Source organism: Solirubrum puertoriconensis, assembly GCF_001483135.1.
Classification (GTDB): Bacteria; Bacteroidota; Bacteroidia; order Cytophagales; family Hymenobacteraceae; genus Solirubrum; species Solirubrum puertoriconensis.
The window spans coordinates 972,986-1,088,328 of record NZ_LNAL01000008.1; the positions used below are offsets into that span (position 1 = coordinate 972,986).

Annotated in this window: 96 protein-coding genes and 1 tRNA gene (2 of these 97 running past the window's edge); 46 read left to right on the top strand and 51 right to left on the bottom strand. The window is 58.9% G+C overall.

The window, feature by feature from the left end:
- Both ASU33_RS18460 and queG read left to right on the top strand, forming a co-directional pair.
- On the top strand, positions 1-101 hold the 3' portion of the coding sequence (locus ASU33_RS18460) for a helix-turn-helix domain-containing protein (RefSeq protein ID WP_059072283.1). 100 nt of this gene lie to the left of the window's left edge; 101 of the gene's 201 nt are visible here — the last part of the coding sequence; its start codon lies off the left edge, out of view; the stop codon is at positions 99-101.
- A gap of 96 nt (positions 102-197) precedes the next feature.
- Entirely contained in the window at positions 198-1,181 is a 984-nt protein-coding gene (queG, locus tag ASU33_RS18465; protein WP_059072284.1) for a tRNA epoxyqueuosine(34) reductase QueG, read from the top strand.
- Here the strand turns inward: queG and ASU33_RS18470 are convergent.
- The 7 genes from ASU33_RS18470 to ASU33_RS18500 form a co-directional block, all read right to left on the bottom strand.
- A complete protein-coding gene (locus ASU33_RS18470; protein WP_059072285.1) occupies positions 1,173-1,367 on the bottom strand; it encodes a hypothetical protein in 195 nt (64 codons plus the stop codon). The two genes, queG and ASU33_RS18470, sit on opposite strands and share 9 nt — an antisense overlap.
- A 232-nt stretch (positions 1,368-1,599) precedes the next feature.
- Positions 1,600-2,463: a ferritin-like domain-containing protein gene (locus ASU33_RS18475; RefSeq protein ID WP_059072286.1), complete on the bottom strand. Its 864-nt coding sequence runs from the start codon at positions 2,461-2,463 to the stop codon at positions 1,600-1,602.
- 15 nt (positions 2,464-2,478) lie between these two features.
- Positions 2,479-3,207 (bottom strand): ferritin-like domain-containing protein, encoded by a 729-nt coding sequence (locus ASU33_RS18480; protein WP_059072287.1) that lies wholly within the window; start codon positions 3,205-3,207, stop codon positions 2,479-2,481.
- 212 nt (positions 3,208-3,419) lie between these two features.
- On the bottom strand, positions 3,420-4,358 hold the full coding sequence (locus tag ASU33_RS18485) for a ferritin-like domain-containing protein (RefSeq protein WP_059072288.1): 939 nt from the start codon (positions 4,356-4,358) through the stop codon (positions 3,420-3,422).
- 42 nt (positions 4,359-4,400) lie between these two features.
- A complete protein-coding gene (locus ASU33_RS18490) occupies positions 4,401-5,162 on the bottom strand; it encodes a ferritin-like domain-containing protein (RefSeq protein ID WP_059072289.1) in 762 nt (253 codons plus the stop codon).
- A gap of 311 nt (positions 5,163-5,473) precedes the next feature.
- The gene (locus ASU33_RS18495; RefSeq protein WP_059072290.1) at positions 5,474-6,307 is read right to left on the bottom strand and encodes a ferritin-like domain-containing protein; all 834 of its coding nucleotides are present in this window, start codon (positions 6,305-6,307) and stop codon (positions 5,474-5,476) included.
- Between the two features lie 32 nt (positions 6,308-6,339).
- Positions 6,340-7,047, bottom strand: a complete 708-nt coding sequence (locus ASU33_RS18500) for a ferritin-like domain-containing protein (protein WP_059072291.1) — start codon at positions 7,045-7,047, stop codon at positions 6,340-6,342.
- Between the two features lie 312 nt (positions 7,048-7,359).
- Between ASU33_RS18500 and ASU33_RS18505 the strand changes: the two genes are divergently transcribed.
- A complete protein-coding gene (locus ASU33_RS18505; RefSeq protein WP_059072292.1) occupies positions 7,360-8,907 on the top strand; it encodes a BatD family protein in 1,548 nt (515 codons plus the stop codon).
- A 78-nt stretch (positions 8,908-8,985) separates the two neighbouring features.
- Here ASU33_RS18505 and ASU33_RS18510 read toward each other — a convergent pair whose 3' ends face one another.
- From ASU33_RS18510 to ASU33_RS18520, 3 genes are all read right to left on the bottom strand, one after another.
- Positions 8,986-9,618, bottom strand: coding sequence for a uridine kinase family protein (locus ASU33_RS18510; protein WP_059072293.1), 633 nt, complete (start codon positions 9,616-9,618; stop codon positions 8,986-8,988).
- Between the two features lie 111 nt (positions 9,619-9,729).
- Positions 9,730-10,320 carry a non-canonical purine NTP diphosphatase gene (locus ASU33_RS18515; RefSeq protein ID WP_059072294.1) on the bottom strand — a complete coding sequence of 197 codons (591 nt, stop codon included), beginning with the start codon at positions 10,318-10,320 and terminating at the stop codon, positions 9,730-9,732.
- A gap of 134 nt (positions 10,321-10,454) precedes the next feature.
- Positions 10,455-10,772 carry a hypothetical protein gene (locus ASU33_RS18520; RefSeq protein WP_059072295.1) on the bottom strand — a complete coding sequence of 106 codons (318 nt, stop codon included), beginning with the start codon at positions 10,770-10,772 and terminating at the stop codon, positions 10,455-10,457.
- A 205-nt stretch (positions 10,773-10,977) separates the two neighbouring features.
- Here ASU33_RS18520 and ASU33_RS18525 point away from each other — a divergent pair, with 205 nt between their 5' ends.
- From ASU33_RS18525 to ASU33_RS18565, 9 genes are all read left to right on the top strand, one after another.
- Positions 10,978-11,223: a type B 50S ribosomal protein L31 gene (locus ASU33_RS18525; RefSeq protein WP_059072296.1), complete on the top strand. Its 246-nt coding sequence runs from the start codon at positions 10,978-10,980 to the stop codon at positions 11,221-11,223.
- 155 nt (positions 11,224-11,378) lie between these two features.
- A complete protein-coding gene (locus ASU33_RS18530; RefSeq protein ID WP_059072795.1) occupies positions 11,379-12,626 on the top strand; it encodes a GlmU family protein in 1,248 nt (415 codons plus the stop codon).
- Positions 12,627-12,655: 29 nt separating this feature from the next.
- Complete coding sequence (locus tag ASU33_RS18535) at positions 12,656-12,946, top strand: hypothetical protein (RefSeq protein WP_059072297.1); 291 nt, start codon at positions 12,656-12,658, stop codon at positions 12,944-12,946.
- A gap of 8 nt (positions 12,947-12,954) precedes the next feature.
- Entirely contained in the window at positions 12,955-14,097 is a 1,143-nt protein-coding gene (locus ASU33_RS18540; RefSeq protein WP_059072298.1) for a DNA polymerase III subunit, read from the top strand.
- A gap of 65 nt (positions 14,098-14,162) precedes the next feature.
- Positions 14,163-15,119 carry a hydroxymethylbilane synthase gene (hemC, locus tag ASU33_RS18545; RefSeq protein ID WP_059072299.1) on the top strand — a complete coding sequence of 319 codons (957 nt, stop codon included), beginning with the start codon at positions 14,163-14,165 and terminating at the stop codon, positions 15,117-15,119.
- Positions 15,120-15,249: 130 nt separating this feature from the next.
- Positions 15,250-15,867, top strand: a complete 618-nt coding sequence (locus tag ASU33_RS18550; protein ID WP_059072300.1) for a GNAT family N-acetyltransferase — start codon at positions 15,250-15,252, stop codon at positions 15,865-15,867.
- A 36-nt stretch (positions 15,868-15,903) separates the two neighbouring features.
- On the top strand, positions 15,904-16,581 hold the full coding sequence (locus ASU33_RS18555; RefSeq protein ID WP_059072796.1) for a peptidylprolyl isomerase: 678 nt from the start codon (positions 15,904-15,906) through the stop codon (positions 16,579-16,581).
- A gap of 16 nt (positions 16,582-16,597) precedes the next feature.
- The gene (locus ASU33_RS18560) at positions 16,598-17,497 is read left to right on the top strand and encodes an SDR family oxidoreductase (RefSeq protein WP_059072301.1); all 900 of its coding nucleotides are present in this window, start codon (positions 16,598-16,600) and stop codon (positions 17,495-17,497) included.
- A gap of 635 nt (positions 17,498-18,132) precedes the next feature.
- Positions 18,133-20,730, top strand: a complete 2,598-nt coding sequence (locus ASU33_RS18565; protein WP_160328239.1) for a S8 family peptidase — start codon at positions 18,133-18,135, stop codon at positions 20,728-20,730.
- A gap of 77 nt (positions 20,731-20,807) precedes the next feature.
- Here ASU33_RS18565 and ASU33_RS18570 read toward each other — a convergent pair whose 3' ends face one another.
- The 3 genes from ASU33_RS18570 to ASU33_RS18580 all read right to left on the bottom strand — a co-directional run bounded on the left by ASU33_RS18570 (position 20,808) and on the right by ASU33_RS18580 (position 23,659).
- Positions 20,808-21,605, bottom strand: coding sequence for a M57 family metalloprotease (locus ASU33_RS18570; protein WP_059072303.1), 798 nt, complete (start codon positions 21,603-21,605; stop codon positions 20,808-20,810).
- A 206-nt stretch (positions 21,606-21,811) separates the two neighbouring features.
- The gene (locus ASU33_RS18575) at positions 21,812-22,603 is read right to left on the bottom strand and encodes a M57 family metalloprotease (protein WP_059072304.1); all 792 of its coding nucleotides are present in this window, start codon (positions 22,601-22,603) and stop codon (positions 21,812-21,814) included.
- A 249-nt stretch (positions 22,604-22,852) separates the two neighbouring features.
- Complete coding sequence (locus tag ASU33_RS18580) at positions 22,853-23,659, bottom strand: M57 family metalloprotease (RefSeq protein ID WP_059072305.1); 807 nt, start codon at positions 23,657-23,659, stop codon at positions 22,853-22,855.
- A gap of 581 nt (positions 23,660-24,240) precedes the next feature.
- Between ASU33_RS18580 and ASU33_RS18585 the strand changes: the two genes are divergently transcribed.
- The 3 genes from ASU33_RS18585 (at position 24,241) to ASU33_RS18600 (ending at position 28,171) form a co-directional block, all read left to right on the top strand.
- Positions 24,241-25,698 (top strand): PSP1 domain-containing protein, encoded by a 1,458-nt coding sequence (locus tag ASU33_RS18585; RefSeq protein WP_149867299.1) that lies wholly within the window; start codon positions 24,241-24,243, stop codon positions 25,696-25,698.
- 1 nt (position 25,699) lies between these two features.
- Positions 25,700-26,206, top strand: coding sequence for a gliding motility lipoprotein GldH (locus tag ASU33_RS18590; RefSeq protein WP_059072306.1), 507 nt, complete (start codon positions 25,700-25,702; stop codon positions 26,204-26,206).
- 201 nt (positions 26,207-26,407) lie between these two features.
- Entirely contained in the window at positions 26,408-28,171 is a 1,764-nt protein-coding gene (locus ASU33_RS18600; RefSeq protein WP_149867300.1) for a hypothetical protein, read from the top strand.
- A gap of 99 nt (positions 28,172-28,270) precedes the next feature.
- Here ASU33_RS18600 and ASU33_RS18605 read toward each other — a convergent pair whose 3' ends face one another.
- The 6 genes from ASU33_RS18605 to ASU33_RS18630 form a co-directional block, all read right to left on the bottom strand.
- The gene (locus tag ASU33_RS18605; RefSeq protein WP_059072309.1) at positions 28,271-29,149 is read right to left on the bottom strand and encodes an SDR family oxidoreductase; all 879 of its coding nucleotides are present in this window, start codon (positions 29,147-29,149) and stop codon (positions 28,271-28,273) included.
- 83 nt (positions 29,150-29,232) lie between these two features.
- Positions 29,233-30,117: a hypothetical protein gene (locus ASU33_RS18610; RefSeq protein ID WP_059072310.1), complete on the bottom strand. Its 885-nt coding sequence runs from the start codon at positions 30,115-30,117 to the stop codon at positions 29,233-29,235.
- A 112-nt stretch (positions 30,118-30,229) separates the two neighbouring features.
- The gene (locus tag ASU33_RS18615) at positions 30,230-31,198 is read right to left on the bottom strand and encodes a ComEA family DNA-binding protein (RefSeq protein WP_160328240.1); all 969 of its coding nucleotides are present in this window, start codon (positions 31,196-31,198) and stop codon (positions 30,230-30,232) included.
- A gap of 102 nt (positions 31,199-31,300) precedes the next feature.
- Complete coding sequence (locus ASU33_RS18620) at positions 31,301-32,227, bottom strand: hypothetical protein (RefSeq protein WP_059072312.1); 927 nt, start codon at positions 32,225-32,227, stop codon at positions 31,301-31,303.
- The gene (locus tag ASU33_RS18625; RefSeq protein WP_059072313.1) at positions 32,190-32,975 is read right to left on the bottom strand and encodes a UDP-2,3-diacylglucosamine diphosphatase; all 786 of its coding nucleotides are present in this window, start codon (positions 32,973-32,975) and stop codon (positions 32,190-32,192) included. The genes ASU33_RS18620 and ASU33_RS18625 overlap by 38 nt, the downstream gene beginning before the upstream one ends.
- A complete protein-coding gene (locus tag ASU33_RS18630; protein ID WP_059072314.1) occupies positions 32,956-33,609 on the bottom strand; it encodes a LutC/YkgG family protein in 654 nt (217 codons plus the stop codon). Before ASU33_RS18630 ends, ASU33_RS18625 begins: the two co-directional genes overlap by 20 nt.
- A 270-nt stretch (positions 33,610-33,879) precedes the next feature.
- Here ASU33_RS18630 and ASU33_RS18635 point away from each other — a divergent pair, with 270 nt between their 5' ends.
- Complete coding sequence (locus ASU33_RS18635; protein ID WP_078063244.1) at positions 33,880-36,354, top strand: T9SS type A sorting domain-containing protein; 2,475 nt, start codon at positions 33,880-33,882, stop codon at positions 36,352-36,354.
- A gap of 74 nt (positions 36,355-36,428) precedes the next feature.
- Here ASU33_RS18635 and ASU33_RS18640 read toward each other — a convergent pair whose 3' ends face one another.
- From ASU33_RS18640 to ASU33_RS18650, 3 genes are all read right to left on the bottom strand, one after another.
- Positions 36,429-38,492, bottom strand: a complete 2,064-nt coding sequence (locus tag ASU33_RS18640) for an OmpA family protein (protein WP_059072316.1) — start codon at positions 38,490-38,492, stop codon at positions 36,429-36,431.
- Positions 38,493-38,516: 24 nt separating this feature from the next.
- Positions 38,517-39,572 (bottom strand): tetratricopeptide repeat protein, encoded by a 1,056-nt coding sequence (locus tag ASU33_RS18645; RefSeq protein ID WP_059072317.1) that lies wholly within the window; start codon positions 39,570-39,572, stop codon positions 38,517-38,519.
- 74 nt (positions 39,573-39,646) lie between these two features.
- The gene (locus tag ASU33_RS18650; RefSeq protein WP_059072318.1) at positions 39,647-39,949 is read right to left on the bottom strand and encodes a hypothetical protein; all 303 of its coding nucleotides are present in this window, start codon (positions 39,947-39,949) and stop codon (positions 39,647-39,649) included.
- A gap of 159 nt (positions 39,950-40,108) precedes the next feature.
- Between ASU33_RS18650 and ASU33_RS18655 the strand changes: the two genes are divergently transcribed.
- Positions 40,109-40,525 carry a BrxA/BrxB family bacilliredoxin gene (locus tag ASU33_RS18655; protein ID WP_059072319.1) on the top strand — a complete coding sequence of 139 codons (417 nt, stop codon included), beginning with the start codon at positions 40,109-40,111 and terminating at the stop codon, positions 40,523-40,525.
- A gap of 58 nt (positions 40,526-40,583) precedes the next feature.
- On the opposite strand, the gene ASU33_RS18660 is transcribed toward ASU33_RS18655, so the two are convergent.
- Positions 40,584-41,120 carry a dihydrofolate reductase family protein gene (locus tag ASU33_RS18660; RefSeq protein WP_059072320.1) on the bottom strand — a complete coding sequence of 179 codons (537 nt, stop codon included), beginning with the start codon at positions 41,118-41,120 and terminating at the stop codon, positions 40,584-40,586.
- Positions 41,121-41,228: 108 nt separating this feature from the next.
- The gene (gene recQ, locus ASU33_RS18665) at positions 41,229-43,460 is read right to left on the bottom strand and encodes a DNA helicase RecQ (protein ID WP_078063245.1); all 2,232 of its coding nucleotides are present in this window, start codon (positions 43,458-43,460) and stop codon (positions 41,229-41,231) included.
- An 80-nt stretch (positions 43,461-43,540) separates the two neighbouring features.
- Here recQ and ASU33_RS18670 point away from each other — a divergent pair, with 80 nt between their 5' ends.
- Together ASU33_RS18670 and ASU33_RS18675 are read left to right on the top strand one after the other, a co-directional pair.
- Positions 43,541-44,521 carry a KpsF/GutQ family sugar-phosphate isomerase gene (locus tag ASU33_RS18670; protein ID WP_059072321.1) on the top strand — a complete coding sequence of 327 codons (981 nt, stop codon included), beginning with the start codon at positions 43,541-43,543 and terminating at the stop codon, positions 44,519-44,521.
- A gap of 89 nt (positions 44,522-44,610) precedes the next feature.
- A complete protein-coding gene (locus tag ASU33_RS18675; protein WP_059072322.1) occupies positions 44,611-45,702 on the top strand; it encodes a mannose-1-phosphate guanylyltransferase in 1,092 nt (363 codons plus the stop codon).
- Positions 45,703-45,776: 74 nt separating this feature from the next.
- Here ASU33_RS18675 and rlmB read toward each other — a convergent pair whose 3' ends face one another.
- From rlmB to ASU33_RS18700, 5 genes are all read right to left on the bottom strand, one after another.
- Positions 45,777-46,586: a 23S rRNA (guanosine(2251)-2'-O)-methyltransferase RlmB gene (gene rlmB / locus ASU33_RS18680; protein WP_059072323.1), complete on the bottom strand. Its 810-nt coding sequence runs from the start codon at positions 46,584-46,586 to the stop codon at positions 45,777-45,779.
- On the bottom strand, positions 46,583-47,806 hold the full coding sequence (locus tag ASU33_RS18685; RefSeq protein WP_059072324.1) for a GWxTD domain-containing protein: 1,224 nt from the start codon (positions 47,804-47,806) through the stop codon (positions 46,583-46,585). The genes rlmB and ASU33_RS18685 overlap by 4 nt, the downstream gene beginning before the upstream one ends.
- A 118-nt stretch (positions 47,807-47,924) precedes the next feature.
- Positions 47,925-50,951 carry a glycosyltransferase family 117 protein gene (locus ASU33_RS18690; RefSeq protein WP_286130659.1) on the bottom strand — a complete coding sequence of 1,009 codons (3,027 nt, stop codon included), beginning with the start codon at positions 50,949-50,951 and terminating at the stop codon, positions 47,925-47,927.
- A 114-nt stretch (positions 50,952-51,065) separates the two neighbouring features.
- Positions 51,066-51,455 carry a T9SS type A sorting domain-containing protein gene (locus ASU33_RS18695; protein WP_059072326.1) on the bottom strand — a complete coding sequence of 130 codons (390 nt, stop codon included), beginning with the start codon at positions 51,453-51,455 and terminating at the stop codon, positions 51,066-51,068.
- A gap of 169 nt (positions 51,456-51,624) precedes the next feature.
- On the bottom strand, positions 51,625-52,410 hold the full coding sequence (locus ASU33_RS18700; protein ID WP_059072327.1) for a biotin--[acetyl-CoA-carboxylase] ligase: 786 nt from the start codon (positions 52,408-52,410) through the stop codon (positions 51,625-51,627).
- Between the two features lie 42 nt (positions 52,411-52,452).
- Here ASU33_RS18700 and rsfS point away from each other — a divergent pair, with 42 nt between their 5' ends.
- Positions 52,453-52,839 (top strand): ribosome silencing factor, encoded by a 387-nt coding sequence (gene rsfS / locus ASU33_RS18705; protein WP_059072328.1) that lies wholly within the window; start codon positions 52,453-52,455, stop codon positions 52,837-52,839.
- Between the two features lie 172 nt (positions 52,840-53,011).
- Complete coding sequence (gene ftsH, locus ASU33_RS18710) at positions 53,012-55,135, top strand: ATP-dependent zinc metalloprotease FtsH (protein WP_059072329.1); 2,124 nt, start codon at positions 53,012-53,014, stop codon at positions 55,133-55,135.
- Positions 55,136-55,755: 620 nt separating this feature from the next.
- Here ftsH and ASU33_RS18715 read toward each other — a convergent pair.
- The 3 genes from ASU33_RS18715 to ASU33_RS18725 form a co-directional block, all read right to left on the bottom strand.
- On the bottom strand, positions 55,756-56,607 hold the full coding sequence (locus tag ASU33_RS18715; protein ID WP_059072330.1) for an ABC transporter permease: 852 nt from the start codon (positions 56,605-56,607) through the stop codon (positions 55,756-55,758).
- 107 nt (positions 56,608-56,714) lie between these two features.
- The gene (locus tag ASU33_RS18720) at positions 56,715-57,737 is read right to left on the bottom strand and encodes an ABC transporter permease (protein WP_059072331.1); all 1,023 of its coding nucleotides are present in this window, start codon (positions 57,735-57,737) and stop codon (positions 56,715-56,717) included.
- Between the two features lie 6 nt (positions 57,738-57,743).
- Positions 57,744-59,378: an ABC transporter substrate-binding protein gene (locus ASU33_RS18725; protein ID WP_059072332.1), complete on the bottom strand. Its 1,635-nt coding sequence runs from the start codon at positions 59,376-59,378 to the stop codon at positions 57,744-57,746.
- Between the two features lie 729 nt (positions 59,379-60,107).
- Here ASU33_RS18725 and ASU33_RS18730 point away from each other — a divergent pair.
- Positions 60,108-61,622: a hypothetical protein gene (locus tag ASU33_RS18730; RefSeq protein ID WP_059072333.1), complete on the top strand. Its 1,515-nt coding sequence runs from the start codon at positions 60,108-60,110 to the stop codon at positions 61,620-61,622.
- Between the two features lie 4 nt (positions 61,623-61,626).
- On the opposite strand, the gene ASU33_RS18735 is transcribed toward ASU33_RS18730, so the two are convergent.
- Positions 61,627-62,001, bottom strand: a complete 375-nt coding sequence (locus ASU33_RS18735; protein WP_059072334.1) for a hypothetical protein — start codon at positions 61,999-62,001, stop codon at positions 61,627-61,629.
- Positions 62,002-62,329: 328 nt separating this feature from the next.
- Between ASU33_RS18735 and ASU33_RS18740 the strand changes: the two genes are divergently transcribed.
- Positions 62,330-62,908 carry a DinB family protein gene (locus ASU33_RS18740; protein ID WP_059072335.1) on the top strand — a complete coding sequence of 193 codons (579 nt, stop codon included), beginning with the start codon at positions 62,330-62,332 and terminating at the stop codon, positions 62,906-62,908.
- On the opposite strand, the gene ASU33_RS18745 is transcribed toward ASU33_RS18740, so the two are convergent.
- A complete protein-coding gene (locus ASU33_RS18745) occupies positions 62,905-63,606 on the bottom strand; it encodes an outer membrane beta-barrel protein (protein ID WP_078063249.1) in 702 nt (233 codons plus the stop codon). The two genes, ASU33_RS18740 and ASU33_RS18745, sit on opposite strands and share 4 nt — an antisense overlap.
- A 212-nt stretch (positions 63,607-63,818) precedes the next feature.
- On the opposite strand from ASU33_RS18745, the gene ASU33_RS18750 reads away from it, so the two are divergent.
- Both ASU33_RS18750 and ASU33_RS18755 read left to right on the top strand, forming a co-directional pair.
- Positions 63,819-70,097, top strand: coding sequence for an alpha-2-macroglobulin family protein (locus tag ASU33_RS18750; RefSeq protein ID WP_059072337.1), 6,279 nt, complete (start codon positions 63,819-63,821; stop codon positions 70,095-70,097).
- A gap of 381 nt (positions 70,098-70,478) precedes the next feature.
- On the top strand, positions 70,479-71,027 hold the full coding sequence (locus tag ASU33_RS18755; protein ID WP_149867301.1) for a hypothetical protein: 549 nt from the start codon (positions 70,479-70,481) through the stop codon (positions 71,025-71,027).
- 81 nt (positions 71,028-71,108) lie between these two features.
- On the opposite strand, the gene ASU33_RS18760 is transcribed toward ASU33_RS18755, so the two are convergent.
- From ASU33_RS18760 to ASU33_RS18770, 3 genes are all read right to left on the bottom strand, one after another.
- Positions 71,109-71,447, bottom strand: coding sequence for a 2Fe-2S iron-sulfur cluster-binding protein (locus ASU33_RS18760; RefSeq protein ID WP_059072339.1), 339 nt, complete (start codon positions 71,445-71,447; stop codon positions 71,109-71,111).
- A gap of 162 nt (positions 71,448-71,609) precedes the next feature.
- Complete coding sequence (locus ASU33_RS18765; RefSeq protein WP_059072340.1) at positions 71,610-72,626, bottom strand: NAD(P)/FAD-dependent oxidoreductase; 1,017 nt, start codon at positions 72,624-72,626, stop codon at positions 71,610-71,612.
- A 309-nt stretch (positions 72,627-72,935) separates the two neighbouring features.
- Entirely contained in the window at positions 72,936-73,814 is an 879-nt protein-coding gene (locus ASU33_RS18770) for a hypothetical protein (protein ID WP_059072341.1), read from the bottom strand.
- Between the two features lie 339 nt (positions 73,815-74,153).
- Here ASU33_RS18770 and ASU33_RS18775 point away from each other — a divergent pair, with 339 nt between their 5' ends.
- Complete coding sequence (locus ASU33_RS18775; RefSeq protein ID WP_059072342.1) at positions 74,154-74,351, top strand: hypothetical protein; 198 nt, start codon at positions 74,154-74,156, stop codon at positions 74,349-74,351.
- A gap of 259 nt (positions 74,352-74,610) precedes the next feature.
- The gene (locus ASU33_RS18780) at positions 74,611-76,614 is read left to right on the top strand and encodes an ATP-binding protein (protein WP_059072343.1); all 2,004 of its coding nucleotides are present in this window, start codon (positions 74,611-74,613) and stop codon (positions 76,612-76,614) included.
- 145 nt (positions 76,615-76,759) lie between these two features.
- Here ASU33_RS18780 and ASU33_RS18785 read toward each other — a convergent pair.
- Both ASU33_RS18785 and ASU33_RS18790 read right to left on the bottom strand, forming a co-directional pair.
- Positions 76,760-76,833, bottom strand: a tRNA-Arg gene (locus ASU33_RS18785).
- Positions 76,834-76,941: 108 nt separating this feature from the next.
- A complete protein-coding gene (locus ASU33_RS18790) occupies positions 76,942-77,655 on the bottom strand; it encodes a TVP38/TMEM64 family protein (RefSeq protein ID WP_059072344.1) in 714 nt (237 codons plus the stop codon).
- Positions 77,656-77,746: 91 nt separating this feature from the next.
- On the opposite strand from ASU33_RS18790, the gene ASU33_RS21340 reads away from it, so the two are divergent.
- The 4 genes from ASU33_RS21340 (at position 77,747) to ASU33_RS18805 (ending at position 81,291) form a co-directional block, all read left to right on the top strand.
- Entirely contained in the window at positions 77,747-78,004 is a 258-nt protein-coding gene (locus ASU33_RS21340; protein ID WP_149867302.1) for a hypothetical protein, read from the top strand.
- 170 nt (positions 78,005-78,174) lie between these two features.
- Positions 78,175-79,479: a hypothetical protein gene (locus ASU33_RS18795; RefSeq protein WP_149867303.1), complete on the top strand. Its 1,305-nt coding sequence runs from the start codon at positions 78,175-78,177 to the stop codon at positions 79,477-79,479.
- 211 nt (positions 79,480-79,690) lie between these two features.
- Positions 79,691-80,830: a cystathionine gamma-synthase gene (locus ASU33_RS18800; protein WP_059072346.1), complete on the top strand. Its 1,140-nt coding sequence runs from the start codon at positions 79,691-79,693 to the stop codon at positions 80,828-80,830.
- 47 nt (positions 80,831-80,877) lie between these two features.
- Positions 80,878-81,291: a hypothetical protein gene (locus tag ASU33_RS18805; protein WP_059072347.1), complete on the top strand. Its 414-nt coding sequence runs from the start codon at positions 80,878-80,880 to the stop codon at positions 81,289-81,291.
- A 77-nt stretch (positions 81,292-81,368) separates the two neighbouring features.
- On the opposite strand, the gene ASU33_RS18810 is transcribed toward ASU33_RS18805, so the two are convergent.
- Positions 81,369-82,379: an OmpA family protein gene (locus ASU33_RS18810; RefSeq protein ID WP_059072798.1), complete on the bottom strand. Its 1,011-nt coding sequence runs from the start codon at positions 82,377-82,379 to the stop codon at positions 81,369-81,371.
- A gap of 282 nt (positions 82,380-82,661) precedes the next feature.
- Here ASU33_RS18810 and ASU33_RS18815 point away from each other — a divergent pair, with 282 nt between their 5' ends.
- The 9 genes from ASU33_RS18815 (at position 82,662) to ASU33_RS18855 (ending at position 91,458) form a co-directional block, all read left to right on the top strand.
- Complete coding sequence (locus ASU33_RS18815) at positions 82,662-83,714, top strand: class I fructose-bisphosphate aldolase (RefSeq protein ID WP_059072348.1); 1,053 nt, start codon at positions 82,662-82,664, stop codon at positions 83,712-83,714.
- 195 nt (positions 83,715-83,909) lie between these two features.
- A complete protein-coding gene (accD, locus tag ASU33_RS18820; RefSeq protein ID WP_059072349.1) occupies positions 83,910-84,785 on the top strand; it encodes an acetyl-CoA carboxylase, carboxyltransferase subunit beta in 876 nt (291 codons plus the stop codon).
- Positions 84,786-85,008: 223 nt separating this feature from the next.
- The gene (locus ASU33_RS18825; RefSeq protein ID WP_286130662.1) at positions 85,009-85,776 is read left to right on the top strand and encodes a YiaD family glycine zipper/OmpA-like lipoprotein; all 768 of its coding nucleotides are present in this window, start codon (positions 85,009-85,011) and stop codon (positions 85,774-85,776) included.
- Between the two features lie 201 nt (positions 85,777-85,977).
- Positions 85,978-86,280: a YMGG-like glycine zipper-containing protein gene (locus ASU33_RS18830; RefSeq protein ID WP_059072350.1), complete on the top strand. Its 303-nt coding sequence runs from the start codon at positions 85,978-85,980 to the stop codon at positions 86,278-86,280.
- Positions 86,281-86,687: 407 nt separating this feature from the next.
- On the top strand, positions 86,688-87,395 hold the full coding sequence (locus tag ASU33_RS18835; protein WP_078063251.1) for a YiaD family glycine zipper/OmpA-like lipoprotein: 708 nt from the start codon (positions 86,688-86,690) through the stop codon (positions 87,393-87,395).
- Between the two features lie 156 nt (positions 87,396-87,551).
- Positions 87,552-88,973 (top strand): alkaline phosphatase D family protein, encoded by a 1,422-nt coding sequence (locus ASU33_RS18840; RefSeq protein WP_078063252.1) that lies wholly within the window; start codon positions 87,552-87,554, stop codon positions 88,971-88,973.
- A 77-nt stretch (positions 88,974-89,050) separates the two neighbouring features.
- Positions 89,051-89,590 carry a histidine phosphatase family protein gene (locus ASU33_RS18845; RefSeq protein WP_059072351.1) on the top strand — a complete coding sequence of 180 codons (540 nt, stop codon included), beginning with the start codon at positions 89,051-89,053 and terminating at the stop codon, positions 89,588-89,590.
- Between the two features lie 66 nt (positions 89,591-89,656).
- A complete protein-coding gene (locus ASU33_RS18850; protein WP_059072352.1) occupies positions 89,657-90,421 on the top strand; it encodes an endonuclease III domain-containing protein in 765 nt (254 codons plus the stop codon).
- 53 nt (positions 90,422-90,474) lie between these two features.
- Positions 90,475-91,458: a radical SAM protein gene (locus ASU33_RS18855; RefSeq protein WP_059072353.1), complete on the top strand. Its 984-nt coding sequence runs from the start codon at positions 90,475-90,477 to the stop codon at positions 91,456-91,458.
- Here the strand turns inward: ASU33_RS18855 and ASU33_RS18860 are convergent.
- Entirely contained in the window at positions 91,455-91,973 is a 519-nt protein-coding gene (locus tag ASU33_RS18860; protein ID WP_149867304.1) for a hypothetical protein, read from the bottom strand. The two genes, ASU33_RS18855 and ASU33_RS18860, sit on opposite strands and share 4 nt — an antisense overlap.
- A 78-nt stretch (positions 91,974-92,051) precedes the next feature.
- On the opposite strand from ASU33_RS18860, the gene ASU33_RS18865 reads away from it, so the two are divergent.
- Positions 92,052-92,594: a gamma carbonic anhydrase family protein gene (locus ASU33_RS18865; protein ID WP_059072355.1), complete on the top strand. Its 543-nt coding sequence runs from the start codon at positions 92,052-92,054 to the stop codon at positions 92,592-92,594.
- 69 nt (positions 92,595-92,663) lie between these two features.
- Here the strand turns inward: ASU33_RS18865 and ASU33_RS18870 are convergent, their stop codons facing one another.
- Positions 92,664-93,968: a hemolysin family protein gene (locus ASU33_RS18870; protein ID WP_286130665.1), complete on the bottom strand. Its 1,305-nt coding sequence runs from the start codon at positions 93,966-93,968 to the stop codon at positions 92,664-92,666.
- A 209-nt stretch (positions 93,969-94,177) separates the two neighbouring features.
- On the opposite strand from ASU33_RS18870, the gene ASU33_RS18875 reads away from it, so the two are divergent.
- From ASU33_RS18875 to ASU33_RS18890, 5 genes are all read left to right on the top strand, one after another.
- On the top strand, positions 94,178-96,367 hold the full coding sequence (locus tag ASU33_RS18875) for a protein-disulfide reductase DsbD family protein (RefSeq protein WP_350308184.1): 2,190 nt from the start codon (positions 94,178-94,180) through the stop codon (positions 96,365-96,367).
- A gap of 33 nt (positions 96,368-96,400) precedes the next feature.
- Complete coding sequence (locus ASU33_RS18880) at positions 96,401-97,543, top strand: isoaspartyl peptidase/L-asparaginase family protein (protein ID WP_059072358.1); 1,143 nt, start codon at positions 96,401-96,403, stop codon at positions 97,541-97,543.
- A gap of 12 nt (positions 97,544-97,555) precedes the next feature.
- Positions 97,556-98,074: a hypothetical protein gene (locus ASU33_RS21345; protein WP_149867305.1), complete on the top strand. Its 519-nt coding sequence runs from the start codon at positions 97,556-97,558 to the stop codon at positions 98,072-98,074.
- 95 nt (positions 98,075-98,169) lie between these two features.
- Positions 98,170-98,634: an Lrp/AsnC ligand binding domain-containing protein gene (locus tag ASU33_RS18885; RefSeq protein ID WP_059072802.1), complete on the top strand. Its 465-nt coding sequence runs from the start codon at positions 98,170-98,172 to the stop codon at positions 98,632-98,634.
- An 895-nt stretch (positions 98,635-99,529) separates the two neighbouring features.
- Positions 99,530-100,468, top strand: a complete 939-nt coding sequence (locus ASU33_RS18890; RefSeq protein ID WP_059072359.1) for an energy transducer TonB — start codon at positions 99,530-99,532, stop codon at positions 100,466-100,468.
- A 58-nt stretch (positions 100,469-100,526) separates the two neighbouring features.
- Here the strand turns inward: ASU33_RS18890 and trxA are convergent, their stop codons facing one another.
- The 9 genes from trxA to ASU33_RS18930 form a co-directional block, all read right to left on the bottom strand.
- Positions 100,527-100,856: a thioredoxin gene (gene trxA, locus ASU33_RS18895; RefSeq protein WP_059072360.1), complete on the bottom strand. Its 330-nt coding sequence runs from the start codon at positions 100,854-100,856 to the stop codon at positions 100,527-100,529.
- Positions 100,857-100,987: 131 nt separating this feature from the next.
- Positions 100,988-104,704: a DNA polymerase III subunit alpha gene (gene dnaE, locus ASU33_RS18900; protein ID WP_059072361.1), complete on the bottom strand. Its 3,717-nt coding sequence runs from the start codon at positions 104,702-104,704 to the stop codon at positions 100,988-100,990.
- A 176-nt stretch (positions 104,705-104,880) separates the two neighbouring features.
- The gene (locus tag ASU33_RS18905) at positions 104,881-105,375 is read right to left on the bottom strand and encodes a hypothetical protein (protein ID WP_149867306.1); all 495 of its coding nucleotides are present in this window, start codon (positions 105,373-105,375) and stop codon (positions 104,881-104,883) included.
- A gap of 363 nt (positions 105,376-105,738) precedes the next feature.
- On the bottom strand, positions 105,739-108,051 hold the full coding sequence (locus ASU33_RS18910) for a lytic transglycosylase domain-containing protein (RefSeq protein WP_059072363.1): 2,313 nt from the start codon (positions 108,049-108,051) through the stop codon (positions 105,739-105,741).
- Between the two features lie 229 nt (positions 108,052-108,280).
- Positions 108,281-111,259 (bottom strand): TonB-dependent receptor, encoded by a 2,979-nt coding sequence (locus tag ASU33_RS18915; RefSeq protein WP_059072364.1) that lies wholly within the window; start codon positions 111,257-111,259, stop codon positions 108,281-108,283.
- A gap of 117 nt (positions 111,260-111,376) precedes the next feature.
- On the bottom strand, positions 111,377-112,021 hold the full coding sequence (locus ASU33_RS18920; RefSeq protein ID WP_059072365.1) for an O-methyltransferase: 645 nt from the start codon (positions 112,019-112,021) through the stop codon (positions 111,377-111,379).
- A 10-nt stretch (positions 112,022-112,031) separates the two neighbouring features.
- Entirely contained in the window at positions 112,032-112,919 is an 888-nt protein-coding gene (locus ASU33_RS21075; protein WP_078063253.1) for a YDG/SRA domain-containing protein, read from the bottom strand.
- Positions 112,920-112,922: 3 nt separating this feature from the next.
- Positions 112,923-114,161, bottom strand: coding sequence for a M16 family metallopeptidase (locus tag ASU33_RS18925; RefSeq protein ID WP_059072366.1), 1,239 nt, complete (start codon positions 114,159-114,161; stop codon positions 112,923-112,925).
- A 163-nt stretch (positions 114,162-114,324) separates the two neighbouring features.
- Positions 114,325-115,343 carry the 3' portion of a glycosyltransferase family 9 protein gene (locus ASU33_RS18930; RefSeq protein WP_059072367.1) on the bottom strand. 28 nt of this gene lie beyond the right edge of the window, so only the last 1,019 of its 1,047 coding nucleotides appear in the window; its start codon lies off the right edge, out of view — the gene reads right to left on this strand; the stop codon is at positions 114,325-114,327.

Genomic DNA, 115,343 nt, shown 5'->3' on the forward strand with positions numbered 1-115,343 from the left:
TTCTGAAAACGGGCAAAGCCAAAGCCGTACGCTTCAGTACGCTCGAAGCGCTGTGTAAAGCGCTAGACTGCCAACCCGGCGATTTATTGGAATGTCGCTGAACCAAGCAGCAGGAACGCCGGGCCCGTGTTGAGTGTTGAAAGCAACGCTTAAGCCAGTAGCACCTTGGTAGCGGCTTAACCCCGACCTTTGCCCGCATGCTTGCCTCCGACATTACCCGCGCCGAACACACCGCCTTTATTAAGCGCCGGGCGGCGGAGCTGGGCTTTATGGCCTGCGGCATCTCACGGGCTGAGTTCCTGGAAGAAGAAGCCCCGCGCTTGGAACAGTGGCTCGCCAAAGGCATGCAGGGCCAGATGCGCTGGATGGAAAACCACTTCGACAAGCGCCTCGACCCGCGCCTGCTCGTGGACGGTGCCAAGTCGGTGATTTCGCTGCTGCTGAACTACTACCCGGCCGCCGAAGACCAGCAGCCCGACGATACGCTGAAGGTAAGTAAGTACGCCTACGGCCGCGACTACCACCACGTCATCAAAGACAAGCTGAAAACCCTGCTGCAGGACATACAGGCGCATATCGGCGAGGTGGGCGGCCGCGCGTTCGTCGATTCGGCGCCGGTGCTCGATAAGGCCTGGGCCAAGAAGAGCGGCCTGGGCTGGGTCGGCAAGAATTCGAACCTGATTACGCCTGGCGCGGGCTCGTTCTATTTCATTGCCGAGCTGATTGTGGATGTGGAGCTCAGCTACGATGGCCCCATCCGCGACTACTGCGGCTCCTGCACGCGCTGCCTCGATGCGTGCCCCACGCAGGCTATTACCGAGCCCTACGTGGTGGATGGCAGCAAGTGCATCAGCTACTTTACCATCGAGCTAAAAGAACAATTGCCCGCCGACGTACAGGGTCAGCTGGGCAATTGGATATTCGGGTGTGATATCTGCCAGGATGTGTGCCCCTGGAACCGCTTTTCGCGGGCTACGCAGGAGGAGCAGTTTAAGCCGCACCCGCACCTGAAGGAGATGCGCGAGAGCGACTGGCAGGAAATCACGCAGGAAGTATTTCAGACGTTGTTTCGGCACTCGGCCGTGAAGCGCACCGGCTACCAAGGCCTCACGCGTAACATCCGGTTTGTTGCGGGCAAGCCTTCGCTCGGCACGCCCGCAACCGAACCTGAATTAAGCTAACCGCACCTGCCGGAAGACCCGGTTGAGCACGCGGCGGTAAAGTTTAGAGAACTGCTGGTAACACCACGCCTTCAACTCACTTACCTCGTCGGGCACAAGCGCACGCAGGGCCTTTCGAAGTTCCTTCTCGAACAGCATTCGGTCGAAGCTGACTTTAAGCAGGATGGTTTTTACATATTCCAGCATTGTAGTAGGTGATAGTGTTTTGGGTAGGGTAAAAACGCCATCTGGGTAGCGGCGGCTCTCTATACGTGTACCAACGAAAAAAGCTGAAGCAACATTATAGATGCCATTTTGCTACGGAGAAAGGTACAATAATTAAAATTCAAAATGCAAGATGATTGTTCAGCTATTCGGAAAAAATAATCCCCCGTTAAGTTGAGCTTAACGGGGGATTAATGTTCGGGCTTGCAGCAGCTTACGCCGTGAACAGCGCCACTACGGCTTGCACGGCTGTTGCCGTAAGCGGCTCGTCGATAGCCTCCGTTACGGCGGCTCGTCTCTCGGCCTCGGTAATGGCCGGCGAGAAGGGCAATAGGGGAGTAATTGTACTAAGGTCAACTTCGCGGGTGGCGGTTACCAATTGGCGTACGCGGTCTTCGCCGGCGTACACCGGAGCCGTAGCCGAGGGCACGGGGCCGCCGTTGTCGGTGGCGCTAACCCAGGGCTTCACGTCGGTGCCGCGCTGGCGGCGCAGCAGGCGCAGGTGCGCGCTGTGGCGGCCTTCAACCGTTACGCCACGCGTGGCCAAGGTCAGCAGATCGTCGTTGCTGGTGAGCAGCGACACTTGCCCTAGGTAAGCCCGCACGCTCAGGTCTTCGAGAACCTGCGCCACGGCCAGCATGGTGTCGGTGTTCGAAAACACATCGGCAAAGGCGGCAGCTTGCGTGCCGCCGCGAGTGCCCGTGAAGTCGTAGCGGGGGCGGGCTGGTACTGCACCACCCGATGCCGCAACTATGGCCTCGAGCCGGGCAATGTGCTGGCGCTGCTGCTCCCGGATGAGGGTAAGATCGGGCTGAATAGCGGCCGGCACGAGCGTGGGGGTGCCCAGCGCACGGCCGTAAAATTCATCTTGCAGCCACTCAACCTGCAGCAACAGCAGCAAAGCATCGAGCTGGGTGCCGGCACGTTGTGCCACGGCGGGTTGCGCCACGGCACCTAGGGCCAGCGGCAGGGTAGCGGCAGCCGTGCGAGCCAGTTGCGACAGGGCGCTGCGGCGGGCCGTGGGCTGCTCCGATGCAGCGGCGCCGGCCAGTTGATCAATAAGCGAAAGCAAATTCATGGGGGAAAGCCGGCCTTAGGTGGTGGGTAAACCGTTGCCGGTAATAGGCAAGGTGGTGTACTTGCTAAGCTCAGTGAGCACCGCCGCGGGCGCCAGAGCCTGGTTGAAGCCCGCATCGACGCCGGTGTTGGCTACCGCTTCGGCTGCCGCAAAGGAGCCGGGCTGCAGCAAATCGCGCACGGTGGCCGAGTGGCGACCCTCTACGGCGGCCAAGCGCACCGCAAGCTGCATGTACACCGTGCTCGTGAACAGGCGAATAACCCCGCCCAACGCGGCCGTGCCTAGGTCCTCAATGGTGCGGGCAGCTGTGAGCACGCCTTGGCGGTTGGTAAGCGTAAGGCTGGCGTAGTTGAACTCGACGCCCACCAGGTTGCTAATGCCGATGTCGTTTACCAACGAGTTTTCCTTGAGCACGCTGCCCAGCAGCTCGCGGTGCATCAGCTCGTGGCGGTGGATGTCGCGCAGCAAGGCGAGGTCGGCAGAGGTAAGGTCGGAGGGCGGCGTGGTGATTACGCGCTGGTAGAAATCGGCCGAAAAGCGCTCCAGCAAAAACAAGTACGCTACCAAGCCAGCGTCGCCGGTGGGCAACTCAAAGGTGGTAGCAACGGGTTCGGGTTCGGGGTCATCGTCGCCGCAGGCCGCCAGCAGCAGCGAAGCGGCGGTAAGGGCACCGGCCTGGCGCAAAAACGTGCGGCGGGGCGGTACTTCCGGTTGCGGACGGAAGGCAGACTGTGCGTCGGACATGCGTAGAGAAAATACGTAGCGGCCAGCAAAGGCCTGAACGGCAAAGGTAGTCCGTTCGGGCTGAAATGAAGCAGGCTTTTCGGTAGCGAGTCGCCCCGCGCTCAAAGCGTTGCACGGCACCTAGGGCAGGCATAAAAAAAGACGACCCCTGTTGCCAGGGGTCGTCGCAGTGGGTTTTTCAGCAACGGCAACCTAGGGCTGCCGTGCTTGGCTTAGGCAAACAGCACGGTGTTGCCCGGCGCCCGGAACAAGCGGGCAATGCTCTTCACGGTGTTGGCGTCCAGCGGTTCGTCGAACGACTCCGAGGCGCCTGCTGCCGTGATGGTAACGCCGGTGGTGTTCGTCTGGATGTTCACGCCGGCTTGGGTAATGTTGCTTTCAGCCGGGAAGAAAATATCCGTAGCACCGCCGGTAGCCGGGGTGCCCGGGCCGTAGATGGGAGTGGTAGTGGGCGGAGCCGAGCCGCCGTTGTCGGTACCCGAAATCCAGCTCTTCGGCTTCTGGTTGAGGTTGTTCATATCGGCCGCAGCGCCGGGGCCACCACGACGAATGGAACGGATGTGCGACGAGTGACGAGCCTCAACCGAGTGAATGTTCAGGGCGGCTTCGAGCAGGTCTTTGTTCGGCATCAGAATGGGAGCACCGCCTTTGTAGGCGCGCACGCCGGTGTCAACAAAGCCTTGGGCTACCCCGAAGTACGTGGCTTGGTTGGTAAACACATCGGGGAAACGGCCGCCGCCAGTGTAATCGAAAGCGGTAACGGGCGGGTCGGTTTGGCTGAAGGCCTGCGAACCTAGGGCGCCGCGCAGTACTTTGATGTGGCCCGACTCGTCGTTGCGAATTTTCTCAATACCGGGGCGCTCGGCGGCCGGAATAAGGTTGGCTGACTTCAGGCCCGTGTCATAGAAGTAAAACTCCAGGTACTCAAGCTGCAAGGCCAGGTTCAGCACGGCTGCGATTTCGGCAGGCAGCGAACCGGTTTGGCCGTAAGCGCGCGTAAACAGGCCGCTGACCACGGCCGGCAGGGTAGCGGCCGTTACGGCTTTGCCCATATTGCCGAAGTGCTTGAATACGCGCCGGCGCGAATCGAACCGGTCGTACACTTCGGGGTCTACTTTTTCGATGTCGGAAATAAGCTTGAACAGATCCATGATCGGAAGAGGCTGATGTTGATGTGGGGATGTAGCTGGCGATTAGCGCAAGTTGTTGGCGCTTACTTTCGAGCCCGATTTCAGGAACTGGTTGGCCGTGGTTAGTACCTCGGCTGGGCGCTTGGAGCGCTCGAGGCCGGTGCCGTTGCCAACGCCCGGGCCCGAGGTGCCCGAAGTAGGCGTGAACAGATCCACCACATCGTTGTCGACGAAGGAATTGTAAGCCAGCAGGTCGCGAATCAGGCCTGCGTGGCGTGCCTCTACCGATACAATTTTACCGGCAATTACCAGGTAAGCCGGCGTTTGAATAAAGCGGCCAGCGCCGTTGTACGCCGCTACGCCTAGGTCTTCAAAAGCCTTGGCGGCGTTGAGCACGCTGCTGCGGTCGTTGAAGTTGATTGAGGAGAAGTCGGGCTCAAGCTGCTTAATGGCAGCGGTGCCCAGGGCTGTCTTGAAGAAGTCGGCGTGGGCCTTCTCATGGATAGCCAAGTCATCGAGGATCATGCGCTCGGCACTGCTGGCGTTGAGGCCGGTGTAGTATGTGCCGGTTTTTACCTGGGCATAAAACGCAGCCTCCAATTGCTCCAGTGCATATGCATAGTTCAGCACTCCGGTATCGCCCGAGCCTACATCAATGCCATTTTCAACGTCGTCGTCATCGTCGTCGCAGCCGGCCAGCAGCAAGCCAGTAGCACAAGCCGTGAAGCCAGCGTAGCGCAAAAATGCACGTCGTTGGATGGGTTGCAAGAGCGCTCCGCCCTGCGTTGCCTCCTCCTGCTCAGGAGAGTGTTTGGTCGTGGCCATATAAACTTTTAGGGTTGGTTGGTGAATGGCAAAAGGCAATAGGCATCTGTCCGGAGCCGGGCACGGCTCGGTAGGAAAGAAACACCGGAATGGATTGGGGGAGGAACTGCAACCCTTTACGCGACCCTAACCACGCAAGGTTGTACTTGAGCTTGCTTTTTTATTATATAATATTGGTTTAATATATTTATAGCCGTGCTTAGGAACCCTTCTACAGGTATTGCCAGGGCCGAAACAGGCGGCTATAAATGCACAAAGCCGACCTCCCGAAGGAGGCCGGCTTGGCAACAAAAAAATTGACTATTAATGCGCTAAGCGCGCACGTAGGGCGTAGCCAGCGTAGTAACGGTGCCGCGGTCGAGCGGCTCGTCGAAGGCTTCGCTTACCTCGGCAGCAGTGTAGCCCAAGGTAGTCAGGTTTACACCGGCTTGCGACACGTTGTCCTCGGCGGGGTGGTCGGCCACGGGGTTGCCGCCGCCATAAATGGCATCGGGCGCGCCGTTAGCTTCCTTGTTTGTAATCCAGCCAAACTGCTGGGCTCCGCCACCGGCCGCGGCGCGGCGCATCATGCGGATGTGCGCCGCGTGGCGAGCTTCAACCGAGTGAATTTGCAGCGCTGTTTGCAGCACGTTGTTCGGAGCACCCTTCAGAGCACCGGCCTGGCCTTTGTAAGCACGTACGCCTAGGTCCTCGAAAGCCTGCGCAAACGTGAGGAACGAGTTGTAGGTGGCAAAGGCGTTGCCGAAATCGAAGCTGCGCGGAGCCGGAGCCGCTGCGCTACCTAGGGCCGAAGCCAGCAGCTGTACGTGCGCCGTTTCGTTGTCTTTGATTTTCTGAATGGCGTTGCGCGCGGCGCTGCCCGACGAAAGGTTAACCGCCAAGGTAGGGGCGGCCAGCGCCTGAACGTAGAACGCCTCCTCGAGGCGCTCGAGCAACAGGGCGTAGTTCAGCACATCGGTTACGCTGCTGCCCGACTGGGCCAGCGCTTTGTTGAATACCGAGCCAATGGCGATAGGCGCCGAAGCCAACGCAAACTTTTTGGCCATGTTGCCCAGCGACGCAAACGCATCGCGACGGGAGTTTAGTCGGCCCATTACCTCCGGGTCAACTTGTTCCAGGTCGGAAAGAATCTTGAACAGGTTCATTGCAGGAAAAACTAGCAGGGTTGAGGAATGGACTAGCGGCCGACCTGGCTACCGTCGATTTTGTCTTTGATGAAGGGCTGCGCAGCCGTGAGCACGTCGCTTACCGACAGGGCTTGATCGAGGCCCTGAGCATTCACCACATCGTTAGCGAAGGTACCGTTGCTGATCAGGTCGCGAATCACGGCCGCGTGGCGCGCCTCAACCGACACGATTTTGCCGGCCAGCGTCAGGAAAGCCGTGCTTTGAAGCAGGGGGCCGGCGCCGTTGTAGGCCGCTACACCTAGGTCCTCAAACGTACGGGCGGTGGTCAGCACGCTGGTGCGGTCGTTGAAGTTTACCTTCGAGAAATCGGGCGTGAGGCCCTTGATGGCATTGTTGGCCAGCGCGGCTTTGAAGAAGTCGCGGTGCACGGCCTCGTGCTTGGCAATGGCCTGCATAATGGCGCGCTCATCGGCCGTGATGCCGCTGTAGGGCGTAGCCACTACTTGAGCGTAGAAGGCCGCTTCGAGTTGCTCCAGGGCGTAAGCATAGTTCAGCACCCCGATGTCGCCCGAGCCGAGCTTCACGGCGTCGGAGTTCGGCATATCATCGTCGTCATCGTCGCAGCCGGCGAGCAGCAGGCCGGTGGCGCAGGCCGTAAGGCCGGTGTAGCGCATAAACAAGCGCCGGTCGATGGGCTGAACCAGCCGATTGCCCAGGCCTGTTTCCTCGGGGCCGGTGTGGTGTTGTTGGGTGGCCATGTGAAAGTGAAATGGTTGGTGAACGATTAAGTAAGCCGCACTCCTGGCACTGCCTAGCCCGCCGAGGGCCTAGGTGGCTGCGCCTGCCCTGAAGCGGGTGGAGTTGCCGGGACCTACGCCACCACTAGCCCAACTGGATTTCACCAGCCTATTATTTTTCTGCAGCTTGGCCTGGGTATCATTACATCTGGGGTAAATAGCAGGCAAGTCAAAAGCCGTTCTGCCGCCTGTCCACCACGTTTTTTGCGTAGTTTTGACTACATGCCTTGGCGACTAATTTTTTCTTTCTGGGGGTGGCTTTGGCTGATTTATGTGGCTACGCCCACAGCCGCGGCACAAGCGCCGGCACAGCCCACGCCGCCACCGGCCGCGGCCAGCGCACCGCCGGCTGGCCAGCAAGCAGCCTTAGAGCTAGGGCGTACCACCTTTCCCATCAACGAGTACTTTACCATTGCCATTCGGCTCAGCGGCGCACCGCTGGAGAAGTACTCGGCCTTTCCGGATATCGAAGGGTTTAAGAAGAGCGGCAAAACCTCTACTACTACCACGCGCACCAGCCAGGGGCGCAGCGCCGTAGAGTTAGTACTTACGCAGCGCTACGCCGCGTTTGCCGAGGGTGACTTTACGCTGAAACCCTTCAGCATTACCGTAAACGGGCAAGTGTTACGCTCGGCTGGAGCTGCCTTGCACGTGGTGCCGCAGCCCACCGCCCCAGCCACTACGCCGCCCACCGCCGCAACGCCCAATGCGCAAGCCCCGCCGGCAACGGCACCATCTAGCAAGCAGCCGTTGCAGGGCATCGGGCTGCTCGATCAGCTCCTAGGTAAGCCCAAGCCGCAGGAGCTAATCGAGCAGCCCGACCAGGCATTTCTATCCGTCGAGCCCAACAAAACCACCGCTTGGGTAGGCGAGCCGGTGCACGTGGGCATGTACCTGTACCTAGCACCTACCGACCAAGGCCTGCTCGATTTCCACCGCTTTGCCGAGCAGCTGCCCACCTTGCTGCGCCAATTGCGCCAACCCGGCGCCTGGGAAGAAACCTTTGACGAAACCAATATTAGGCCCGATTCGGTGCGGGTGGGTGGCAAGCCGTTTTTGCGCTATCAACTGCACGAGGCGGTGTACTATCCGCTTAGCACCAAGCCGCTCAGCTTTCCGGTAATTGGGTTGCAGATGATTAAATACCGGCTGGCCAAGCGCCCATTGCCCGGCACCGATAGCCGCGTGGTGGGCTACAAAACATATTTCTCGCGGCCACGCACCGTGCAGGTAAAAGCCCTGCCTGCGCCACCAGCTGGTATTGCCGCGGCTCCGGTAGCCGTGGGCCGCTACAGCTTGCGCGAAGGCCTCGACCGCACCAAGTTCCAGACGGGCCAAACCGTGAGCTACACGCTGGTAGTCGAAGGCGAAGGTAACCTTACGGCCCTCACGCCACCTGCCGTTCAGGCTCTTGCTGGCCTGGAGGTGTACGGCCCCGAAATCAGGCAAGAAGTTACCCGCGCCAACGGCCGCGTTACGGGGCGCAAAATCCTCCGCTACCGCTTGGTGCCCAGCCAGCCCGGCCAGCTGAACCTAGGCGATATTCTGGCCGTGCCCACCTTCGATTATGCCAAGGGCAAATACAATACCCTGCGCTCCGACCTCACGCTGCAGGTAAGCGGCCCGGCTGTATCGCCTCCGCAAGAGGTAACCGCCTTCGTACGTACCGATCCTTTTTATCAGCAGCAGCTCGCCAAAGCCAGCAGCACTTTGCAAGCCCTCGATACGCCCAAGCAGGTGCGTCGCTACGCCAACTTTGTGCTGGCCGTGCTGCTGGTAGTAGCCGTGTTTGGCTGGTGGACAGCCCGCGACCGGCCCTAGGTAGTAGTTGGGCCACATAACAACAAGGGCCGCCCGGGAGTGTACCGGGCGGCCCTTGTTGTTTATCAGAATAGCTGCCTACGATATCTGCGAGGCATTCACCTTGGAGCGCAAGTAGGCTACCAGCACCTCCAAGCCGCGGTCGAAATGGCGGTTGTTGGGGATGATGATGTCGGCATCGTGCTTGAAGGGCTTGATGTACTTCTCGTAGGTAGGCGCCACGTGGTGGGTGTAGCGGTACAGCACGTCCTCTAGGTCGTAGCCGCGCTCGTCACGGTCGCGCACAATGCGGCGCAGCACTTTCACGTGCTCCCGCGCATCGATGTACACCTTCAGATCGAGCAGTTTGGCCACTTCCTCGAAGTAGAACACAAAGATGCCCTCCACCACCACAATAGGAGCAGGCTTAAACACCAGCTCCTTTGCCGGAGCATTGGGGTTGTTAAAGGTGTACTCCTTGCGGCGCACCTCCAGGCCTTGGCTGATGCGCAGCACGTCGGCCGCGTAAGCCGCCGAATCGATGGAGGAGGGGAGGTCGAAATTGGTAACACCCTGCGGGTCGACTTGCTGTACCTCGCGGGGGTGATAGTAGTTATCTTGCGAAATCAGGCAGATTTCGTCATCAGAAAACGAAGCGAGCAGGCGGCGCAGAAAGGTGGTTTTGCCGGAAGCGCTGCCGCCGGTGATACCAACGATGAAAGGGTGTTGCATGGGGTACTTACTGCGGCCCGACCAGCAGGGCCAACCTTGCAAAAATAGCGAGTTGCCGCCGTACGCCGAGCCAAAATGTTGGAGTAGCGCGGTAAACGCCCTGCTACGTGCCTAAACCGAATGCGCCTGCTGATGCAAAAAGTCCACTAGTTTGGTAACCGCACGGGCCCGGTGGCTTAGTTTATTTTTTTCGCTGAGGGGCATTTCGGCGAACGTATAGGCGTAATCGGCGGGCTCGAACACGGGGTCGTACCCGAAGCCACCGGCGCCGCGCGGCACGGCCACAATGCGCCCTTCCACGGCGCCCTCGAAGCTGTGCTGCTCGGCATCCGACAACACCAGGGCCACTACCGTACGGAAGCGGGCCGAGCGGTTGGGCTTGCCCTCGAGTTCGTGCAGCAGCTTGCGCACGTTATCGGCGGCCGAGCGTTGCGGCCCCGCGTACCGGGCCGAGTACACGCCAGGCTCGCCACCTAGGGCTGCTACCTCAAGGCCGGTATCGTCGGCAAAGCAGGGCACGCCGTAGTGCTCCCACACGTACTGGGCTTTTTGCAGGGCGTTGCCTTCGAGCGTGTCCTGGGTTTCGGGCAGCTCCTCTTGGCAGCCAATGTCGGCAAGGCTGAGCAGCTCGATGTGAGCCGGCAGCAACGGCCGGATTTCGTCGAGCTTATGGGCATTGTTGGAGGCGAAGCAGAGGCGCATGGGCAAGTAGCGGCTAACGGATGAATAAAATGCCAACTGTAGGCACAGCACCTGGGCTGTATCTGCCTGAGGCAAACGAGTACAAAAAAACCGGAACGCGTCCGGTTTTCTAAGCTTTAGCAGCAACAAGCCTCCTACAGAAACATCAGCTTAATGCTGCCCCACGAGCGGCTAATCACATTTGGTCGGCCAGCTGGGGCCGATACGCCATCGTTGGCGCGAGCAGCCAAACCATAAACGTTGTTGTGGAGGGCCGCAAATGGCTGGGCCGAGAACTTGCTGCTGCGGGCCAAGGTCGTGCCGTTGGGCAGCAACAAATAGCCGTGGGTTTGCTGAGTGATTACGGGTTGAGCTTGCGGCTTAGCTTGATAGTAGGAAACAATGGGCTGCAGGGCCGCTGCGGAAATAACCAATGCCAACAGCGACAGGCTAAAAAGATATTTTCGCGTCATAAGTCGGCACAAAGTAAAGCAACGAACAGGATGCTTACGGTAGTATGATTGCACAAAAGTAGCTGATCCGTCTATTTCGGGGGAGTTATATACATGTGGCCTCCGGAAAACCCCTAAGCTCTTTTCTTTTAAGTGTCAACGTTGTAACTTTGCCGTCCCTTCCGCAAAATCGGCAGGGCCACAAGGAAACAACCGCATTAGCGTCATGAAAAAGGACATCCACCCCGAGTACCGCGAGGTAGTGTTTCAAGACACCACGAGCGACTTCAAATTCATCACCCGTTCGACCATGACCTCGAACGAGACCGTTACGATGGAAGACGGCAAAACTTACCCCGTTATCAAGGTGGAAGTTAGCAGCCAGTCGCACCCCTTCTACACCGGTAAGAACGTACTGCTCGACACCGCCGGCCGCGTGGAGAAGTTCCGCAACCGCTACCAGAAGAAGTAGTAAGCCTGCGTGGTCTTGTGGCCACCATGCGTTAGCTTTTTGCCCGAAACTCCTTCCGGTTCGTCCGGAAGGAGTTTTTTGTTTGCCAACTTTGCAGCCTGACTGCATTGCGCCCTTGCGCGCCCACTTGCTACCAGCCGTTTTCGGCTTTCGCCATGACTGTACTGCTCTTCGACGACCCCGCCATTCGGCCCAACCTGCTGCCTTTCACCTTCACGCGGCCCGTGGCGGCCCTGCGCTGCGGCATTCTTACCATTGCCGAGAAGTGGCAGCACCGCCTAGGTGAGGAAACCGTAAACTACCTCACCGAGCCGTACCTGCAGGCCAGGTACCCGGCAGGCAATACCGCAGGCCCCGCCCTCGTCATCAACGGTGCCGTGTGCCCCGATGAGCTGCTGACCCAGCAAGTGCAGGCCCTGCAGCCCGGCGAGGCGCTCTACGACGACGAGCTGCTGGTAGCCGCGCACCTAGCCGATGCCAGCAAAGTGGCCGAGCTGATTCAGGAAGGTTTCCGCAAAACGCACAACGTGGCCGAGCCGGTGGAGGTGATTAAGCACCCGTGGCACCTGTTTCTGCGCAACGGCGCCGAAATCCGCCAGGACTTTGAACTGCTGACCAAAGGCCGCCAGTCGCAGCCGGTAAACGACCCGCACACCATCGTGTACGCGCCCGAAAACATCTTCATCGAGGAAGGCGTGAAGATCCGGGCCGCTATCCTCAATGCCGAAGACGGCCCGATTTACCTAGGCAAGAACTCGCAGGTGCACGAGGGAGCCATCATTAAAGGGCCGCTGGCCCTAGGTGAGGGGGCGCACATCAACGCCGGGGCCAAGATGCGCGGCGACAACACCGTGGGCCCGCACTGCAAAGTGGGCGGCGAAGTGGGCAACTCCATCTTCATGGGTTTCTCCAACAAAGGCCACGACGGTTACGTGGGCAACTCCGTGATAGGGGAGTGGTGCAACTTAGGGGCCGACACCAACACCTCGAACCTGAAGAACAACTACGCCCCGGTGAAAATCTGGAGCCACGCGGCCAACCGCTTCGTGAACACGGGGCAGCAGTTTTGCGGCCTGATGATGGGCGACCACAGCAAATGCGGCATCAACACCATGTTCAACACCGGCACGGTGGTGGGTGTGGCGGCCAACATCTTTGGCGCCGGTTTCCCGCGCAACTTCATTCCGTCGTTTAGCTGGGGCGGCGCTTCGGGCTTCGAAACCTTCCGCCTGAACAAAGTAGCCGAAGTGGCCGAGCGCGTAATGGCCCGCCGCAGCGTGCCTTACGATGAAGTGGAGCGCAGCATCATGAGCAAAGTATTCGAGCTGACTACCAAGGACCGCGTGTGGGAGCGCGCCACAAACCTCGCCTCTGCCGAGGATAACACCACCATCGAGTTGTAAACCCTAAGGTTCCATTAGCTGCTGACCACGTGAAGCCAACCGACGAAGAAGAACCCGCCTCGGGCTTGCAGGGCACCGATTTCGCGGTAGCCATGTTTGCCACCATGTTTATGGGCACCGGCGCCGTGCTCGACACCATCACGTCGGTGAAGCTCGGCGCGGCATCGTTGGTGGTAACGGGCTTGGGGCTGTGGTTGCTGTTTCGCTGGCTCCGCTCGGGCCGGCCGCAGGTGCAGCGCTTCGTCGGGGCGGTGGTCATTGTAGCTGTTGTTCTGAGTGCACGCGTGCTGCTGAAGAAGGTGCTGCTGACGGGCTTTTAACTACTAAAATGCGTTTCGCTGATATTCCGGGACTGGAGGAGGTAAAGCAGGTACTACGCCAATCGGTGCGGCGCCAGCACGTGGCCCACGCGCAGCTGTTTCGTGGCGCCGAAGGCACCGGAGCCTTGGCACTGGCCCTGGCGTACGCGGCGTTTCTGAACTGCGAAAACAGCCAGCCCGACGATTCGTGCGGCGAGTGCCCCAGCTGCCGCAAGGTAAATAAGCTGGTGCACCCCGACCTGAACTTCATCCTACCCGTTACCACTACCAAGCAAGTCAGCAAAGACGCGCTCAGCCACCGGTTTGCGGCCGAGTGGCGTGCCTTTGTGCTGGCCGACGGCGGCACCTACCTAGGGCTGAACGATTGGATGCAGCACATCGGGGCTGATAATAAGCAAGGCAGCATCAGCAAAGACGAAGCCGTGCAGCTGCTCAAGCTGGTGTCGCTGAAAGCATTCGAGGCACAGTTTAAAGTAGTAGTGATTTGGCTGCCCGAGCTGATGCACCCCGCCGCCGCCAACGCCGTGCTGAAGCTGCTGGAGGAGCCGCCACCCGCAACGGTGTTCCTGCTCGTGAGCCAGCAACCAGAGAAGCTGCTGCCTACCATCGTGAGCCGCGTGCAGGTGGTGCCCGTGCGCCGCTTTCAGGAGCCCGAAATTACCGGCTACTTGGTGCAGCACTATCACATGCCCGAGGTGAAGGCGCGGCAATTGGCCCTGGTGAGCGAAGGCAACCTAGGTGCCGCCATTGCCTCGCGCGACGCGCCCGACAACGACTACTTCACCTTCTTTGCCGAGTGGATGCGCTCTTGCTTTGCCGCCGAGCGCAACCTCGATAAGCTGGTGGCTGCGGCCGATAACTTCCAGAAGATGGGCCGCGAAAACCAGAAAGAATTCTTACAATACGCGTTGGGTTTGGTGCGCAAGGTGCTGCTCTACGGCCTCGATGCGCAGCTGGTGCCGCACCTGCCCGCGGCCGAGCAAACCTTTATTGGCAAGTTCAGCCCGTTTGTGCACCGCCAAAACGCCGAGGGCATAGCCCGGGTGCTCAACGATGCGCATTTTCACGTAGAGCGGAACGCGCATCCGCGTATTGTGTTCGTGGATACGTCGTTGCAGGTGGCTGATTTGCTGCGCGTACCGCTGAACTAGCAAGCGGCAGCTGCATCCAAAGCTGCAAGCCCGCTGGTTCTCTCTTTAACTCCGAAACTCATTCCATGTCCTCTCGTCCTATTCGTATCGGTACCCGCGGCAGCAAGCTTGCCTTGTGGCAGGCCAACCACGTAGCCGATACGCTTAATGCCGCTGGCCTCGCCACTGAAATTGTCATCATCACAACCAAAGGCGACGTAGTACTCGACCGTTCTTTGGACAAGATTGGCGCGAAAGGCGTGTTTACCGAAGAGCTGGAAGAAAGCCTCCGAACCGGCCACATCGACATTGCCGTGCACAGCGCCAAAGACGTGCAGAGCCACATCCCCGACGATCTGGAGTTGCTGGCCTTTATGTCGCGCGAACGGGTGAACGACGTTATCATCAGCTTCGACCCGGAGTTTACCCTCGACCGCCCCGATATTGTGCTGGGCACCAGTAGCACGCGCCGCCGCGCCCTGCTCAAGCGCCATTACCCCAACGCTATTACGGCCGAAGCCCGCGGCAACCTGCAAACCCGCCTGCGCAAGCTCGAGGAAGGCCAGTACGATGCCTTGGTGCTAGCCTTTGCCGGCGTGCACCGCATGCAGTACGACAACCTGATTGTGCAGGTACTGCCCGAAACGCAGTTCATCCCGGCCGCCGGCCAGGGTTCGGTAGCTATTGAGTGCGCCAAAAGCCTCAACGCGGAGCGCAAAGAAACCCTGCGCAAGCTCCTCGACGACCCCGATACGCACACCTGCCTCGCAGCCGAACGCGCTTATCTGCGCACCATGGAAGGCGGCTGCAGCATCCCGTCGTTCGCCTTGGCCACATTCACCGACGAAGGCACGCTGCAACTGCACGGCGGCCTTATCAGCCTCGATGGGCAGCAGTACGTGGAGGAAATCCAAAGCACCACCGACCCCGACGCCGCTGCTGCCCTAGGTGTAGCCGTGGCCGAAAACGTGCTGAGCCGCGGCGGCAAGGCCATCCTGAGCGAAATTCGCCAGCACCGCGAGTCGGAGTCGACGACGTTCTAAAGGAACGCAGAACTGAGTAGCGCGATGTAGCGCGGGCTGAAGTCCGCGCTACATCGCGCTACTATTTTGACGAGCTGTTTGCCTTGCGAGGCCAACGTTACATTCGTGCTTGCCGTTATGCACGTTCGTTATGCCCGCATCTGGTCCGTACCCGCCCGAACTGCTGCGCACCGCACGCTTGGTGCTGCGCCCCTTCAGCATTGCGGATGCTCCTGCCTTGGCTGAGCTGATAGCCGCCGAACGCCCTAGGTTGCTGCGCAACTTTCCGCGTACGGTGGGGGCTATCCAGGACGAGGCCACCGCTGGGGTGTACATTACCCTGCGCGAAACCGATTGGCACCTGCGCACGGCCTTTCAGTACGGCTTGTGGTTGCCGGGCAGGTCAAGCCGCAGCCAACAATGCGTAGGCTACATCAGCCTGCGCGATATGCACTGGACGCCGTTTGATGTGCCCAAAGCCGAGCTAGGATACTGGCTGGCAGCCACCCACGAGGGCCAAGGCCTGATGCGCGAAGCTTTGCCCGTGGTACTGCAGGCGGTGTTCGGGGCAGTGGGGCTCGAAAAGCTGTTTGCCCGCGTGCTGCCCGAAAACGTACGCAGCAGCCAGTTGCTGCTGCACCTAGGATTTCGGCGCAGCGGCGTGTTGCGGCGTGAATTTCGCTGCGGTGACGACGGCACCATTCACGACATCGACTACTACGACTTATTGCGCGAGGAATGGCACGCGCGCTCGGCCGAAACCGCTTAGCTTCGCTGTCAGATTTCCTTGCCCTACCTCATTGCTATGAAGAGCTTCCCCCGCTTAACCGTTGCTGTGGCCGCATTGCTGCTGTTGGGCACTGCCCCGGCTGTGCAAGCCCAGAAACAAGAAACCAAGATCAAGCAAAAAACCACCAAACCCCGCAAAAAGGACGAGGTGGTAACGCTGCACGTAACCCAAAACGGTACCGCCCTAGGTGACGTTCGGCTGGTGCTGTTCGAGCAGACGCCGCTGCACAAAGCCAACTTTCTGAAGCGCGCCGAGGGTAAGCTGTACGACGGTACTACCTTCCACCGCGTGATTCCCAACTTCATGGTGCAGGGCGGCGACCCAAACTCCAAGGACGACGACCCCACCAACGACGGCATGGGCCAGCCCAACGACCCGCGCATTCCGGCTGAAATTCGGCCCGAACTGCGGCACAAGCGCGGGGCTGTAGCCGCGGCCCGCATGGGCGGGCCGGCCGGTACGCCCAGCAGCAACGCGCAATTCTACATCGTGCAGAACCCCAACGGCACGCCTCACCTCGACGGCATGTACACCGTGTTTGGGCAGGTTATCCAAGGCCAGGAAGTGGTTGACAAAATTGCCGAAATGCCGCGCAACGAAATGGACCGCCCCGATCAAGCCGTGAAAATGACCGTGGAGGTAGATAAGCTCAAAAAGAAGAAAATCACCCAGCTGTACGGCTACCAGTATTAATCCAGAACTCAACTACATGCGTCTTCTCATTACCGGAGCCAACGGCTTGTTGGGCCAGAAATTAATCGGGCTGCTGCACCAAGAGCCCAGCGTGGAGCTGATTGCCACCTCGCGCGGCTCGAACCGCCTAGGCGAGGTATTCCCCAACGTGCCCTTTTCCGCCCTCGATGTAACCAACGCCGAGCAAGTAGAGCAGGTAATTGGCGAGCTGAAGCCCACGCACGTCATACACACCGCCGCCATGACGAACGTGGATGAGTGCGAGCTAAACCATGAAGCTTGCTGGCTGCAAAACGTAACGGCCACCGAAAACCTGGCCCGCACCTGCGCCGCGCACGACGTGCACCTCACGCACCTAAGCACCGACTTTATCTTCGACGGCTCGCACGGCCCGCTCACCGAAGACGCCACGCCCAACCCCATCAGCTACTACGGCCAAAGCAAACTGGCTGCCGAGCAAGCGGTGCAAAACACCGCCAACCTGCGCTGGGCCATTGCCCGCACCGTGCTGGTGTACGGCGTGCTGCACGGCGGCGGCCGCACCAACATTGTGCTGTGGGTGCGCAACTCCCTGCGCGAAGGCAAGCAGATTAAGGTGGTGAATGACCAGTGGCGCACGCCTACCCTGGCCGAAGACCTGGCTCAGGGCTGCTGGCTGATTGCCAAGCAAAGCGCCCGCGGCATCTTCAACATCTCGGGCCGCGAGCTGCTCACGCCCTACGACATTGCCCTGCGCGTAGCCGATCATTTCAGCCTCGACAAGTCGCTCATCATCGAAGCCGACGGCAGCACCTTTACGCAGCCCGCCAAACGCCCGCCGCGCACCGGCTTCATCATCGAGAAAGCCGAAAAGGAGTTGGGTTACCGCCCGCACAGCTTCACTGAAGGCATTGACATTGTGGCCGCCCAGGCCTAGTACCGCGCAACGCAGCGCCTATTTAGCTTCCGCGACCTTCAGTTTGGCCTGCAGCGCAGGAGGTGACACTTAATTGTTGCCCTAGGTGCTGCTATCAGAGTTGTACCCGAAGAGCGTGAGCTAAAGTTTGTGCCTTACTCTTCAAACGAGCCCTGAGCATCCACGCTCGGGGCTCGTTCGTGTTTGGGTGACATCGGGCCAAAGTCGTTAAGCGTTGGCTACACCAGCTCCACGCACCAATACAGCCACTTCCGCCACAAAAAATACAGTCCAACGAAGACGGTGCGCAGGACCTAGGTGCTTTGGCAGTAAACGCATAAGAACAGCACAAAGCTTGCCGTACGGCAGGCCTTGTACGTTACTAAGCTTGCTTCTGTCGAGTGGATATCGGCATGGTCGAGCTGTTTGCTTATCTTTCAGATGGGCGGAGGTGTCGATAGCCCAACCGAACACCGCAATTAGTTGGTCTTTGCCAAATGACGTGGAGTTCGGGCTTGCGGCACACTTGGCGCCTGCTACTGCAATACCCTGCAATGCGGGGCTGTATTCACTTGAGGCTTGGTTCTTTTATGACGCAACAATACGGGCGAGGCGCTTGGAAGAAGTGGAGATTAGCAGGCAGTTTGCTGGCTGTCGTGGGCAGTTTGTTATCAGCCGAAGCAGTGGCGCAAACAACGCGCGCCGCGGTGAGCAGCAGGTTGGCGCCGGCTTTGCAGGCCGAGCACGCACAGCCCACCCGCCGCAGCGCTTATCGCGTGCAAGTGCAGGATGCAGCAGCCTTTCGGGAGTGGGCCCAGGAAAACTTGCGCGGTGCCCGGTTGCAAGCACACGGTGCCGAGGCCCGCGTGTTCACGGTGCATGCGCCGGGCAAGCTGGCCAAGTTGGCCCAATGCCCCTTGGTTACGTTTGTGGACGTAGCCGACCGCGAGGCCAAGCCTGAAAAGGAAATCGACGGGGTAGACCTAGGTGCCAACCGCATCTGGCCGGTGCACCAGCTGTACCCCAATATCACAGGTCAGGGACTTACCGTTTCCGTTAAAGAAGAGGTATTTGATGCCGCTGATATCGACTTTAAGGGCCGGGTAATAACCAGCACGCTCTTCGGCAGCAATGCTTCTGATCATGCTACCGTAATGGCCACGCTCATTGGCGGAGCGGGCAACTCGGCGCCTACGGGGCGCGGCGCGGCCTCGGGAGTGCAACTGGCGGCCTCGAGCTACGCCCAGCTGATGCCCGACGATGCCGCCCAGCTTACGTCCAACCGCGTGTCGGTGCAAAACCACTCCTACGGCGTGGCGGCTATCGAAAACTACTACGGCTTGGAGGCGCTGGCTTACGATCAGCAAACTCGCCAGTTGCCCACGCTGCTGCACGTATTTTCGTCGGGCAACGTAGGTAGCCGCACTCCCAGCTCGGGCGCGTATGCGTCGTTGGCCGGAGTTGCCAACATTACCGGGCAGTTCAAAACCTCCAAAAACACGTTGTGCGCAGGCGCTACCGATGTGCTCGGCCGCGTAGCCACACTTAGCTCGCGCGGCCCCGCGCACGACGGCCGCCTCAAGCCCGAAATGGTAGCCCTAGGCGAAGCCGGCACTTCCGACGCGGCCGCTGTGGTTTCGGGCATTGCTGCATTGGTGCAGCATGCCTACCGCGAGCAGCACAACGGCCAGTTGCCCCCGGCTGCCCTTAGCAAGGCCGTGCTCCTCAACAGCGCCGATGATGTGGGCCGACCGGGGCCGGATTTCGAAGCAGGCTTTGGCCAAGCCGATGCCCTAGGTGCCGTGCAGACAATGCTCGATAAGCGCTTCGTGCAGGGCAAGGTAGCGGCCGGTGCCAGCAGCAAGTTTGCCGTAACGGTGCCCGCCGGTGTGCGGCAGCTAAAGCTCACATTGGCTTGGGCCGATCCCGAAGCCGCTGCCAATGCCAGCAAAGCCCTCGTCAACGACCTCGATGTGGAGCTGGTAGGGGCCAACGGCGTGCGGTGGCGCCCGTGGGTGCTTAGCTCATACCCGCACCTCGACTCGCTGAAGCTGCCCGCCCGCCGCGGCGTGGATCGGCTAAACAACGTGGAGCAGATAACGGTAGGCGCGCCAGCTGCCGGTGCATACGAAGTGCGCGTAAATGGCACTACCGTAGCAGCAGGCCCCGAGCAGGAATTTGCCGTAGCCTACGAGTTCGAAACCCAAGGCCTTACCTGGAGCAACCCCGTAGCGGGCACGGCCCTGAACGCTGGGCAGCAGCAACGCCTGCGCTGGCATTGGCAAGGTGCTGCTACCACGGGCACCCTTAGCTACCGCACAGCCGGCAGCAATACTTGGGTACCCATCAGCAACGCCGTAGACCTAGGCGTGGGGCTATACGCCTGGACGGCGCCCACCGAAGCTGCAGTGGCGCAGTTCCGCTTCGAAGTAGGCAGCGCTGTGTACCCATCGGCCACCGCGGCGGTTAGCCAAGCACCGCTCGTGCAAGTGGGCTACGCCTGCGACGACGAAGCCCTGCTTACCTGGGCACCAGTGCCGGGCGCGAGTGGCTACCAGGTGCTGCGCCTCGGCCTTACAGCGCTCGAGCCCGTAGCCACTATCGCCGACACTGCTTTGCTGCTAACGAATTCGCAACTATTCTTCCGGCATTACACCGTTGTACCGGTGTTGGCCAATGGCAACCCAGGCGTACGCGCGCGTACCATCTCGCTGAACTCGAACTCGGCTTGTTACGTGCGCTCCTTTTTGCCACGCCAGCTCGTTACCGATGAAATTGAGTTCGATCTGATTCTGGGCAGCACCTACCGCTTGCGGGCAGTGCACCTGGAGCGCGAAACTGCCGGCGGATTCCAGACGGTGCAAACCGTTACGCCGGGTGCGCAATCAACCATCGTGTTGCAGGATCAGCTGCCTACACCGGGGCTATACCGCTACCGGGCCCGCCTCGAAACGGTATCGGGCTCTATGTTATACACGCAGGTGGAGGACATTTACTACGCCCGCCCCGGCGACGTGATGCTGTTCCCCAACCCCGTGGTTGCGGGCAAAGCAGCCACACTAATTGAAGCCAATGGCCTTGCCATGCATTGGCAGCTATTCGATAACCTAGGGCAGCTCGTGCGCGAAGGCGACGCCCCCGAGGCCGCCGTGGGCGAATTTGACACCAGCAACCTGCGGGCAGGTACTTATTTCGTGCGCATCACGCCTGCCGGCGGCACAACCGTGGTACGCCGTTTGGTAGTATTGCGCTAAGCACGGCCTTGCGCCCAACAAAACGGCCCTGCCTCCGAGGAGGCAGGGCCGTTTTGTTGGGCGCAAGGCCGTGCCGGTTAGTACAAGTAGTTCAGAGCAGTTTTATCGTTGTTATTAAAGTTGCGGTTTTGGCCCGAGCCGATGCAGGCGAGCATGAACGAGCCGGGGTCGGCCGTGGTGGGCGTGCCGGGGATGTGAATGGCGCCCACGGTGCTGGCGCCCTCGTTGGCCGTGGCGCCGCCGCAGCTGTAGGAGCGGTCCATGTAGTCGGTGTGGCGGAAGCCGATGCAGTGGCCGATTTCGTGCGCCAGAATGGTGGCCAGGTAGCCAAGGGCTGGATTAGTGCCGATGGCTCGCGAATTCACTTTTACTTGGTTGTGCGGTTCGCCTGCCGATGTTGGGAAACCAGCCGAAGCCAAATACGAACCGGTGCCGCGCACAATAGCAATATCGGCGCCCGACGACACCCGCACGAAGGTGAGCTGCAGGTTCGCGGCGTTGTAGCGGGCAATTGCCTCATCGAGACCGGCTACGTAGGTGCTGGGCAGCTGGCTCGAGATGCTTACCCGGATGGTGCGCGGCAAGCCTTTCACGAGGTTGGTGGTGCGGTACTGCTCGGCGTTGCCCACGCGCAGCAACTGCGGTGCTACGGGATTCTGCAGCTCGGCGTCGGTCAACAAGATGTCGCCTTCAACCAAATAGCCACCGTCTACTTTTTGCGCGCCGGTAGCCGTGAAGCCCATTGCCCGGATCTGACCTAGGGTTTCTTCCGACACCTGGTCTTTCACTTGCACATCATCTTTCGAGCAGCTGGCAAACGAGCATAGTGCTACGGCAGCTACGGCTACAGGGGTAAACCATTTTGCGATTTTCATAGGATTTTGGTTTGGTTAGGTTGGATTTGAACAGGTCGATAAGCTGAACAGAAAGAATTAAATAATCAATAGCTAATTGTTGAAACATGTACGCCCGAGCTAGCGTACGCGCGTGCCCAATGGCCTGATATTGATACAGTAAGGGCCAAAAACAAGCCCGACTCCTAGCGGAATCGGGCTTGTAGTACCAACGCGGTGCTAACCGATTAGTACAGGTAATTGAGGGCTGTAATGTCGTTGTTGTTGAAGTAACGATTCTGGCCCGAGCCGATGCAGGCGAGCATGAACGAACCGGGGTCGGCCGTGGTGGGCGTGCCTGGGATTAGGATAGCACCTACGGTGCTGGCGCCCTCGTTGGCCGTGGCGCCGCCGCAGCTGTAGGAGCGGTCCATGTAGTCGGTGTGGCGGAAGCCGATGCAGTGGCCGATTTCGTGCGCCAGGATGGTGGCCAGGTAATTGGTGTTGGGGCTCGAGCCAATGGCATTCGAGTTGACCTTTACTTGGTTGTAGGGGTTGCCGCTCGCCGGGAAACCAGCCGAAGCCAGGTACTGGCCGTTGCCGCGAACGATGGCAATATCGGCACCCGACGACACCCGACGGAACGAAAGCAACAGGCCTTGCGCATTGTAGCGAGCAATTGCTTCGTCGAGGCCAGCTACGTAGGTGCTGGGCAACTGGCTCGAAATGCTAACCGTGATTTCGCGGCCCGAACCGGCATTCACGAGGTTGGTGGTGCGGTACTGTTCGGCATTGCCTGTGCGCAGCAGTTGCGGCGCTTGAGGGTTCTGCAGCTCGGCTTCGCTGAGCAGAATATCACCTTCAACCAGGTAGCCGCCGTCCACTTTTTGGGCACCGGTAGCCGTGAAGCCCATTGCCCGAATCTGATTCATGGTTTCTTCCGAAACTTGGTCTTTCACTTTCACATCGTCTTTCGAGCAGCTCGAGAAGGAAGCAAGAGCAACCGCAGCCACTGCCAGAGGGGTAAGCAACTTTTTCATTTTAGAAAGTTTGGTGGTGTTAAGTGGAAGGGAATGTGGTTTACAATCTGAATAGAAAAAAGTGTCTTTGCAATGCTGTTTTGCAGAAACTTTAAAAATTATATATCGTAATAGCGCCGCTATTCCTGTATTTATGAAATATAGTTTTATCAAGATGTAAGGCCGAGCTTCATGCCTTAATTAAAAAAACAAGCCCGGCTCCTTGCGGAACCGGGCTTGTAGCACGGTGGCTAAACGACTAGTAATGGACTAGTACAGGTAGTTAAGAGCCGTTTTGTCGTAGCTGTCGAAATAACGGTTGGCACCGGTGCCAATGCAAGCCAGCATCCACGAGTTCGGCTCGGCCGTGGTGGGCGTGCCGGGGATGTGAACAGCGCCCACGGTGCTAGCACCTTCGTTGGTGTAAGCGCCGCCGCAGCTGTAAGAGCGGTCCATGTAGTCGGTGTGGCGGAAGCCGATGCAGTGGCCGATTTCGTGCGCCAGAATGGTAGCCAGGTAGTTCGTGCCAGGGTTAGAGCCTAGGTAAGCCGAGTTAACCTTTACGCTGTTGTAAGGATTGCCGCCCGATGGGAAGCCAGCCGAAGCCAGGTAGCTTGAGCCGCTCGGAGCAGGGGTCAGGTAGATGTTGTAGCCCGACGACACCCGGCGGAATCTGATCAGCAGGTTTTCGGCGTTGTAACGACGGATGGCTTCGTCAAGAGCGGTTACGTACGACGAGGGCAGCGAGCTAGAAATAGCTACGTTGATAGTACGGCCCGAGCCTACGCTCACCAAGTTGTTGGTGCGGTACTGTTCTACATCGGCCACACGCAGAATTTGGTGGTCGGGCGTGCTGTTCAGGTCAGCATCGCTCAGCATGATGTCACCTTCAACCAGGTAGCCGCCGTCCACTTTTTGGGCACCGGTAGCCGTGAAGCCCAGGGCACGAATTTGGCCCATTGCTTCTTCGGATACCTTGTCCTTAACTTGAACATTTTCCTCTTTAGAGCAGCTGGATAGGGCCAGTGCCGAGAAAGCGCATACGGCTACAGTCGAAAGTACTTTGGTAAACTTCATAAGTGGTTTGGTTGGGTTTGGTTGAACTATGCTCAAAAGGTGAGGTTAATTTTTGACAAAATCAAAAAATTTTTACCGAAACTTTTTGCACATAGCAACAGTACGCGTGAGTGCGCACACACTCGTTCCTTATAGATTGCGCTATTTGGTGCAGGAAAATAGCAATTTGGCAGTGAAGGTTAGTTGTGTGGTTTTTATAACGATATGAATATTGATCCGTGTATATACATTTAAATGCTGAGCTTGCTAATAAGGCGATTGGCGTACAGAAGAGTCTTCCAACATTTCAATTTTTTGTTCCGAGCTGCTGAGCTTATACTTACTTAGGAGTTTCCGACTAGTAAGGCCGCGGAACATAGCCTAGGTGCGGTTCGTTTGGGCAGCGACCGGAGCCACCCTCCGAAATCCTTATCTTTGTTTGAAACCCTCAATTTTTCTGCAGGCCCAATTGCCGGGTTCTGCTTGATCATAGATACTTTCCTGTGGCTTGCACTTCATGTTCCAGCGGAGGCGGCGGATGCGCTACGGCTGGTTGCGGCTCAAAAGGGGGCTGCAAATCGGGCGGGTGCACGCGCCTCAATGTGTTCGACTGGTTGCAGGACCTAGACCTGCCCGTCGACTTTAAAGAGTTTGATATAGTTGAAATCCGCTTTAAGGGCGGACGCAAAGAGTTTTTCCGCAACGTAACCCGCTTGCCCCTGGTAACCGGCGATGCTGTGGTGGTAGAGGCCGCCGGCAACGGTTGGCACCTAGGCTATGTATCGCTGAAAGGCGAGCTGGTGCGCCTGCAAATGCGCAAGAAGAAGGTGGAGCCTGACAACAAGGATATCCGCAACATCTTGCGCGTGGCCACTGAGCAGGATGTGGAGCGCTACGAGGCTGCTTGCAACCTCGAGCTGGGTACCATGTTTAAGGCCCGCTCGGTGGTAGAGGAGTTGCAGCTTAAGATGAAGCTCTCCGACGTGGAGTACCAGGCCGACCGTACCCGTGCCACTTTCTACTACTCGGCCGAAGACCGCGTCGATTTTCGCGACCTGATTAAGCGCTTGGCCGAAGAGTTTCGGGTACGCGTGGAGATGCGCCAGATTTCGTTGCGCCACGAGGCGGGCCGCCTAGGTGGCATTGGCTCGTGCGGGCGCGAGCTGTGCTGCTCTACCTGGCTTACCGAGTTCAAGAGCGTGAGCACCACGGCCGCGCGCTACCAAAACCTGAGCCTAAACCCGGCCAAGCTCTCGGGCCAGTGCGGCCGCCTAAAGTGCTGCCTCAACTACGAGTTGGATACCTACCTCGATGCCTTGCGCGATATTCCGCAGGTATCGAAGCCGCTGCAAACGCAGCAGGGCGACGCGTTTCTGCAGAAGACCGACATCTTCAAGAAGCGCATGTGGTTTGCCTTCCGCGGCGACAACAACTGGGTAATGCTCTCGACCGACCGCGTGAAGGAGATTCAGCTCCTGAACAAAGCCGGCGAAAGACCCGAAACCCTACAGCCACCCATCGTTGAGCCTGCACCTGCGCCCAGCGTACAAGAGCACGTTGAAGGCTCGCTCGACCGCCTCGACGACAAGATGAAGTCGGGTAAGCGGAACAAGCGCAAAAAGAAGAAAGACAAGGATAAAGCAGCGCCGGCTTCGGTGGTGCAGCCCAAGCCTACGACTACCGTGCCCAAGGATGCCTTGCGCCCACGCAACGAGCCGAAGCCGGGCCCCGGCTCGGGTGAGCCAGGCAACACTATTTCGGCCCCCGTTGAAGGCGAAGCTGCCCCCGGCCGCAATGGCCGCTCGGGCCGCCGCGGCCGCAACATGAGCACCGATGCCCCGCGCGCCGAACGCCCTGCGCCGCGCTTCGACCCACGCTTCCGGCAGGCCTCGGCCAACGGCGACGGCGCTGCTCCGGGTGCTGCCAATGGCTCGGAGCCAACTGGCAACGAAAGCCGTTCGGGCCGCAATGGCCGCTCGCGCCGCGGCGGCCGTAGGCACGGCGGAGGCGGCTCGGGCGATAGTGCTGCTGCCTCCAACAACCCACCTGCTGCCTCGTAATATGCGCCGCTTGCTCCACCACTCACTGCTGCGTTTTGCCCTAGGTGCGTTGCTGTTGCCGGCCTTAGCTGCTTGCGATGGCAACCGCGTGTACGAAACCAACGTGGACCTGCCCGACTACGCTTGGTCAGTGCAGAATAAGCCTGCATTTCAGTTCGAAATTCAGGACACTACGCAGCGCTACAACGTGTATTTCAACATCCGCAATGCCTCCATGTACAGCTACTACAACCTGTATGTGAAGCATACCCTTACGGGCCCTGGCGGCCCGGTCGGAAAGCCGCTGTTGCACCAGATGATTTTGATGGATCCGAAAACCGGTGAGCCCCGCGGCAACGGCACCGGCGACATTTTCGACCACCAATTTTTAGCCTTGCCGCAGCAGCGTTTTGCGCGCCCTGGCACTTACCGTGTGGTGCTGGAGCAATACATGCGACAAGACGTGCTACCGGGCATTATGGCCGTGGGTGTGCGCGTTGAAAATGCCGCTGAAGCAGGTACTAATTAGTAGCCATAGGTGCCTGAAGATGAATGAAAAAGCCGCCCCAAACCAGGGCGGCTTTTTTCGTGCTGACTGGGGGAGAAACGGTTTTCGCCAGTGCCGCTAGTGAAGGACAAATGTGCGCGCTTGCACAACTACGCGTTAGAAGCGGGCGTATAGACTTACCACTTTCCTTACAAGTTCTCACCCAACCAATTACACCGCACTATGGCAGATAACACGAAAAACCAGAACGACGCCAAGAACCAAAATTCCGGCTCTTCGCAAGGCGCTCAGGGCAGCACCTCTGGTACCGGTTCTACCAGCATGGGTTCCACCACTTCGGGAGGTATGCAAGGCAGCACCGGCAACCAATCGGGTTCCTCTACTTCGGGCCTGACCAGCGGCAACAACGACAACAGCGGCCGCTCGTCAGGCTCAACTACTTCCAGCCAAGATCTAGCTTCGGCCTCTACCAGCATGGGCCAAGGCGGCCTAGGTGGTAACACCGGCGGCAGCACCTCGGGCAAGTCAGGCGGGTCTTCGTCGAGCAAGTCGGGCAGCAAATCGGCTACAGGCTCGACTTCGTCTTCCGCATCGGCCAAAAAATCGGGCAGCACCACCAAAGCTTCTTCGAGCAAAGGCGGTTCGTCGTCGGGCAAAAGCCAGAATAAAGACCAGAACCAATCGTCGGGCCAGCAGGGTAGCAATACCAGCATGGGCGGCAGCAACTACGGCGGCAACTTTGGCAACTCGATGGAGGGCAGCCACAACGACCGCGACCGTGACGAGAACATGTACAGCGGTGCTAGCCGCGGCGAGTACGGCTCGCACGGCATGGGCAACACCCAAGGTGGCTACGGCAACCAAAACCGCGACTTCGACACCCGCTCGCGCGGCGGCGAATACGGCCAGGATGGCTACAACCGCGGCGGCCAGGGCAACTCGTACGGCCAGTACGGCGGCCGCGACGAGTTTCAGGGCGGCGGTGGCTACGGCGGCCAAGGTGGCTACAGCGGCAACTACGGCCAGCAAAGCAACTACGGCGGCGGCATGAGCAACCAAGGCGGCTCGGGCATGCAAGGGGTCTACGGCCAGCAAGGCGGCAGCAACTTTGGCCAGCAGCGCCAAGGCCACATGGATAGCCAGTATGGCCAGCGCGACTCGTACGGCTACCAAGAACGCGGCTACGGCCAGCAAGGCGGCAGCAATATGGGCGGCATGCAGGGCAACTACGGCTCGCAGGGCGGCGATTACAGCGGCCGCAACTACGGCAGCGGAGGCGGCTACGGTGGCGGTATGCAAGGCGGCTACGGCCAGCAAGACGACTACCGCAGCTCCAACGACAACGGCTCGCGCTACGGCCGCGGCCAAGGCTACAGCAACGACTACGGCCGTTCGTCGATGGGCGGTGGCATGGGCAACCAAGGCGGCTATGGCAACCAAGGTGGCATGAGCGGCCGCGGCCAGAATGACTACGGCCAGTACGGCAACCGCAACCAACGCGAAGATCAGGACCGCCAGTCCTCGCGCGGCGGCTACGATAACCAAGGCTACGGTGGCGGCGGCTACGGCGGTGGCCAAGGCGACTACGGCCGCAGCAACATGGGCGGCGGCAGCATGGGCGCTGGCTACGGCGGCGGCTACAACGACGACCGTTACGGCTCGGGCCGCTCGGGCTCGTCGTACGGCTCGCAGCAAGAAAACTACGGCTCGCGCAGCGGCTACAACGAAGGCCGCGGTGGCTACATGGGCAACTCGAGCCAGGGTTACGGCTCGCGGGGTGGCTCCTACAACGACCAGAACCCATCGGGCAGCAGCTCGCAAATGGGCTCGTCGTCGCGCGGGGCCGATAACTTCGAAGGCAACGACCGCAACCGCAACTACGGCCAGCAAAACCGCGGCAACTACCGCAACCAGGACAACGACGATTCGGACTACGGCTCGGCACCCGGCCGCAACCGCGGCCGCGACAACGACGACCGTTACTAAGCCAGCCTGAACTGAGCAAAACAAGAAAGGCCCCCGGCAACTGCCGGGGGCCTTTCTGCTTATTGGTGCTGCTGGCACCTAGGCGTTTGCCCAAGTAGCCTAGGCCGGCATCAGCTCGTGGCGGTGCTCCTGCGCAAACTCCTGAAAGCTGCGCGGCGGGCGGCCGGTTAGCTGCTCTACCGCGGGGGTGGTGCCAGCCAAGTGGCCAGCCTTGCCTAGGGCGTTCAGCTCCATCATGCTGTCAACCATCCATTGTGGAGCGCCTTGCATGGCTTGGCGGGCGGCCGTTTCGGGCACATCAACGTACTGCACGGGGCGGCCCGTAGCTTGCCCGATAATGCCGGCTATTTCGGTGTGGTTTACGGCTTGCGGGCCGGTAAGCGTGTAGGCCTGGCCGTGGTGCTTGGCTACGTCGTCGGTAAGGATGGCGGCGGCTACTTCGGCAATGTCAAAGGCATCAATGTAGCTCATGCGGCCTTCGCCCAGCGGCAAGTAAATAGCGCCCTGCTCCCGGATGCTCTGGCCTTGGTAGTTCACGAAGTTCTGCATAAAGCTCGTAGGCCGCAGAATCACGTGCGATAGGCCGCTTTGCTCTAGGTACTGCTCCATTTGGCGGTGCCAGCGGCCCAGTTGAATACCAGGCTCCATATCGGCCCCGGCTGCCGAGAGCCTCACTACTTGTTGTACCCCAGCGGCTTTGGCAGCATCAACGAGTTGTTGGTTGATGATAAGCTGCTGGTCGGAGAAGGGCGTAAGCAAAAACACCCGATCGACGCCCGTAAAGGCCAACGGCAGGGAGGCCGGGCGGTGGTAATCAACCTCTACCAGCTGCACCTCGGGGTTGAAATGGCGCAGCCGGTCGCCTTTGATGATGGAGTGCACGGCTGCCCGGGTATTTACGCCGCGATTTATAAGTGCCCGAACAAGCTCGGAGCCAACGGTGCCGGTGGCGCCCGTTACAAGAATGGTTTCAGCCATAACAATTTGCGTTGGGGGATGAACAAAGCAGGCAGCTCCAAGAACTACTCCCTAGGGCCTGGCTTTGTTCAGGAAGGAGTGGGTTAGCGCTGGGCCACATCGGGCTTGAGGGCTACCTTAAACAGCTTGCCTTTTTCGTTGCTGACGACAAAGTCGTTTTGGTTCACGAACACCAGCGCCTCAGCTTGCCCGCTCGATGGCATCGGAAAGCAGCTTTTGTCGCCATCGAAGAGCTTGGCGCCGGGTTGGCGCTTGATGAGGTACACGTGCCCGTAGCCAAGCAGCGCCACCGTGCGGCCATCGGGGCTGATATCAGCCGAGGTAACCCAGGTATTTACCTGAATGCTGTCGGCGAGGCGTGCTACGTGGTTGCCGGGTTTAGCCGGCAGGTGGTACTCCTTCACCCAATTGCCCTTGCCGCGGTTTTTGGTGAAGAGGTACAGGCTGTCGTTGTGGAAGAAAAACGCCTCGCAATCAAAGTTCCGGAAGGGCTTTTTGGGCGGAAACTCGCGCTGATCGGGGTAGCGGAACTGGATGGTATCGAGCTGCGAAAACTGCGGCCCGCTGAGCTGGTAAATGCGCAAGTCGCGGCGCTTGTTGGTGTTGTTGCCGAAGTCGCCGATGTACAGCGTACCGCGCTGGCGGTCTTGGGCGAGGTCTTCCCAATCCACGTTGTAGGCGCCGCGTACGGGGTGGGTACGGATCAGGTCGCCCTGCGGCGTTACAAGGTACAGCCAGGTGGTATTGCCGCCGTCGCCGTGCGTCCACAGGTCGCCGGCCGGCGAGGCAACGGCCAGTCCCGAGCTTTCGACTACTTCGTCTTTGCGCAGCCGGCCCATCTGCTGCACGGTGTAATCTTTTCTGATGCGGTCGAAGCCGCCGCGGGCATCTTGCTTGGTACAACCGCAGAGCACCGAGTGGAAGAAGATCAGAAAAGGCACCAGTTTGTCGCGAAGTACAAAAAGCATAGTTAGCTAGTGAAAAACGAAGGCTTAGGGCCAGTAATAACCTGCCGCTACTCGCAGCCTTACGAAAAGCACCCGCAAACGGCCAAATTCTGCCTTCAGGGCTAGGCGAAAACTATAGACGAAGGTAGGGCAGCAGCTTCTGGTACGTGGTCTCGTCGATGATGCGGATTTTGCGCAGGTCGTCGGGCGTGCGGAAGGGGCCATGCTGGTTGCGGTAGGCCACAATCACGCGCGCCAGCCGCTTGCCTAGGTAGGGGTGTTGGCTGATTTCCTCGAACGAGCCGCTGTTCACGTCAATGGCCGCGGGCTGGTAGCTGGGTGCCACGTAGGTATACTTGCGCAGGCTGTCTACGAGGTCGGGCGCATCGCGCAGGCTGTAAATTTCAGCTGCCTGACCAGGGCTGATGAAGCCACCCAGCCGCTCGCGGTACTCCACCACCCGCGCCGAGAGCTTGCGCCCGATGCCACGAATTTGCATCAGTTGCGTGGTGTCGGCCGAGTTGAGGTCGAAGGGCTGCAGGTTGCGCGGCTTGCGCGGAAACCTAGGCGCTTCGGAGTTGGCAAACGTGCGCTCGGGGTATCGGCTGGCAAAAGCCTGCTGTTCGCGCGGCGGCAGTTGCTCGGGCAAGAGCAGATAAGGCGCCAAGCGCTGGTAAGTGGTGTCGTGCAGGCCGTAAGCACGGCGAATCTGCTCCTTGGCCTTAAAGCCACCGATGGCGTTGCGGTACTTTACGAGGCGCTCGGCCAAAAAGCGCGGCAGCCCGCGGGCTTGCCAGCCGGTTTCGTCAACGGTGTTGGGGTTGAAAGGCGAAAGCGCGATGCGCGGCACCCGTGCATAGCCCGGCCGTGCGGGGTAGTTGTGCCTAGGTGCATTGGCGGGGCGAGCGGCGGCCAGCTCGGCAGCTAGTTGCTCGAGCTGTTGGCGGTCGGCTGCGGGGTCGTAGTAGGGGAGGGCCGGGCGGAGCAGTACCGGAGCGGCGAGCAGCCCCAGCATCAGCAGGAGCAACAACGCAAAGCCGTTGGTTTCGGCCCGCGAAAACCCAAAGTGGCGGCGTACAAATCGGCGGAGCGAATCGGGCACAGGCATCAGCAGCTAATACAAACCCTAACTCAGCAGCAATACGCAGAACCGCCAAGCAAGTGTTTGGCTGTCGGGCCGAAAAAGTGCTTAGCGCACCTAGGGCTACTGCGGCAGCCGGTACACGCTCACACCGGCCGGCGTAAGCGTGTAGAGGAATTGCTCGCCCACAAGTACCTGCGTAACATCGGCGGTTGGTATGGACAGCAGGCGCTCTTTGGCGGTGTACACATCCACGAAATGCACTTGGCCGGCTTGCACGTAGTACAACTCGTTGCCGCGGAAACCCACCCAGCTAAGGCCGGGGTAGGGCAGCCGCTTGCGGTAGTTGCCTAGGTTGTCGAATACCCAAATGCCCGAGGTGCGGTCGACGAGGTACAGGTTGTTCTGGTATTCGCGCAGAAAGCGAAAATCGGGCTTGGTACGACCCAGCAGCAAATCGAGCGGCGTGCTGATGGTGAAGCGCTGCTGTTGCCCGCGGCCCAGCTGATTGAGCGTAAGGTTGCTCTCGTTCAGCAGCCAAATGTTGTCGTCGGGCGCGAGGGTAACGGTGCGCACCATGCCGCCCTCGGTAAGTTCGCTGAGGCGCGTGGAGCCAATGGGCGCCATAAACCGATCGAGCAACTGCAACTCCTGCCGGTCGTCGTAGAACACCAAAATTTTAGTGGTGTTCCAGGCTTCTACGGAAGCCGTGTGGCCCGGCAGCGGCGGCGAGTACACAGCCAGCGGCTGTCCATCGGCCGCAAACTGGCGCAGGTTGTTTTGCGCGTCGGTAACGTACAGGTTGCCGCGGCGGTCGAGCGAAGCCGGTCCGGGCTTGGGCAAGGTGATGGAGCGTACCAGTGCAGGCGCCGCGGCCGTGGCTGCGGGCTGGCTAGCAGATGGTTGAGCGGCCGGGCGCACGGCTGCCGGCGCCGAGGGCGGCGTGGTGGCCGTTTGGGCGTGGCTGCCGTAGCTCAGGAGCAGCAGCGCACCTAGGGCGCAGCGGCCGGCATCAGCCTTTAAAGTGCTCCAGCGAGAGGTTGTTGCCATCGTAAACGCCGTACGTGCAATAATTGACCCATTCGCCTAGGTTCACGTAGCGGCTGTTGGGGCCTACGGGTACATCGAGCGGCAGGTGGCGGTGCCCAAACACGTAAAAATCGTGGTGGAAGCGTTGCTCCAGCTCGCGGCAGTACACCAGCAACCACTCGTCGTCGCCGAGGTAAATATCGTCTTTGGCCGAGTTGCTGATGCGGCTGCGCTGGCTCCAGGCGTTGGCAATGCCGATGCCCACGTTGGGGTGAATGCGCGCAAACAACCACTGCGCTACCGGCGAGGCGAAGATGCACTTCAGTACCTTGTAGGTGTAGTCTTTCGGCCCGAGCCCGTCGCCGTGGCCCATGTGAAAGCGGTGCTGCCCGATGTCGAGGCTAACCGGGTGGCGCAACACCGGAATGCCCAGCTCTTGCGTGAAGTAGCCAAACATCCACATGTCGTGGTTGCCGGTGAAGAAGGTCACCGGAATACCGGAATCAACAAGTTCGGCGAGCTTGCCCTGCAGCCGGATAAAGCCGCGCGGAATGGCGTGGCGGTACTCAAACCAGAAATCGAAAATGTCGCCGACGAGGTAAATAGCCGCGGCATCCTGCGCGGCCCAATCGAGCCAGCGCACAATGCGCCGCTCCCGCTCCTGCGAGCTTTGGCGGCTGGGGGCACCTAGGTGAAAATCGGAAGCGAAGTATACCCGGCGGCCCGGTTCCAACAACACGGGGGGCAACTCAGGCAGAGGCGAGGTCATCCAGCAAAAACAAGGTGATACTGCGCGGGCCGTGCGCACCCAGTACCAACGTCTTTTCGATGTCGGCGGTGCGGCTCGGGCCCGTAGCAAGCGAAATCATGGAAGGCAGCTTGTCGGCGCCGTATTTGGTTTGCAGCAACTGCAGGGCATCGCCAATATCGGCCACTACCTGCGATGCGCGGGCAAACACCAATTGCTGATCGGGGTAAATGCTCAGGCGCCGGCCACTAGCCGTGGCGGAGCCCAGCACCACCGAGCCAGTGCGGGCCACCAAGGCCTCGCAGGAGGTAAGGCCCGCATCGGCGTGGGCCAGAAACTCCGTCTCGTCGGCGGTGTGTACAATGCCAGCGGCGTGCAGCAGCTTTTTCAGCTCGGGCTCCCACACAAACAAATGCTCGATGTTGCGCTCCTTTTTGTGGGCGTAGAGCAGATCGAAGAAGTGGTCTTCGGTGGCGCAGTAGTAAAACGTGCCGCCCACGCGCACAAAGCTTTCGGCAAACGCCACCACCAAATCGTCGGGCGGGGCGGCAAACAGCCGGGCCGAGAAATCGGGCGCGGTGGGCTGGTGCGGGCTGGGCTGCTGCAAGGCTTCGCGCACCCGCCGCAGAATGATGTCGCGGGAGGATTCGGGCATGCCACAAAGCTAAGGATTACCGCTCGCGAATCACTTTAGGAACTAGCATCGCTAGCGGTAAGCAGCATTTCCTGGGCTTTAAGCTGAGAATTGCTTCAAGGGTAATTATGCCCCACCGGAATGCCGAGCAGCTAGCCGCTGCACGGAGCGCAGCGCGGAGAAATCCTATCGGAACGGAAATATTAAAAATATGCTTTCTGGATTTTTGAACAAGCTCGACAGCTGAGCATATTTATTGTTCGCATTTCATTTTCTCTCAACCCTTACCGCATGCACGTTTCTACTCGATTTTTTTATTGGTTCAACCAGCTATTACTCTTCAGCACGCTTGCGCTGTTGATGGGGCACATTGCTAACGCAAGCGCTGGCGGTATGCCTGGCGCCCAGGCAACAAGCAACACTACCTCGCTGGGGCAAGTGCTAAACCCCGATGGCTCGCTACGGGTGGGCGCCTCAGGTGCTTTCAACCCTACAGGCTACGGCTTACAATTAGCTTCGGATGGCCGCCCCGTATTTAAGCTGCTTGACGTAACCGGTGCCGGCGACGAACGGTGGGCCGATGGCTTCAGCCGACCCAATGCCAGCGGCAGCATTCACGCGGTTGCTGTAAGTGGCACCGATGTGTATGTGGGCGGTCAATTCACCAACATCGGCGGCATCGATGCCAACAACCTAGCCCGCTGGGATGGCAAGGCCTGGAGCCCAGTGGGGCAGGGTCTTAACGGCGCAGTAAACGCGCTGGTACTAAGCGGCAATACTCTATACGTAGGCGGCGCCTTTACGCAGGCCGGCGGCACGCCCGCCAACCGCGTTGCCCGCTGGAATGGCACGGCCTGGGCCGCCCTAGGTAGCGGGGTAAACAACCCGGTGAATGCCTTGGTGGTAACTGGCTCGGATGTGTATGCCGGCGGGCAGTTCAGCGAGGCTGGCGGCAACTCGGCCAGCTACGTAGCCCGTTGGAACGGCACCGCCTGGAGCAGCCTGGGCACCGGCCTCAACGCCGATGTGAACGCGCTGGTCATCAGCGGCACCGATGTGTACGTAGCTGGCCGCTTTACCCAAGCTGGGGGAGCGTCGGCTAACTACGTAGCTCGCTGGAACGGCTCCGCCTGGAGCAGCTTGGGCACTGGCCTGAACAATACAGCCTATGCCCTAGGTATGTCCGGCTCCGAGGTGTACGTGGCAGGTGCTTTCACGCAGGCCAGCGGAAGCGCTGCCAACCGAGTAGCTAAGTGGGATGGTACTGCTTGGAGCGCCCTAGGTACGGGCCTCAACCAAAACGCCTATGCCCTGGTGGTAAGCGGCGCCGAGGTATACGTGGCCGGTATGTTTACGCAAGCCGGCGGGGCTGCTGCGCCTGGCTTGGCTAAGTGGAGCAACAACGCCTGGAGCACTGTAGGCACCGGCTTAGAGGCCGGGGAGTTGCGCGCCTTGGCGCTGGTAGGCACCGACGTGTACGCGGCCGGGCAATTCCCGATGGCCAACAGCGTAGCCAAGTACAGCGGTGGCAAATGGAGCCGCCTAGGCTCAGGCCTGAACGGCAGCATCAACGCCGTGGTGGTAAGCGGGACCGATGTGTACGTAGGCGGCGCCTTCAACGCGGCCGGAGGCGTAGCAGCCAACCGCATTGCGCGCTGGAACGGCACGGGCTGGAGCGCACTTGGCAACGGCCTCAACGGCGACGTGCAGGCCATTGCGGTTATCGGTACCGATGTGTACGTAGCTGGTAGCTTCACACAAGCGGGCTCCGTAGCAGCAGAAAACATAGCCCGGTGGGATGGCACCGCCTGGAGCGCTCTAGGTAGCGGCGTAAGCGGCACTGTGTACGCACTGCTCGCCAACGGCTCCGATTTATACGTGGGCGGCAGCTTCGCACAAGCTGGTGGTATTGCTGCGCCTAACTTGGCCAAGTGGAGCGGCAGCGCTTGGGCTGGTGTAGGCGGTGGCCTAAATAACACCGTGCGCGCCCTGGCCCTCAACCGCGGCGATGTGTACGCGGCGGGCTCCTTCACGCAAGCCGGTACCACGTCCGCCAACCGCGTAGCGCGGTGGAACGGTAGCACTTGGAGCGCCCTAGGTACCGGCTTCGATGGCAACGTTAATGCCTTGGCATTTGCCGGCAACACGCTCTACGTTGGCGGCTTCTTCGGCACGGCAGGCACAACCGCCGCCAGCAATATCGCCCGCTGGGATGGCACTATCTGGTCCGCCCTAGGTAGCGGCGTGAGCGGCACTGTAACGGCTATTGCCACCAATGGCTCCGATGTATACGCTGCTGGTGGCTTTGCGCAAGCGGGTGGCGCCACAGCCTCCCGCATTGCCCGTTGGAACGGTACCGCCTGGAGCAGCCTGGGCACCGGCCTCAACGGCATTGTGCGGGCTCTAGCCGTTCGCCCCGCCAACCAGTTGGTAGCCGGCGGCGACTTTACCGAGCTTGGCGATGGTAGCAAGCTGTCGGCGCACATGGCCGTGTACGCTGCCGATGCTGCCGTTATTACCAGCACCCGCAAAGTGGCCACCAATATGGGGTTGTACCCCAATCCGGCCAAAACCTCGGCTACGCTATCGGTAGCGCCGACCGCTGCCAGCCGCCAAGTGCTGCTAACTGATGCGCTGGGCCGCGAAGTGCGGCGGTTTACGTTGCCAGCCCGCTCCACCGAGTTACCGCTCGATTTGCACGGTTTACCCGCCGGCCTCTACCAAGTGCGCTGCGGCGACGTTGCTGGTCAGCTGCTGGTTGAGTAACTTAAGATTGACATAAGCAAAAAGCCCCGCCATTGCTGTGGCGGGGCTTTTTATTGCTCTTTAAAATAGTGGGCTTACTTACCCAATACCTTAAACTCGGTGCGGCGGTTGAGCGCCTGGCCTTGCTTAGTGGTATTGGGCGCCACGGGCTGCGTATCGCCGTAGCCGGCCGAGGTAAGGCGCGAAGCCGGTACACCTTTGCCGGTGAGGTAATCAACCACGGCTTTGGCGCGGCGCTGCGACAAATCCTGATTGTAAACCGCTTTGCCCACGTTGTCGGTGTGGCCTGAAATTTCGATGCGCAGCGAAGGGTATTCGGTGGTCATCAGCTGCACAATGCGCTCTAGTTCGGCGGTGCTTTCCTTGCGGAGGGTAGCTTTGTCGAAGTCGAAGAAGATGTTGTTGAGCACCACTTTGGCACCCACATCTAGCTTCTTCAGCGGAATGTCCTTTACTACTTCCGAGAAGGCCGCACCCGCGGGCAGGTCAAAGTTTTCGGAGTGGAACAGGTAACCTTCCTTCCGCACCACAATGCCGTAGTTCACGCCCGACGGCAGCGACACCAGGTAGCGGCCTGTGCTGGCATTGGAGCCGAAGGTGGCAATGTTCTGGTTCAGCGTATTATCAACCAGCTCGATGGTAGCATCAATTGGCTTCTTTGTGTCGGCATCGGTTACGGTACCTTTTAGGATGGTAACCTGCGCCGTAGCAATGGGCACGGCCGGGGCTAGCAGCGTTTGGCGCACGGGCGCTGCGCGCGAGGCCAGCAGCGGTTCTTCGGCCGATAGCACCGGGGGCTTTTCGGGACCTAGGAAGGTAATCATGTAAATATCGCGCGAGCCTTGCGAGTCGTCGCGCGAGGAGGCGTAGTAGCCGTGGCGGCCCGAGGCCGACAACACGAAGAACACGTCGTCGTCGGGGGTGTTGATGGGCCAGCCTAGGTTCTCGGGCTTGCTCCACTGCCCGTTCTGCCACACCGACTTGAAAGTGTCGAAGCCGCCCATGGAGTTGTGGCCCTGCGACGAGAAGTAAATCGTTTTGCCGTCGGGGTGCACGAAGATGCCGTCCTCGTCGTAGGGCGTGTTGATAACCGACCCTAGGTTCTCGGCCTTGCCTTTGCCCTCGATGTCGATGCGCCAGATGTCGTGGCCGCCCCGGTTGCCCTCGCCACCGCCGTTGCTCACGAAGTACAGCATGCGGCCGTTAGGAGCGTAGGCCGCTGAGGGCTCGTGCGACTGACCACCATTTACGCGCCGACCTAGGGTTTGCGGCTTGCGCCACGTAGTACCCTGCAACTCTGCCTGGTGAATGTCGCCGCCGCTATCCTCAACGTAGGTAATGAGACGTTGGCCATCAGGCGCCAGGGCCACCACGGCATCGTGCCCTTTGGTGTTTACCGTTTCGCCTAGGTTGCGGGCTGGCTGCCACTTGCCATCAGCGCCTTTCACCGACTGCCAAATGTCTTCGAAGTAGCCGCCCGAGTCGGGGTCTTTGTCGTCGCCCACGCCGCCTTCGCGCCGCGAGGTAAACAGCAGCACCGATTCGTCGGCCGTGATTACCGGGCCGTAATCGGCAAACGGCGAGTTTACGGTAGCGCCTACGTTATCGATAAATGCCCGGGTGGCATTTTTCTGCAGCACCAAGCCCGATTCGCATTCCCGGATCTTCTTCTGAATGTCGTTCTGCAGGGCCGTGCTGTTCTTGGTGCCAGGCGCCGGCATAGCCGCCTTGTACTCGGCAATGGCTTCCTGCCAACGGGCATTCAGGTGCAGGCCGCGGCCAATCATGTACCGAATGCGAGCATCCACTACCGCATCGAGCTTGTAGGCTTTTTGCAGGTAGGGCAGCGCTTTTGATTTGTACGGCGAGTTGAGGTAGCAGTGCCCGATCTTGAAATTGAGCAGGGCGTTGTTGGGGTTGAGCTCTTGGGCAGCCAAGTAGTGCGGCAGGGCCTGCTCGAAGCGCGGTGGATCCGACTGGTACCACTCATCGCCTTGCTTCAGATCTTTCAGGGCGGTTTTCAGGCCGTCTTTGTTGTCCGAAAACTGATCCTTGGTAAACTCTACGCTTTGTGCCGATGCCGAAAACGCCAGCATCAGGCCGGCCGTCAGGCCTAGGGTATAACGAAGCTTATGCATTGCTAGGTAGGGTAGAGGGCCTCGTTATTCGCAGCCCGAGGCAGCTGCGTAGCTGGTTCCGGATTCAAGCCCAAGCTCGGCCGCACGGCGCCAATCCTGGCAGGCACCGCCCGCATCGCGCAGCATTTCGCGCGCGTGGCCGCGGTTCAGGTAGGCCTCGGCGTACTGCGGGTTAATTTTCAGGGCCGCCGAAGCATCGTCGGCAGCGGCTTTGTAGTTCTCCTGCTTCAGGTAAGCGGCCGCGCGGTTGTTTAGCGCCAGAGCGTAATCGGGCTTCAGTTTGAGGGCGTGCGAAAGATCCTCGATGGCGCCTTTGTAATCCTTGGCTTCGTAGCGGGCGGTGCCGCGGCCTAGGTAGCCCACGGGGTCGTCGGAGCGGCGGCGCAGGTAGTCGTTGTAGTCGGCCAGGGCACCTTGCAGGTCCTTATTGCGGCGTTTGGCGGCCGCTCGGTTCAGCAGCGCCACGTGCAAATCGGGGTTGTGGCGCAGGGCCTCGGTGTAATCGTTAATGGCCGCGGCCATGTTGCCCAACTGGCGCTGGGTGCTGGCCCGGTCGTGCCAAGCGTAGGCGTACTTAGAGTCGACCTTGATAGCCTGGGTGAAGTCACCTAGGGCCGCTTGGTAGTCGCCTTTTTCGAAGCGCAGGGCGCCGCGGTCGTACCAGGCTACGGCGTAATCGGGTTTCAGCTCGGTTACCTTGCCGTAGTCTTTCTCCGCTTCGGCAGCTTGGCCTTGTGCCTGCTCGGCTTGGGCGCGGCCGTACCACGCCGTAAAGCTGTTCGGGTCGAGGCGAATGGCTTCGTTGTAATCCTGCACGGCCGGCGCATACTGCTTCAGCTCGTAGCGGGTAGCCGCACGGTTGTAGTAGGCCGGTGTAAAGTCCTTCTTCACCGACAGGGCTTTGTCGAAGTCCTGCAGAGCGGCCTGGTAACTCTTGTTATTGAATTTCGCGACGCCGCTATTGTAATATTTCTCGGCGAGCTGAGCAGGCGGTAGCGTAGAGGCCCGTACGGTATCGGTTTGAGCTTGGGCTGTAAACCCAGCTGCAAGCCCTCCAATTAAGAATAAAAATTGTTTCATCGGCGAGGAAGCTCCTTAGTGAATGGGCTATGGCTCGTCGAAAGTTATTGCATTTTCCCGTAGCAGCCGCAGAATCAGACTATTTCTTTACCCAAGGCTGCTTGGGCCAGCGCCTGCCATTCTTCGGCTTCGGTGCCTGCAAAACCAGTTCTGCCGGCCCTCCGGTACCAGTGTCCAGCGTTGCCTAGGTCGCCTTCGCGGCGGTGTAAATAAGCATGCAGCCAACAGAATAGCGGGTCGGCCTCGTCGCGCTGGGCAATGTCGTGGGCGCCGCTCCATTGGCCGTTGCGTTCCAGCCACAAAGCGCGCAGCAACAGGGGTAGGGTAGCGGGCGGCTGCTTGGCACCTAGGGTGGCTTCAAACTCCTGAAAAGTCATAAGAGCACGAAGTTGGCGACTCGTGAAAACTTCTGGGTAGGTAGTATTGGTTATACACGCGGCCTTGCCAGCTGCAGTTTGCGTAGTTTTGCGCGGTGCAGCGGCTAAGTGGCCGGCGCATATTCTTTTCGTACCCCCAAGCCCTTGTCAATCATGGCAATGTACCCCGAATACATGGTGGCTCCTATCCGCCAAGACCTCGTAGAGGCCGGTTTTGAGCAACTCATGACGCCCGAAGAAGTAGACTCAGCCCTCAGCACCCAAACCGGCACCGTACTGGTGGCCGTAAACTCGGTGTGCGGCTGTGCGGCTGCCAAGGCTCGCCCCGCCCTCAAAATGGCGCTTTCGAGCTCCGATAAAAAACCCGCAAAGCTGGTAACGGTATTTGCCGGCATGGAAACCGAAGCCGTAGCCAAAGTGCGCGAGCACATGCTGCCGTACCCGCCCAGCAGCCCCAGCATTGCCCTGTTCAAAGACGGTGAGCTGGTACACATGATCGAGCGTTACCACATCGAAGGCAACGACCTAATGCGCATTGTGGACAACCTCCAGGGCGCTTTCGCCGAATACTGCTAGTAGTAAAAGTTTTCATGCATCAAAAAAGCCCCGCTGCACCTGCCGCGGGGCTTTTTGCTTACCTAGGCGGGTGGGCCTGCAAGCGGTAATCGAGCATCAGCACGCCGTCGTCGTAGCGCGTTACGTTTTCCAGCAGCAGGTTTTGGGGCGGTGGTTGGTTCAGCAGCTTGATGCCTTTGCCCAGGAAAACGGGTATCACGGCCAACATCAGGCGGTCGATCAGCCCGGCGGCGTTGAAGGAATCGATCAGCGCGCCGCCGCCTACCAGCCACGTGCGGCCTTCGGGTAATTGCTGCGCCAACTGCTCCACCGAATCGGGCCACAGCCAGATGCGCGGATCGGCGGAGGTGGGCAGCGTGCGTTTGGAGCACACATAGGTATCGAGGTTTTTGTAGGGCCACTCGGGAAGGTTGAAGCCCAGCACCTGCTCGTAAGTGCGCGAGCCCATCACTACCGCTTTCAGGCCTTTCACAAATTCGGCGTAGCCGTAATCCTGCCCCGAGTTTTCGTAGGGCTTGAGGAAATCCACGTTGCCGTCTTCGGCGGCGATGTAGCCGTCGAGACTGGCGGCGATGTACAGTACAACTTCAGGCATAGCTGAATATAGCAACCGCGCCCTAGGTGCAAAAACAAAACGCCCGCAACCAGAGCTGCGGGCGTTTGGGTTCAGATTAGCTGATTGGCCTGAACTAAGAAGGTGGATTTAGTTAGCCACTTCGCTCAGGAACTTGATGCGCATCAGGCGCAGGTCTTCCTCGGTGTAGTCGTCGGTGCCCAGTTCCTTCAGCGCCACTGCAATGTTGTCGGTGGTGGCGCTCATAAAGTAATCGTAAATTTCGTCCTGGCGGTCTTGGTCGAGCACCGAGTCGATGTAGTAGTTCAAGTTGAGCTTGGTGCCCGAGTAGCAGATGTGCTCAATCTCCTCCATCAGTTCCCGCATGTCGATGCCCTTGGCGGAAGCAATTTCTTCCAGGTCCATCTTCTTATCGATCTGCTGAATGATGTAGATTTTGATCTTCGACTTGTTAACGGCCGATTTTACTACCACATCGGCAGCCGTTACAATGTCGTTTTCCTCTACGTACTTTTTGATCAGCTCCAAGAACGGCGCGCCAAACTTCTGCGCTTTGCCTTGGCCTACGCCCGAAACGTGCGCCAGGTCTTCCATCTTCACCGGGAAGGTGGTGGCCATTTCCTTCAGCGAAGGATCCTGGAACAGCACGTAGGGCGGCAATCCTTTTTGGGCAGCCAGCTTCTTGCGCAGGGCCTTCAGCATGTCGAAGAGCGCGGCGTCGTGGCCAGCCGATTGCTGCACTTCTTCCTTTTGCTCTTCCTGCTGCACTTCTTTCTCGTAGTCGTGGTCCTTCGAGAACTTGATCGAGTACGGCTCTAGCAAAAAGGCTTCGCCTTTCTCGGCCATTTTTACCACGCCAAAGTTCTCGATGTCCTTCTCCAGGAAGCTGGCAATCATGCACTGGCGGATAACCGAGTGCCAGAAGGGCATGTCGTGCTCGGCGCCTTTTCCATACACGGGCAGGCGGTCGTGGCCGTAGCTTTCCACGTGCGGGTTTTTCATGCCCGTGAGCACCGTAGTCAGGTGTTCGATGCCAAAGCGCTCCTCGGTTTGCTGCACGGCCTGCAAGGCTAGCTGCACGTAGTGCTTGGCTTCGAACTTCTCGCGTGGGTGCTTGCAGTTGTCGCAGAAACCGCAATCCTTCTCGTACACCTCGCCGAAGTAGTGCAGCAGCTGCTTGCGGCGGCATACGGCCGAATCGGCGTAGTTGGCCATTTCCTGCAGCAGCAGCTTGGAGTTGTCGCGCTCAGTTACGGGCTTGTCCTTGTTGAATTTCTCCAGCTTCACGATATCGTCGTAGCTGTAGAACATCAAGCAGTGGCCATCGAGGCCGTCGCGGCCGGCGCGGCCGGTTTCCTGGTAGTAGCCTTCAATGCTCTTCGGCGTGTCGTAGTGAATCACGAAGCGCACATCGGGCTTGTCGATGCCCATACCGAAGGCAATGGTGGCCACAATCACGTCGCACTCTTCGTTCAGGAACGCATCCTGGTTGTGCATGCGCGTCTGTGGGTCGAGGCCCGCGTGGTAAGGCAGGGCGCGCACGTCGTTTACGCGCAGCAGCTCGGCAATTTCTTCTACCTTTTTGCGGCTCAGGCAGTACACAATACCAGCCTGGCCTTTCTGCTGCTTCACAAACTGAATCAGCGCCTTCTTGGTCTGGTGCTTCGGCCGAACCTCGTAGTATAAGTTGGTGCGGTTGAACGACGACTTAAACACCGAAGCGTCGTCCATCTGCAGGTTCTTCTGGATATCGAGCTGCACCTTGGGCGTGGCCGTTGCCGTGAGGGCAATGATCGGCACATCCACCCCAATGTTGTCGATGATGCCCCGGATGCGGCGGTATTCCGGCCGGAAATCGTGGCCCCACTCCGAAATACAGTGGGCTTCATCGATGGCTACAAACGAGATGGTTGCCTTTTGCAGGAAGTCGAGCGTTTCGTCCTTGGTCAGCGACTCGGGCGCTACGTACAGTAACTTCACGTCGCCGTTAATTACGTCGCGCTTCACCTTGTTGGCTTCGGTTTTGGTGAGCGTCGAGTTCATCACCTGCGCATTCACCCCGAAAGCATTGAGCTGGTCGACCTGGTTTTTCATCAGGGCGATAAGCGGCGAAATAACGATGGCCGTACCCGGCAACACCAAAGCTGGCAGTTGGTAGCACAGCGACTTACCCGCGCCCGTGGGCATTATCACGAAGGTATTATGGCCTTCGATGACGTTTTGGATGATGGCTTCCTGCGTACCTCGGAACTGACCGTAGCCAAAAACTTCCTTTAACTTGGCCTTCAAATCAGCCCCTAGGGGCTTGGCAGCCTTTTTAACGGGAGCCGTAAGTTCTGCTGTGTTTGCTGCTTCTGACATCGTTCTTCCTCGCTGAGCAAAGGGGTAAACCGGGCGAAAACTACGTTCGGGCTTTACTGCTCAATCTAGACAAATTTAGATTGAAACCGTTGACTGACGTCAATACCATAGGAAAAAATGTGCTTCTGCAAGAAGCAGAGGCCATTCGGGGTGTAGCCGAGGCTATTAGCCAAACCGGAGATTTCCAAGAATGTGTTACTACTATTCTCGGGCTACGCGGTAGGGTAGTAGTAACCGGCATTGGCAAAAGCGCCCACATTGCCGGGAAGATGGTGGCTACCTTCAACTCCACCGGCACGCCTGCCTTGTTCATGCACGCCGCCGATGCCATTCACGGCGACCTAGGCATGATTCAGGCCGACGACTTTGTCATCTGCATCAGCAAATCGGGCGATACCCCCGAGATAAAAGTGCTAGTGCCGCTGCTGCGCCGCAAGCAAGTGCCCATGGCCGCTTTGGTGAGCAACCGCGAGTCGTACCTGGCCAAGCAAGCCGATTTTATCTTGCACGCCCCGGTAGAGCGCGAAGCCTGCCCCCACAACCTGGCGCCCACCACCAGCACCACCGCTGCCTTAGCCCTAGGCGATGCGCTGGCCGTGGCCTTGTTGGAATCGCGAGGATTTACCTCACGCGATTTTGCCCACTTGCACCCCGGCGGTACCCTAGGTAAAAAGCTGTACCTCAAGGTGGGAGATGTTAGCCGGCAGAACCAAGCTCCGCAGGTACTGGATAACGCCGGCTTGCGCGAAATAATTCTCGAGATTTCGGGCAAACGTTTGGGCGCAACGGCCGTACTAGACGCCGCCGGCTTCCTGCAAGGCATCATCACCGACGGCGATTTGCGCCGTATGCTCACCAACTTTGAGCCCGAGCGCCTAGGTGAGGTGCAGGCCCGTTCCATCATGACCCCCAACCCCGTTACCATCGACATCGAGGAGTTTGCAGCCGAGGCTTTGGCCCGCATGCAGGCTCGCAACATCACGCAACTTGTGGTAACCGAATCGGGGCAGTTCCAAGGCTTTATCCACCTGCACGATTTGCTGCGAGAAGGGCTGGTATAGCCCAGTAGTTTTTCGGCTGAAGAAAAATCGGATATTAGGCGCTTAGGTGCCGCACGGTTTTTCTTCTCTCTTCCCAACCAAACCGCACAATGGCTTCTCCCGGTGCTCCTTACTTAGTGGTTATGGCTGGCGGCATTGGCAGCCGCTTCTGGCCGTTTAGCCGTACTCACCACCCCAAGCAATTTCACGATGTGCTCGGCGTCGGTAAGTCGATGCTGCGCATTACGGTTGATAGATTTCAGGGTATTTGCCCGCCCGAAAACGTGTACGTGGTTACCAACCGCGACTACGTGGACCTGGTGCAGCAACACCTGCCCGAAATTACGCCCGACCAGATACTGGCCGAGCCCATCGGCCGCAACACGGCGCCTTGCATTGCTTACGCCAGCTACCGCATAGCGCAGCGCGACCCGCAAGGGGTGATTGTGGTAACGCCCGCCGACCACGCCGTACAGAAAGAGGACGAGTTCCGGGCCGTGATTCGCATGGCTATTGATGCCGCCCGCACGCAGGATGTACTTATTACCCTAGGTATCCAGCCCTCACGGCCCGACACAGGCTACGGCTACATCCAGTTTCACGACGAAGCCCAGCAGCTCGATGGCGGCCTGAAGAAGGTGAAAACCTTTACCGAGAAGCCCAACTCCGAACTGGCCCGCATGTTTGTGGAAAGCGGGGACTTCCTGTGGAATTCGGGCTTGTTTATCTGGCGTGCCGATTCCATTCTCCGGGCTTTCCACCACTACCTCTCCGACATTGCCGAGGTATTCGACGAGGGCCGCATGCTCCTAGGTACCCCAGCCGAGAGGGGTTTCATCCAGCAAGCTTATTCGCGCTGCCGCAACATCAGCATCGATTACGGGGTGATGGAAAAGGCCGACAACGTGTACGTGCTGCCCGCCGATTTTGGCTGGAGCGACCTAGGGACCTGGGACTCGCTGCACCGCATGGGCCACCACGACGCCGACGGCAACGTGGTTGACGGCGACGCCCTGCTCTACGACACGCGCGAATGCGTAATCAAAACACCTTCCGAGCGCTTGGTAGTAGTGCAAGGCCTCGAGGGCTACATCGTGGCCGAGTACGACAATGTGCTGCTCATTTGCAAGCGCACCGAAGAACAACGCGTGAAGGACTTTGTGGCCGACGTGAAAAGCAAGAAAGGACAAGGGTACAACTAACTCTTGTCGACAGCTACGCAAACAAAGAAGCCGGGCTCAGTAGAGCCCGGCTTCTTTGTTTGCGTAGCTGTGGTTTACTGCTGAGGCGTAACCAGGCGCTGGCGCAGTACTTCGTATAGCAAAATGCCGCTGGCCACTGATACGTTCAGCGAACCGATCTGGCCGATCATCGGGATGCGGAGGCGGGCGTCGGCCAGTTCGAGCAGGTCGGGGCTGATGCCGTCTTCCTCGCTGCCCATTACCACCAGCAGCGGGCCGGTCATGTCGATGGCGGCTTTCTCGAGGCTTTCGTTGCCTTTTTCAGTACAGGCAACTACCTGCAGGCCCGAGTCTTTGAGGCGGCGGATGGTGGAGTGCAGGTTAGGCTCGCGGCTTACCGGCACGCGCGTAAGGGCACCGGCCGAGGTTTTCAGCGCGTCGCCGTTGAGCTGAGCGGCACCACGGCTAGGTACCACAATGGCATCAACGCCCAAGCACTCGGCCGAGCGGGCAATGGCGCCAAAGTTGCGCACGTCGGTAATGCGGTCGAGCACGAGTACCAGCGGGTTCTTGCCCTGTTCGTACAAGCCGGCCAGCAAGTTATCGAGCGGGGCGTAGTCGATGGGCGACAGGAAGGCCACCGCGCCCTGGTGGTTTTTGCGGGTGAGGGCGTTAAGCTTCTCGATGGGCACCAGCGAAACCGGGGTATCGGCGGCGCGGGCCATTTCGCTTATTTCCGCAACCAAGCTGTGCTTCTGGCCCTTCAGCAGGAAAATCTTCTCGAAGGTTTTGCCCGCGTGCAACGCCTCCAGAATGGGGCGCAGGCCAAAAATCATATCGGCCGAGCGCTCGGCCGACTGCTGGCGGGGTGGGTATTGTTTATAAGAGGGGCGGCCTTCGTTCATCGGGCGGCCCCCTGCGGGACGGTCAAACCTTTTCTCCATTGCTCCACGGCACGAAACCAGAGCCATTCGTACTCGGGCCGGCGCACCAATTCGTAGTATTCAGGTGCAAAGGTACTGGGTTTGGGGCGGAACACGTACGGGCCACCCTGCACGGGGTCGTTGTACTCCCAGCGTTCCTCGGTGCTGGTACGCAATACGCGTTCGGGCGGGCCAAGTACTAGGTACAGCAAGCCGCGGTCGGTCATCCAGCCGGGCTTGTGGGCCGAAAACAGGCGGTTGGCGTTGGCTACCCGCCCGTAAAAGGTGCGAATTAGCTGCCGTGCTACTGGCTGCTGGTCGGCAGCGGCGCGCAGCCAAAACTGATCGACGGCTCGCTTCGGCGACTCGGCCCGCAACAGTCGTTCGCGCTCAGCGGAGGTGCTGAGGTAGCGTAGCGGCTCAATCAGCTCCGTAGCCGTCCGAACTTCGGGAAAAGTAGATGACTGTACCAATAAACCCATCGGCGGGGCATCGGCCACCTGCAGGGTATAGAGCCCGGGCTCGGTAACACGCAGCCACTGGCCAGCACGCAACTCGGTTACCGCCTGAGCCGATAGGGTACGGCTGCTAGGCCCCTGAATGGTCGGGTTGGTGTGAGGCGGCAAGGCCGGGGCGAAGTCGTCGGGGTAGCGGCGGAGGGTGGCAGGTCGGTCGGGCCCGTAACAGTCAATTTGCACTACCTCGTCGGCCAGCAAGTAACGGCGTAGCAACGGCTGGTTGCTGGAGTCGGTTAGCACAAAAGGCCGGTTCAGCACTTCCGGAGTAAGCGCAAGCCAGGCCGCCGATCCGGGATTATCGGGCATGGTGTTGCTAGGCCACACCGCCAGTAATTTGGCCGATTGCAGCGCGGCCGCCGGTACGCAGAAGTCGAGCCATACAGGCTGCTCTGGGTCGCGTTGTTGCGGTGTGGTTTGGCGTACGGTATCCTGCCACAAGGGCTGACGAGCATCGTAAGTAGCCCAAACCACTATGCGCAGCGGCTGCCTAGGGAGGTGCAGCCCGCCCGAGCTTGGGAACCGTACATACAAGCGCAAACTGTCACCCTCGCGCCGGGCTTCGGCCAGGGCGAGTTGCTGCGTTTGGTAGAGCCCTGCCAAGTTCAGGCGATTGGGCACAGGCAGCCGTTGCCCCACTACGGCGGCGCTTACAAGCAGCTGAAGCAAAACGAGTAGCACACGCATGGTACAGTAATTAACGCAAACCCGACGAATTGCTGCAAATAGGTTGGGGCAAATGCACAAAAGCAACGCGGCCCCGCTGGATAGCGGGGCCGCGTGGTACCTAGGGCCAAGGCTTAAGTTAGCCCTGTGGGTAGTACTGCTGCAGCAGCTGCAGGGCGCGAGTGGCACGCGTACGGTCGCCGATTTGCTCGGCGGCGCGGTACACGCTCTGCAGAGTGAGCAGGCTCAACTGCATTTCCACGTCGAACAGGCTGGCTTCGGGCGAGGTGCTGTAGTAGGCCAAGCTCTGTTGCGCGCGGTTTGTCATGATATCCATGATTTCGTTGGCGCGCTGCGTTTCGCCTACTTTCACCAGCGGCACCACAAACTGCGGCACGTAGTAGTCGTACGGGATGCTCTTATCGGGCATCACCTTGAAGCAGTAATCCATTACTTCCTTGGCCTTGGGCAAATTGCCGGCATCTACGTAGCTCTGCGCCAGGCGGTAGAACTTGTCGCGATAGTTGGCCGGGAAGCGCAGGTTGTTCTCGTCGTAGAAGATGTCGGCGCGGTCGAGGTTGCGGTACGCGAAACGCTTCATCAGAATGTCGTACATCTGATCCTTCACCACATACCCCTCGTCGATGCCACGCGGATCGTAGTTTGGGTCCTTCAGCGGCAGCACACGGTAGGCCAGGCCCTCCAGCTGGAAGTACGGCTGCAGGCTCATGAAGTCCTGCGAGTTCACGGTGGAAGAGAAGTAGATCGGGCGCTGCCAGTTATTGGTGGCCAGCATGTCCAGAATCACTAGGTTCTTCTTCTCGATGGCACCCCGGCCCATATCCCACTCCATGCGCGACACCAATTGGCCGCGGCGCTCGGCCGGGATAATACCCAGCTTTTCAACGGCCGTGGTATCGACGGGCAGGTAGAACTTGCGCGTGGGGAACGACAGTAGCGGACGGCCACTCTGGGTTTGCACCTGCAGCAGCGGCGAATTCTGCTTCACGAGCTGCATAAACTCCGTGAGGTTCACCGAGGCCACCGAGGGATTTTCCACGAACGGCAGGTAATCGTTGGTGCCCTGGCGGTACGTGGCATTTTCCATCGAGATGGGCAGCGGCTGCGATTTGTAGCTGCGGCGCTTCATCTGATCGATGTACCAGTCGGTGTTTAGGTAGCTGAGCACGGCCACGCGCACGTCGGTACGCACGCCTTCCACCTCCTGGGCATACCATAGCGGGAAGGTGTCGTTGTCGCCGTTGGTGAACAGGATGGCATTCGGCTGCAGCGAGTTCAGCAGGTTTTTGGCCGAATCGACAGAGTTGTAACGGTCGGAGCGGTCGTGGTCGTCCCAGCCTTGGGTTACCATCAGCACGGGGGCCAGCAAGCCTAGGGCTACGGCTACACCGCCGCGCAGGCTATCGGCTTTCAGTACGGCGCGCAAAAGGTCAGCAAGACCCAACACACCCAAGCCAATCCAGATGGCGAAGGCGTAGGTGGCACCCGTAAAGGTGTAGTCACGCTCGCGCGGTTCGATGGGCGGCTGGTTGAGGTACACCACAATGGCCAGGCCTGTGAACAAAAATAGCAGCCCCACCACCAAGGCATTGCGGCCGTCGCGGCGTACATGGAAGAACAAGCCCAGTACACCTAGGAGGAGCGGAATAGCAAAGAAGTTGTTGCGGGCTTTGCTGTCAGCAATGCGCTCGGGCAAGCCGCTTTTGCCAGCCTCGGTAGGCCACATCACGCCGGCTTGCTGCACGTCGGAATCGCGGCCTACGAAGTTCCACATGAAATAGCGCCAGTACATGTGGCCCATCTGGTAGCGGAACAGGAAGCCAAGGTTCTGGCCCATGGTGGGCTTGGCTTCGGGCTGCACATCAACCCACTTCTGGTACTGCTGAATGTGGCCGGGGTCGGGCGAGTACAGACGAGGCAGCAGCATCTTGTCGGCGTCGTCGTAGATGGTTTCCAGGCGGTGTTCGGCAATCACGTACTTATCGCCTTGGCGCACATAACGCGGGGCACCCTCTTTCTGGTCGATGGGCTGGGCGCTGAACTGCGGGCCGTACAGCAACGGACGGTCGCCGTACTGCTCGCGCTTCAGGTAGCTCACAAACGAAAGCACGTCGTTGGGCGTGTTCTCGTTGATGGTGGGCAGGAAGGACGAGCGGATGGGGATGATCAGGTACGAGGTGTAACCGATCAGGATAAACACCAAGCTGAGCAGGGCCGTGTTGAGCAAACGGTTGCCACTCCGGAAGGAGTAGCGAAAGCCAAACCACAGCAGGCCGATAAACAGAACCAGGAAGAAGATTACGCCCGAATTAAAGGGCAGGCCAATCGAGTTGACGAAGAACACCTCGATGCTGCCGGCAATGGAAGGCAGACCGGGAATGATGCCCACCAGAATCAGCCCCACAATAATGCTGCTGATAACCAAGGTAATTACGCTACCTACCCAGTTAGGCTGGGCTGTACGGCGGAAGTAGTAAATCAGACCTAGGGCCGGAATAGCCAGCAGGTTGAGCAAGTGCACGCCAATGCTGAGGCCCATTACGTAGGCAATCAGAATCAGCCACTTGTCGGAGTCGGCTTCGTCGGCGCGGTTTTCCCACTTCAGCATCAGCCACACAACCACCGCCGTGCACAACGACGACATGGCGTATACCTCGGCCTCGACGGCGTTGAACCAGAACGAATCGGAGAAGGTAAGGGCCAGCGCACCTACTACGCCGCTGCCCAGAATCAGCAGCGTTTGCCCAGAGGTGGGCTCCAGCGTGCGGTCGTCGTGCATTCCGGGTCGGTGCATTACCAGCTTTTTGGCCAGCATGGTAATGCTCCAGAACAGGAACAGCACCGTGAACGACGAACTAAGTGCCGACAGGGCATTTACCAGCACGGCTACTTTGGTAACGTCGCCGAACGACAGAAGCGAGAACAAGCGCCCTAATAGTAGGAAGGTAGGTGCTCCGGGCGGGTGCGGCACGAGCAGCTTGTAGGAGCAGGCAATAAACTCGCCGCAGTCCCAGAAACTAGCCGTGGGCTCGAGCGTGAGCAGATAGGTAACGGTGGCAATGGCAAAAACCAGCCAGCCCACCAGGTTATTCAAACGCGAGTAACGCTGCATAAAGGGTTGTTCAGGAAGGTCAAAAGTAGGCATAAATGCGGCACGTGCTTAGGTGCCCAGGTTCAGCCACACCTAGGCGCAAAAAAAGCCGCCGTTCTTAGTAATTAAGAACGGCGGCTCGTAATGGAGCTTGTATGTGGCAGGCAGTTAATTCTGCAAGGTCAGGCGCTTGGTGGCCACTACTTGCTCATCCATCAGCAGCGAGCAGAAGTAAATGCCGCCCGGCAGCGCCGATAGGTCGATAATCTGGCCTTGCACAGCCGTTTCGGGCCGAAGCGACACATTGCGCACTTCGCGGCCGATGATGTTGCTGATGCGTAGGCGGTAGGCTTTGCCCGGCTTGGTGTCGTTGAACGCTACCGTGGCTTGGCCACCACGCACGGGATTGGGATACACCGTGAGGGGCGCAGTGGTTACGGTAGGTTCCTGCGGGCCCTGAGCACGGTGCCGAGCGCCAACGCGCAGGTGCGTGGCCGTCGCGGCTAACTGCGTCAGCAGCAGCGTGGTGAATACCAAAATGTATGTAAATATTTTCATCGAAGCTGCAAATGTAGGTTTGCTGAACGAGTCAGCAATGGTTTGAAATATAGACGGTTAGTAGCCATGCAAGGTTGCTCAGCTCAACCGGTCTATTTCATTATGGCAAGCTCCGTGCCGCGAATCCGGGCCTAGGTGCATTGCTATAATCTCAGACAGGCAAGCGGGGCTAAAGTTTAACCGAGTTTGGCAGTACGTGCTTTATTTCTTGCAGACCGAACTGCTGGGTTTTGCCGCTTGCCAACTCCAAAACTAACTGTCCGGCTTCGTTTACGTCGGCAATGCGGCCTTGCAACGGTTGGCCAGCTGCCTCAAACGGGTACCAATCGCCGTCGTGGCGGTAGAGCACGCCTAGGTAGTCGGTGCGTAACTGGTGGTGGCCGGCGCGCAGTTGCAGGTAGCGGCGCTCTAGGTGCTCGAGCAGGCGCGTGGCCAAAGGAGCTAGGGTGTAGGCGCGGCCCGTGAGCAAACCCAGCGAAGTGGCGGTAGGCACGCCGAAATCGGTCTGGTTAATGTTCAATCCGATTCCGACTATACTAAATTGAATTTGTGAGCCGCTAAGTGTGTTCTCGATCAGGATGCCGCCTAGCTTCTGATCTTGGTAAAACAAATCGTTTGGCCATTTTAGCCGCAGGGCAGGGTCGGGGCCGAGCAGGCCAGTGGCCCAATCGTGCACGCCTAGGGCTACGGCAAGGTTCAGCTGGAACTGCGCCGTGGCGGGCAAAAACGTAGGCCGCCATATCACCGAAAGCGTCAGGTTTTCGCCCGGTTTGGCCTCCCACTGGTTGCCACGCTGTCCGCGGCCGGCTGTTTGGCGGTCAGTTATGACGGTGCAGCCTTCGGTGGCGCGGTTTTGGCCTAGCAATTCGCGTGCTTCGGTGTTTGTGGAGCCGCATTCGGGCAACCATATTACTTGTTGGCCCGTGAACAGGGTTTGAGGGCTGATTTGCTCCACCTGATTTTTCCTACTTTGTGTTGACAAACCTACTTCTCTCACATGAAAATTACCCCGGTTCGGCAGGATTCGGACAACTTGGCAGACATTATCGTACGCGGCATGCAGGACAAAAAGGCGTCCGACATCGTTGTGCTTAATCTTAAAAATCTCAAAAACGCTGTTGCCGATTACTTCGTCATCTGCTCGGCCACTTCCGATACCCAGCTCGATGCCATTGCCCGCTCGGTTGAAGAAGAAGTAGAGAAAACCACGGGCCAGAACCCGTGGCAGAGCGAGGGCCGCCAAAACCGTGAGTGGGTACTGCTCGACTACGTTGACGTGGTAGTGCACGTGTTCCTGCGCGACCGTCGTTCGTTCTACGCGCTCGAGGAGCTGTGGGGCGACGCCGAAATCTCGTACATCGAGGAAGAAACCGCCGTTAAGTAAGCGGCCCTGGTGCAACACTGCCGGCTTTTTCTTGCCCCTAGGTAAAGTAAATCCGGTGGTGCCGCGTCTGCTGTTCCAGGCTAGCCGTAGTATACTGCAGCCGGCCCGAACAAACCGCGCTTGCGGGGTGTTCTTCCTACTGTGCTTCTTTTATTGAAGACTCTTCTTATACATGCCAGATAACACCCCTTCTCCGAAAAAGAAAAAACCCATGCTGCCTACGCCCGGCGCCCCGCGCCCTGGTGTACAGTTGTGGGTGCTGCTCGGGCTGACGGTGCTCGTGTTTGGGTTTTACTACCTAAGCAAGGGTAGCTCGGCTATTGAAATCAAGCAGCAAGACTTCGAGCAGATGCTGCAGGCCGGCGACGTACGCGACGTAACCCTCGTGAACGACCGCCTGGTAGAGGTAACGCTGAAGCGCGAAGCCCTGCAGAATGCCAAATACAACCAACAACTCCGTAGCCGTGGTCCGCTCGTGTCGGATCAGGGTCCGCACTACGCTTTCCGCGTAATCGACGGCAAGACGTTTAAGGACGATTACGACAAGCTGCAAGCCTCCATACCCGCCGACCAACGCGTGGGCCTAGGGGTGGATACCCGAACCGGCTTTGGGGAGATATTCACCGGCTGGGGCTTCTTTATTATCCTGCTGGTCGGCTTCTGGTTCCTGATGCGCCGCATGAGCGGGGCCGCTGGACCCGGTGGTCAGATCTTCAGCATCGGTAAGTCGCGCGCTGCCTTGTTCGAAGGTGGCGACAAAGTGAAGATTACCTTTAAAGATGTAGCCGGCCTTGAGGAAGCGAAAGAGGAAGTACAGGAAATCGTTGAGTTTCTGAAGAACCCTTCCAAATTCACCATCCTAGGTGGTAAAATCCCCAAAGGTGCGCTGCTGGTAGGCCCTCCCGGTACGGGTAAAACCCTGCTGGCGAAAGCCGTAGCTGGCGAGGCCGACGTGCCCTTCTTCTCGCTGTCGGGTTCCGACTTCGTGGAGATGTTCGTAGGTGTGGGTGCTGCCCGTGTGCGCGACTTGTTTAAGCAAGCCAAGGCCAAGGCGCCCTGCATCATCTTCATCGACGAAATCGACGCCATCGGCCGCAGCCGTTCGCGCGGCAACGTGCCCGGCGGCAACGACGAACGCGAAAACACGCTGAACTCGCTGCTGGTAGAAATGGACGGCTTTGGTACCGATTCGGGTGTTATCATCCTGGCTGCTACCAACCGCCCCGATACTCTCGACTCGGCGCTGCTGCGCCCCGGCCGTTTCGACCGTCAGATCTCGGTAGATAAACCCGATATCATCGGTCGTACCCAAATCTTTGGTGTGCACCTTAAGCCGCTGGCTTTGTCGCCCGATGTGGACGCCAAGAAGCTAGCTGCCCAAACGCCTGGTTTTGCCGGTGCTGAAATTGCCAACGTCTGCAACGAAGCTGCCCTGATTGCCGCCCGCCGCGACAAGAAGATGGTAACGATGCAGGACTTCCAAGACGCCATCGACCGTGTGATTGGTGGCCTTGAGAAGAAGAACAAGCTCATCTCGCCCGAGGAGAAAAAGATTGTGGCTTACCACGAAGCTGGCCACGCTATTGCCGGCTGGTTTCTGGAGCACGCCGACCCGTTGGTGAAGGTAAGCATTGTGCCCCGCGGCGTAGCTGCTCTAGGCTACGCGCAGTACTTGCCCAAAGAGCAGTTCTTGTACAATACCGAGCAGCTCACCGACGAGATGTGCATGGCCCTAGGTGGCCGCGCCGCCGAGGAGTTGGTGTTCGGCAAGATTTCGACCGGTGCTTTGTCCGACCTAGAGCGCATCACCAAGATGGCTTACAGCATCGTGACGATGTACGGCATGAACACGAAGCTCGGCAACATCTCCTTCTACGATTCGAAGGGCAGCAGCGAATACGGTTTCACCAAGCCCTATTCGGAAGCTACCGCCCAGATGATCGATGAAGAGGTCCGCAAGATTATCGAGGATGCTTACAACCGCACCAAGAACTTGCTGACCGAGCGCCGGCACGAACTGGAGGTAGTGGCCAAGGAGCTGCTCGAAAAGGAAATTCTGCTTCAGGATGACCTGGAGCGCCTTGTAGGTAAGCGCCCATTTGCGGCGCAAACCACCTACCAAGCGCACACCGCCGGCACCGACCGCTCCGAAACCCTGAGCGAGCGGAAGCAGGAACACCCAGTGCCCCTGGGCAACGATTTGCCCGAGCTAAACCTGCCCGGCCACAGCAATGGTTCGTCGGATGGGCAATCCACCAACGAGCCTTCGGTACCTACCGGTAGCACTGTTGCTTAAGGTTACTGTTTGCTGGCCAAGTAATTAACAAGTAAAAAAGAGGAGTCGCGGCCCGTCTGGCAGCGGCTCCTCTTTTCGTTTGGAGAGGTTCGGTTGTCTCTTCACTTTAAAGAAAAAAACCGCAGCCAAGGGCCGCGGTTTTTTCAACACACCTATTGCAACAACCTATACAGAAGGACAATTACTAAGTAATTAATCCTCCGGAGTATGGTACCTGAGCTGGCGCCGCGTTGCAGATTAGCGCCTAGCATTTATATTGTTGTGCATCCGGCGGCTCCGGAGCAAAATCATTCTGGTCTGTGACGCTACCCGGCAGGTTGCCTGTGGGTGGCAGCCGGCAGCGCTGTCAGCTTGGAGTCGTTTACTCGGCTTTTTGCTGCCTTTGATGATACAATGTTACGGCACGCAATGGCGCAAGTAAAGGAAGAATCATCCTTCTGTGTGACAAGCACTGAGTGAGGTTGAGTATGTCTTCAGCATAGTTACTGTTGCCCAACACTCTTGTTGAACACCGGTTTTCTGGGGCTTAGCTCCTGAAAAAAGGTTGTAGGTACAGCGAAATGGATTCAAACATGGGTGATTTGTGACTAAACTTAGCAGTTGGGCGATGCCCACAAACGCTATTTGCGGGTCGATTTTTTGGGCAAAAGCACGTGCAAAGCCAGAGTTGTAGCTGCCAGCGGTACGGCGGCGCCTAGCACCAGCCACCAAGCACTGGGCTCGAGGCGCGCAACGGCAAGGGTGCGCCCCCAATCCGAACGCTCAGGGGACAGCCCTACACCCAAAAAAGCCAGAGTAGTTTGAAGCGCAATGCACGTTGCTAGGTTGAGAGGGAGAGCAGCGCGTAAGGGCGCCCAAACATTGGGTAATACATGGCGCAACAGCACCCGGCCTTCTGATAACCCAGCGGCATAAGCTGCTTCAACAAAGCCTTGCTGCCTTGCTTGCATTACCTGCGCCCGAACCAGGCGAGCGGTGGCAGGCCAACAAGTGAGTGCAAGCAATCCTATCAGCCAAGAAGTAGAAGGGCCATGAACGGCCGCAAGCAGCAGCACCAGCAGCAGCCGTGGCACCGAGCCCAGAAAGGCTATACTAAACTGGAGCAGGCTATCGGCCGGTATTGCCACGGCGCGCTGCTTAATGTGACTGACTGTAAAACCACCTAGGGCAGCCGCCGCAATCCACCAAGGCAACTGGGCTGCAGGCATAAGCAAAGCCAAAACGGCACAAGCAGCCACCACACCCAAAACCAGCCTAGGTGCCTGTAGCTCCGAGTTGCCCCAAGTGCCAACGGCTGCTCCTAGCAGTATGCCTAGGAGGGAGGTGAGCAGGGCGGCGGGCAGGCTAAGCGTCAGTAGAGAGTGGGTACCTGCCACCACGTCGGTCAGCACGTCGCGGCCAAATGGGTCGGTGCCCAACCAGTGCTGAGCTGAAGGCGCTTGGCTTATCTGCAGCACATCGACGATTACCACAAGCCACCGCTCGGGGTAACATACGGTGAGTACTGCCGCCAGGCCAACCCCTAAAAGCCATGCCGCTGCTAGCCACCGCCCCGCACGAGCTACCGAAAACCTGCGCATCAGCTCACCCGGATGCGTGGATCGAATACTGTTTGCAGTACATCGGCCACTGCCCAAGCCATTACCCGCACAGCTGCTACCAACAGCACGCCCCCAACCAGCACGGGTAAGTCACGACTAGCCGCAGCCTCTACCAAAAGTCGGCCCATACCCGGCAAGGCAAACACCAGCTCTATAACTACTGCGCCGGCTACCACATCGGGCAGCAGCTCGGTAACCTTCGTGACGAATACCGGCATGGCATTGGGCAGTACGTGGTGCCACCAAAGCCTGGGCACGGAGGCGCCTTTGGCCAATGCGGTTGTGCTGTAGGCTTGTAGCCGCTGTTGGCGCAAAGCAGCCTCGGTTGGGAGGAACAAGGCCGGGAAGGCCACCACCGACAAACTCAGAACCGGTAGCACCAGATGGTAAGCCCGATCGAGTACCGAACTGCCAAGCACCTCGCCGGTAACTGACTCGAGCCCGAACGATGGGAACAATGGCCAGAAATCAGGGCTGGATAGCAGCATCAGCAATAGCAACGCCACTACAAAAAGCGGCAAGCTATTGAGGGCGTAGGCCACCGGCACCAGCAGCCGGTGTACACCCGAACGGCGCGCAGAGGCTACTGCTGCTGCCAGGGCCAGCAGTACCGATACTACCAAGGCCGTGCCGGTGAGCGGCAACGTTACACCTAGCGCCGAGCCTAGGTGTTCTTCTACCGCAACACCATCGCGGTAGGAGGTGCCTAGGTGCCCACTGGCTAGGTCGCTCAGCCAATTGTGATATTGGTTGGCCGTGCCATGCCACTGCCAGGGGAGCAAGCTGCAGTAAAAAAGTGGTTCGTTCAGACCAAGGCGTTGCAGGTACTGCTGCTCCGAGGCCGCGCGAGTAGCCGCGCTGGCAGTTGGCGACAGCTGCTCACTGGCAAACAGCCGAGGTGAGCTAGCGGCCACTCCTCGGCTCAGCAAAAACACGGCTGACGCCACTACCCACACGGTGCCCAGGGCTACCCCAATACGCCTTAGCAGCAGCTTTATCATGCCTACCTAGGGGCGAGCAGCGGGCAAAAGCGTAAAGGCCGATAGGTCGTAACCGGGCTCAAGGCCGCTTGGGCGTACGTTGCCGAAGCGCTTCGCTACGGCCAGGCGGTTTGGCTCGAAGAACAACGCTACCATAGGTGTCTGCTGGTACAGCACGGTTTGCAACTTGTGCAGCAAGCGTACTTTTTGGGTCGAATCCTCGGTGCTCACAATTTTATCGAGCAGGCGGTCGGAAGCGTCATTGCCAAAGCGGGTGCGGTTTACGCCGCCTTCGCCAATGCTGCCCGTGTGGAGCAGCGGGCGCAAGTCGTACGAAAACGGGTTGCCGTACAAGGTGCGCAGGCATAGGTCGAACTGACCTTCGCGGCGCAGCTCCGAGAGCTTGCCCGCCTCGGTAGGCTGCAGGCTTACCGTTAGCCCAATTTCGCGGGCAGCTTGCTGCAGCAGCAGGGCAATGGTTTCGTAGGTACGGTCGCCGGCGGCGTAAAACAAGCGTGGCGTCAAGGTTTGGTTGGCGCGCGTCCAGCCGGTGCGGCCGCGTTGCCAACCAGCTTGCCGCAGCAACGCGGCCGCATTTTGCGGCGAATAGGGGCGGAGCGGTAAACTATCGTGGTACACCCACTTTTCGCGTGGGTTAATCAGGCTAGTGCTGCGCTGGCCCAAGCCAAATTGGGTGGCTTGCATCAGCCGCTGCGCGTCAACCAACATAGCCAGCGCTTGGCGGGTAGAGGCTTCTTTGAGCGCAGCCTGTTGGGTATTTACTTCCATCACCACCACCCGGTAAGATGCTGGCGAGTACAGATGGAAGTTGGCCGAATCGGTTTTGCGCAGCTGTTCGAAGTCAGGGCCAGGCATGTTCGGGTACACATCCAACTCGCCACGGCGCATGGCCAGCAAAGCGGTAGCAGCGTTGGGTACCACATGAAACTCAAGCCGACGCGGGTTGGCTACCAAGGGCGGCGCGGCGTTTTCCAAAGCATCGCCCCACCATTTGGGCTTGCGCTCCAGTACCACCCGTTGGCCAACTTGCCAACTTACCAGCTGGTAGGCACCGCTGCCGCGTACCACGCGTGGGTCGCGCCACTGGGCCGCGTCGTTAAAGCGTTGCTGAAACGCCTGCACGGCTGTTGTTTTAGCTAGTGTGGTGTCGCCACCCAACAACCTCCCTAGGGGCACTTGGCGGAGCAGCGAATCGGGGTCAAGCAGGTATTCGGGTAGTACCGGGAAGTCGCCGCTGGTGGTGCGGTACTCCGGTGCGTAGCCGCGGCACACCAGCGTAAAGCGGCGCGGGTTTTGGGCATCTAACTGCACATCCTGCACAAAGCTTAGCGTATTGCGCAAGCTTTCGTTGGGCAGGCCAGGACAGGTAATCACCTTCAGGCTGAACACCACGTCCGAAGCCAACACCGGGCGGCCATTGTCCCAGGTGGCTTCGGGGCGGAGTTGATAGCTAAGAAAGGTAAGCGAATCGGTGCGCCGTACGGCCGGCATGTCGGTGGCTAGCCAGGGCACAAATCGGCGCTTGGTGCCATCTACCGTCAACAAGCTCTGGTAAAGTAGGTTGTTGAGCTGGATGGCATAAGCATTAGGCAGCGTTACCGGGTTCAGCGACTCCGGGTCGCGGGGCCAGCATACGCGCACGGCCGCCGGGGCTGCTGACTGTTTGGAAGACGACGAGGAACAAGCGTAGCCAACGCAAAGGCTGAGGGCAACAAACAGCCTAAGTAGTAAGAATCGTAACATGAACCTAGTGTGCCCATGGTGGGTGGACCGGCCCAAGTTACCGAATGCCGCGCTGATGAGACGAATTAATGCGTTTCGCCCCAACCGTTGCCACCGATGCCAGGGCCGTCGTTGGTAGGGGGCGGCGGCGGGGTTGGGGTGCCCGACGCTTGAAGTGGCTGGGATTGTGATGCACTGCCGGCACTATCTGAAGTAGTGCCTTGGGTAGTGGTGCCAGCGCCTAGTAGGACACTGAGCTTCAATAAAGCGATGAGTAGCAGCTCCAACATGGTGGCAAGAATTAAGGTGTGCGAGAACCTTGAGTAAGACAAACATACCAACCTAGGCACGCCTAAGTAAAGGAAGAAACTTGCTTGTCTGTGACTATGAATTACGGAGCAACTCTATAATGAAATATGGTTTAAATTTCTGGTTTTTATAGCTTAAGTCAATCCTGATCGGCGAAGCTTGAAAAAATACTGGCCAAAATGTGACATTCAGGTTGCTAGGAATTACAACTTGCACAATGCAAATTTGACTTACCTATCCGGGTTCAAAAAGGAAGAAACTTCAGCCTTTGTGACCTAGGACGGCCTCATACGATCCTAGGCAGGGCGTGGCCTAGGTGCCCTATTGCAAGCTTTACACATGCACGAGCTGATTAATTTGGCCAAGATTGTGACCAACCGCCGGCTAACTACCTTGCCGTTGGTCGACTTTGCCGATAGCCGTACCGCAAAATCAAGAGAAGAGCAACTGCTGGAGCTGTTGGTGTCGGGCGAAAGCCTTACCAACTTGCAAGTGGCTAAGCGTATGTACAATAGCAGCACGGCCAAAAGCCAAGCCGCTTTGCGCAAACTAAAGCAGCGTTTGCAAGAAAAGCTCCTTAATCACCTGTTCTTCTTGGATCATACTGATCCGAGGCACCCAGCGTTTCGCCGGTACGAGCAACAGTGTCTGGATTTGCTGTATCAGGCCACCATGTTGTGGCGCGAAAGCGAGCGGGTGCTGCTGCCGCAAGTGCTGCGCAAAGTGGTGCGCTTGGCTACCAGCGGCGAGTTTACCCAACAAGCAATCAGCGCTTGGGAAATGCTGCGCACGCTGTATGCCGAATCGAACGACTATACCCAGTACCAGAACAGCGTAAAGCAGCTCAACAAGCTGTACGACACGTTGACCGTGGAGCGGGAGGCGCAACGGATTAACTGGGATGCCAAAATGAAGCTGGTGCGCTCGGTATCGGCGAGGCGCCGTTTGTTGCAGGAGTTGCCCGATATCATCTGCAAGCTCGAAGGCCTATACCAGCAAGTCCCGACTTACAACGTTTATGATCCGCTGCTGAAAATGCGGCTGATGCAGCAAGAGCTGAGCGGCAACTTCGAGGAAATCATCCGCATCACAACCGCCGCCGAAAAGCTGTTTGCGCAGGGCAAGCTGAACCCGAAGCGGTTTGATAGTCGCTTTACCAAGTTTTACAGCATGTACGCCCACTTGCGGGCGCGGCGCATTACCGAGGGGTTGGCGCTGGCCGAAGGGTACTTGGAGGCCTTTCACCGCTCCAACAACAACTGGTTTGCTTTTCTGGAGCTGTATTATCTGTTGGCCATGCACGATGGCGACTACGTGCGCGCCGGCGAACTGCTGCGCCGCATGCAACAGAACCCGTTTGTGACAAAAATACCGCTGCCTGCCCAGCAGCGCTGGGAGCTGATGCAGGCCTATTTGTTTTTTGTGCGGCCCGAAGAGGCCCGGCTGCGGCCGCTGCACTTTGCGCAGCTGGTGCAGCGCATCCCCGACCACAGCCGCGATAAGCAAGGCTACAACGTAGCCATTCTGATTCTGCAGTTTCTGCACTACCTGCGCGAAGGCAACCAGGAGGCATTGCTGGCGCGGTTAGAAGGCTTACGCAAGTATGAAAAAGCTCACTTGCGCGAAGCCTCTACCTTGCGGAGCCGGCTGATGTTCCGGCTGCTGCAGCTCACAGTAAAAGAAGATTTCGACCCGGAGGCTTGCGAAAAAAAGGGGCAAGCGCTACTGGCACGTTTGCGCGATACGCCGCCGCCCGGCGAAGCTTTCGCCGAAATCGAAATTATACCCTACGAAAACCTCTGGTCACAAACGCTGGGGTTGTTGCGCGAGCCAACCGCACAACGGGTAAGCTAATGACCTAGGGCTGTTGGGCGGCTACCGCTTGAGCGGGCGTGGCGGCAGTAGCGGTGCTGGCAACCAACTGCTCGTAGCGTAGTAGCTGCGCAGGAGTAAGTACCGCCTTCAGTTGCGAGTGGTACTCATCGGCTACGGCTTGCAGCTTGGTTTTGCGCACGTCTTGGTCGCCGGCGTACATGCGCTCCACTTCCTGCTCTTGCTGTAAGCGTTGGTAGGTAAGGCTTTTAACCTTCAGGATACGGGCATCATCGAGGCCGAGCTGCGGTGTGAGTACACGCGTAGCCTCGGCGGCTTTTTGGCTAAGCGTGCCGCCGCCCTGCGCAAATGCGCCCGTAAAGCAGCAAGCAAGTACAGCAGAGAGAAATAGCTTTTTCATGACGGTGTGGTTGTATTAAGGTTATATGCTATAGGATTTACGTGGCAAATAAAATCAATATTCTATATATAAATGAATAATCGCAGTAATTAATTGCACAATATTTCTTCGCTTGCCTTTGCTTCGAACTCAACCGTAGTGTAGTAAGTAGGAGTGGTGCACGTAACCAACGCTATGCAGGCTTATTTGGTACGTGCCAGTTGCACGGGGCACGCGCGGGTTTAAGGCACGTGGTTGGCAAAGCCGGGTTGCTGCTGTACCTTGCCGCGGTTGCACTCGCGCCTGCCTTCTTCCTCTCCTTCTCAGACGTACCTGCTCGCCTAACCCGATGCCTGCCTCCGCTGCCCTACGTACCGCCGACTTTCTCGATCAGATGACCCGTGCCGTAGAAGAAGCGCGTACTGTAGCTCAGGAGCGCTTCCGGCCCCTCAACGAAGATCAGCTAAACCGCCGGCCTTCGCCCAGCAAGTGGAGCGTGGGCCAGTGTTTGGAGCACCTCAATATTATTGGAGGTTTGTACCTGCCCGTGATGACCCAGCGCGTACGCAAAGCCAAAGAGCGTGGTGCCCGGCCGGCCGAGTATGTAAAGAATGGCTTTATTGGCCGCCGCCTCACGGAGGCTATGCTGACGCCGGCCCGCGAAAGGCCCATGAAGGCTCCGCAGCAATTTGCGCCAAGCGGCTCGCGCTTGCCGCGCACAGTGGTCGAAGTGTTTATTCGTCAGCTCGACGAATTGCTGAACGTGCTGCAGCAAGCCCGCGACGTTAACGCCAACGCCGTGCGTATCCCGAACACGCTGATTCCGTTGGTGCGCCTGCGCCTTACCGACCAGTTTGCTTTCCTGGTAGCACACCTGCAGCGCCACGTAGCCCAAGCCGAACGCGTGCTCGATTCGCAGCCGCGCTAGGTGCCGCGCGGAAGCAAGTAAGTAAGGGCCAGCGCAGCCGTGCGGTGGTACCGCGCTGTGCCCGGGCCACTGTACCACGCGGGCCGGTTGTTCTGCCAAGCCCAGCTGTACTGGGCCTGCAGCAGTACCGGGCCGGTTTGGTAACCTAGGCCTGCCGATATGCCGGTGTCGTAGCGCTGCGCATCGGCGTACGACTTCATAAACGCGGTGTATTCGAGTGGGCGAGCCTCGCGTACGGGTTGGTTTTGCCCGCCCGTGGGCTGATATTCTTGCTCGAACTGCCCGCCCACGCCCATGGCCAAGTAAGGGCCAGCAAATACCTGCAAGTAACGGGCCCACACCGGAGCCACTGCCAAATGCAGCGGCACCTCGAGGTAGCCAAAGCGGGTTCGGATGCGATAGTCGTACAGCAGCTCGCCCGTGGGCGAAGGCAGCGCGTACTGCGTACGCTGCCGCGCACCTTTTTGAGTGTAGAGCATGGCCGTTTGCAAGCGTACCGCGCCCCATTGCCACTGGCCAGCCAAACCTACTTGTGCGCCTGCCAGCGGCGAATAGCGCGAAGGGTAGCGCTCGGGCCGGCTGCTAAGCGTGGTGAGGGTAGCACCCAAGCGCGGGCCGTAGCTGAACTGCGCCCGAGCGGCAGTACTTAGCAGTAGGCTGGCAAGAGCAGCGCATAAGAATGTCAGGATTCGGAGCATGGGAGCGGAAGCTGGCGGCCCTAGGTGCAATGGGTTGCCTCGGAATAGCTGAGTCAAAGGTGTCGAGGTAAGAGCTAAAATCAGTGGATGCAAGGCTCACATAAGCATGTGGTTCAGGGCCATTAGCATGCCTCAGCAATAAAATTTACCTCCGAGCGTGTGGAAAAAGCAGGGCGCCGGCATCGATAAGCTGTAATTACCTTGCTTTGCTCATGCGTTTCCTCCTGCTCATCCTGGCCGCTTGGCTGTTGTTGATGGTAGTACCCTCTAATGCATCGGCCCCACCTGCGGGCGGGCCGTACGCTGCGCAGTGGAAAAAAATTGATGCGCTGCTGCAAAAAGACCAAACAGAAGCCGCCCAGAAGTTGGTGCTCGGTATATATCAGAAAGCCCGCGCCGCTAACCAAACGGCCGATTACGTGCGCGCTCTGGTATACCGCCTGCACTTGCTGGAGCGGCGCGAAGAAGATGCCGATGCGAAAGGAATTCGGCTGCTCGAAGAAGACCTAGGGAAAGCCGCTTTTCCGGCGCGGCCGGTGCTGCACAGCCTGTTGGCCGAGCAGTACCACCAGTACCTGCGCCAAAACCGCTACCGCCTCTACGACCGCACCCAGGTAGCTGCCGCAGCCGATTCCCTAGGTGCCGACGATCTGCAAACCTGGGATGCCGCCCGCTTAGCCAGCCAAGTAGTGCGCCACTACCGCGCCTCCGTCGAAACCGATGCCGCCCGTCAGCAGCAAACCACGCTGCGCAACTTAGGCCAGCTGGCCACGCCCGCCGATGCGGCTGGCCAGCAACTGCGCCCCACGCTCTACGACCTGCTCGCCCACCGCGCCATCGAGGCTCTGAACGACGACGAACTGTACCTCACGCGCCCGGCCGAGCAGTTCCGCTTTACCGAAACGCGGCTGCTTGCCTCCAACGAGGAATTTGCCCAACTCTCCCTAGGTGCCCCCGCGGCCGACTCGCTCAATGGGCCACTGCATGCTTTGCGCCTGTGGCAACAACTCACGGCTTTCCGGCTACGCGATGCCCGAAACCAAGCTGCCCTGGCCGATGTGGAGCGCCTGCGCCTCGCCTTTGTGCACGAGCATGCCGCCTTCGCCAACAAAACGGCCGCTTACATCGCTGCCCTGCGCCGCGCCCAGCAGCGCTACCAAGCCTTACCCGCTTGGGCTGATTTTCAGGCCGAGCTTGCAGAGCAGGCTCAAAGCCAGAAGCGCTACGCCGAGGCCATGGAGCTAGCCCGGGCCGCCGTGCAGCGCTTCCCCAAATCGGTAGGAGCCGCGCGGGCACAAGGCATCATAAACGAGCTGGAACGGCCCGAGCTACAGGTGCGTACGTCTGAGGTAGAGCTGCCCAACGAGGCCATGCTGCTGAGCGTGCGCTACCGCAACCTGAAGCAAGTGTACGGTTTTGCCTGGAAGCTGCCCGCCGCGGCCATACTGCGCGAACAGCTCGGCCAACGCAACACCGAAATCCAGAAAGCCTACGCCAAGCGCCTAGGGGCCAAGTCCGTTGCTACCTGGACGATGGCCCTGCCCGGCTCCACCGATTACCGCGCGCACCGCGCCGAGGTGGCCGGGCCCAAGCTGCCGGCCGGGCATTACCTCATGCTGGTGAGCACCGCCGCCGAGCAGCCCGGCAAGGAGCGGGAGAATGTAGCCACCGCCTACGCTTTTGTATCGGTGAGCGAGTTGGGTGAGGTGCACCGCGCCGCCCCCACCAGCGGTACCGATATCTGGACGCTCAACCGCCGCACTGGCCAGCCGCTAGCGGGCGTGGGCGTGCAGCTGTGGTACCAGGATTACACCAACGGCAAAGAGCGGCACCGCTCCGGCCAGCTCCTGCAAAGCAACGCCGAGGGCTTTCTGAACGTGCCGCCCGATGATAACCGCCGCGCCTATCAGCAAGCCCTGTTGCTGCGCCGCGGTGCCGATACCTTGGTGGTACAAACCAACATAGGCAACAACCGCATGTTGCCTAACCGCAACTCCGAGCAAGAGCAACGCCCACGGGCCTTCCTCTACACCGACCGCGCCATTTACCGCCCCGGCCAAACGGTGTACTTCAAAGGCATTGTGGCCCAAAACCAAAACGGCCGCAGCCAAGTGCTGAAGAACACGCAGGTGCAGGTGCGCTTGCTCGATGTGAATGGCCAGCCCGTGCAGGAATTTACCTTCACTACCTCCGATTACGGCAGCTTCAACGGCTCGGTAGTGCTGCCTACAGGCCTGCTCAACGGGCAAATGCAGCTGCACGTGCGCACCAAGTTCTTCAGCGAAGAGCAGTACCCAGGGCAGGCGTTTATTTCGGTCGAAGACTACAAGCGCCCCACGTTCTTCGTTGCGCTCGATCCGGTAAAAGGCACGCCCAAGCTCGGCGATACGCTATCGGTGCGCGGCACGGCCACGGCCTACGCCGGCCAAGCCATTGATGGCGCCACGGTGCAATACCGCGTGGTACGCCGCACGGTGTGGCCGATGCTTGGGTGGGCCGAGCTGGACTTCGGCTTCGGCAGCGCCTTGGGCATCCGCCGCCCGTACTACCCGGGCCGCGGCGGCGAGCAGCAAATTGCCACCGGTACTGCCACCACCGATGCGCAGGGCCGTTTCCGGGTAAGCTTCACGGCCACCCCGCCCGACGAAGCCGCCAACGACGACACGCCCGACGAGGACGAAGACGATGAAGACGGCTACCGCCCGCCCGGCCCGTGGCGCCCCAGCTACGTGTTTGAGGTAACCGCTGATGTAACCGACCCCAACGGCGAAACGCGCTCCGCCGAGCGCGGCGTTACCCTAGGCGGGCAGCCGCTCAACTTGGCCCTGAGCGGCCCTAAGTTGGTTAATCAGCAGCAAGTTGAGGAGGCATTTGAACTGCGCAGCAAGAATGCTACCGGCGAGGCCGTGCCCGCTACCGGCACCCTGCGCCTTTACCGCCTCACGCCGCCGGCGCGCATGCTGCGCCCGCGCCTGTGGCAGCGCCCCGACCAGCCCGGCCTCAGTCGCGAACAGCACCAGCAGCTCTTCCCGCTCGATGCCTGGTTAAATGAAGACGACCCCGACAAGTGGCCGCGCACCGTGGTAGGCGAGTGGCGCTTCGATACCGGTCAGCGCACGCAGCTGCCCGAGGTGGCCCGCGCCCTAGGTGCCCAAACGCCGGGCGCTTACCTGCTGGAGGCCAGCACCCTTGCCGGCACCGATACGGCCCGTACTCGTCTGGGCTTCACGCTCTACAACCCTGCCGCGCCGCAGCTACCGTTGCCCGTGCCGCAGTGGCTTACGGCCCTGCAGGATACCGTAGCCCCGGGCCAAGCCGTGCAAGTGCTCGTCGGCTCGGGTTTTGAGGCGGTGCACGCACGGTTGGAGGCAGAAAGCCAAGGCCAGCTAGTGCGCGCCGAGTGGCTGCCGCTGCGCCGCGAGCAACGGCTCATCAGCCTGCCCACTACGCCCGCCAACGCCGGGCCCATGCACGTGCGGCTGATGTTTGTACACGCCGGACGTTTCTATCAGCAGGAAGCTACGGTACAAGTAGCCGAGCCCGAGCGGCCGTTGCAGCTTGCCATTAGCACCTTCCGCGATAAGCTGCAGCCTGGCCAAAAGGAAACCTGGCGCCTCACCATTCGCAACAGCCAAAACCAGCCCGCCGCGGCCGAGCTGCTGGCATCGCTCTACGATCAGTCGCTCGATTACTTCCGGCCACACGCTTTCGCGAAGCCCGAGCTGCCGCAGCCGTATTTCGGGCAGCGGTTTGGCTGGAGCGGTGTGTTTGGCGCAGAAAGTTGGGAGTTGTTATTTTCCAGGTTTAGGGGAAAAGCTTTAGGGCTGCAGTATTACATCTATCCGGCGGTTAGAATGAATATGCCTCAATGGCAACAAACCAGAGGCATAAACTCCAGTCAATTGTATGACTTAGAAGATCTGGGCGATGAAGGCAATGCCAGCTTACAAGAAGTGGTAGTTACTGGTGCAGGCCGTGGTGCAAACGTTAGGGTCCGTGGCATCAGCACCATGGCGGCTGCACCCGTCGCTGCCGCCACAGCAGATGCTGCAGTTGTTGAGCAGAAAGCTTATAAGATTAGCGGTGCTGTGTCCGAAGTCAAAAGAACTCCGCAGGACCTCGCTACCGTACCCGTCCGCTCCGACTTCCGCGAAACCGCTTTGTGGGCACCCGCTGTGCGCACCAACGACAAAGGCGAAGTGGTGCTGGAATTTCAGATGCCCGAGGCCGTGACCCGCTGGCAACTGCTCACGCTGGCGCACACGCCCGATTTGCAAACCGGCATGCTGGCGCGGCAGCTTGTCACGCAAAAAGAGCTGATGGTAACGCCCAACGCGCCGCGCTTCTTCCGCGAGGGCGACCAGCTGCGCCTCACGGCCAAAATCAGTAACCTCAGCGGCAAAGCCCTAGGTGGCACGGCTAAACTCATCTTGTTGGATGCCCGCACAAATCAGCCCATCGACAAGCAACTGCTGCGCGGCAAAGCCCAGGAGAAGTTTAAGGTTGCGGCCAACCAGAGCACCACAGTAGGGTGGGAGCTGAGCATTCCGGCTGGCCTCGAGGCCGTAACCTACCGCGTGGTGGCGCAGGCCAAAAACTACTCCGATGGCGAGGAAAACACCCTACCGGTGCTGCTCAATCGCCTGCTCGTAACAGAGGCGCTGCCGCTTACCGTGCGCGGCAACTCGGTGCGCGAGTTTGAGCTGCGCAAGCTGACAAGCACCACCTCGGCCACGCGCCAAAACCAGAGCCTCACGCTGGAGCTAACCAGCAACCCGGCCTGGTACGCTGTGCAGAGCTTGCCCTACTTGATGGAGTACCCCTACGAGTGCTCCGAGCAGGTATTCTCGCGCCTCTACGCCAATACGCTTGCCGCGCGCATTGTGCAGCAAAATCCGCGCATCCGACCGGTGCTGGAGGAGTGGAAACGCGCTGCTGCCAGCGGCGACCCGAAGGCGCTGCGCTCCAAACTCGAGCAAAACCAAGAGCTGAAAGCCTTGCTGCTGCAGGAAACGCCGTGGGTGCGCGAAGGACAGTCGGACACGGAGCGCATGCGCCGCTTGGCCGAGTTGTTCGACGAGCCCCGCCTGCAAGCCGAAATACAGCGCGCTGCCCAAAAGCTGCAAGAGCTGCAAAGCCCCAGCGGTGCCTTCCCATGGTTTAAGCAAATGCCCGACAACCGCTACATCACGCAGGTGGTGGTGGCGGGCTTCGGCCGCCTGCGCCGCCTAGGTGCTTTTGATGCCCTGCAGGATGCCCGCACCGCCGATATCCTCCGCCGCACCGTAGCCTACCTCGACCGCGAACTAGCCGACGACTACGCCCAGCTGCGCCGGCAGAAAGGCGTGAAGCTCGCCGACGACCACCTAGCCGACGCCACGTTGCAGGCGCTCTATGCCCGCTCGTTTTGGGCGGCCGAACTGCCCGTGCCCGCCCAGGCAAAACCGGCTTTCGAATACTACCGCGAACAAACCGCCAAGTACTGGCCCAAGCGCAACCGCTACCTGCAAGGCTTTGCCGCCGTGGTGCTGCACCGCAACGGCCAAGCCAAGCCCGCCCGCGAGGTGGTAGAGGCGCTGCGCCAAAACGCCCTGCGCTCCGACGACCTAGGTATGTACTGGAAGGATGTGCAGCCGGGTTTCTACTGGCAGCAGGCGCCCACCGAAACCCAGGCGCAGCTGATCGAAGCGTTCAGCGAAGTAGCCTCGGAAGATCAGCAGTCGGTAGAGGAAATGAAGCTGTGGCTGCTGGCTCACAAGCGCACCCACAACTGGGAAAGCACCCGCGCTACCGCCGATGCCTGCTATGCTTTGTTGCTGCAAGGCGGGCGCAACTGGCTCGAGCCCGCGCAGCCGTTGCAGGTTTCCCTAGGTGCACAAGCCATCAACACCAGCCAAGGGGCCGAGGCCGGCACCGGCTACCTCAAGCGCAGCTACCCGGCTGCCGAGGTAAAGCCCGCTCTGGGCAAAGTGCGCGTGCAGAAAACCGACGCCGGCGTGGCTTGGGGTGCGCTGTACTGGCAGTACTTCGAACAGCTTGATAAGATTACGCAAGCCGACAAAGCTCCCATTACGCTCACGCGCCAGCTCTTCCGCGAAACACCGAGCAGCAACGGCCCCGTGCTTGCGCCCATGCAGGCCGGTACGCCGCTGCGGGTAGGCGAGGTGCTGGTGGTGCGCCTGGTGCTGAAAACCGACCGCGAGCTGGAGTTTGTGCACCTAAAGGACACCCGCGCCGCCGGCCTCGAACTGATTGGCCAAACCTCGGGCTACCGCTACCAGCAAGGCCTCGGCTACTACGAAAGCCCGCGCGATGCCGCCACCAACTTCTTTATGGATGTGCTGCCCCGTGGCACGCACGTGTTCGAGTACCGTTTGCGCGCGGCCCAGGCCGGCGACTTCTCCTCGGGCATAAGCCAGGTGCAGTGCCTCTACGCGCCGGAGTTTACCAGCCATTCGGCTGGGCAGCGCTTGCGCATTGGGGCCCAGTAACCACGTCCACCTAGGCCCCTAAGTGGCGACACCCAGCAACCAGCTGCCGGCTATGTCGGCAGCTGGTTTTTTGTGGCCGTTGCTGCCGCCACCCTAGTTGTTAGATGCGCCGCTGAGCAAACGTCAGGCGTGAATGGCGTCCGTTTCCTCAAACCATATTTCGCTGAGAGTTGCAAGCTACGCATGCGCAAGCAAGGCCGATTTTGCAGCGCTTAAGCAGCGTATTTCAGCTCAACCATAATATTCGGCGCGCGACGGCGTTTTTCACCTTTCCGGGAATATAATGGCCGATAGGATGCTATTCAGCAGGGGTTTTGCCTCTTTCCAAGATGCGTGGTATTTTTGCGCCCCGGTTGATTTTTTGGATTGAGAGGATTGCTGATGATACGAACCGCTTTACTCACGGCTGCTTTGGCAGCTTTTGCGCTGACTACCCAAGCCCAACACGGGCGCCGCTCGGCTGTTTCACACGCCAAGCAGCCCGATACCGCGGGCAAAGTAGCCGTGCCGGTAGGCCCGGTATTGCCCGGCGAGGAAGCTCTGTCGGCCCAGGAGCGCGCCGAGCGCACGTTCATCATGCCGGTGCGTAAGAAGATGCCCTCGGTGGCACGCCCATCTGCCGCTCCGCGCCCCCAACTCGACCCCACCAGCACCGACGCGGTTGCCATTGGCCCGCCCACAGCCGAAGAAGCCGCCGAAGAGGCTGCCAGCAAAGCCGAAGCGGCAAAGGCTACCGCTGCTCGCTCTACGCATAGGTCTTCGGGCCACCGCAGCAGCAGTGCGCGTCGTAGCAGCTCGCGCAGCCGGAGCAGCAACAAGAGTTCGTCGGCCCGGCGCAGCACCTACAGCAAAAAGAAGAGCACGGCTAAGAAAAGCACCAGAAAGTCGTCGGCCGCTAAAAAGAAAACTTCGTCGCGTCGTCGTCGCTAGTTTGGGTTGACACCAACAAAAAAGCACCTCCGGCTGGAGGTGCTTTTTTGTTGGGGCAAGTGCTCAGCGGAGTACCTAGGGCTACACGTTTTGCGGCATCAGGCGCACCACCAGACCATCGAGGCGCGATGTGATGCGGATTTGGCACGACAAGCGGCTGCCGTTCGACATGATGGGCAGCGACTCGAGCATGGCCATTTCGTCGTCGCTAGGCTCGGGCAGTTCGGGGCCGGCCAGCACCTCTACGTGGCAGGTGCCGCACAGCGCCATACCGCCGCAGGTGGCTTGTATGTCGTAGCCCGAAGCTTTCATCACCTCCATCAGACTCAGGCTCATGTCGGTAGGAGCAACCAGCTCGGTGCGTTGGCCGGGGGCATCCTCAACGTATACCCGTACTTCTGTAATATCTTCTAAGCTCATAGCAGGAGTTCTTCGTTGTAAGTTGCGAGTTGTCGGGCTTAGCAATTGGCCCAACGGCGGTGCGAAAAAACGCAAAAACCGGGAGCCAATCTGCATCGGCTCCCGGTTCTTGCGCGTCAGCCCGACGGACTGGCAACTAACAGCTGATAACTGACAACTGATTTACAGCGTGGGTACCCCGTTTACGGTGGTGTACTTGAGCACGTACTTCTTGTCGGGGAACATGTACTTGTAAGCCCCTTGCGCCATCAGAGCCGCTTCGTGGAAGCCGCACAGGATGAGCTTCAGCTTGCCGGGGTAGGTGTTGATGTCGCCGATGGCGTACACGCCGGGTACGGAGGTGGAGTAGTCGAGGGTGTTCACCTTCACGGCGTCGTCCTCAAGCTCCAGGCCCCACTCGCCAATCGGGCCGAGCTTGGGCGTGAGGCCGAACAGCGGAATAAAGCTGTCGACGGTGATGGTGTTGGTGCTGCCGTCGTTGGCGGTGATGGTAACGGCTTCTAGCTGCTCCTGACCGTGCACGTGCGTCACGTTGCTGCTGAGTACCAGGTTTACTTTGCCAGCCTCGTGCAGAGCTTTCACCTTCTCGGCCGAGTCGGCGGCGCCGCGGAAAGTGGTGCCGCGGTGCACCAGCGTAACCTCCTTGGCTACGTTGGCCAGGAAAATGGTCCAGTCGAGGGCCGAGTCGCCGCCGCCAGCAATAACGATGCGCTGGTCGCGGAAGGTTTCGGGGTCGCGCACCATGTAGTACACGCCCTTGCCGCCTTCGTACTTCTCTAGCTCCTCGATGGCAGGCTTGCGGGGCTCGAACGAACCTAGGCCACCGGCAATGGCAATGGCTTTGCAGCGAATCTCGGTGCCGTCGGTGGTGGTAAGCACGAAAGAACCGTCTTCCAGCTTCTCGAACGACTCGACCCGCTCGCCCAGCGTAAAGGTGGGGTGGAAGGGCTCGATCTGGCGCATTAGGTTTTGCACCAGGTCGCCGGCCAGCACCTCGGGGTAGCCCGGGATATCGTAGATGGGTTTCTTCGGGTAGATTTCCGACAACTGCCCGCCTACTTGCGGCAGGGCGTCGACTACGTGGCAGCGGAGCTTAAGCAAACCGGCTTCGAAGACGGCAAACAGCCCCACGGGGCCGGCACCGATGATGCAGATGTCAGTGGAAATGGTAGCGTGCATTACGGAGGTAAAACAATCAGCAAAGGGCACCGCGGCGGGTGGCTTGCATCGTTCGTATCGGGTAGATAACCAATGCCAAGGGCAAGAGGTTGCCGCTCATGCAAAAACGGTGCGCAAAGGTACGGCGCTTCGTGCAAAACATAGCGCCTCAAGTATAAAGAAGCCGAGTGGGTAGCCCTAGGTGATAACCTGACCAAGCCGCTTGGCAAGCTGCTGTACCTAGGTCAGCGGCCCTAGGTGGCTGCAAAAAAAGCCGATGCAGGCAGCAGTGCCCACACCGGCTTTTCTGGAAGTTGTTTCGGCTACCAATTACCGATTGCGGCGGTTGTAGCGGTCATCGTTGTCGAAATCGTCGTTGTCGCGCCCACGGCGGCTGCCGTAGCTGCTTCCGCTGCGGCCGTAGTCGTCGTCCATGCTGCCCGAAAACTCGTTGCCAAACGACGAGCCGTACATGGAGGTGTCGTAGGAGCCGTAGTTCGAGCCGTAGTTCAGGTTGTTGCGGCCCATGTCGCCCATATTGTCCATGTTACCGCTCATGCCGGCGCCGCGGTGGCTGCCACCGTGGTAGTTGTCGGTGTTGTCGTAGCTGTTGCGGCTGCCCATGTTGCGGTCCATGTCGCGGCTAAACGATTGGTCGCGGCCGCTCATGCCCATGCTGCCGCGGCCCGAGGAGCCGTAGTTGCTGCTGCCGTAACCGTCGTAATCGAAGTTGTCGCCGCTGCGGTTCATGCTGCCCATGCCGCCACGGTTCATTTGGTTGCTGCCGCCGTAGCCACCCCTGTTGCGGCTGCTGCCGTAGTCGTCGTTGCCGTACATGGAGGAGCCCATGCCGCCGGAGTAGCCGCCGCGGCCTTGCATGCCGTAGCCGCGCGAATCATCGTCCATACGGCCCGTCATGTCGCCCATACCAAAATCGGAGCGGCCACCGTAGCCTTGCGAGTTGCCCATGCCGCCGCTCATGTCGCGGCCGCCGCGGTAATCGTTGTAGTCCGAGCCCATGCCGTAGCCACCTTGGTTACGCATCGAGCCACCTTGCCCCGAGTTCATGCCGCCACGCGAGTCGCCGAAATCAGAACCCCGTCTGTAGCTGCTGTTTCGGTCTTGGTAGTCGTGGTTATTGCCCGAGCGCTGATTGCGGTTGCGGTTGTCGAAACGGTCCTCGTCGCGGTGCTGATTGTAATTTGCCATGGTACAAAAAGGGTTTTGGTTAGGCCTTGTTGTACCCTCCCGCAAACCGAAAGGTTACCTACCTCTGTGCAAGCGTAAGTGGTTTATTGTTCAGCTTGTTAACGTGCAAAATACTGGTGCGCAAAAGCTTTGACTAGTGCGCTTCTGTAAGTAAAAAAGCATCTACTAGTGCAGCATTAGACCGCAGCCCAAGGCACAGTACGTTGCAGCGGCATTTACTTCAGCGCGCGCACTTAATAAGCTGTTCAAAACCCGGCTTACAAGCGTGCCATTACGCCTTAACTACCTAATGGTAAGAGGCGATGCTATGTTAAGGTAATGTTACCTACTTTTGCTTGCATGAGACTCAAGCGTCTGTCCGAGTTGCCGCCGAGCATCCAGGGTATGCTTGATAAGCTATTGCTCGCCGCGCTGGTTTTAATTGTGCTCATAAGTATGCGCTCCTGCGTGCGCAACGTTGCCGATGCTATCGGCCTGGGTACGCTCACCGCTTCGGAGCACCAGGCACGCGAACGAGCCGACCTCACATCCGACTAAGCGCCGTTGCTTGGCTTTGGGCACCTAGGGGCAGCCTGGTAGTTTAAGGTAATTGCTATCCGTAGCTCTGCAGCACGGCGCTGGTCTGTGTTCACACAAATCAGGCGGCTAATGCAATTATTTCTTGCTTATATCATTATATTGCTTGCCTGCTATATAATTAGGTATGAAGCAAACTATACCCAACTGGTTGCTACTGTTAGCATTTACATTACTCAGCACGAGGAGTATACTCGCGCAAAGCCCGCAAACCCCAGTATTGCGGCGGGCATTAGCTAAAGCGCCCCACGATACTGCTCGCGTACTGCTGCTGGCCGATTTAAGTGCTTCTTACCGCTATTCCGACTTCGATTCGGTGCAGTACTACGCCAAGCAAGGGCTGCAGCTGGCGCGGCGCATCGGCTACGCCAAAGGAGAGGGACGGTGCTTATCGCGCATTGGCATTTTGATGGGGGAGCGGGGTAATTTGCCGCAGGCCTTGCGTACCAACCTGCAGGCGCTGCACCTCAACGAGCAAAGCCGCGATTTGGAAGGCACCGCGCGCACGCTCAACCAAACAGGGCTGCTTTATTTCGCCCTCGACGATTTTCGGCCTTCTATTGCATACTTCCTGCGGGCCAAACGCATTTACGAGCAAGCCGGCGTAACCGACGACTCCCAGCTTGTAAGCGTTTTTACCAACCTAGGCGCCAGCTACGAGGGGCTAAAGATGCTCGATTCGGCTGCTTATTACCTCAACCTGGCTTACGCCCGTACGCGCCAATCGCGCAACGTGCACACCAGCTGCTGGGGCAACCCCATGCCCTACGTGCTGCGCGAGCTGGGCTTGCTGCAGGTGGCCCTCGGCAACGATGCTGCTGCCCTCGATTACTACGCCCGCAGCACCCGCGCTTCGCTGCCCGAAAACGACCGCCGCAGCCGCTGCCGCTCTTATCAATACCTAGCAGAGCTGTACGAGCAGCGCCACCAAACCGACTCCAGCATTTATTACGCCCGCAAAGCCTTGGCCGTGGGGCAGTCGTTGCCGTTTGTGGTGGGCATTGTGCGCACCAGTACGCTGCTGGCCGATGCCTTTGTAGCCCGCGGCCAACGCGACAGTACCTTAAAGTACATGCACATCAAGCAGCAGGCCGAAGACAGCCTGTACAACCCGCAACGCATTAAGCAACTCGATGCCATTGGCTTTGCCGAGCAGCAGCGCCTGCGCACCCTCGAGCAGGAGCGGCGCTACTACCAAGAGCGGGGGCGTACCTATGCCTTGCTCACGGGTGTTAGTGCCTTGGGGCTGTTGGCGCTGCTGCAATGGCGCAACATTCGGCGGCAGCGGCGCACCAATGCTCGCCTGCAAGCCCTTAACCATCAGGTAACGCAGCAAAAAGAGGAGCTTACCAGCCAGCGCGACCGGCTAGGTACCATGCTGCTTGAACTGAAAGCCACCCAAAGCCAATTGGTGATGCGCGAAAAGATGGCCTCGTTGGGCGAACTGATGGCGGGTGTAGCCTACGAAGTGCAAGTTCCCATGAAGCAGGTCAAGAACCTGACGGGCGTAAACCAGCAACTCATAGCCGAGCTGAAGAGCGAGCTAGCCCAACTTCCTTTGGCCTACGATGAACTCGAGCATCTGTTCGATCCCCTGAACGCCCTAGGTCTCAACCAAGCCAAGATTGAGCAAGCCAGCCAGCGGGCCGATTCCATCGTGCGCGGCATGTTGGAGTACTCGAGCAACAGCCCTGCCCCGCGCCAGCTCACCGACGTAAACGCTTTCGTGGAGGATTACCTGCGCCTTACCTACCACGATGTGCGCGTCAAGAACAAGAGCTTCCATGCGGCCTTGCTGCCACGCCTCGACCTAGCCACTGGCAGCCTCAGCGTAGTGCGCCACGACCTAGGGCGTGTACTGATTTCGTTGTTTGCCTATGCCTTTAACGCCGTGCAGCAACGCTTGCTGCTGGCCGAAGAGGATTACGTGCCGCAAGTAATGGTGAGCACGCAGCGCACGGCCGAACACATCGAAATACGCATTCGCGACAACGGTTTGGGCCTTTCCGAAGCTGCGCAAGCTTCCGCGTTCGAGCGGTTCCTAACGCCGGCTGCCGCTACTGAGCACGCCAACCTAGGCCTCTCGCTCAGCCACGATTTAATTGTGCAAGGCCACCACGGCACGCTCTCCCTCAGCAGCCAAGAGGGGCACTACACCGAATACCTCATTACCTTGCCCCTGCACACGCGCAAGCCCGCTAACCCCGAGTCAGTGTATGCTTAAGCTTGGGCGCCAACAGTGCGCGGCAATCCCTAGGTGGGTGCTGCCTACTGTTGATTAAGTATAGCCGGCAGCACCAACTTAAGAGTTATATGAGAATGAATTAAAAACAAAAACACCCTCAGCGCAGTGCTGAGGGCGTTTTCAGTGGTCACGTAGGGAGTCGAACCCCAAACCTCCTGGTTCGTAGCCAGGTGCTCTATCCAGTTGAGCTACGTGACCGTTTTCCGTTTTGGTGCTGCAAAGATAGGCGGTCCTTTTTGGCTTCTGCAAGTGTTAAGCGAATATTTCCTGCTGAGAAGCATTGGCGAAGCGGCAATAAGCTGAAAGTCAGGCTGAATTTTTTTGCGGTTTTTTTAAGGCTCGCTTCAGCGCTCGGTCGAAGAGCCAATACAAGCCGAACACCGATATAGCGATAAGCCCAACCACAAGCAATTTACCAGCCGTGCCACTGTCGGGGTCACGGATGAGGGCAAATACATCTTGGGCTTTGGTGCCAAGCCAATAGAAGAACATGCTGCGCGGCAACATGCCCACTACCGATGCCGACAGAAACCGCTTTTTATCGACGCGCATTACCGTGAGCACAAACGTCATGAGTGCAAAGGGGAGCACCGGAGAAATTCGCGTCAGCAGGATCAGCTGCCAGCTTTCGTTTTTAAGCTCCTGCATCACGGCATCGGCCTTTGGGAAATGGTGCAGGAAACGCATCATCTTGCCATGATCGAGGCTGGAGGCCACGGTGTAACCCACCATGGCGGCCAGCATGTAGCTGAGGACCATACCCGGAAAACCCCACCACCCTAGGTAAAAACCCGTTACCAACGCCACGAAGGTGGTAGGGGTAAGGGCGAATGCCATGGTAAAGGCAATGATGGCAAAGTAGAGGAGAATCTGCCAGGCGGTAAGATGCTGTAACAGTTGCTGGTTTTGGTACAGGACCCAGCTGAGGGAAGAACTGCCCACCACCGGTAACGCCACTAGTAACCCCATCGAAAACAGGGTTGAGAAATTGGTGCGGAGCAGTTCGCGTAGAATGCGCATAGGACAATAATAAAAGCACGGACCGGAGCGGTTGCCGGTCCGTGCAGAACAAAACGGAATTACCGGAAAATGGTGGTGGTTTCAGCGCCAGATGCGTGAGCTGGGCAGCTTACGTAATGGAGCAATACCGGGCTTGCTAAGGTACTTGCCAAGGTGCGGCAATGCACTTTGTGAAGATGAAGTAGAGCAACCGCAGCGCAAAAGGAATGCTATTGGAAAAGCCGAAACGCTTCCTTCAAGTTTTGAAGCGGCCATTACGGCGGCATGCAACAAGCCAAGGAGAAAAGCAACGCAAGTTTTAAAGGCAAGCCTTTCCAACATCGACAAACCCAAATTTGATTTCGTGTAGTAGGCCCGGCGGTATTAGGCCCCATTCGGGTGCAGGGCCATCTGCAGATAATTGGCAGAGCACCTCGTAAGGCTTTAACATTTGAGCTTGCTTAAGCATCGAGAGCAGTAATGTTACCTTTGTGCTTGCCTGCGCCGTGCACCGCGGCCGCCTCAAAAGCCTACATTATTATGTTTTCTAATCAGCACAAGGCGCTGTATCTCCTGTACTTTGTAATGCTGCTGCTGGTGGTGCCGCACGCTGGCTTTTCGGGCGATGTAGATTGTTGGTGGCGCTGGTCGGATTACATCCTGCAGGAGGGGTTACCCAACATCTACCAATTTCCGGATGTCAACTACAATCCTCTCTACCCTTATGTGCTTTGGCTCTACACCAAGCTTATGGGTACGCACGAGAAGATCATGCATTACCGGCATGCGCTAAAAGGCTTTACCCTGCTGTTCGATTTTGCGGGTGCCTTTGCGGCGGTGTCGCTTGCGAAGGGGAAGGAACGCCGATTTATGCTTGCGTTGCTGCTGCTGTTCAACGTGGGGTATATGTACAATACCCTGGCTTGGGAGCAGATCGACGCCATCTACACATTCCTGGGTTTTATGGCTGTGCTGCTTGCGCTTCGTGGCAATACCGTCGTGAGCGTACTGTGCTTGTTGCTGGCACTCAATACTAAGGCTCAGTCCATCATATTTCTGCCGCCGTTGCTGCTGCTGTGGTTGCCGCAATGGCTGCGCAGTGCCCGCCGGCAGGTAGTACCCGCGCTAGGCATTGCGGCTGTGGTGCAGGTGCTTATTCTGGCACCTTTCATTTGGTTTGGATCCGTAAACTACGGCCCACGCATCGCTCAAATCAACCTGCATGCGGCCGATATGTACCCGCATCTGTACGTGGGCGCCAATAACCTCTGGACCATCATTGCACCCGACAGCCCGCTGAAATTGCTGGAAAGCTGGACTGACCTGGCAGTGGCGCATGGCCTCACGTACCGGCAATGGGGCATGCTGATGTTCATGGCCGCCTCGGCCGTTGCGCTGTTGCCGCTGCTGGCCTTGGCATGGCGGAGTTGGCGTGCCAATCGGCTGTTGGAACGCTCCGAATTGGCATTGGTGCTGCTAAGCTTCGGCATTATTCCGTTGCTGTCTACGTACTTCAATACCCAAATGCACGAGCGGTATTGGCACCCCGCCATTTTGTTTCTGGCAGCCTACGCGTTCCTGACGCGCCGGTACTGGTTGTATGTGGTGCTTTCAATTGCGTATTTCCTCCAGCTCGAATCTATTCTGCACTACTTGGAGCTGAGGAAGTACACGGTGTTGTTGTTCGACAAGTACTTCATTGCAGGCTTGTTCACGCTACTGATTGTGGGAGCCATGGTTGAGCTGTATTGGCAGGCTCTACGTACGCTGCGTGCTAGCGGCCAGCGCGCTACCGATACCGCACCTTCCGTGTCCCCAACTCAAGCAGCGCCTTCACTTTCTTGAAATATAACTCGGCTTTCCGCTCGGGTAAATCTTTCTTGAAGTGCAACGTATGCCAGCAAATACGTTGACTGCAAGCAACTACTTGCCCGTTTGAGTTGCCAGTCGTAAGCACCTAGGAAGCCGGTCGCAATGGCTGCCTCTTCGTTTAAGGTTGTCTCGTTTAACTTTGGCCTGCCGCACACCCGCGGCTCTGTACCTGCAGCACTAGCGCATGAAATTCGGAACGAAAGCTATCCACGCCGGCGTGCACCCCGACCCAACCACGGGGGCCATCATGACGCCGATTTACCAAACCTCGACCTATGTGCAACGCTCGCCCGGCGACCACAAAGGCTTCGAGTATTCCCGCACGCATAATCCCACCCGCACGCAACTCCAAGACGCCCTGGCCGCGCTCGAAAACGGCACGCACGGCCTGTGCTTTGCTACCGGTATGGCCGCCATCGATGCGATGGTGAAGCTGTTGGAGCCCGGCGACGAAGTAGTAGCTACCAACGACCTGTACGGGGGCACCTACCGCATTTTCACTAAGGTTTTCGCGAAGTACGGCATCGTGTTCAAGTTCGTGCCGATGCACGATGTGCAAGCCGTGCGTGCCGCCATGACGGAGCGCACCAAGCTGGTATGGGCCGAAACGCCCACCAACCCGCTGCTGCACATCATCGATATTAAGGCCATGGCCGAAGTGGCGCACGAGTTTGGCGCGCTGCTGGTGGTGGATAACACCTTTGCTACTCCTTACCTGCAAACCCCCCTCGACCTAGGTGCCGACGTGGTGATGCACTCCCTCACCAAGTACATGGGTGGCCACTCCGACGTGGTAATGGGCGCCCTCATCGTGAAGGACGACGAACTGCACCAGCGCCTTGCTTTTGTGCAGAACGCCTCGGGCGGTACCCCCGGCCCGCAGGATTGCTTCTTGGTATTGCGCGGCCTGAAAACCCTGCACGTGCGCATGCAGCGCCACAGCGAAAACGGCCGCGCCGTGGCCGAGTTCCTGCGCCAGCACCCGCGCGTAGGCAAGGTGTACTGGCCCGGCCTGGAGTCGCACCCCAACCACCAGGTGGCCCGCCAGCAAATGCGCGACTTCGGCGGCATGATTTCCTTCGTGCTGAAAGACGACAAAGTGGAAGATGCCGTGCAGGTGCTCGAGAAGTTCCAGCTGTTTTCGTTGGCCGAGAGCCTAGGTGGCGTTGAGAGCCTAAGCGGCCACCCCGCCACCATGACGCACGCCAGCATTCCGGCCGAAGAGCGCCGCAAAGCCGGTTTGTCCGACTCGCTGATTCGCCTGTCGGTGGGCATTGAAGATGCCGAAGACCTGATTGAAGACTTGGCGCAAGCTCTGGGGTAAGCTTTACGATGCGTGCTTACGTGTTACTCTTAGGTCTGCTGTTGGGAATGTGGAATCCGATCCACGCCCAGCAGCCAGCCGAAAGCTCGGAGCCGTTTCGGAAAGCCAATGCGGTGCTGTTGTACACTAATGCGGCCCCTGATTCGGTGCTCTACGCAATGGCCGAAAACCTCCGTCGTCGCGGCTTCGAAACCGCTGAATTGGATGCCCGTCATCTGGTGACACTGCCCGGCATAGAAACAGGTAGCCAAGGCTGGCCGCTAGTCATTCGGGCGGAGCGCATGACTGGCGGCGTGGTACTCACAGGGACTTACCGCATGGACGGATTAGTTGGTCGGCCCGAGTTTGCCGCCGAATTTTTGGGGTTCGAATGGTCGCCGGCCAAAAGCAGTTTCAGGCAAGTCGAGAAAACAGCTCGCTCGGTCGGCCGCAGTACCATCAAGTACAGCCGACACAAGTAGCGTTTCACGTTTTAGCCAAAAGCCCCGGCAGATTTGCTCTGTCGGGGCTTTTGCTTGAATTCAGGTAGGAAAGTGGCCTACTTCGCTGGCGTCGAGTTCGACTCCAGCATCTGAAATAGTTCGTCGAGCTTGGGCGTGAGAATAATCTCGGTGCGGCGGTTCAGGGCCTTGTTCTGGGGCGAGTCGTTTTTGGCTACGGGCACATATTGCGAGCGGCCCGATGCCGTAACGCGCTCGGGCTGCACGCCACCTACCGTAAGCAGGCGCGCTATTTCGGTGGCACGTAGGGCCGAAAGATCCCAGTTGTCGGCCATGCCGGCGGTGCCTTTCAGGATGGGCACATTGTCGGTGTGGCCTTCAACGACCACGTTCACATCGCGCTGATCTTTCAGCACACCGGCTAGTTTGGTAAGGGCCTCCTGGCCTTTCGGGTCGACTTTGGTTGAGCCCGACTTGAATAGCAGTTGCTCCGATAGCGACACGTACACCTTGCCGTCCTTCACTTTCACCTGTAAGTCGCTGGCTTTAAAGGAGAGCAGGGCGTTGCTCACTTTGGCCTTAAGCGCGTTTACGGCGGCATCCTTCTCGGCCAAGGCCTTTTCCAGCTCGGCCAGCTTTGCCTCGCGCGACTTCACATCGGAGGCCAGCTTGTCAATCTCGTTGCGGCTCTTATTCAGGTTGTTGGCTAGGTCGCCCAGCTCGGCCTCGCGGCGGGCTAGGTCTTGCGCTACTTTTTGGTAATCGGCGTTTTTGTTAGCCAACACCTTCTCGTTGTTCTTCAGCAGCTTGTCGTACGTATCGCTCAGCTCGCGGTACAAGCCCTGGGTGCGGCGCAAAATGGTGCCGGTTTGGGCCGAGTCGTTCACGAGGCGCTTGTTTTCGAGGCGCAACGCGCTTAGCTCTTCGTTGGCCTTCTTCAGCTCGGCCACGGCTTCGCGGGCTTGGCGCTCGGCCGATTCGCGGGCTTGTTCGGTGGCTTCGTGGCGGGCCTTCAGGTCGTCAAACTTTTTGGAGGCAACGCAGCTGGGCAGCGCCGTGCTAGCTGCCAATAGCGCGGCCAGCAGCAGGGGAGAGGTTGACTTCTTCACAGACAAAATTGTGCAAAACATGTCGGCTTTCGGGCCGAACATATGGCCATGGCAAGGTAGCTTTTTTAGCGTCAGTAAGTCCCAAATAGCACGTGGAATAATGCACCTGGCAAGTGCCTGGGTACAGGCGGGCCCACGTACCTAGGGCTGATTTATAGGGTGGTATGTGGTGGTCGATGGGTGCCGAACGTGCGTTAGGTTTTCAGCCGGCCAGAACGGATTCACCCTATATATTTGTGGCATCGTTCTATTTCCCATTCCCACCTTATCACCCCATTTTCAATGGAAACGAGCACCCTTCAGGTAAGCGCCGAAGTTGACGCGCTGCTCCAGCACGAGTGTCAGACCATTACCAAGGACCAGATTCACCAGCCTGGCCCCGATTTCATCGACCGCTGCTTTCTGCAGTCCAACCGCTCGCCGCAGGTACTGCGCAGCCTAGGTCAGCTTTACAACTCGGGCCGCCTAGCAGGTACCGGTTACATGAGCATCCTGCCCGTTGACCAAGGTATTGAGCACACCGCCGGTGCTTCGTTTGGCCCGAACCCGATGTATTTCGACCCCGAGAACATCATCAAGCTAGCTATTGAAGGTGGCTGCAACGCGGTGGCTACTACCTTCGGCACGTTTGGTACGGTGGCCCGCAAATACGCCCACAAGATTCCGTTCTTGGTTAAAATCAACCATAACGAGTTGCTGACTTACCCGAACAAGTTCGACCAGATCATGTTCGGCTCGGTTGAAGAGGCCTGGAACTTAGGTGCCACGGCCGTGGGTGCTACCATCTACTTCGGTTCGGAGGAGTCGAGCCGCCAAATTCAGGAAGTGGCAGCTGCCTTCGAGCGCGCCCACGAGCTGGGCATGGCTACGGTGCTGTGGTGCTACACCCGCAACAACTCCTTCAAGACTTCGGAGAAGGACTACCACGTGTCGGCCGACCTCACGGGCCAGGCCAACCACCTAGGCGTAACCATCGGGGCCGACATCATCAAGCAGAAGCTACCCGAAAACAACGGTGGCTTTTCGACGCTGAAGTTCGGCAAAACGCACAAGGCCATGTACGACACCTTGTCGTCGGAGAACCCCATCGACCTGGCGCGTTACCAGGTGGCCAACTGCTACATGGGCCGCATTGGCCTCATCAACTCGGGCGGCGAAAGCAAAGGCGCCACCGACCGCGAAGAGGCCATCCGCACGGCTATCATCAACAAGCGCGCCGGCGGCCAAGGCCTGATTTCGGGCCGCAAGGCCTTCCAGCGTCCGTTTGGCGAAGGCGTCGACCTGCTGAATGCCATTCAGGATGTGTACCTCGACGAGCGCATTACGCTGGCCTAGGTCGGAAAATTGTTGGTAGTAGCCCGGTGGCACCTGGTGCCGCGCCCGTTGCCAACTTCGCCCGAAGCAGTACCAGATAACCGGGTACTGACCTCTTAATACGAACAAAAACCGCGGCGCCGTGACGAGAAAAAGTCGCGGCGCCGTAGTTTTGTCTAAATACTCAGTACCAAGTACCCCATACACCCCGTTCAAATGGCTTGGTTTAAGCGTCAGGAGAAAGGCATCATCACCCCCACGGAGCAGAAGAAAGAGACCCCCGACGGCCTCTGGTACAAGTGCCCGGAGTGCGGTACCGTGAGCGACATGGGCGAACATCGTCGGCTCCTGTACACGTGCGCCAAGTGCAACTACCACGACCGAATCGACTCGGCCGAGTACTTTGAGGTGTTGTTCGATAACAACCGTTTTGAGGAGCTCGATGCCGATTTGTCGTCGGGCGACCCGTTGCACTTTGTTGATACCAAGCCGTACCCGCAGCGCATCAACTCCACGCAGCGCGCCACCGGCCTGAAAGACGCCGTGCGTACCGCTCATGGCCAGATCAACGGCCTCGACCTGGTAGTGGCCTGCATGGATTTTAAATTCATCGGCGGCTCGATGGGCTCGGTGGTGGGCGAAAAGATTGCCCGTGCCATTGATTACGCCCGAAAAAACCGCATTCCGTTCCTGATGATCAGCAAATCGGGCGGTGCGCGCATGATGGAGGCCGGCTATTCGCTGATGCAGATGGCCAAAACCTCGGCTAAGCTGGCGCTGCTGGCCGAGGCCGGTGTGCCCTACATTTCGTTGCTCACCGACCCCACCACCGGGGGCGTTACGGCTTCGTACGCCATGCTCGGCGATTTCAACATCTCGGAGCCGGGTGCGCTGATTGGCTTTGCCGGCCCGCGCGTGATCAAAGAAACAATCGGCAAGGATCTGCCGAAAGGTTTCCAGAGCGCCGAGTTCGTGCTGGAGCACGGTTTCTTGGATTTCATCGTAGATCGTAAGCAACTGAAGCAGAAGCTCACCGACCTGCTCACCATGTTGCGCCACGCCGAGGTACCCGCCGACGCTACGCGCGCCTAGGTCGAGTTCGGCACGCTTGTTGGTAAACCCCGTTTGGCTTTCAAATAGAGCCAGGCGGGGTTTGCTGCTTTAAACCCATTGTTCGGCCAGACGGGCACCCCACGGAGTAGCAGCATACATTAGCCCGCTTATATATTCGCCCGAACATTATCGGGCTAAATACAGTAAGTACCGGCAAAAGACAATCTGGCCACGTCTCTCAACTCTTTCCAAACATACGTTCATGAAGTCATTCAAATCCCTACTTGCGCTGCTGATGGTATTTACCATGCTGTTCAGCGCGTGTCAATCTTCGCGTCCGGCTGCTGGTGGCAGCACGGGCAGCACCAGCACTGGCAACGACCTGCCCTCAGGCAATGGCTCGGGCGAGCGTAAAACCGGCATGAGCAAAACGGCTAAAGGCGGCCTTATCGGCGCTGGCGCCGGTGCCGCCGCTGGGGCTGTGCTGGGCCGCGTAATCGGTGGCAAAAACGGCACGGCTGCTGGCGCCATCATTGGTGCTACCGTGGGTGGTGCTTCGGGCGCTGTTATCGGCCGCAAAATGGATAAGCAAGCCGAGGAGTTGCAGCGCGACATGAAGAACGCCCGTGTAGAGCGTGTAGGCGAAGGCATCAAGATTACCTTCGATGCTGGCATCCTGTTCGACACCAACAAATCGGATTTGCGGGCGGCCTCGGTACAAGAAATCGACAAGATGGCTGAGGTGCTGAAGAAGTACCCCGACACAAATGTTATCGTGGAAGGCCACACCGACAACACCGGCTCTGATGCTATCAACCAGCCGCTGTCGGAGCGCCGCGCCCAGGCCGTAGCCAACGAAACCATGAGCAAAGGCGTAGAGTCGGGCCGCATAACCACCAAGGGCTACGGTTCGTCGCAGCCGGTAGCCGATAACACCACGGCTGAAGGCCGCCAGGCCAACCGCCGCGTCGAAATTGCCATCTTCGCCAACGAAAAGATGAAGAAAGCTGCTGAGCGCGGCGAGTTGTAAGCCAGCTGCCCGCCAAGCATTCTGCTGACCAAGAAGGCCGCACCTAGGTGCGGCCTTCTTTTTTGCATACGGTGTTCATACTGGGCAACATACCTGCACAATAGTGTAACCCAGGGTATGGGATTTTTCGTTTAGAGTCCTATAAAAACCAGATATGTCAATGCTCTAACCTGAGCGACGTGTCTCTAAAACTGAACGACCATGAAACTTCATAAAGCTATTGTTGCCGCCGTGCTATCGGTTGCGCTGCTGGGTGGTACTACCGAAATGGCCCAGGCCCAAGATTCTAAACCTCGGAAAGGCTGGAGCAAAAAAGGCAAAGGTGCCGCTGTAGGTGCTGGTGCAGGTGCCCTAACGGGTGCCGTAATTGCTGGTAAAGGCGACCGTGCTACGGGTGCCATCGTTGGCGGCGCTGCCGGTGCCGTGGGCGGTGCGCTAATCGGCCGCAAGAAGGACAAGAAGAAAGACCCGCAGCGCTACGAACAGTACACACGCAAAGACTAACCCAAGGGCCCTTGCCCTAGGTCCTCATCCGCTGAAAAGGCCACCCTGCAAGCAGGGTGGCCTTTTTGATTGAGATTTAGCAGCAACTTTTAGCTTAGCGGCGCGTTCAAGCCCTCAGCTCGGCAGTAAAACAGCGCAGGAACCTGGCAAAAACCGATGGCCAACCAACAGTTTGCCTCGTAAACTTTGGTTGGAGAATGCTGCCCAGTAAATCAACGCAGTAGCAATAAGTAAAAATAAAGAGCTGAAATTCAGGCGTTGCAAATGAATATTCGCCTGATTGCCTGTTTTTGGCAAGGAGGTTGCCTTATGCTAAACAGGCCAGGAGGTAAGCTCCAAAAGCTTGCTCCGCATTAAGTTTGCAAGCTGGCATACATTCAGAAACTCAACAACCCAATTCCATACCCATGAACAAGCTCCGTTCGACGTTTGCCTTTTTGCTGGCATTCGTACTGCTGATGACCTCCACGCTCTCGCAGGCGCAAACCACGACTACCAAAAAACCGATGAGCAAAACCGCTAAAGGTGCCATCATCGGGGGCTTGGGTGGTGCTGCCGGTGGTGCAGTACTGGGCCGCGTAATTGGCGGTAAAAAAGGTACCGCTGCTGGTGCTGTAATTGGTGCTGCCGTAGGTGGCGGCGCTGGTGCCCTGATCGGTCGTCGTATGGATAAGCAAGCCGAAGAGCTGCGCCGCGACATGGCCGGTGCCAAGGTTGAGCGCGTAGGCGAAGGCATCAAGATTACCTTCGACTCGGGTATCCTGTTCGCTAAGAACTCGTCGACCCTGACCTCGACTGCTCAGAACAACATCCAAACGCTGGCTGAAACTCTGAAGAAGTACGGCGACACGAACGTACTGATCGAAGGCCACACCGACAACACCGGTTCGGATGCCATCAACGACCCGCTGTCGGTGCGCCGCGCCCAAGCTGTTGCCAACTACGCCATGAACCAAGGCGTAGAGTCGTCGCGCTTCGAGGTGAAAGGCTACGGCTCGAAGCAGCCGATTGCTGACAACACCACCGAAGACGGCCGTCGTCAGAACCGCCGCGTGGAAGTTGCCATCTACGCCAACGAAAAGCTGAAGAAAGCTGCCGAAAAAGGCCAGATCTAAGCCGGGCCGGCCATAGCCGCAGTCCCGTTGCTCATCCGGCGGTTTCCCTAGGTGGGAAGCCGCCGGATTTTTTGTGCCCTGAGCGGCAGCTGTCAGGTCGGCTTCATCAAAAGATAATGCAGCGCAGCCGGCACGTGCGCTTCTATCTTTACCCGCATGTCGCATACACTTACCCATTGGCGTTGGGCGGTGTGGGGCGTGGGCACGTTGGTGCTTACGGCCTGTGCTGCTACGGCGCAGCAAGCTCCTCCTGCTGCGGCCGAAACCGCAGAAGTTACCACAACCAAATCAACGAAATTAAAACCAGTACGCGGGGCTGCGGCCCTGCTGCGCTCGGGCCCCATGGTGGGCTATTCCGAAATGCGGGAGGTAATGCTGTGGGTGCAAACAACCCAACCTACCCGAGCGCACATTGAGTACTGGGAGAAGGACAAACCCGACGAGCGTTACCAAACCGCCGAAGTTGAAACCGGGGAGGTCAGCGGCCTTACGGCGCATCTGCTAGCCGACAAAGTGCAGCCCGGGCGGCGCTACGAGTATGCGCTGTACCTCAACCGCAAGCCCGTGGCAAGGCCTTATCCGCTGGAGTTCCAAAGCCAGGAGCTGTGGCAGTGGCGCAAAGACCCCGCTAACTTCCGTATGGCCATGGGCAGCTGCACCTACGTGAGCGAAGCCGCTTACGACCGACCCGTGCCCTACGCCGGCGACTACGACATCTTTACGAGCATCGATCAGCAAAAGCCCGACCTAATGCTGTGGCTGGGCGACAACGTGTACCTGCGCGAAGCCGACTGGAACACCCGCACCGGTATTTGGCACCGCAACTCGCACACCCGCGCCTTGCCCGAGATGCAGCCGCTGTTGGGCCACGCGCACAACTACGCCCTCTGGGACGACCACGATTACGGCCCAAACGATTCGGGTTACTCCTTCGCGCACAAGCAACTCACGCTGGCGGCCTTCAAGCGGTTTTGGGCCAACCCCAACTACGAGCAGGGCGGAGGGGGCATTACGGGCACGTTTCAGTGGAACGACGTGCAGTTTTTTCTGCTCGACGACCGGTGGCTGCGCTCGGCCAACAAGCTGCCTACTGCCAACGCCAGCTACCTAGGCGAAACTCAGTTGCAGTGGCTGCTCGATGCCTTGGCCAGCAGCACGGCCACCTTCAAATTTGTGGCCGTTGGCGGGCAGGTGCTCAACCCCGCCAGGGTGTTCGAAAACTACAGCAACTACGAGCAAGAGCGCGGCCGCTTGCTCAATGCTATTACAGCGGCCAAAATACCGGGCGTAATTTTTTTAAGCGGCGACCGGCACCACACCGAGCTGACGCGCTTGGAGCGTACCAACGGGTACCCACTCTACGACCTTACCGTGTCGCCGCTTACGAGCGCACCCGCCCTAGGTGCCCGCGAAGAGGGCAACACCGGCCGGGTGGCGGGTACGCTGGTTACGCAGCGCAACTTTGCCATTGTAGATGTATCGGGCCCGCTGGCCGATCGGCACCTGCAAATCCGGATACATGACGCCAAAGGCAAGCTGCTGTGGGAGCAAAGTATAGCAGCCAAAGATTTGCGGTAAGCATGCCGTAGAGCATGCATTCTTGAAACCGCCCCGGCGCTGCAATACCGCGCCGGGGCCTAGTTTTCCGACAGGTTATGAAAGTGGGTTTGGTGCGCCACTTCAAAGTGCAGAAGGAATTGGTGTGGTGGCAGCGGGTATCGGCGGCGGAGTTGCTGCAATGGTTTGCCGAGTACGATGCTGCCGGCATCGAAGAAGCCGAAGTAAACCTAGGCGGGGTAGCGTGGAGCCGTTGTGTAAGCAGTAACCTAGGGCGCGCGGCGCAAACCGCTGCCTGCATTTTCGAGGGCCAGGTGCAGCAGACGCCGTTGCTGCGCGAGGTGCAAATACAGCCGCTGTTCAGGAGTGGGGTGCGCCTGCCGCTGGTTTTGTGGGCCATGCTGGTGCAAGTGGCGTGGCTGCTCAACCACAAATCACAACCCGAAAGCCGCCAGCAGGTGGAGCAGCGCATTGCCGCCGCCCTCGATGAAGCCTTGCAACACCAGGAAAACGTACTGATTGTAAGCCACGGAGCCGTAATGCGTTTTCTGCGGCAAGAGTTGCTCCGGCGCGGCTTTCGAGGGCCGAAAATCAGCCGCCGCCCAGCCAATGGCGAACTGTTCGTGTTTGAGCAGTAGCTGCACACCTAGGGCTTTGGCCGCCATCGGTGTAACCCACCGGCAAGCCTAGCGGTACAACCGAGCATGCCCATTGCCGCGCTTCCCATCGCCTACGAATTGCCTGCGGCCGAGAAAACGCTGACGGCCCACCACGTGCTCAACGATTTCTACGGCCCGCTGCCTACTGCGCCGCGCCGCTCGCCCATGCGCGAGCTAATTAGCACGGTGCTCTCGCACCGCACTACCCACCGCGACGAGGAATTGGCTTACGACCGCATGCTCGAAACCTTTGGCGATTGGGCCGGCGTAGAGCAGGCACCAACCGCCGAGCTGGCGCATGCCATTCGTACCACCCGTTGGCCCGATACGCAGGCGCCGCGTATTCAGGAAATCCTGCGCCGGATTCGCACGGAGTTTGGCACCTACTCGCTGGATGCTTTGGCCGACTGGCCCACCGAAAAAGGCCTGGTATGGCTTACCGACATGCCCGGCATCGGGCTGAAAACCGCATCGTTGGTGCTGCTATTCAACTTTCAGAAACCGGTGTTGCCCGTTGATACGCACGTGCACCGCGTAGCGCAACGCGTTGGCATGATTGGGCCGAAAACTTCCGTGGAAAAGGCGCACCAAGTGCTGCTGGCGCAATTACCCGCCGATGCGGTGGCCTTGCTGAACTTTCATAAGCACCACTATTGGCTGGGCCAGCACATTTGCTTTTTTGCCAAGCCCAACTGCCCCAAGTGTCCGCTCAAAGGCCTGTGCAACTACTACCTCGAGCACTACGGGCCGGCCACCGCGGCGGCGCTGGCCGAGGTGCCCCGCAGCTGGGAAGGGGAGAAGCTGCACTAAGCACCTAGGGCGTGCGGACGGCTAGTGTGAGCCAGCACCTCTATCTTTGCCCTATGCGCCTCGTTCGTCATCCGGTTTTGTGCAACTACTACGTCACCTACCGGTGCAATGCGAAGTGCTCGTTCTGCGACATATGGGAGAAACCCTCGCCTTATATCCAATTGGCCGATGTGGAGCAGAACCTGCGCGACCTGAAGCGTATGGGCGTGCGGGTAATTGATTTTACCGGAGGAGAGCCGCTGCTGCACCGCCAGCTGCCCGAGTTTCTGCAGCTGGCCCACGATTTAGGCTTCATCACCACGGTCACCACCAACGGGCTCCTCTACCCCAAATTCGCGGAGCGACTACGCGGCAAAGTCGATATGCTGCACTTTTCGCTCGATAGCAGCGAAAAAGAGCAGCACGACCGCGGCCGCGGCGTGGCCTGTTTCGATTTTGTGCTCGAAAGCATTCGGGTAGCCAAAAGCCTGGGCGAGCGACCCGATATCCTGTTCACGGTTTTCCGCGAAAACCTTCAGCAGCTCGAGGCCGTGTACCGCGACATCACCCAGCCCAACGGCTTGGTGCTCATTATTAACCCAGCCTTTGAGTACAACGCCGTGGAAACCGGCGAGCGGCTGACCGAAGATGAGCTGCAGTATCTATCGGCTTTTGGCAAGCGCCCCGGCGTTTACCTCAACGAAGCGTTTATTCATCTGCGGCGCGATGGCGGCAACCACGTAGCCGCGCCCGTGTGCCGCGCGGCCAGCACCACGCTGGTTATTTCGCCCTCCAATGAGCTGGTGCTGCCCTGTTACCACCTAGGTACCCGCAGTTTCCCTATTGAAGGGCGTTTGCACGAACTCTACCGCTCCGAAGAAGTACAAACCCTGGCAGCTTTGGAGGGCCGTTTGCCGCAGTGCGAGGGCTGTACTATCAACTGCTACATGCAGCCCAGCTTCGCCGTCGAAACCAGCAAGTATTTTTGGCAAGCGCTGCCCAGTACCCTCAAGTACAACTGGTACAAAGGCACCTGGAAGCGCATGCTAGCCCGTTAGGCTGGCACCTCGGCGGGTGCGCCGAGCCGCTCGAGTGCCTGCTGCAGCTCGGCGGGGCGTTGGGTACCTAGTAAAATGCGTGTGCCGCTGCGCAGCACCAACTGCAGCCCATAGGAGCCGGCCACGTTATAGGCATAGTTGTTCAGCGAAAAGCCCTTAATGCCCCAACCGCCGTACTCCCGCAGCGCCGAATACTTGCGTACGTAGGCCTGCTGCACTTCGGCCCAGCCAATCAGCCTCCAGCCTAGCGGAAAAAATCGGTACCGAATGCCCTCGGTATTGAGGCGCACTTGCAACCGGAAGCAGGCCAGCAAACCCAGCGTAAGTGGGCCCGCCACAAAAAGCAGTGCGGTACGGGCACCTAGCGGAAGCGGTTTCAGCAACACAGTTAGCCCAACGGTAAGGGCGCCCAGCAGCAAAATCAGCCACCACCAATGGCACAGAAAGGATTGCTGCTCAGTAAAGGTGTACTCGCTGGTGCCGCTAGGAGGCGGGGGCAGGGCTTGCTGCGACATGGCCATGGGTACGGGTTAGGGGTAGCCGATTTACATTTGGTTTTCCTTCGGTAAACGTATCATTTTTCTGCCCTGCTCATGCCCGCCATCATTCTGCCCGTACAGGGCAAACACCCGCAACTCGGCCCTAATTGCTTTGTGGCCGACAACGCCACCATTGTGGGCGACGTGCACCTAGGATCCGATTGTACCGTGTGGTTCAACGCCGTGGTGCGCGGCGACGTGAACAGCATCCGCATCGGGGAGAAAACCAACATTCAGGACGGCGCTGTAATCCACTGCACGTACCAACGGGCCGCTACCACCATCGGCTCGCGCGTGAGCATCGGCCACAACGCCATTGTGCACGGCTGCACCGTGGAAGACGACGTGCTCATCGGCATGGGCTCCATCGTGATGGACAACGCCGTAGTGGGCCGCGGCTGCATTATTGCCGCCGGCGCCATCGTGCTCGAAAACACCATTTGCGAGCCGGGCTACCTCTACGCCGGCGTGCCCGCCAAGAAAATCAAGCCGGTTACGGAACAGCAAACCCAGAACATGAGCCGCACCGCCGACAATTATGCAATGTATGCCAGCTGGTTCGACGACAGAGCTGAGCAGCAGCAGCCGGCCAGCTAAGCCGTAAACGCAACACGGCCCGGCAACTGCAGTTGCCGGGCCGTGTTGCGTGTCGTACCACCTAGGTCGTTATTCCTCCATGTTAGGCATCTCGCCGGCGGCTTCGCGCTCGGCGGGCTCCAGCACCCGCAGCTGCACCAGTTCTACGGCGCGGCGCGAGCGGTTGAGAATGCGAAACTCATAGTTCTCGAACACCGCTACGTCGCTAACCTCCGGAATGGTGCCGTAAATCACGTTCACCAAGCCACCTACGGTTTCGTAATCATCGCCCTCGGGCAAGGCAAAGGGCAGAAACTCGTTGGCGTCGCTGATAGCGGTAGCGGCGTTTACGCGGTACTCCAGCTCCGATACCTTTTCCACCACGGGTACTTCGTTATCGTACTCGTCTTGGATTTCGCCTACTAGCTCCTCCATAATGTCCTCGATGGTGACGATACCCGACACCCCGCCGAACTCGTCGGACACGATGGCCATATGCAAGTGCTTGCGCTGAAACTGGCGCAGCAAGCGGTTGATCTTTTTGGTTTCGGGCACGAAGAATGCCGGCCGCATGATCTTGGCTAGATTAATGTCTTCGCCGCGCCGAATGAGGGCAAACATGTCCTTCACGTACAGGATGCCCACGATGTTATCAATATTGTCCTCGTACACCGGAATGCGCGAGTAGCCCTCGTTAAAGGCAGCTTCCACGATTTCCTCCTGCGAGCAGCTCACGTCGATGGCCGAAATCCGGGTGCGGGGCACCATGATTTGCTTCACCATCCGGTCGTTGAACTGGAACACGTTCTCGATCAGCTCGTGCTGCGATTCCTGGATTTCGCCGCTTTGCTTGCTCTGATCGATGAGCAAGCGTAGTTCTTCGGCCGTGTGCACTTCGTGCTCCCCAGCGGGCTGAATGCCGAACAAGCGCAAAATGGCGTTGCTGATCTTATTCATTACCCAAATCAGCGGGAAGGTGGCGTAGTAAAACGCCTGCAGCGGACCAGCTACCACCAAGCTTACCGTTTCGGAGCGCTGAATAGCCAATGACTTTGGCACCAACTCGCCTAGCACAATGTGTAACAGCGTAATCAGGCCAAACGAAACCGGCAAGGCAATGCTGTGGGCAGCGGCAGGCGTTAGGTCGTAGCCGAGGCTGTGCATGGTAGCCACTACAATTTCGGCCACCACATCTTCGCCCACCCAACCTAGGGCCAGCGAAGCGAGCGTAATGCCCAGTTGCGTGGCCGACAAGTAGGCGTCGAGGTTCTGAACAAGGCGCAGTGTAAGTTTGGCAAACCGGTTGCCATCCTGCGCGCGTAACTCTATCTGTGACAGACGGACCTTAACTATGGCAAACTCGGCGGCTACAAAAAAGCCGTTAGCGAGAACCAACAGAAGCGTCCAAAGGATGTTTAAGCCCATAAATCCAGAGCCGACCGGCACCCGCGGCGGGTCTCTGTATGTAACAAAAGTACGAGAATCCGGCTAAGCGGTTCGGGCGACGTGCCCGCACGGGTAGGATGCAACGCTTGGCGTAACTTTGTTTCTTCTTCGGAAATTCCGACTGCCCTATGTTTTTGCGATTAACCTCCTGGCTAAGTTTGGCTTTGTTGCTCCTCTGGGGCACGGCCACCACGGCCCAAGTGCTGGAGCCCACCAAGCTCAGCACAGCCGTGAGCAAGTCCACGGCCAAAGTAGGCGACGAGCTTGAGCTCATCGTCAACGCCCGAATCGACCCCACTTGGCACCTCTACGCCACCGATTTCGACCCCGACCTAGGGCCCACGGTGTTCACCTTCAGCTGGGCCAAGTCGCCGGCCTACGAGGTGATAGGGGCGCCTAAATCCGTGTCGCCCAAAAAGAAATTTGATACAGTATTTAAGGGCGACGTAACGTATTTCGAAACCACCGGCCAGATTCGGCAGCGCATCCGCCTGCTGCAGCCCGGCAGCATCAGCATCAAGGCCGATGCCGAGTATCAGAGCTGCACCGAAACCGATGGCCGCTGCATCCCCGGCAACAACTCGCTCACTTTTGGGCCCATTGAGGTAACGGGTACTGCCGCCGCACCGGCCAGCGTACCTGCCGCGCCGGCTACCAAAAGCCCGACCGCAACTGCCGTACCCAGCACCGCCGCCCCTGCAAGCGTAGCCACTACGCCCCCAGCTGCAACCCCCGACACTGCTTCGGTGGCCCTAGCTACGGCGCCGGCTACTGCCACTGCGCCCGATACTCCGGCGGCTGTTTCGGCCGAGGCACCAGCCGCGGCGCCTGCTACAGAAGTGGCGGCCGTTGGTGCGCCTGCGGCCAGCCCACAAGCTACCCTGGGGCTGCTCGAATACATGCTGCTGGCTTTTGGCGCCGGCCTGCTGGCGGTGCTAATGCCCTGCGTGTACCCCATGCTACCCATGACGGTATCGTACTTCACCAACAGCAGCGGCTCGCGGGCACAAGGCATTGCCAAAGCGTTGGTGTACGGCCTCTCCATTATTGCCATCTACACCACGGCGGGCGTGCTGCTGAGCGTGTTGCTCGGGGCCGATGCGGCCAACGTCATCAGCTCGCACTGGCTGCCCAACGTTATTTCGTTTGCCATTTTCGTGCTGTTTGGGCTTTCCTTCCTAGGTTTGTTCGAGATTCAGGCGCCCTCTGGGCTGGTAAACTCCGTCGATCGGCAAGCTGATAAAGGCGGCTGGTCGGGCTTGTTTTTTATGGCCGCCACGCTGGTACTGGTGTCGTTTTCGTGCACGGTGCCGTTTGTGGGCTCGGTGGCTATTGCCTCGGCGGGCGGCGAGTTGCTGCGGCCTACGCTGGGCATGATGAGCTTTGCCCTGGCGTTTGCCCTGCCGTTTGTATTCTTTGCCCTGTTCCCCTCGTGGCTTAAGAGCATGCCTAGGTCGGGTGGCTGGCTGAATACCCTGAAGGTGACCATGGGCTTTGTGGAACTGGCACTGGCCTTCAAGTTCCTCAGCTCGGCCGACCTCTCGTACCATTGGGGCCTGCTACCGCGCGGCGTATTTATTGCCATCTGGGCGGTGCTGGCTTTGCTGCTGGGCCTTTACCTGCTGGGCTTCATCCGTCTGCCGCACGACGACGAAAGCACCCGCGTAAGCGTACCCCGCCTGTTGTTGGCCGGCGTATCGCTCACCTTTATGCTGTACCTGCTGCCCGGCTTGTTTGGCGCGCCGCTACCGGCGCTATCGGCGCTGGTGCCGCCGCCCAGCCGCCACGATTTTTCGTTGGCAGCGCCTGCGGCCGGTGCTACCGCTATGCCAGTAAGCGCCACCGCCAACACCCTCTGCGAAACGCCACGCCACGCCGATTTTCTGGAGTTGCCGCATAATCTGCAGGGTTATTTTGATCTGAAGCAAGCCCTGGCCTGCGCCAAGCAGCAAAACAAACCTGTATTTGTCGACTTTACCGGCCACAACTGCGGCAACTGCCGCCTGATGGAAGCCTCCGTGTGGGCCGACCCTAGGGTGTTGCAGCGCCTGCGCAACGATTTTGTGGTAGTAGCGCTGTACGTTGACGATAAAACTGAACTGCCCGAATCGGAATGGTTTACCTCGCAGCGCGACGGCCGCCAGAAAAAGTCTATCGGCGAGCAAAACCTCGATTTCGAAATCAGCCGTTTTGGGGCCAATGCCCAGCCGTACTACGTGCTGCTCTCGCCCGATGGCCAACAATTGGTTGAGCCCAAAGCCTACGAATCGGATGCGACGCGTTTCGTGGAGTTCTTAGATGCTGGCTTGGCACGCCACCGCGCTGCAGCGCCGGTAGCCGCTCGTTAGTAAAGTTTCGTTCGCCTTCGTTAATTGCCTGCCATGAAAAAGCTCCTGTACCTGCTGCCTTTGGCGCTGCTTCACCTAGGGGGAAGCGCGCAGGCCCAGACCGCGACGGCCGGCAAGCCCGCATCGGCTACCTCAACTGCCGATCCTAGCCGCATTACCCTAGTAATTCATGGCGGAGCCGGCACCATCACGCGCGCTAACATGACGCCCGAGCAGGAGAAAGCCTACCGCGAGGTACTGAACCAAGCCCTGCAGGTGGGCTACGGCGTGCTGCAAAAGGGCGGTACCTCGCTCGATGCAGTAGAAGCTACCGTGCGCGTGATGGAAGACTCACCACTGTTCAACGCCGGTAAAGGCGCCGTTTTCACCCACGATGGGCGCAACGAGCTCGATGCTTCCATTATGGATGGTAAAACCCTTAAAGCGGGTTCGGTAGCAGGCGTAACCGTAGTGCGCAACCCCATTACGGCTGCCCGTACCGTAATGGAGAAGTCGGAGCACGTGATGATGGTAGGCCCAGGTGCCGAGCAGTTTGCTAAGGAGAAAGGCCTGCAGATTGTTGAGCCCAACTACTTCTACACCGAGGCGCGCTACAACCAGCTGCAGAAAGCCATTGCCAAAGAGCAAGGCGCCGTTCCCGATCAGCTGAACACGCCTACCAAGCCCGCTGCCCCGGCTACTGAGTCGAAGAAAGTAAAGGCGAAGCAGAAAGCAGGAGGGAAGCCGCAGAGCTACTTGGAGCCACCCATATTTACGGAGGGCCGCAAATACGGCACCGTAGGTGCTGTGGCCCTCGATCAGTACGGCAACCTCGCCGCCGCTACCAGCACCGGCGGCATGACCAACAAACGTTTCGGCCGCGTGGGCGATGCGCCCATTATCGGCGCCGGCACCTACGCCGACAACCAGTCGTGCGCTATATCGTGCACGGGCTGGGGCGAGTACTTTATCCGGGCCACAGTGGCCCGCGACATTGCCGCCCGGATGGAGTACGGCAAGCAGCCGTTGCAGCAAGCGGCGCAAGCCACCATCGATAAGGTAGCGCAATTGGGCGGCGACGGTGGCCTCATCGGGCTGGATCGGCAAGGCAACATTACCATGCCTTTTAACTCCGAGGGCATGTACCGCGGCTACATCAAGGCAAACGGGCAAAGCGAAGTGCTCATTTACAAATAAGCCGCCCACGTTATGCACCACAGAAAAGCCGTCGTTCCTGAGCAAGTTTGCCAGAACGGCGGCTTTTCTATTGGCGCTACCGCCACCCAAAAACCAACAAATTGTGGTGCTCAGTTTGGCCGAATGTTTGGCAAAGCCGGAAACATTTGGAGTTTTGCAGCGCCAAAGCACGCGCTAGGCACACTTAGCGCGTTTACCCGCGTGTCATCCATGCTGCCTGGTTTAGCTTCTTCAGAGCCCTTATTTCGAGCCAAGATAGGCTTAGGTATGGGCAAAAAAAAGGCGGCACCCACCCAGATGCCGCCTCTAGAACAGGACGTACCCACCCAGATACGCCCCGCAAGTTTCCTCTTCACCGGTTCCACCCTAGTTGTAGCCGAAGGAGTTGCACCTTCGCAAGCGGGCATTAAGGCCAGCAGGGGCACCTCGCTCAGCACTTTTTCGGCGTTTGGCCTAGCAGGTTTGCGTTGCTCTACAAAGTTTGTAACGCCGGCTGCGTTTCATTATCACAAATGTAAAGCAGCTGCGTAATAGGTAAAATATTAACATCATATATGACGAACATTTACATACTTCTTCACTTTTAGTTCGTTCTCTTGAAAATCTCGCAAGTTAAACCCGATAAGATGTCTCGTAATTACGAACTTGATGACACCGACCGGAAGATATTGGCACTTCTGCTCGAGGATGCCAAGATGCCTTATACCGAAATTGCGCGTCGGGTACATGTATCGGGGGGCACGGTGCACGTGCGGATGGGGCGCCTCGAAGAGCTAGGTATTGTTCGGGGTGCCACGCTGAAAATCGATTATGCCAAACTTGGCTACGGCGTAAATGCCTTTTTGGGCATTTACTTGCTGAAGAGTTCGGTATATAACAGCGTGGCCGAGCAGCTTCGTGATATACCCGAAGTAGTAAGCATCCACTTCACTACGGGCGCTTATGGCGTATTTGCCCGCTTGGTTTGCCGCGACACCCAGCACCTGCGCGATGTACTGCATGACAGGATTCAGTTGATAGAAGGCATCGAACGCACCGAAACCCTTATTTCACTCGAGGAGACGCTTAACCGCCCTATCCAATTGCTTTAACCTGCCAAGACCACGAAGCCGGCCCTAGGAATAGCAACCTAGGGCCGGCTTTGCCTTTCGTTGCACTCAGCACAGAGCTATTGCACATCTAAGAAAATTAGCTAGAAAAAAGATAATAAGATTCATGAGTTATCATACATAGTATTATTATTACAAAAAATTGAACAAGTGACAACTCGCACCCAGCCTCAGCGGACTGGAGCAGGGTGGTGTTGCCTTACCAACAAACGTATGCGGTCTGCTTACATCAGCTGTGCTCATGGCAATAGCCAGGTTCCCGCCAGGAGCCAGACTGCCTGTAAGCCTTTGCATGGGTTCCTAGGTGCTGCAGCGGCACAGGTACAGCCAGTAAGCAAAACGTTGTTGGATTATTGCAACAATGGTCAGGCGTATGCCCAACTCACTAACGGCAGTTGTTGCGGAGCCATACCGCTTGTTGCTAACAGTAGGTGGAACAGCCTTGACATAACAAAGCCTCACTTCGATGAGCAAAACGTTCCATGCCATGAGCCAACTCGTACGCCTAGGTGCAATGCCAACGCAATGAGGGTAAGGAGCCGAGCGGCTGGTAAAGTTCAACGCAAAAAACAGCTGATTGTCAGCAATACGCATCGCCGCCGCGCACGCCTAATAAGCATTGCAGGGGTTGCCAAAGCATCAATAATAGGGGAGGAAGCAAGCCGTTTCAGCTTCCCGTAACAAGATTGCACTACAGCCTCAACTTCGTGCAGGTGGAGACGAAGTTGAGCAGTGTGCGAGGGCATTTATCCAAAAAATAGATGCCCGACGTCGGCCGTGGGTGGCGCCACGGCCGACGTTCTTTTTGTAAAAAACCGTGGTGAGTGACTTTTTCTTTGTTGCCGCTGACGTATATTTCGGAACTGTTGCCCTGCTCATGAAAGCTTTGCTTGCTGCGTTGCTGCTTTTATGCGGAGCCTCCGCTGCCGAGGCCCAGAGCTTGCCGGCTGTGTACCTGAACGAGCAAAATCAGGAAGCCGTGCCCGATAGCGCTACCCATTACCGGGTAGTGGAGCAGCAACCCGAAAATGGCCTTTACCCCATACGGGAGTATGCCTTGAATGGCACCTTGCTGTTGCGCGGATATCTTGAGAGCCTTGAACCGCCAAAGCGGAGTGGCTTGTTTACTACCTATTACCCAAGCGGTACCAAAGCTAGCCAAGTACCTTTTCAGAACGATCAGCCCAATGGACTGTACGTAGCTTGGTACGAAGACGGTAAAGTACAGGAGCGGGGCGAGTACCACAACGGCGAGCGTACCGGTCGCTGGCTAACCGTGCACCGCAACGGGCAGCGCCGATCCACCGGCATGTACCACGAAAACCAGCCAACCGGCGAGTGGCGCTATTACTATAGCTCGGGCCAGCCCGCCGCCGTAGAGCAAATTGGGCAAGCGGCTAGCATTACGCTGTTCAACGAAGATGGCAGCCGCTCCGACGGCATGGTTCGGCGCCGTCAGGCCCCCGAGTTTCCGGGCGGTGAGCAAGCTTTGGTGGAATACCTTATTCAGCATACCAATTACCCCAAAGACGCCCGCCGCAAAGGCATTACCGGCAAGGTGTACGTAACCTACACCGTGGGCGAAGACGGCCGCGTAGGCCAGGTGCGCGTGCTGCGTGGCCTCTCGCCCGAAGCCGACTTAGAAGCCAAACGCGTGGTAGAAAGCTTGCCTAGGTTTCGGCCCGGACGCGAGTACAACGTGCCCACCAGCTTTACCTACACCGTACCCATTTACTTCGCGCCACAGTTCAACTTATTCGGTGGGCCCAAGCCGCCGCCCACGCCGCCCGTAGAGGCGCGTGCCAATTGGGAGTAAAAGCAAAGCGGGCCCGCTACCTAGGTAGCGGGCCCGCTTTGCTTGGGCTAGGGCTGCCTTAGGCAGTTACCTGTGCATCCAGCTTTTGGGCCAGCACATGCTTGGGCACGGCGCCTACTTGCTTGTCAACTACCTGCCCGTTCTTGAACACCAGCAGCGTAGGGATGCTGCGGATACCGAACTTCATCGAAGTTTGCGGGTTGGCGTCTACGTCAACTTTGCCAATCACGGCGCGGCCTTCGTACTCACCAGCTAGTTCTTCTACTACCGGGCCTACCATGCGGCAGGGGCCGCACCATTCAGCCCAAAAGTCTACCAATACAGGCTTATCGGAGTTAATGATTTCGTCGAAGTTGGCGTCGGTGATTTCAATGGCTTTGTGTCCCATTGTCTTATGCGGGTTAAGAAAGTGAGTGCCTAGGTTAACTAATCTGCTTACGCGAGTTGGGCGTGCAAGGTAGCAGATTGGATGTCAAACATGGAAGCTCCGCGAAAGTTCGACTATAAGCCTCCGGCAATTCAAATCAGTTGGCAGGCATCAATCTCCATTTCGCGCATCCGGAAGATAAACGACTTAGGCTCGATGCGGTAGCGGCGCGAGTAGGTATCAACCGTGAGGTGCTCGTGCGGCTCGGCAAACTTGATTTCCAGCTTTTTCGAGCCCGCGCAGTCCTCTACGGCGGCCATAAAGCGGTCCATAAAAGGCTCCGTGATGGTGCGCAGATCAAGCTGCACGCGCACGCCGTTGGCCAGCTTTTCGGCCACGTTGAACAGCGGCTCCATGGTCATGATCTTGAACTCGTACTGATCGGAGTCGCGGAAACGCTGGGCGTATTTGCCCCGGATGAACATGGGCGGAATCTGCTCCTTGTCGTAGTTGCGCGGGTTGATGATACTCGAGAACTTCGTGTAATCGTCGCGGAACAAGGCCAGGTTGATGCTCGAATCGTAGTCTTCCACGTTGAACGACACGAACGGCTGACCCGTCTTGGTTGTCTTGAACATCACGTTGGAGATTAGCCCTGCCACCGTAATGTCGCGGTTCTTATACGTTTCGATCTTGTCGAGTCCGCACGTGCAGTACGAGTCAATTTCCAGCTTGAAGTCGTCGAGCGGATGGCCCGAGAGGTAGAAACCCACCACTTCCTTTTCGCGGCGCAGCTGCTCGGTAGCAGGCCAGGGCTCCATGTCGGCCACCTTGGGCAACGGCATGGCCACAGCGCCAAACGCGCCGCCCCCAAACAAGCTCTGCTGGGCCGAATCCTGGTCGGCTTGGTGTTGCTGACCTAGGCGCACGGCCTTATCGATGAGGTGCTGGTCGCCGGCTGGCGCCTCTACAAACTGCCGGCGGTGGTAGCGCTCAAACGAGTCGAACGCCCCGGCCAAGGCCAGGCTTTCAAACGTTTTCTTGTTTACGGCGCGCAGGTTCACGCGCTTGGCAAAGTCGAAAATGTCGGAGTACGGACCTTTTTTCTCGCGTTCGGCCACAATGTTCTCGATGGCTGACTCGCCCGCGCCCTTCACGGCGGCCATGCCAAAACGGATCTGGCCCTTCTCGTTTACATTGAACTTCAGTACCGATTCATTCACGTCGGGGCCGAGTACCTGCACACCTTGGCGGCGGGCTTCCTCGATAAAGAAGGTCACCTTCTTGATGTCCGACATGTTGTTCGTCAGCACGGCGGCCATGTACTCGGCGGGGTAGTTAGCCTTCAGGTAGCCCGTTTGGTAAGCTACTACCGAGTAAGCAGCGGAGTGGGAGCGGTTGAAGCCGTAGGCCGCAAACTTCTCCATCACGTCGAACACCTCGTTGGCCTTCTTCTCCGAGATGTTGTGCAGCTCTTTGGCCCCTTTGCAGAATTTCTCCCGCTCCTGAGCCATCTTCTTCATGTCCTTCTTACCCATGGCGCGGCGCAGCAAGTCGGCGCCACCTAGGGAGTAGCCGGCCAGGATCTGGGCCGTCTGCATAATCTGCTCCTGGTACACCATAATGCCCTGCGAGTAGGACAAGATAGGCTCCAGCAGTTCGTGCGGGTACTCAATTTCCTCGCGCCCATGCTTGCGGTTGATGAAGTTCGGGATGAACTGCATCGGGCCCGGGCGGTACAGGGCGTTCATGGCAATCAGGTCCTCGATGTTGGTGGGCTTGAGGTCCTTGAGGTACATGCGCATGCCCTCCGATTCGAACTGGAACGTGCCGATGGTGTCGCCGCGCTGGTACAGTTCGTACGTCTTGGGGTCGTCGAGCGGAATGTCGTCGATGTTGATGTCGACGCCGTGGTTCTTCTTGATCAGCGTGAGGGCGTCCACGATGATCGTGAGCGTCTTCAGGCCCAAGAAGTCCATTTTCAGCATCCCCGCCGACTCAATCACCTTGCCGTCGAACTGCGTCACGAGCAGGTCCGAGTCCTTAGACGTCGAAACCGGGATGTACTTCGTGATGTCGTCGGGGGCGATGATAACACCGGCGGCATGGATGCCGGTGTTACGCACCGAGCCCTCTAGCTTCTCGGCCAGGCGCAGAATCTGCCCGCGCAAGTTGTCCGGCGCGTCGTCGCGGCGGATCATGTCCAGTTCCTGGTTTTCGGCGAAGGCGCCGGCCAGCGTGGTCCCGGGCTTTTCGGGTACCATCTTGGCCAGCTCGTTGGTAGCGGGCAGGGGCAGCTCCATGGCCCGCGCCACGTCCTTGATGCTCGACTTGGCGGCCATAGTGCCGAAGGTGATAATTTGGGCCACCTGCGTTTTGCCGTATTTATCCACCACGTAGTCAATCACGCGCTGGCGGTTCACGTCGTCGAAGTCAATATCGATATCGGGCATCGACACACGCTCCGGGTTCAGGAAACGCTCGAACAGCAGCGAGTACTTAATCGGATCGATGTTGGTGATGCCCACGCAGTAGGCCACCGCCGAACCCGCCGCCGAGCCACGGCCGGGGCCCACGGCCACGCCCATGTCGCGGCCTTTGTTGATGAAATCCTGCACAATGAGGAAGTAGCCCGCAAAGCCCATCGTCTGGATGATGCGCAGCTCGTATTCCAGCCGTTCCTCGATTTCAGGCGTGCGCTCTGAATAGCGCGGCGGTTTGGTCATCGTCACGATGCCCTTGCCCGCACTCGGTCCGAACGCGCCCACGTAGGTCAGTTCGCGCAGAAATTCGTCGGCGTTGGCAAAGCCAGCTGGTAGCGGGAAATTGGGCAACAGGATGTCACGCGCCAGTTTCGGCGGCGTGATTTTGTCAACGATTTCGTTCGTGTTGTCCACGCTTTCCGGCACGTCGGCGAACAACGCGTTCATTTCCTCCTGCGACTTGAAGTAGAACTGGTCGTTGGGGAAGCCGAAGCGCGACTTGGGCTTGGGCATTTGCAACTCCTCGTCGATGCGCATGAGCTGGCGGCGCACCTGGTCGTCGGAGCCGGCGAGGGGGCGCAGGTTGTCGAGGTGGTCGTAAACCACCTTGTTTTCGCCCGAAATCAACCGGAAGTATTTCGTCTGGAAGTCGCCCACCGGGATGCTGTGCTCCTCGCCAGTATTCACGCACAAAAGCAAATCGTGCGGAGCGAAGTCCTGCTGATCGACGTAGTGCGAGTCGTTGGTGCAGATAACCTTAACGTTGTACTTCTTGGCCCATTTCAACAGGGTTTGGTTCAGGTCTTCCTGGCTTTTGCCCGTGTTGTCGATGTTCATCAGCCCGTGGCGCTGAATCTCGATGTAGTAGTCTTCGCCGAACACATCGAGCCACCACTTCAGGGTTTCTTCCGCTTCGTCTTCCGATTTCCACAGCAACGCCTGCGGAATTTCGGCGCCGATGCAGCACGAGGTAGCAATCAGGCCCTCGTGGTACTGCAGCAGCAACTCCTTATCGATGCGCGGGTACTTGGAGTACACGCCCTCGATGTAACTCATGGAGCAGAGCTTGGCCAAGTTCTGGTAACCGGCCTGGTCTTTGGCCAGTAGCAACTGGTGAAAGCGGTTGTCCCGCTCGCCTTTTTCGCGGCTGAACGACTTCTTGTGCCGGTCCTCTACCAAGTAAAACTCGCAGCCCACAATGGGCTTCACGTTGTACTTGTTGGCCTCGGCCACAAAGTTGAACGCCCCAAACATGTTGCCGTGGTCGGTGAGGGCCACGGCGGGCATGCCATCCTTCTGCGCTTTTTTCATCAGCGCCGAAATGCTGGCTTGGCCGTCGAGCAGGGAGTATTGGGTGTGGCAGTGGAGGTGAGAGAACGTTGGCATTGCAAGCAGGGCTTAGCGCGTTAGGGCGCCAAACAGCAGGTAAAGTTACCGCTGGGGTAGGGGAAAGGAAACGTTGCGACGGCGCTAGTTTTTCTGTATTGGTAAGAACAAAAAAGGATGGCCTTTCGAGCCATCCTTTTGCCAGAACTTAAGGCCATCAGCCAAACTAGGAAATGCTATTCGGTTGCAGCATCATCTTCCTCCTCGCTGTCAGGAGACTGTTTTTTGAGGATAGTAGCGCTTGAAAGCGAACCAGCGGAGTAAAGTTTGGCGGCCATCAGGCGGGCGGAAGCAGCTTTCAGCTGTGGGTTTTGCTTTTCCCGATCCATAAACTTCATGAGCTGCGGCGAGGCTACCATATTGCCGTACCGCTCGACCCAAGGCGCTTTTTGCATGCGCATGATGGCGGCTTTCTGCTGCGCGGGGCTAGCAGTTGCCAGCCACTGATCAACGCTTTTGCCTAGTGCGTTGCGGCGGGGCGTAAAGTCTTTAATGACTTTGTCGATGAGGGCAATGGCCGCTGCATCAGTTGGGGCGCGGTACACCGGCTCCATCCGAGCAATGTAATCGTTGAAGTACTGATTTACTTGAGCTTCGAGGCTGGTGGTTTGGGCAGTTCCCAACAGAACCGTGGCCAACGAAAGAATTGCAATACATAGTAAACGAATCATCGAGCAATGGGGCGTTAGTGGTGGATATATGGGCATCAAGATATAAAAACACCGCTGAGGTTCTGATCCGTGTGGCTGTACTGTGGGCACTCGTCTGTTCGTAGCCTATTTTTTGGTGTAGCTTATTGGTTATGGCGTCGGGGCTGATTGCGGCTGTCACCAGGCACTGGTTGTGCCTCGCCTCAGTAACCTAGGGCAAACTAAGTGCGCGGATATTCCTGATGCTGGCGAATGGTACGGTAACTCGTTGGGGGCGTAGGTGCCAGCCTCGCACCACATCGTTGATTCTCACCTAGGGGTGTGAAAGGCAACTGGCCGCCCCTAGGTAGGAGCGGCCAGTTGTTATTAAAGAAGCAACCAAGGCTACTTGGTTGGTTTTACCACCAGTACTTCGCCGGGGCGGACGTTGAAATCGGGCTTGCCGTTCCACTCCATAATGTCTTTGATGGTGACACCGTACTTGCGCGAAATGCCATACATCGACTCGCCTGGCGCTACCGTATGCTTGATGGTTCCCGCAGCCGCTGGGCCCGGAGCAGGTGCCGAAGTGGCCACCGTGGTTGGCTTGGAGGCAGCGGCAGGAGTAGCGGCAGGTTTGGCCGGGGTGGTAGCCGGCGCCGCCGAAGCTGTAGCGCCAACTGCCGGCGGCGCTACCCGAATAACCTGGCCTATCAGCAGCGAAGGGCTAGGGGGCAAGTTGTTCCAGGCAACGATATCAGCCGGCCGAATACCGAAGCGGCGGGCAATTGAGTACACGTTTTCTTTAGGTTGAACCGTGTGTAGGCCTGAAGCTGGAACAGCTTCCACTACCGTAGGAGCCGGCGTAGCAGCGGGTGCTGTGGGTTTCGGAGCAGGCACCGTAGTTGGCTTTTCGGCTGTAACAGCAGGTGTAGAGGCTGCAGTAGTGGGCTTAGTGGCTACAGGAGCAGGCACTGCTGGGGTTGGGGTAGCCGGCGCAGGCTTGCTCGCGGGCGGAGCAGTGGCAGCAGGGCGGCTAGGTGCTGCGGGTGCGGCAACTGCCACGGGTTCTTCCTCCAGCGCGTCAGCTCCCGGCTCATCGGCTACTGGGGTTGAAGGCGGTAAGCCTTTGCTGGTGGCCGGCGTAGTGCTGGCTAAATCGGGCTGCTTGGCCGGCATCGGTTCAGCCGGCGCTGCTACGGGGGCCGAGTCGGGTGCGGCTACATCGTTGATGTTCTCCAGGTTTGAGTCGGCGGCTTCCGTACCGGCATCGGCCAATGCGGGCTCGTCTTGCACCGGCTGCGTAGGAGCAGGCTTGCTGGCTGTAGTAGCCGGGGCTGGGCTGGCTGAGGCAGGTTTGTTCGGAGCAGGTTTGGGCGCGGTAGCTGGTGCTGCAGGTGCTGGCTCAGCAGGCGCAGTGCTGCCGGTGGGGCGCTCCAGGGCTGCCGCAACGGCTCCGTTGGTATCCTTTACGTACTCCACGGCTACCTCGCGCGGGCGGGTGTGCTGCATCCAGAGCACACGGCCGGTTTGCAATTGCTCGTTGGCGGCCATGCGGTTTTTGCTCCGAATGGCCTTGCTGCGCATGCCGTACTTCTGCGACACCGACGCCACGCTCTCACCGGGCTGGGCAACGTGGTACTCCACGGCGGCCTTGTCGCGCTTTTTCTGCACGAAGTATGGCTGGCCAACTACTATCTGATCGAAAGGCTTGAGGTCGTTGTACTGCAGCAGCTTGCGCAACTTAATGCCGGTGCGCTGGGCTAGGTCTTCTTTGCTCTCGCCGGGCAGCGCCACCACGGCGCGCAGGCCGTTCACGGTAACGAAGGCGGCGTTGGTGGGGTCTACTTCGGGCTTGGTTACCAGTTTGGTGGCATTCTGGCGCTGCTGCACCGCCATAGCCAGCAATTGCAGCGAATCGGTTACGGGTACCAGCGCGGTGTACGACTTATCGGTGGGCACCGCAGCGGCCAGCAGCCAGCGGTTGTGCTTGCTCAACTCGGCTGCCGGTGTTTGAATGGCCTGCGCGAGCATATCCAACGATTGGCCGCCAATCGCGGGGTATTCGCGCAGCATCATGGCCGGGCGAGGGTTGGCCCCAATGGCAGGCTCGTAGGCAATCTTATGAGCTAGGAAGGTCAGCACATAGGGGTGCGTCTTCTCCGATACCTCCATTTCCGTGGCCGTGGCGTCGGTGGGCAAAGTGTACGGCTTCACGCCGCCGGGCCCTAGGTTGTAGCTGAGCAGGGTATTCAGCCAGTTGCGGTACATCAGTTGCGAGCGGAGCAGGTACTTAGCCGCTCCGTGCGTGGCCGCTACCAGGTGCTTACGCTCATCTACCTGGTCGTTCACGAGCAGGCCGAAATCGGAGGCCGCCTCGCGCTTAAACTGCCAGTAGCCCACCGCGTCGTGAATGCTCTGCGCATCGCCCTGCAGGCCGCTTTCCTGCAAGCAGAGGTAGCGGAAATCGAGTGGTACGCCTTCCTCCTGCAGCACCCGATCGATGATTGGGAAAGCGGCATCGGCCAAGGCTACCCGCGCCTGAAACGACGAGGGGTGGCGCCGCAGGGCATCAACTTTTTGCTGCACGGCCGTCCGCCCACCATCGGTAAGGCGCAGGCGCAAGCCAGCAAACTGAATTTCGGTAGGAACGGGTACGCTCTGAGCCGCCACCAGCAACGGCAGCAGGCAAAGCAACAAGGGCAGCAGTCTTTTCATAAGCAGGCGGAGCAGACGGAACCGACACTGCGCGGCTATTTCGCCGGTCCCTCAGCTTACAAAGTAGGCGAAAAATTGCGTCGGCACGGCCGGTTAGGGCCTGCCAATGTTCTTTTTATGTGCTGCCACCTAGGGGCAGCGGTCCTGTAAACGAAAAGCGGAGCCGGTGCATTTTACCGGCTCCGCTTTTAGGCAAGTGTGTTTCTGAAGACAGCAAGGAGCGAACTACTTACAACCCGCCACCAGGAGGCGGCCCGCCTGGGAAACCGCCCGGACGGCCACCCGGGCCGAACCCACCAGGGCCGGGGTTGCTCGGCTGATCAATGGCCGGGCCGCCCGCGCCGCCGAAGTTGCGGATGTTGTAGGTGAACATCAGCATCACGTAGCGCTGCAGGATGTTGGTGCGCACGTCCTCGGTGTAGGCCGGCGTAATGTTGCGCTGAATGCTGTTGTTCTGGCCCAGCAAGTCGAAAGCGTACAGGCGAATCTCGCCCTGCTGCTTGGGCAGGATCTTTTTACCTAGGCTGGCATTCCAAAGCACAAAGTTTTGGTTGAAGCCCGCCGTGAGGCCCGAGTAGGCAATGTGGTTCACGTCGGACTGCAGCGTGATGCCTTTGGTGATGATCCAGCTAAAGCGCAGCGTGGTGTTCTGGCGGAAGTATTGGCTATTCGTCTGCGTTTGCAGGGTGTTGCGCACATACGTCTGCGACGAGTTCGACGACAGCGTGAAGTCCAGCTCGGGGCTGATGTTGCTGCTCAGCACCGCGCCAAAGTTGAAGCCAGGCGCCCGGTTGTAGTTCAGCTGCTCGTTTACGAGGCCCGGCGTTTGGCTGTAGCTCGCGCCCGCGTTCAGGTTCAGGTTCGATTTGATAAACGCCAGCGGCAAGGTGTAGTTGGCAAACGAGCGCAGCGTGTACTGCTGGTTCAGGTTTACGGGGCGTGTAATCTGCCCGCCCGCCGGCACGATTACGCCGCCAATGGCCGTGGGCCGATCGACAATGCGCGTGCTGTTGGTGATGTAGTTATCGGTATACGAGCCGCCAATCAGCGCAAAGAACGAGGTCGACTTTTCGGGCTTGGCGGCCGAGTAGCGCACAAACAGGTTGTGCGTAAACTCCTGCTGCAGCAAGGGGTTGCCGGTGGTAATCTGCAGCGGGTTGGAGTTGTTCACCACCTCCTGCAGCTGGCTGATGCTGGGCTCCTGCGTGCGCATGCGGTAGTTGAGGCGCAGGTTTTGCTGCCGCGAGAAGTTGTAGCGCAGCATGGCATTGGGCAGCACGTTCAGGAAGGTGCGGCGCGTAATGGCCGCCTGCGGAAACTCCTGCTCGTTGCGCAGCACCGCTTGTTGCACCGAAGCGCCCACCATCCATTGCAGCTGCTGGTCGTTGTAGCGGTAGCTTAGGCCGGCGGCGTTGGTGGTGTAGCTGCTCTGAAACACGTTGCTCAGCGGCGTGTTCAGGGCGGTGTAGCGGCCGGTACTCGGGTCGAAGTTGTAAGTCTTGCGGTCCGAGTCGTTGGGCGTGTAGCCGAAGGTGTAGTTCAGCTGCAGCTGGCTCTTAAGGGTAATGGGCTCGGTGTAAACGGCCGAGGCGTTCCAGTTCCAACCTACTTGGTCGAGGCGGGCGTACTGGTCGGTAAGGCGCCGCGACTCCGGCGTGCTGGTAAAGTCGAGGTTTTCCGAGAACAGGTAGTTGCTGCCGCTACGGTCGTTGTAAGTGGTGTTCAGACCTAGGGAAAACGTGCGGCCGCGCTTCAGAAAGCGGTGGCGGTACAGCAGCTGGTTGCCGAACGTAATGCCCGTATTGGCCGAGCGGTAGTCGCTGCTGTTGGTACTCTGGGTGCTGTCGGCTACGTCGGCAAAAGCATCCCGGAAAATGCGTCCGTCAAGCGTGTTGTTGCTGGTGTTGCGTTGCACCGAGAGGCGGGGCTGCCACAGCAGCGAGTTTAGCGAGTCGAACTTGTGCTCGATGCGCAGGTTGGCGCGGTTGTTTATGTTGCGGCTGGTGGTAAGCGAGTTCTCGTTGTAGCGCAGCAAATCCACGTTGAAGGCGCGCGCCGTAGTGCTGCTCAGGGTGTTATCGCTCAGGTTGAAGAAGTAGCTGCCCTGCACATCCGTCTTCTTGCTCCAGCTGTCGGAGTAGTTCAGACCTAGGGCATGCGTGCGCGAGATACCGCCACTCTGGTTCACCAGAAAGTTGCTGGCGTTGTTGCCCCCGCCACCGCCGGGGTTGCCACCGCCGCCCTGGCCACCGCCACCGGGCCGGCCACCACCCGCACCACCGCGCTGGCCACCACCGCCTCCGCTGCCCCCTTGGCGCGAGTTGCCCACCACGCCGAGCAAGTCCTCGGTGCCGAAGTTCTGCTCGTTTACGTTGTTGCTTTGGGCAATTACCGAAATGCGCTGCTTGCCCTTAAACGAGTTGATGTTGCCGCTGGCCCGGTAGCGCGTTTCGCCGTCGGTGCCTTGGCCCGCGCCGGCTTGCACCCGGCCAAACTGCCCGTTGCGGAATTGCGGCCGCGTAACAATGTTGATGGTTTTCTGCTGGTTGCCGTCGTCGAAGCCGGTGAACTGCGACTGGTCGGAGGCGCGGTCGTACACCTGAATCTTGTCGATAACCTCCGCCGGGATGTTGCGCAGTACGGCGTCGGGGTCGTTGCCGAAAAACTCCTTGCCATCCACCAAAATGCGCTGCACTTGCTCGCCCTGCGCCTGCACGCGGCCATCGGTGCCCACGGTTACACCGGGCATTTTGGTAATCAGATCCTGCGCATTGGCGTCGGGGTTTGTCTTGAAAGCGCGGCTGTCGAACTGCGCCGTATCGCCCTTTTGCACGGCCGCTGGAGCGCGGCCTGTCACCTCCACACCGCGCAGCGTAACGCCCGAGGCCTGCAGCGCAAGCGTGCCTAGGTTCAGCGGCGCGCCGCTTACGGTAACAGCCCGCTTAAGCGCTTGGTACCCTAGGAACGAAACCGTGAGGCGGTAGCTGCCCGCTTCGGCGCCCGGAATAGTAAAGCTACCATCGGGGTTTACGGCCGCGCCCACCCGCGCCGAGTCGGCCTGCAAGCGGGTAAGCAGCACGTTAGCGCCAATCAGCGGGGCCTGGTCTTTGGCATCGAGCACGCGGCCGCTTACCGGAAAGGTTTGGGCCTGCGCCTGCGCGGCGGCAACAACAAAAGGTAAGAGTATCCCTAGGGAGGCGTGTTTCATGACAGCGGAGCGTAGCCTGACGAGTGGCTTAGACGGCCCAGGGCCGCAAGCGTTTAATCGTCGGGGCGTATACGCAAAGCGCCGCCATTAGGTAATTGCAGCTAAACAGCTGAAGTGCTATCGTTTGCGCACCAAAAATAATCCGTCGCGGATGGGTAAAAACACGTTTTCCACGCGCTCATCCTGCTGCACAAAGTCGTTGAAGTCGCGCACGGCGTGGGCATCTTTGTCGGCCGCCTTCAGCTGATAAGAGGGCAGGGCTTTGCCGCTCCACAGCACGTTGTCGATGAGGATAAACCCGCCTGCCCGCACCTGCGGCAGTACCAGCTCGTAGTACACGCGGTTGCGAATTTTATCGGCGTCGATGAACACCATGTCCCATGTTTCGGCCAAAGTCGGTATCACCTGCTCGGCGTCGCCAATGTACAGGTGCACACGCCCACCTAGGCCCGCCTGCTCTACGTAGCGCTCCACGCGGCTGCGCAGCTCGAGGTTCTGCTCCACCGTGTGCAGCTCGCCATCGGGTGCCAAGCCTTCGGCCAGGCAAAGCGCAGAGTAGCCCGTAAACGTTCCCAGCTCCAGCACCCGCCTAGGTTGCACCATGTAGCTAAGCATGCTCAGCAGCCGACCCTGGTAGTGCCCCGAGAGCATGCGCGGCATCAGGGTTTGCAGGTGCGTTTCGCGCACCAAGCGGCCTAGCAGTGCTGGTTCAGGCGAGGTGTGGTCGTCGGCGTATTGCTGAAGTTCGTCGGCGTGGTACATGGGCCAAGTGTCAGCGTCGGGAAGGTCGCGCGTAAATTGTAGCGCGATGGTAGGTTATGTGTTCTGGATTAGGCTGATGTGTGTCAGTGATGCGGAGCTGACCTGGTAGTCCAAGTAAGCTGCCATCAGTAGCAACGCTCCACGCACCTAAATCAAAAAGAACATGGTGGTTGGGGCACAGACAAAGTACGTTGTCGAGCTTATCAGGCCCATGGTGAGGTGCCCCCAGCGGCCGGATATGCGCTGCTTCGGCGTAAGGACCTTTAGGCCCTTGCAGCACTATCCCACAAACTTGACAAGCAAACCCGTGTGCCGACTTTATATTGCGCATAACCGCAGTATCACGCACTAATCGAACTACAGTGCTGGTTTCCCGTCGGGCAGGACCATATTCCCCAGCTTCTTCAGCAACCTGCGAAACAGAAATTACTGTTGCTGGTGCTTCGGAAACAGAGTTATCAGCTTCAACTAGTAGGAACTGATAAATCAGAAAGCCTGATTTACCCTTCTTCTCCTGCCACTGGCTGATTTTATACAGTCCAGCATATTGGTAATACTCCAAGCGTCCTTCTACTACTTTGCGAATGACGCGTATGGGCGTTTGTTGCTCGTAGCTAAGGTGAAGTGCTTTATTTCCACGGGTTAGCGTTTGATCAGCAACCTGTTGTCCTTCGGAGTTGCCTCCCTGGCCGGTGTATAAGATTGTGGAGCCCAAGTCCAAGTCATCCTCATACCCGCCAGACAGAACTATGGCGTCGGCAGCTTGCCCGCTGGCATAGGATATTCCTTTCATCCAGTCGCGGTGCAGTCCTGCTTGTTGCACTGCACGACGGTTCTCGAACTCTGCACCCACGGGTACACCCGGTACGTGACCGAATGCTATGTTCGTATGCTTCATGGCTCAGCGGCCCTCGGGCACGTATTGCAATACGCTGAGCTGGTCTTCGCGCAGCACATCGTTGGCGAGGTCTTGCAGCTCCTGCGAGGTTACCTGCCGAATGCGGTCGAAGATTTCGTTGAGCGACTCCACGCGGCCTAGGTCGAGGGTGCTCTTGCCCAGCAGCTGCATCATGCCGCCGTTGCTTTCTTCGGCCATGGCCAGCTGGCCCATCAGCTGCTCTTTGGCCATGTGCAGCTGCGCGGTGGTTAGGGGCTTTTCGCGCAGCAGGCGCAGTTCGCGCAGCACCAGCTGGGTGGTGCGCTCGAGGCGGGCTTTCTCGGTAGCGAAGTAAATGCCAAACAGGCCCGTGTCGGTGTAGGGCGCGTAGTTGGCGTCGATGCTGTACACAAAGCCGTACTTCTCGCGCACGGCCAAGTTCAGGCGCGAGTTCATGCCCGGCCCACCTAGGATGTTGGTGAGCATGAAGAAGGGCAGACGGCGCGCATCGGGCAAGGCATAGGCCGGGCAGCCAATAAGCGAGTGGGCTTGCGTAATGGGCTTCTGCTCGGTTTGGTGCTGGGGCTGGTAATCGGCGAAGGCCAATCGCGGGCGGGCACCTAGCTGTGCGGGCAGCGGCGCCAGGTACTTATCGGCCAGACGCTTTACTTGCTTGAAGGTCAGGTTGCTCACCGAGCTGAACACCAGCCGATCAGTGCGCAGGTTCTCCTTCAGAAATTGAAAGAAATCCTGCTGCTGGAAGGCCGACACGCTCTCGCGCGTGCCGAGGATGTTGTGACCTAGGGCGTGCTGGCCGTACACCACCCCGTCGAAATCATCGATGATGGCATCTTCGGGCGTGTCGATATACATCGACATTTCCTCCAGAATCACGCCGCGCTCTTTTTCAATCTCCTTCACCGGAAATACCGAGTTGAAGGTAAGGTCCGTCAGCAACTCAAACGCCCGCTCAAAGTGCGTACTCAGCAGCGAAGCGTAAAAGCAAATTTTTTCCTTGGTGGTGTAGGCGTTCAGCTCGCCGCCCACGGCCTCCAAGCGGTTAAGAATGTGAATGGAGCGGCGCTTTTCGGTGCCTTTGAAGGCCATGTGTTCCCAAAAGTGCGCAAGGCCGTACTGCTCGGGGCGTTCGTCGCGCGAGCCAATATCGAGTAAGAAACCGCAGTGGGCCACTTTGGTATGCGGCACCTGTTTGTGCAGCACCCGAATGCCGTTGGGCAACTCGTAAAAATCGTATTCGAGCATGGATATGGGAATGCGGAGCGGGGCTAATCAGCTCCCAAAACGCTAAAAACCAGAGAAAGGTAATTTGGTTGGCCTAGGCTAGCAAGCCAAGGCAAAGGGCAGCAAAGGTACAACAGCAAAGTGCGCCACTGTTACCTAGGCCCGTAATACTGTGCTGGGTAGCCTAGCGTGCGGTGGCTACAGGCGCCGTCCAGGCTTCGGCTTCGGCCAGTACGCTCAGCAGCAGCTGCGTTTCGATGCCGTGCGCGCACTGGAAGTGGCCAAGCGGGCACTTGCGGTAGCCGTGCAGGCCGCAGGGTTTGCACTCCAGCTCTCCGGCTATTTCCACGATGCGGGCAAACGAGCTAAGCGGGCCAAACCCAAAGTAGGGTACCGTGGAGCAAAACACCGCGCAAGTAGGCGCATCCACAGCCGAGGCCAAGTGCTGCGGGGCCGAGTCGTTGACGTAGTTGAGCACGGCACCGCGCATGAGCGCCGCCGAAGCCAGCAACGACAGCTTGCCCGCCAGGTTTACCACGCGCGGCCGGCCAGCTTTTTCGAGCAACTCTTGGCACTCGGCCGCATCGGGTGGGCCACCCAGCAGGTACACGGTGTAGTGCGCCGGCAACGCCCGCAATAGCTTGGCCCATTGCTCCTGCGGAAACTGCTTGGTAAACCACACCGACGTGGGCGCAATGCAGATGTACGGGCCCGCTTCGGCGTAAGGCGCAGCGGCGGCTTCGTCGGTGGCAGTGGGGTAGAGGCGCGGGCGGGTAAGCGGCGCCGGTATGCCCGGCTCGAGCAAGCTTAGGTTGCGGCTCACTTCGTGCACGCCCGGCGCAAAGCCGTGAGGTAGCCGGTGCGTAAACAAAAAGCTCAGCGGGTTCTTATCGAAGCCAATGCGCTGCTCAGCACCCGAAAAGGCCGTGAGGAAGCCCGTGGAGGCAAAACGCTGCAGGTTGATAACGCGCTCGTAGTGCGTGGCGCGCACTTGCTGAAGCAGGCGCCACAAGCCGCCGTATTTCTCGTTCTTTTTATCCCATACCAGCAGCTTCCGCACGTGCGGGTGGCCTTTCAGCAGCCCCTCGTTGCCGCGGCGCACCAATACATCCACGGGTGTATCGGGCTCGGTTTCGTGCAGGCGCTCGAGCAGTGCTGTGGCCAAGATAACATCGCCAATAAAGGCGGTCTGGATCAGCAAAA

Excerpts from the sequence above, each read along its gene's own strand:
- queG (WP_059072284.1), top strand. The coding sequence starts at position 198 with ATGCTTGCCTCCGACATTACCCGCGCCGAACACACCGCCTTTATTAAG.
- ASU33_RS18470 (WP_059072285.1), bottom strand. The coding sequence starts at position 1,367 with ATGCTGGAATATGTAAAAACCATCCTGCTTAAAGTCAGCTTCGACCGA.
- ASU33_RS18475 (WP_059072286.1), bottom strand. The coding sequence starts at position 2,463 with ATGAATTTGCTTTCGCTTATTGATCAACTGGCCGGCGCCGCTGCATCG.
- ASU33_RS18480 (WP_059072287.1), bottom strand. The coding sequence starts at position 3,207 with ATGTCCGACGCACAGTCTGCCTTCCGTCCGCAACCGGAAGTACCGCCC.
- ASU33_RS18485 (WP_059072288.1), bottom strand. The coding sequence starts at position 4,358 with ATGGATCTGTTCAAGCTTATTTCCGACATCGAAAAAGTAGACCCCGAA.
- ASU33_RS18490 (WP_059072289.1), bottom strand. The coding sequence starts at position 5,162 with ATGGCCACGACCAAACACTCTCCTGAGCAGGAGGAGGCAACGCAGGGC.
- ASU33_RS18495 (WP_059072290.1), bottom strand. The coding sequence starts at position 6,307 with ATGAACCTGTTCAAGATTCTTTCCGACCTGGAACAAGTTGACCCGGAG.
- ASU33_RS18500 (WP_059072291.1), bottom strand. The coding sequence starts at position 7,047 with ATGGCCACCCAACAACACCACACCGGCCCCGAGGAAACAGGCCTGGGC.
- ASU33_RS18510 (WP_059072293.1), bottom strand. The coding sequence starts at position 9,618 with ATGCAACACCCTTTCATCGTTGGTATCACCGGCGGCAGCGCTTCCGGC.
- ASU33_RS18515 (WP_059072294.1), bottom strand. The coding sequence starts at position 10,320 with ATGCGCCTCTGCTTCGCCTCCAACAATGCCCATAAGCTCGACGAAATC.
- ASU33_RS18520 (WP_059072295.1), bottom strand. The coding sequence starts at position 10,772 with ATGACGCGAAAATATCTTTTTAGCCTGTCGCTGTTGGCATTGGTTATT.
- ASU33_RS18525 (WP_059072296.1), top strand. The coding sequence starts at position 10,978 with ATGAAAAAGGACATCCACCCCGAGTACCGCGAGGTAGTGTTTCAAGAC.
- ASU33_RS18530 (WP_059072795.1), top strand. The coding sequence starts at position 11,379 with ATGACTGTACTGCTCTTCGACGACCCCGCCATTCGGCCCAACCTGCTG.
- ASU33_RS18540 (WP_059072298.1), top strand. The coding sequence starts at position 12,955 with ATGCGTTTCGCTGATATTCCGGGACTGGAGGAGGTAAAGCAGGTACTA.
- hemC (WP_059072299.1), top strand. The coding sequence starts at position 14,163 with ATGTCCTCTCGTCCTATTCGTATCGGTACCCGCGGCAGCAAGCTTGCC.
- ASU33_RS18550 (WP_059072300.1), top strand. The coding sequence starts at position 15,250 with ATGCCCGCATCTGGTCCGTACCCGCCCGAACTGCTGCGCACCGCACGC.
- ASU33_RS18555 (WP_059072796.1), top strand. The coding sequence starts at position 15,904 with ATGAAGAGCTTCCCCCGCTTAACCGTTGCTGTGGCCGCATTGCTGCTG.
- ASU33_RS18560 (WP_059072301.1), top strand. The coding sequence starts at position 16,598 with ATGCGTCTTCTCATTACCGGAGCCAACGGCTTGTTGGGCCAGAAATTA.
- ASU33_RS18570 (WP_059072303.1), bottom strand. The coding sequence starts at position 21,605 with ATGAAAATCGCAAAATGGTTTACCCCTGTAGCCGTAGCTGCCGTAGCA.
- ASU33_RS18575 (WP_059072304.1), bottom strand. The coding sequence starts at position 22,603 with ATGAAAAAGTTGCTTACCCCTCTGGCAGTGGCTGCGGTTGCTCTTGCT.
- ASU33_RS18580 (WP_059072305.1), bottom strand. The coding sequence starts at position 23,659 with ATGAAGTTTACCAAAGTACTTTCGACTGTAGCCGTATGCGCTTTCTCG.
- ASU33_RS18590 (WP_059072306.1), top strand. The coding sequence starts at position 25,700 with ATGCGCCGCTTGCTCCACCACTCACTGCTGCGTTTTGCCCTAGGTGCG.
- ASU33_RS18600 (WP_149867300.1), top strand. The coding sequence starts at position 26,408 with ATGGCAGATAACACGAAAAACCAGAACGACGCCAAGAACCAAAATTCC.
- ASU33_RS18605 (WP_059072309.1), bottom strand. The coding sequence starts at position 29,149 with ATGGCTGAAACCATTCTTGTAACGGGCGCCACCGGCACCGTTGGCTCC.
- ASU33_RS18610 (WP_059072310.1), bottom strand. The coding sequence starts at position 30,117 with ATGCTTTTTGTACTTCGCGACAAACTGGTGCCTTTTCTGATCTTCTTC.
- ASU33_RS18620 (WP_059072312.1), bottom strand. The coding sequence starts at position 32,227 with ATGGCAACAACCTCTCGCTGGAGCACTTTAAAGGCTGATGCCGGCCGC.
- ASU33_RS18625 (WP_059072313.1), bottom strand. The coding sequence starts at position 32,975 with ATGACCTCGCCTCTGCCTGAGTTGCCCCCCGTGTTGTTGGAACCGGGC.
- ASU33_RS18630 (WP_059072314.1), bottom strand. The coding sequence starts at position 33,609 with ATGCCCGAATCCTCCCGCGACATCATTCTGCGGCGGGTGCGCGAAGCC.
- ASU33_RS18635 (WP_078063244.1), top strand. The coding sequence starts at position 33,880 with ATGCACGTTTCTACTCGATTTTTTTATTGGTTCAACCAGCTATTACTC.
- ASU33_RS18640 (WP_059072316.1), bottom strand. The coding sequence starts at position 38,492 with ATGCATAAGCTTCGTTATACCCTAGGCCTGACGGCCGGCCTGATGCTG.
- ASU33_RS18645 (WP_059072317.1), bottom strand. The coding sequence starts at position 39,572 with ATGAAACAATTTTTATTCTTAATTGGAGGGCTTGCAGCTGGGTTTACA.
- ASU33_RS18650 (WP_059072318.1), bottom strand. The coding sequence starts at position 39,949 with ATGACTTTTCAGGAGTTTGAAGCCACCCTAGGTGCCAAGCAGCCGCCC.
- ASU33_RS18655 (WP_059072319.1), top strand. The coding sequence starts at position 40,109 with ATGTACCCCGAATACATGGTGGCTCCTATCCGCCAAGACCTCGTAGAG.
- ASU33_RS18660 (WP_059072320.1), bottom strand. The coding sequence starts at position 41,120 with ATGCCTGAAGTTGTACTGTACATCGCCGCCAGTCTCGACGGCTACATC.
- recQ (WP_078063245.1), bottom strand. The coding sequence starts at position 43,460 with ATGTCAGAAGCAGCAAACACAGCAGAACTTACGGCTCCCGTTAAAAAG.
- ASU33_RS18675 (WP_059072322.1), top strand. The coding sequence starts at position 44,611 with ATGGCTTCTCCCGGTGCTCCTTACTTAGTGGTTATGGCTGGCGGCATT.
- rlmB (WP_059072323.1), bottom strand. The coding sequence starts at position 46,586 with ATGAACGAAGGCCGCCCCTCTTATAAACAATACCCACCCCGCCAGCAG.
- ASU33_RS18685 (WP_059072324.1), bottom strand. The coding sequence starts at position 47,806 with ATGCGTGTGCTACTCGTTTTGCTTCAGCTGCTTGTAAGCGCCGCCGTA.
- ASU33_RS18690 (WP_286130659.1), bottom strand. The coding sequence starts at position 50,951 with ATGCCTACTTTTGACCTTCCTGAACAACCCTTTATGCAGCGTTACTCG.
- ASU33_RS18695 (WP_059072326.1), bottom strand. The coding sequence starts at position 51,455 with ATGAAAATATTTACATACATTTTGGTATTCACCACGCTGCTGCTGACG.
- rsfS (WP_059072328.1), top strand. The coding sequence starts at position 52,453 with ATGAAAATTACCCCGGTTCGGCAGGATTCGGACAACTTGGCAGACATT.
- ftsH (WP_059072329.1), top strand. The coding sequence starts at position 53,012 with ATGCCAGATAACACCCCTTCTCCGAAAAAGAAAAAACCCATGCTGCCT.
- ASU33_RS18720 (WP_059072331.1), bottom strand. The coding sequence starts at position 57,737 with ATGATAAAGCTGCTGCTAAGGCGTATTGGGGTAGCCCTGGGCACCGTG.
- ASU33_RS18730 (WP_059072333.1), top strand. The coding sequence starts at position 60,108 with ATGCACGAGCTGATTAATTTGGCCAAGATTGTGACCAACCGCCGGCTA.
- ASU33_RS18735 (WP_059072334.1), bottom strand. The coding sequence starts at position 62,001 with ATGAAAAAGCTATTTCTCTCTGCTGTACTTGCTTGCTGCTTTACGGGC.
- ASU33_RS18740 (WP_059072335.1), top strand. The coding sequence starts at position 62,330 with ATGCCTGCCTCCGCTGCCCTACGTACCGCCGACTTTCTCGATCAGATG.
- ASU33_RS18745 (WP_078063249.1), bottom strand. The coding sequence starts at position 63,606 with ATGCTCCGAATCCTGACATTCTTATGCGCTGCTCTTGCCAGCCTACTG.
- ASU33_RS18750 (WP_059072337.1), top strand. The coding sequence starts at position 63,819 with ATGCGTTTCCTCCTGCTCATCCTGGCCGCTTGGCTGTTGTTGATGGTA.
- ASU33_RS18755 (WP_149867301.1), top strand. The coding sequence starts at position 70,479 with ATGATACGAACCGCTTTACTCACGGCTGCTTTGGCAGCTTTTGCGCTG.
- ASU33_RS18760 (WP_059072339.1), bottom strand. The coding sequence starts at position 71,447 with ATGAGCTTAGAAGATATTACAGAAGTACGGGTATACGTTGAGGATGCC.
- ASU33_RS18765 (WP_059072340.1), bottom strand. The coding sequence starts at position 72,626 with ATGCACGCTACCATTTCCACTGACATCTGCATCATCGGTGCCGGCCCC.
- ASU33_RS18770 (WP_059072341.1), bottom strand. The coding sequence starts at position 73,814 with ATGGCAAATTACAATCAGCACCGCGACGAGGACCGTTTCGACAACCGC.
- ASU33_RS18775 (WP_059072342.1), top strand. The coding sequence starts at position 74,154 with ATGAGACTCAAGCGTCTGTCCGAGTTGCCGCCGAGCATCCAGGGTATG.
- ASU33_RS18790 (WP_059072344.1), bottom strand. The coding sequence starts at position 77,655 with ATGCGCATTCTACGCGAACTGCTCCGCACCAATTTCTCAACCCTGTTT.
- ASU33_RS21340 (WP_149867302.1), top strand. The coding sequence starts at position 77,747 with ATGCGTGAGCTGGGCAGCTTACGTAATGGAGCAATACCGGGCTTGCTA.
- ASU33_RS18795 (WP_149867303.1), top strand. The coding sequence starts at position 78,175 with ATGTTTTCTAATCAGCACAAGGCGCTGTATCTCCTGTACTTTGTAATG.
- ASU33_RS18800 (WP_059072346.1), top strand. The coding sequence starts at position 79,691 with ATGAAATTCGGAACGAAAGCTATCCACGCCGGCGTGCACCCCGACCCA.
- ASU33_RS18805 (WP_059072347.1), top strand. The coding sequence starts at position 80,878 with ATGTGGAATCCGATCCACGCCCAGCAGCCAGCCGAAAGCTCGGAGCCG.
- ASU33_RS18815 (WP_059072348.1), top strand. The coding sequence starts at position 82,662 with ATGGAAACGAGCACCCTTCAGGTAAGCGCCGAAGTTGACGCGCTGCTC.
- accD (WP_059072349.1), top strand. The coding sequence starts at position 83,910 with ATGGCTTGGTTTAAGCGTCAGGAGAAAGGCATCATCACCCCCACGGAG.
- ASU33_RS18825 (WP_286130662.1), top strand. The coding sequence starts at position 85,009 with ATGAAGTCATTCAAATCCCTACTTGCGCTGCTGATGGTATTTACCATG.
- ASU33_RS18830 (WP_059072350.1), top strand. The coding sequence starts at position 85,978 with ATGAAACTTCATAAAGCTATTGTTGCCGCCGTGCTATCGGTTGCGCTG.
- ASU33_RS18835 (WP_078063251.1), top strand. The coding sequence starts at position 86,688 with ATGAACAAGCTCCGTTCGACGTTTGCCTTTTTGCTGGCATTCGTACTG.
- ASU33_RS18840 (WP_078063252.1), top strand. The coding sequence starts at position 87,552 with ATGTCGCATACACTTACCCATTGGCGTTGGGCGGTGTGGGGCGTGGGC.
- ASU33_RS18845 (WP_059072351.1), top strand. The coding sequence starts at position 89,051 with ATGAAAGTGGGTTTGGTGCGCCACTTCAAAGTGCAGAAGGAATTGGTG.
- ASU33_RS18850 (WP_059072352.1), top strand. The coding sequence starts at position 89,657 with ATGCCCATTGCCGCGCTTCCCATCGCCTACGAATTGCCTGCGGCCGAG.
- ASU33_RS18855 (WP_059072353.1), top strand. The coding sequence starts at position 90,475 with ATGCGCCTCGTTCGTCATCCGGTTTTGTGCAACTACTACGTCACCTAC.
- ASU33_RS18860 (WP_149867304.1), bottom strand. The coding sequence starts at position 91,973 with ATGTCGCAGCAAGCCCTGCCCCCGCCTCCTAGCGGCACCAGCGAGTAC.
- ASU33_RS18865 (WP_059072355.1), top strand. The coding sequence starts at position 92,052 with ATGCCCGCCATCATTCTGCCCGTACAGGGCAAACACCCGCAACTCGGC.
- ASU33_RS18880 (WP_059072358.1), top strand. The coding sequence starts at position 96,401 with ATGAAAAAGCTCCTGTACCTGCTGCCTTTGGCGCTGCTTCACCTAGGG.
- ASU33_RS21345 (WP_149867305.1), top strand. The coding sequence starts at position 97,556 with ATGCACCACAGAAAAGCCGTCGTTCCTGAGCAAGTTTGCCAGAACGGC.
- ASU33_RS18885 (WP_059072802.1), top strand. The coding sequence starts at position 98,170 with ATGTCTCGTAATTACGAACTTGATGACACCGACCGGAAGATATTGGCA.
- ASU33_RS18890 (WP_059072359.1), top strand. The coding sequence starts at position 99,530 with ATGAAAGCTTTGCTTGCTGCGTTGCTGCTTTTATGCGGAGCCTCCGCT.
- trxA (WP_059072360.1), bottom strand. The coding sequence starts at position 100,856 with ATGGGACACAAAGCCATTGAAATCACCGACGCCAACTTCGACGAAATC.
- dnaE (WP_059072361.1), bottom strand. The coding sequence starts at position 104,704 with ATGCCAACGTTCTCTCACCTCCACTGCCACACCCAATACTCCCTGCTC.
- ASU33_RS18905 (WP_149867306.1), bottom strand. The coding sequence starts at position 105,375 with ATGATTCGTTTACTATGTATTGCAATTCTTTCGTTGGCCACGGTTCTG.
- ASU33_RS18910 (WP_059072363.1), bottom strand. The coding sequence starts at position 108,051 with ATGAAAAGACTGCTGCCCTTGTTGCTTTGCCTGCTGCCGTTGCTGGTG.
- ASU33_RS18915 (WP_059072364.1), bottom strand. The coding sequence starts at position 111,259 with ATGAAACACGCCTCCCTAGGGATACTCTTACCTTTTGTTGTTGCCGCC.
- ASU33_RS18920 (WP_059072365.1), bottom strand. The coding sequence starts at position 112,021 with ATGTACCACGCCGACGAACTTCAGCAATACGCCGACGACCACACCTCG.
- ASU33_RS21075 (WP_078063253.1), bottom strand. The coding sequence starts at position 112,919 with ATGAAGCATACGAACATAGCATTCGGTCACGTACCGGGTGTACCCGTG.
- ASU33_RS18925 (WP_059072366.1), bottom strand. The coding sequence starts at position 114,161 with ATGCTCGAATACGATTTTTACGAGTTGCCCAACGGCATTCGGGTGCTG.